This is a genomic window from Sphingomonas sp. So64.6b (genome assembly GCF_014171475.1).
In the GTDB taxonomy this organism is placed as follows: domain Bacteria; phylum Pseudomonadota; class Alphaproteobacteria; order Sphingomonadales; family Sphingomonadaceae; genus Sphingomonas; species Sphingomonas alpina_A.
Map to the genome: position 1 here is coordinate 2108902 of NZ_CP048817.1, position 115343 is coordinate 2224244.

Sequence of the window (115343 nt, forward strand, 5' to 3'; positions counted from 1 at the left end):
GCTCCATTTCGGGGCGGAAATGCTTGATCAGACCCTGGATCGGCCAGGCCGCCGCATCGCCGAGCGCACAGATAGTGTGCCCCTCGATCTGCTTCGTCACCTGATACAGCGTGTCGATTTCCGACACATCGGCGTCGCCAGTGCGCATCCGCTCCATCACGCGCCACATCCAGCCGGTGCCTTCGCGGCACGGCGTGCACTGGCCGCAGCTTTCATGCTTGTAGAAATAGGAGATGCGGCTGATCGCGCGGACGATGTCGGTCGATTTGTCCATGACGATCACCGCCGCGGTGCCGAGGCCCGAGCCGAGCGCTTTCAGCCCGTCGAAATCCATCGGCGCGTCCATGATCTCGGCCGCTGGTACCAGCGGCACAGACGAACCACCGGGGATCACCGCGAGCAGATTATCCCAGCCGCCGCGAATACCGCCGCAATGCACTTCGATCAGTTCGCGGAACGAGATGCTCATCGCCTCTTCGACGACGCAGGGCTTGTTCACATGGCCGCTGATCTGGAAGAGCTTGGTGCCTTCATTCTTCTCGCGCCCGAAGCTGGCGAACCATTCCGGACCACGGCGCAGGATGGTCGGGACAACCGCGATCGATTCGACATTGTTGACCGTGGTCGGGCAGCCATAGAGGCCGGCGCCAGCCGGGAACGGGGGTTTCAGGCGCGGCTGGCCCTTCTTGCCCTCCAGGCTTTCGAGCATCGCGGTCTCTTCGCCGCAGATGTACGCGCCGGCGCCGCGATGAACGAAGACGTCGAAATCATAACCCGAACCAGAGGCATTCTTGCCGAGCAGGCCTTTATTATATGCCTCGGCGACCGCAGCGAAGAGCGTCTCCGCTTCACGAATATATTCGCCGCGAATGTAGATGTACGCAGCGCGTGCGCGCATCGCGTAACCGGCGATCAGCGCGCCTTCGATCAGCTTGTGCGGATCGTGGCGGATGATCTCGCGATCCTTGCAACTGCCGGGTTCGGATTCATCGGCATTGATGACCAGGAAGTTCGGCCGGTCGGGCTTGGGTTCCTTGGGCATGAAGCTCCACTTCATGCCGGTCGGGAAGCCTGCGCCGCCGCGGCCGCGCAGGCCTGATGCCTTCACCTTGTCGATGATCGCGTCCTGGCCGATCGCCATCAGCGTCTTGGTATTGTCCCAGTCGCCACGCTTTTGCGCAGCCGCAAGGTTCCACGGCTGAAAACCGTAGACATTGGTGAAGATGCGATCCTTGTCGGCGAGCACTATTTATCGCCCTTCTGATTGCGGCGAGCTGAAACGATAAACCACAAGGCGATCACGACCATGGTCAGCGAAATGACCAGTGCGGTAACCAGCGGAATGCTCAACCCGGTGTTCATTTCGGCCCTCCCAGCATCTTCTGCGCGCCAAAATAGATCGCCAGGCCGATGCCAAGGACGATTAGTAGCCCGAGCAGCTTGAAGGTCAGTTTGAGCGCCCAGCCGAGGACAACCAGCCCGCCGATAATCGCAAGGATGGTGATGACGGTGTTCTTGTTCATGCCCATTCCCCCCGATAATCATGGTTTTCATCGACCATCGCCTTGAGCGAGGTCGGTCCGCCGACGGGTTCACTGCTCTTGCGCCCGATGGTCGAGCCGGGTGGCGGCGTCTTGCCCGACGCCAGCGCCTCTAGGATCGCGGTGGTGCGATCGTAATCGAGATCTTCGTAATTATCGTCGTTGATCTGCACCATCGGCGCGTTGGCGCAAGTGCCGAGGCATTCGACCTCGGTCAGCGTGAACAGGCCGTCCGGTGTGGTCTTGCCCTTGATCAGGCCATGATTCTTGCACGCCGACAGGACATCGTCCGATCCGGCGAGCATGCACGGCGTCGTGCCGCACACCTGGACATGATAGCGGCCGACCGGCGCCATGTTGAACATGGTGTAGAAGGTCGCGACCTCATAGACGCGCATATAGGGCACGCCGATCGCACGCGCGACGAACTCGATCACCGGAACCGGCAGCCAGCCCTGAGTCTGCGTCTCCGCGCCAACCTGGCGCTGAGCGAGATCGAGCAACGGCAGCGACGCGGATTGCTCGCGCCCCTTGGGATAGCGGCCGAGGATCTCGTTCGCTTTCGCCTGGTTCTCGTCAGTCCACGCAAACGCGCCCCAGCGCGCGCGGGTTTCGGCTTCGTCGGGGATTTTGGGTGCTTCAGCCATTGTCAGCGTTCTTTGAATTGCCAGCTGGCGGAGTTCCAAAAATATCTATTGCCCTTTGACGGCAAGCAGGAAAATCAGCGCCGTCCATGGCTACGCATGTCACCAATTTGCGTTTCCCATTCAGAACCCCAATATATTGAACAATAAGAGTTCCGCCCGAGGCTCGAGCATTGAAACGCAATATTGTTTTATTTCCAAGCTTCTGTGCTGTGATTTCAGAACTCAATAATCGCAGCCTGTCGCCATATCTATTCGAAATCTCTTGAGCCAACCGCTCACGAGCACCCTCGAGTGTGACTGGATCGATCTCGGCGGGAAACGGTGCATCTGCCATGCCATCGGTCACCGCGACAACGTGCTTCTCATCAGCTTCAGTCGCCACGGCCTCAGGCGAAATGGATGCCCTTTGGCCCAGCGCTGAGACTGCTGCGAGCAATCCCAAAACGATCCCGACGTGCGTAGGCCAGCGAACATTTTCGTCGCGAGTTGCGCTCATTTTCTTGCTGAGAACGTATCCCAAAAAGCCAAGAACCAAAGGTAGGCAAAGAATACCCAGCCACTGCCCTATCACAGCAGCTATTTCGCGTTCGTTCATCGGTCACACTCCCCGAACACGATATCCATCGCGCCGAGAATGGCGGTGGTATCGGCGAGCATGTGACCCTTGGCCATGAAGTCCATCGCCTGGAGATGGCTGAACGCGGTTGGGCGGATCTTGCAGCGGTACGGCTTGTTGCTGCCGTCGGCGACCAGATACACGCCGAACTCACCCTTGGGGCTTTCGGTCGCGACATAGACGTCACCGGCCGGCACATGGAAGCCCTCGGTATAGAGCTTGAAGTGGTGGATCAGCGCTTCCATCGAGCGCTTCATCTCGGCGCGCTTGGGCGGCACGACCTTGCGGTCGAGCGACGCAATCGGCCCGTCGGGCATCTCGTTCAGGCACTGCTTCATGATCCGTGCCGACTGACGGACTTCCTCGACGCGCACCATGAACCGGTCATAGCAATCACCGCGCGTGCCGACCGGCACGTCGAAGTTCATCTTCGCGTACACATCATAGGGCTGCGACTTGCGCAGATCCCAGGGAATGCCCGAGCCGCGGATCATCGGGCCGGAAAAGCCCCATTTCACCGCATCGTCACGGCTGACCGTGGCGATATCGACATTGCGCTGCTTGAAGATGCGGTTGTCGGCAACCAGGCTGATCGCGTCCTCGAACAAACGCGGCAAGCGCGTGTCGAGCCAGTCGGCGATGTCGGTCAGCAGTTTGAGCGGCGTATCCTGATGCACGCCGCCGGGCCGGAAATAGGCCGAATGCATACGCGCGCCGGACACACGCTCAAAGAAGTTCATGCAGTCTTCGCGGATTTCGAACAGCCACAGGTTCGGCGTCATCGCGCCGACGTCCATGACGTGGCTGCCCAGGTTGAGCATATGGTTCGAGATGCGCGTCAGTTCGGCAAAGAACACGCGCAGATATTGCGCACGGATCGGTACTTCGAGATCGAGCAATTTCTCGATCGCCAGCACGAAGCTGTGTTCCATGCACAGCGGGGAACAATAATCGAGCCGGTCGAAATATGGCAGCGCCTGAGTGTAGGTCTTGTATTCGATCAGCTTTTCGGTGCCGCGGTGAAGCAGGCCGATATGCGGATCGACGCGCTCGACGATCTCACCGTCGAGCTCCATCACCAGACGCAGCACGCCATGCGCGGCCGGGTGCTGCGGGCCGAAATTGATCGTGTAGTTCTGGATTTCAACATCGCCCGGAGTCGGGTCTGCGGCATCCAGCTTGTGCTCGATGGCTTCGAGATGATCAGCCATGGGTCACCTCCGCGGCAAGGAACACTCCACCGTTCGGGCTGAGCTTGTCGAAGCCCTGCCCTTGCTGGGAGCGCGGAAAGAAGAACGGTCCTTCGACAAGCTCAGGACGAACGGAGAGGATGGTGATTATCTTCACTTGTCCGCCTTCGGCTTGCGCGGCGCGCGGGGCTTGGCGACCGGTGCGTCACCGGAGGCAGCAGGCTTGGCGCGCGGCTTGCGCGGCGCCTTCACCACATCGGGATCGGCGGGCTTGGGCGTCGCATCAGGCTCGGCTTTGCCGGCACCGGTTTGCGCTGGCGATTCCGTGGTCTTGGGCTTTGGCGGCGGGGCCTTGGCTTCGCTCTTCGCCGCATCAGCCTTGACGATTTCATCCGCCTTCAAGGGCGTCGGGGCGCCCTTGGCCTCGGGCAACGCAGCCTTTTCGTCACCCGGCAGGACATATTCCGCTCCTTCCCAGGGAGAAGTGAAGTCGAACGTGCGGAAATCCTGGGCGAGCTTGACCGGCTCGTACACCACGCGCTTGGCTTCCTCGGAATAACGCAGCTCGACGAACCCGGAGAGCGGGAAATCCTTGCGCTGGGGATGACCGCGAAAACCGTAATCGGTCAGGATACGGCGCAGGTCGGCGTTCCCCTCGAACAGCACGCCGTACATGTCGTACACTTCGCGCTCGAGCCAGCCCGCCACCGGCCAGATGCCCGTCACCGACGGCACCGGTTTTTCCTCGTCGGTCTGCACATGCACGCGGATGCGGTGATTGCGCGTCAGCGAAAGCAGGCAATAGACCACTTCGAACCGCTCTTCGCGATCCGGATAATCGACGCCGGCGATTTCCATCAACTGCTGATATTCGAGACCGGGCGTGTCGCGCAGCGCGATCATCGTCTCGACCAGTGAGACGCGATCGACATGAAGCGCGACTTCGCCGACCGCATCGAGCGACGACAGCAAAGCCGGGCCGAGCGCGCGGCCAGCGGAATCGATAACGCCGTCATTCGCGGCGTAAGCCGGTGCGGGCGCCCTCACCGTTCGATCGTTCCCACGCGGCGGATCTTCCGCTGTAGCTGCATGATGCCGTAGAGCAGAGCTTCGGCGGTCGGCGGACAGCCCGGGACATATATGTCCACCGGCACGATCCGGTCACAACCGCGCACCACCGAATAGCTATAGTGATAATAGCCGCCGCCATTGGCGCACGAGCCCATCGAAATGACGTATTTGGGCTCTGACATCTGGTCATAGACCTTGCGCAGCGCCGGGGCCATCTTGTTGCACAGCGTGCCCGCCACGATCATCACGTCCGACTGGCGCGGGGATGCGCGCGGCGCAGCGCCGAAGCGCTCGAGATCGTAGCGCGGCATGTTCACATGGATCATCTCGACCGCGCAGCAGGCAAGCCCGAAGGTCATCCACCACAGCGAACCCGTGCGCGCCCACTGGAACAAATCTTCCGTGGACGTGACCAGGAAGCCCTTGTCATTCAGCTCACCATTGATGTCGTTGAGGAACGACACATCAGGCAGCGTACCGGCGGGCGGCGGCACGGTGAGTTCTACTCCCATTCCAGCGCTCCCATCTTCCACGCATAGACAAGGCCGAGCGCAAGCTCCGCGATAAAGATCATCATCGAAATCCACGCCGTCCAACCAAGGCTGAACACGCTGACCGCCCAGGGGTAGAGGAAGGCGGCTTCGAGATCGAAGATGATGAACAGGATCGCCACGAGATAGAAGCGCACATCGAACTGGCTGCGCGAATCCTCGAACGCGGGAAAACCGCATTCATATTCGGTCAGCTTCTCCGCGGTCGGCTTGTGCGACCCCGTGAAACGCGATGCGATCATCGGCAGGAATACGAATGCGCTGGACAGGACGATAGCGACGCCCAGAAACAGCAGGATCGGCAGATATTGTGACAGGTCGACCAATGTTCTCTCGCATGTGCGAAGTGATGCGGCGGCTTTAGGCCGATGACCCTAGTCGGGCAAGGGCGCAGGCCATGAGAATCACTCGCAATTAGGCTGCATTGACGGGCACCGGCGGGATAAGGATCGGCGTCGCTCGCTGCGCCAGGCTTGGCGCTGTTCCGGCGCGATCATAAGCCAGTCCAAACGGTCGCACGGTGCCCGACGGCATGGTTATCGAGCGTAGTGGCTTGCCGCGCCGCCAAACCAGGATCCGGCGATCAGCGACGCTGCTCGGCACCCGTCTCGCCATCAGCGGCGATGACCTCGATCAGCCGATGGCTGGCCGGGACGGTCGGCAGGATGGCGGGCTATAGCGGGTCGATGGCGGCCTGGGCGGTCATGCCCAGCAAGGCCGCCAGCCAGATCACCGTAGCGCGTTCGCGAGCAATTTATGCAGTTTGGACTGAAGCACATCGTTCGCCGCAAGGTATTCGCTGCGCTCGACCATCTTCTCGCCACCGCGGAAGTCAGTGACGAAACCACCCGCTTCCTTGACCAGCAACATGCCGGCCGCCGTGTCCCAATGCTGCAGGCTCGATTCCCAGAAGCCGTCGAAGCGCCCCGCCGCGACCCAGGCGAGATCGAGCGCAGCCGAGCCGAGCCGACGAATGCCGGCCACTTCGGGTGCGATCGCGCCGAAGATGCGGCTCCATTCGGCAAAATTGCCATGGCCAAGGAAAGGGATGCCGGTCGCAATAAGCGAATCGGCGAGATCCCGGCGTGCCGACACGCGCAGGCGTTCGGACTGGACCCAGGCGCCGCGACCCTTCTCGGCCCAAAAGGCTTCATCGGTCAGCGGTTGATAGACGAGTGCCGAGGTCACCTCGCGCTTGCCGTTTGGCAAAGTTTCCTCGACCGCGATCGAGATTGCGAAATGCGGGATGCCGTGGAGGAAGTTCGACGTGCCGTCGAGCGGGTCGACGATAAATCGCGGCTTGTTGGGGTCGCCGGCGACTTCGCCGCGCTCTTCCATCAGGAAACCCCAATCGGGGCGGCCGCGCGACAATTCCTCAAACAACGTCTGTTCGGCGCGCTGGTCGGCCATCGTCACGAAGTCGGCCGGGCCCTTGCGGCTGACCTGCAATTGCGAGACTTCGTTGAAGTCACGACGCAACCGCGGCCCCGCCTTGCGCGCGGCGCGATCCATGACAGTCATCAGGCCGGAATGGGAAACCATATAATTCCTTAGTCCCTCTCCCCTCCGGGGAGAGGGCAAGCGAGCGTAGCGAAGCGCGGGAGAGGGAAAGTGACAACGCAGGTCCGCGTTAATGCCCCTCGCCCCTACCCTCTCCCCGGAGGGGAGAGGGAGTAATTAATCCGCCCGCCTAACATAAGTCTGCTCGTACACATCGACCACGATCCGCGTGCCCGCGCCGATATGCGGCGGAACCATCACGCGGACACCGTTTTCGAGGATCGCGGGTTTGTAGGACGACGATGCCGTCTGTCCCTTCACCACCGCATCGGCTTCGACGATCAGCGCTTCGATCGTGTCGGGCAGCTGCACCGAGATCGGACGCTCCTCCCACAACTCCATCACGACATCCATGCCGTCCTGCAGGAAAGCCGCCGCATCACCGAGGATGTCGGCGTCGAGCGTGATCTGCTCGTAATTATTCTTGTCCATGAAGGTCAGCGTATTGCCTTCGCGGAACAGGAACTGGAAATCGACCGTGTCGAGCCGCACCCGCTCGACGCTCTCCGCGGAACGGAAGCGGACGTTGTTCTTGCGGCCGTCGATCAGGTTCTTCATCTCGACCTGCATATAGGCTCCGCCCTTGCCCGGCTGAGTGTGCTGGATCTTGACCGCGCGCCAGATGCCGCCTTCATATTCGAGAATGTTGCCGGGACGAATCTCGACCGCGTTGATCTTCATGACCTATACCTGCTGGAAAGAGCGAAGCGGGGCCTTTAGCGAGAGGCGGGCTTTCCGGCAAGGTATGGGTAGGGATCGACATCCTGCCCCTCATACCAATGCTGCTCGGGTGTCGTGCGCGTCAGACCGAAATGCAGATGGTAATTGCCGGCGCCGGCATTGCCGGTATCCCCGACGAAACCGATCTGATCTCCCGCCTTGATCGCCTGCCCTTCGTGCAAACCCGGCGCATAAGCGGCGAGATGCGCGTAATAATAAACCCAGTCACGCCCCGGCGAGCGGACATAGATCGTCATGCCGCCCGCGGCGCTGGTCCATAGTTTTTCGACCGTGCCGGGCGCCGCGGCGAGCACAGGCGTGTTGACGGGAGCCATGATGTCAGTGCCGTGATGCGCGCGCAGACCATTGTCGCGCGGATCGCCCCAATTATCACTCAGCGCTTCGCGCCGGATACCCGCGACCGGCATGCCCAGCGCCGGTGCCGACGCGCCGTTTTGCCTGACCTTGAGTGGCTCGGCCGGTTTCGCGGTCCTTGGCGCATCGGGTAGAAAGATCAGCAACGCTACCCACACGCCGATCAGCGTCAGGAATGCGATCAGCAGGCCATAACCCAATTTGCGCAAGGCGTTCAGGGCCGGAACACCGCTGGCGTTCCCGGCTTGACCATCAGCGACAACCGCGCCGCGTCCCAATTCGTCAGGCGGATACAGCCATGACTTTCCGCGCGCCCGATCGTGCTTGGTTCGGGCGTGCCATGGATACCGTAATGCGGCTTGGACAAGTCGAGCCAGATCACCCCAACGGGCCCGTTAGGACCCGGCGGCAGTTTCGCCGCTTTGTCACTGCTGTCGGCATCCCAGAACAGTTTCGGGTTGTAATGGAAGGGCGGATTGTACGACGCGCCCTTGATCGTCCAGTTGCCGATCGGCAGCGGATCGTTGCTGCTGCCCATGGTCGCCATGAATTGAGCGATCAGCTTGCCGTCCTTGTCGAGCACGCGCAGCACCTCATCCGATTTGTCGACCACGACTTTCGCACCTTGGGGCTGGTTGGCGTCGACATTGAGATCGGCCAGTGTCTTGCGCCATTCGGGGGACAGTTTCGAATCATAGTCACGCGACACCGGCAGCGCGTTAGGCACGATGATCGGCGCACCCGCGGCCAGCCGCGCAGTCGGTCCGTTGAGCTCGAGCAACACGGCCGGCGTGGTGTGGAACATCTCGCTGAGCTTTTCCAGGGGCGAGCGGTAACCGAGCGCCGGCAGTTTGGCCTGGTCCGCCGGCTCTTTGGGCAGTGGATCGGTATAGGGCCCTGCCAACGTGCTCGCAGTGAGGGCGAGCGTGCGCGTCGGGCGAAGTGCGCGGAAGGGATGAAGCGCGCGAAGCGTGACGGGATCCATCTCGCCGGTTTGCCTAAGCCCGCGCGACTCCTGGAATCCCTTCAGGGCTGCCACCAGTGATTTGCCCGTACGGCCGTCGAGCACGCCCGGCGAGAAGCCGAGATGGTCGAGAATCACTTGGACATGGAGGGTGGAGCGGTCAAGCGCCGGTGTTGCGGCAACTTTTGTTCCCTGCGCCGTGGCGTAAACGGGACAAAGGGTTGCAATTGCCAGACAGGCCGCGCCGACCGTTATTTTTCTCATAATCTCAATCCCCTACATATATTCCATGCAGACAACGACGGACCGGGGGCTTGTTTCCATTTCTCAGCAGACGTCATCGCCGATGATATCCCGGCGTTCGCTGCTTGGCGCCGGCATTGCCGGAGGTGCTGCCCTCACCATGCCCCTGCCCGCCATGGCGGCCGGTGCCGAATGGCGCCTGGCGATCCGCAACGTCCATACCAATGAGAGCGTCGATGCCGTGTTCGCGCGAAATGGCGATTTCGTCGCTGATGGTCTTGCCGAACTGAACCATGGTTTGCGCGACTGGCGCACTGGGCAGGTGTTTCCGATGGATCGCAAGCTGCTCGGCCTGCTGGTTCAACTGCGCGAGAAGCTCGACATGCGCGGCGGACAAAAGATCGACCTGATTTCAGGTTATCGCTCACCGGACACCAATGCAGCGCTGCGCGCGCGTGGCGGCGCGCATACCGGCGTGGCGAGCCAGAGCCAGCATATGCTGGGCAAGGCGACCGATATCATGATCCAGGGCGTTTCGCTCGATCGGCTGCGCGGCGCGGCACTGGCACTGGGCGGTGGTGGCGTCGGTTATTATCCGCGCGATGGCTTTGTCCATGTCGATACCGGACGCGTTCGTCACTGGTAACGGCCTGGCGGGATCGACGCGCCTGACGATCAGTTTCTTCGACGGCTTGGCAGCGATTACCCTGCGAGCGTCGCCATCAACCGCGCCATGCGCTCGTTGCCGAGATTCACGCCAGCACCGTTTTCGGGCAGCGTCGTGAATTGCGCCACGCCCTCGGGGATCACCACCCAAGTGTATTTCGACTGCGTGAAGTAATGCGCATCGGGGATCAGGAGTTCGCCTCGATCCAGCGTCCCGGCGCGCACGAAGCGCGCATTGTCGGCGAACATCGGATGATCGGCATAGAGCAAGGTGTCGCACGTGCCGCAACGCCAGGCTCGCGTATCACCCTTGTCTCCACGCTCCAGCGTTCGCACGACCGGCTCGCCCTTCAGGATTTCGATTCGGCCGGTTTCAATCATGACATTGATCGCGAACGCTGAACCGGTGATGCGCTGGCAGTCGCGGCAATGGCAGCAATTGGTCATGATCGGTGCGCCGTGCATGCGATAACGCACCGCGCCGCACTCGCAGCCGCCGTCGTACGCCTCGCTCAACCCAGCACCGCCGCGAATGCCTTGACCGCCGCCGCCTCATCACCGCCCCACACCGCATGGGACACGGCAATGAAGTCCGCGCCCGCGGCGATCAATGGTGGCGCGTTGGTCGGCGTGATGCCGCCGATCGCCACACTCGGCACTTCGAACACGGTCGACCACCAGCTCAGGATCACCGGATCGGGCACATGGCTGACGGCCTTGGTGGCGGTCGGATAGAAGGCGCCGAACGCGACATAATCGGCCCCCGCCTCGCCCGCTTCCATCGCCAGATGGCGGCTGTCGTGACAGGTCACACCAATCTGCGCGGTCGGCCCCAACACTGAGCGCGCCTCGCGCGGGTCGCCATCTTCCTGACCGAGATGCACGCCATCCGCTTTCAGTCTTTTGGCGAGCGAGATGCTATCGTTGACGATGAACGCCACGTCGCGCTCGGCGCAGATCGCGCGCAGCGGTTCGCCCAGCCTTGCAGCCTCGTGCTGGTCGACGTCCTTCACCCGGAATTGGAATGCCGCCACCGATCCCGCATCGAGAGCGCGCGCCAGCCGGTCGGGAAAACCGCCGCCGACATCGAGCGGCGAGATCAGGTAAAGCTGGCAAGCCGGTCGCCGGATGTCGCGCGTGAAGCGCGCGGCGAAATTCGGGTCGAGCGGGCCGAGCGGATCGTCAATGAAGTCAGTCATTGCGCGCCTCTAACACCGCTGATCGGCCGCGTCTCGGCACTGCTGTCGAAACCGGCAATAAGCGGGCGGCCCTTGGTGATCGCATCGCGCACGGCGGGCAGCGTCAGCGACGCGTCATGCGCCGCCTTATTCTCCCACACCTCGGTCACCCACAGCGCGTCGGCATTGACGAGATCCTCGGCGACGACATAGCTGAGACAGCCGGGCATCGTACCGGAGCCAGAGGTAAGTAACGCGGCCAGGGCGTCACGCTGGCCGGGCTTGGCGATCATCCGGCCGATCATGCCGTACATCTCGCCCGCCGAGCCAGCCGCTGCCGCGATCGCCGGCGATGGCACACCGATGAGCGCGATTGCGAAGCCGCCGCCGACAAAGGCGCGGCGCCCAACGATAGCGCCGTCCTTTACCATGGATCGCTTATTCCTCGTTCTTGTAGATGCGAACGAGCTTTTCGAGCATCGCCAGCGCTTCGCCGCGCTCGCGCTGGAAGGTGTTGCGGCCGATGATCGAGCCATTGCCGCCACCGTCGCGAATATCGCGCGCATCCTGGTAGACCGCATCGGCGCCCTTCGCCGCGCCGCCCGAGAAGACGACGATGCGGCGGCCGGCGAAGCTCGACTGAACGACATGGGCCACGCGATCCGACTGTTTCGACCAGTCGGTGCCCTCGTACATCGGCTTGGCTTCCTTCTGCTCGATATTATCGCTCGGCAGCTTCACCTTGATGATATGCGCACCGAGCAATGCCGCCATGTGCGCGGCATAGGCACCGACATCGAGCGCGAGTTCGCCCGACTTGGGCAGCGCGCCGCCGCGCGGATAGGACCAGATGACGGTCGCAATGCCGACCGACTTCGCCTCGGCGGAGAGCTCGCGGATCTGGCCGATCATCTCGAACAGATCGTCCGAGCCGGGATAGATGGTGAAGCCGATCGCCGAGCAGCCGAGCCGCACAGCGTCCTCGACACTGCCGGTGATCGCCTGATTCGCGCCGGTCGCCCAGCTGTTCGAACTGTTGACCTTGAGAATGGTCGGAATCTGTCCGGCGAAGGTAGCGGCGCCCGCCTCGATCATGCCGAGCGGCGCGGCAAAGGCCGATAGGCCGGCATCGACCGCCAGCTGATAATGGTAATGCGGGTCATAGGCTGCGGGATTGACCGAGAAGCTGCGCGCCGGCCCATGTTCGAAACCCTGGTCGACCGGCAGGATGATCAGTTTGCCGGTACCGCCAAGCTTGCCTTGCATAAGGATGCGCGCGAGATTCGCCTTCACGCCGGCATTGTCGGACTCGTACTTGTCGAGAATGGCCTTCACGATCGGCGTCATCATTGTCCCCTGTGCATGAATAAGGTGTTGCGGCGGCTGTTAGCGGGCGAGCGCGGATCGGGCAACAATGCGCGCATATGGATCGCCACGCTTGACGTGGTCGATGCCGTATCACAGGTTCATGCCGCAGGGGGAGCGGGTAATGAAGACTCGATTGTCGCGATTTTTCAGGATGTTCGCGATAGGCGCGGCAGCCACGCTGCTGCTCGGCGCGTCAAAGCCGCCAAAGGTCGGCGACATGGCGCCGCCCTTTGAGATCACGCTGGTGGACGGGTCGAAAGTCACCGGGGAGCAGTTGCGCGGCAACGTCGTCGTATTGAATTTCTGGGCGACCTGGTGCGCGCCATGCCGGGCCGAATTGCCTTTGCTCGATAGCTACTACAATCTCTAAAAGAAGAATGGGCTCAAGGTCTTCGCGGTGACGACCGAAGGGTCGCTCCCATTGTATCAGCTCAAGAAACTGTTCGCGGTGATGAACATTCCGGCGGCGCGGAAAATCTCCGGGCCTTATGGGCAGATCAAGGCCGTCCCGACCAATTACATCATCGATCGCAGCGGACGCATCCGTTATGCCAAGGCAGCATCGTTCGATCTCGACGATCTGAACGAGAATCTGGTGCCTTTACTCTGGGAGCCCGCTCCCGCGCCATAAGCGGCTTGGCGAACAATGGCGATATTGAAACGGGGAGAGGCTCGGCCTCTCCCCGCTCCGGTCAGTCACGCGGCTTGAGATGCACGAGCCGGTCGAGGACGGCATTGAGCCCCTCGCCCGAGCTGGCGTGCACATCGATCCGGCCGATCTTCTCGGTCACCCGCTCGAGGCTCTCGAGCTCCTTCAGGCGCAGCAGCGTGGGGTTGTCCTCCATCAGCTTCGCCGTGTTGAGCAGCGACCGCGTCGCCGCGGTTTCCTCGCGCCGGCGGATCAGGTTCGCCTGAGCGAGCTTCTCCGCTTCGATCACCTTGTTGATCAGCTCGCGCATCTCGCCGGGAAGGATCACGTCCTTCACGCCGAGTTCGGTCACGACCACGCCGATATCGCCAAGCTCACGCCGGACATGCCCGACGATCTGCGCATCGACCGTTTCGCGGTCGTTGAGCACTTCGTCGAGTGTCCGCCCGCCCACGGCCTCACGGACCGCGAACTGGACGAGCTTGTAAATGTGCGCCTGGTAATCCGGCGTCGCAAGCGCGGCCTTCTCCACGTCCGCCACCTGCACGAAGCTGGTGAGCGTCACGCGGATCGAGATACGGTCGCGCGTCAGGATTTCCTGCGCGGTCACCTCGAGCGGCAGCGGCCGCGTGTCGAGCGTCCGGGCAGTCACCTTGCGGCCGATCTGCCAATAGCCGTAGCGGCCGGGCTTCAGCGTCTCGATGAGCTCGCCATCGAAGAAGACGAGCCCCGCCTGCGCTTCCGCAACGGACACGATCGCGATCGCCGCGACCGTTCCGCCCGTGACCGTATCGGCCTTTTCGAACGCCACCAGCTGCGCCTTGCCCAGCCGCGGCTCGGCGAGCACGTCGAAGGTCTCGACGCGAACGTCATTCAGGACCTTCCACACATGCACCGCCTGGCCCGGCCGCACGATCAGCGATGCGCGTCCATCGAGCCACACCACCGCCGCCTGGCCTTCGCCGGGCCGCACGACCATGAAATACTCGGCCGCCATCGCCGGATGCAGCTTCTCGATGATCGCGGCCCAGGGCGAATTGAACACGCCCTGCGCAGTGACGATCTCGGCGCTGAGCCGGTTATCCCAATCCCAGAACGTATGACGTCCAGGATCGAGCATTTGTAGCAGGCGGCCATCCTTTACGAGGAGGCCGCGCTGGTTCTCGGCAACAATGAATTCCTTGCGGATCATCGCCGTCCTCCTCTTCTGCCGCTAGGCCCAATTGCCGAGCGGGAGGGGGCGGTTAGGCGCGGATCGTTACGCGCGCAAGCACAAAATGCTGCACTGCAACATATAACAAAATGTGCATATCTTGAACCGCTTGCGCCGGGAAAGACCGACCGGGAAAAAGGTCGGCCGGGAGATGTTCTCCGTTATCGCGGCGGTCCGGCGATTAAGGCTGGTCGGTTGGCGGTTAAGCGATTCCACAGCGAACGGGCCGTGGCCCGAGCCTGGAAGAAACGCCGCGTCGCCGTGCGGCCTGCCGGTATCCTCGCCGGCACAAAGCCGGAAACCGGGTGGCGTCAGGGTCTGCGCGTCAGCCGGGGCCTCGGCGCATCTCCGTCAGCCTGAACACCCCACCGGCCTTCCCTATGGAACGCCTTTTCAAGGGCTTGCTTGGAGCGGGATTCGAACCCGCTACACACAGAGTACAAGTCTGTTGCTCTACCAGATGAGCTATCCAAAAAGGGACGGCATTGAGCCGCCATCCTTGCGGGCAGGCAAGTGCTCCTACGAGCGCGATCCAGTCATGGAACACGGCGCCGGCAAAGCCGACCGCGCCCGCGGGGTCTCACGAGCCCCAACGAAATGACCAAATCACGGGCAATCTATGCTGCGATGCAGCAAATGTCCAGTGTCAGCGAGTTAGGGCTGCTACACCGGGCAGTTCCTTGCCTTCCATCCATTCCAGGAAGGCGCCACCGGCGGTCGAGACGAAAGTGAAGTCGTCGCCGACACCCGCCTGATTGAGTGCCGCGACGGTATCGCCGCCGCCGGCCACGGACACCAGCGAACCATCACGGGTCAGTGCAGCCGCCGTCTTGGCCAGCGCGACCGTCGCCATATCGAATGGCGGCGTTTCGAACGCGCCCATCGGGCCGTTCCACACCAGGGTGCGGCAGTTCTTCAGCACGTCGGCCAGCGCTTCGACTGCTGCGGGACCGACATCAAGAATCATCTCGTCCGCCGCGACTTCATGCACATTGACGGTACGCACCGGCGGATTGGCGCGGAATTCCTTCGCCACCACCACGTCATAAGGCAGATGGATGGTGCAGTTCGCCCGCTCCGCCGCGTCGAAAATCTCCTCCGCGGTACCGGTCAGGTCATGTTCGCACAGCGACTTGCCGACATCGACGCCGCGCGCCGCGAGGAACGTATTGGCCATGCCGCCACCAATGATCAGATGATCGACGCGGGCGACGAGATGCTTGAGTACATCGAGCTTGGTCGACACTTTGGCGCCGCCGACCACTGCCGCAACCGGATGCTCGGGATTGCCCAGCGCCTTGTCGAGCGCATCGAGTTCGGTTTCCATCGCGCGACCGGCAAAGGCCGGCAGGACGTGCGCCAGTCCTTCGGTCGAAGCATGCGCGCGGTGCGCGGCGGAAAAGGCGTCGTTGACGTAGAAGTCGCCGAGCTTGGCCATCTCCGCGACCAGAGCGGGGTCGTTCTTCTCTTCGCCGGCATGGAAACGCGTGTTTTCCAGGATCGCGACATCGCCCGCCTGTAGCGTGGCGACCGCTTCCACCGCTTCCGGGCCGGCGCAATCACCAATGAAACGGACCGGCCGACCAAGGACGGTCTCATAGGGCTTGGTCAGCATCGCCAGCGACAATTCCGGGTTACGCTGCCCCTTGGGCCGCCCGAAATGCGCCAGGATCAGGACGATCGCACCCTTGTCCGCGAGCTCGGTCATCGTCGGTAGAGTCGCGCGCAACCGGGTGTCGTCGGTCACCGCACCGTCGGCCATCGGCACGTTCAGATCTTCGCGCACGAGCACCCGCTTGCCCGAAACCTCGCCCATATCGTCGAGTGTTTTGAATGACCTGGTCATGCTTCTTCAATCCTGATCACATCGCCGAGCACGATCGTGCCACCGGCAAGAACACGCGTACATGAGCCACCGCGCCAGTCGGGCAGCAGTGCCGCGAACAATCCCGGTGCCAATGCCTCCATCCGCTCGCACGGATCGGTAAACCGAGTCACTTCGAGCACCACGTCCGCGCCAATGCGCAAGCGGGTGCCGGCGACCTGCGGCAAATCGATACCGTCAACCAGCAGGTTGCAGCGCCGCTCGTACCACGGGATATTGTGCCCGACCTCGGCCATCGCGGCATCCCAGTCGATCCGCTCGATCAGCGTCACCTGACGCTTGCCCGATGCGCCGGGTTTGCGCACCCCGCGATGATCGCCGGTGATGCCGCCGTCAAGCGTCACCACCGCGCGCTCGATCACCTCCATCGGCGCCTTGGCGCGGGTATGGCGGGCAATACCGGCGATCACGCCGACATTGCTACCGACCATGCCCGTACGGCAGGCGCCAACCAAGGTCGCCGTCATCAGATGAACTTGGCCATTGCGCCGGCGGTATCGACCATGCGGTTGGAGAAGCCCCATTCATTATCGTACCAGCTGACCACACGGACGAGCTTGCCGTCGAGCACGGCGGTTTCCAGGCTGTCCACAGTCGACGATGCCGAGGTGTGCATCAGGTCGATCGAAACCAGCGGTTCGTCAGTGTAATCGAGAATACCTTTAAGAACAGCGCTTTCCGAGGCAGTCTTAAGGATCGCGTTGACCTCTTCCTTGGTCGTGTCGCGCGACGGCGTGAAGGTCAGGTCGATCAGCGACACGTCGGGAGTGGGTACGCGGATCGCCGAGCCGTCGAGCTTGCCCTTCAATTCGGGCAGCACTTCGCCGACCGCGCGCGCGGCACCGGTGGTGGTCGGGATCATCGACATTCCGGCAGCACGCGCGCGGCGCAGATCGGGATGGATCTGGTCGAGGATCTTCTGGTCGTTGGTATAGGCATGGATCGTGGTCATCAGGCCGCGCTCGATACCGATCGCGTCATTCAGAACCTTGGCAACCGGCGCCAGGCAGTTGGTCGTGCACGATGCGTTCGAGACGATGTTGTGACCCGCCTCGAGCTTGTCGTTGTTGACGCCGAACACGACCGTCAGGTCGACGCCTTTGGCCGGCGCGGAGATCAGCACTTTCTTGGCGCCCGCATCGAGATGCTTCTGCGCGCTCTCGCGATCGGTGAAGAAACCAGTGCATTCGAGCACGATATCGACGCCCAGTTCCTTGTGCGGCAGATTCGCCGGATCACGCTCGGCGGTGACGCGGATGCGCTTGCCGTCGACTACCAGATCCTGGCCCTCGGCCGAGACCTTGCCGGGATATTTGCCATGCACCGAATCGCGGCTGAACAGCCATGCGTTCGATTTCGCATCAGCCAGATCATTGATCGCGACGAGTTCAAGCCCCGTATCGCCCCGCTCCAGCACCGCACGCGCGACAAGCCGGCCGATACGCCCGAACCCGTTGATCGCAACCTTGACCGTCATCGAATCGTCTCCTTCAAGCTTCCAGTTTCGCAATAATCTGCGGCGCGATCGCGTCAGCGGTCAGGCCGAAATGCTCATATAGGGCTTCGATCGGCGCGGAGGCGCCGAAGCTGTCGATGCCGAAGCGCAGGCCGGCATCGCCGGTATAGCGTTCCCAACCCCAGGTCGCGCCCGCCTCGATCGAGACGCGCAGCGCCCCCGCCGGCAGGATATCGGCGCGATAAGCCTCGGGCTGCGCATCGAAACGCGACGTGCAAGGCATGGAGACGACATCGGCGCCAATACCGTGTTCTTCAAGCCGGTCAGCGACCGAGACCGCCAGTTGCACTTCGGAGCCAGTCGCGATCAGGACGACACGGCGGGCCGCATTGGCTTCGCGCAGGCGGTAAGCGCCCTTCGCGCTGAGCATCTCGCCGCCGGTGCGGACCTGCTGCAGATTCTGCCGCGACAAAGCGAGCAAGCCGGGGCCGGTCTTCTTCTCCAGCGCCAATGCCCAGCATTCCGCCGTCTCGACCGAATCGCACGGGCGATAGACGTCGAGATTGGGGATCGCGCGCAGGCTCATCAGATGCTCGATCGGTTGATGCGTCGGGCCGTCCTCGCCCAGCCCGATCGAATCGTGCGTCATGACATAGACGACCCGGGTCTGCTGGATCGCCGACAGGCGGATCGCGGGGCGCGCATAGTCGCTGAACACCAGGAAAGTGCCGCCATAAGGAATGACGCCACCATGCAGGGCCATGCCGTTCATCGCCGCGCCCATGCCGAATTCGCGGATGCCATAATAGAGATAACGCCCGGCATAATCGTCGCGAGTCAGCGGCCCCTGCGCCTTGGCCTTGGTGTTATTCGACCCGGTCAGGTCGGCCGAACCGCCGATTAGTTCCGGCATCGCCGCCGCCAGACCTTCCAGCGCCAGTTCCGACGCCTTGCGGCTCGCGACCGAGGGCGGCATCTTTTCCCAGTTGGAGAAGGCCGCGGCGACAGCATCGCCTGCCTTGATGTCGCCCGCCATGCGGCGCTCGAATTCACCCCGATGCGAATGACTTGCCAGACGTTCCGTCCATGCCTTGCGAAGCTCTACGCTGCGCTTGCCGGCATCAAGCCAGGTGTCGCGAATGTCCTGCGGGATCTCGAACGGCGCCGACGTCCAGCCGAGCGTCTCGCGCGCTGCGGCCACTTCGGCGGCACCCAGCGCCGCGCCGTGAGTCGCCGACGTGCCCTGCTTGTTGGGCGCGCCCTTGCCGATGATCGTGCGGCACTGGATCAGCGAGGGCCGCGGATCGGCCAGCGCCTCGTCCATCGCGCGCGCGATATCGGCAACGTCATGACCGTCACATGACACGACATGCCATCCGCTCGCACGGTAGCGCGCGGGAATGTCCTCGCTCGACGACAGGCTGACCGCGCCATCGATGGTGATACGGTTGTCGTCCCACAACACGTTGAGCCGGCCCAGCCCGAGATGCCCGGCGAGTCCGACCGCTTCGTGGTTGATGCCTTCCATCAGGCAGCCATCGCCCGAGATCACCCAGGTATTGTGATCGACCAGATCGTCGTCGAACACGGCATTGAGGTGACGCTCGGCCACCGCCATGCCGACCGCCATTGCGAATCCCTGCCCCAACGGCCCGGTCGTCGCCTCGACTCCGGCGAGTTCGAAATTCTCCGGATGACCGGCGCACGGGCTGCCGAGTTTCCGGAAATTACGCATGTCGTCCATCGTCGGCTTTTCATAACCGGTCAGATGGAGCAGCGCGTAGATCAGCATCGAGCCGTGGCCGGCCGACAGGACGAAGCGGTCACGGTCGGGCCAGTGCGGATCGGCCGGATCGAACTTCAGATACCGTGTGAACAGGACCGTCGCGACATCGGCCATACCCATCGGCATGCCGGGATGACCGGAATTGGCGGCCTCCACCGCGTCCATCGCAAGCGCGCGGATTGCGTTCGCGAGATCGGTATCAGAAGCGGCCATCGGTTTCCTCGGGTTGCCGGGGCCCAAATGCGGTTGGCCCAAAAAGCCTTGGTGGGGCAGCCGGCGAGTCGATAATGTGCGCGGTCTTTGCGGTGGCTCGCCCTCTGCGTCAACCGCGCTGGTCCAAATCGATCTTGTCGTCACGCGAAGCCGTGCTATCGCAACAACATGGCCGATGCCCTTTCTTCCGCCACTGACCGCATCGAGGACGCGATCGCCCGGATCGAGGCTGCGACCGCTGCCCGGACTCGGGCAAATAACGCGCTCGTCCGGCGTCATGAGACACTGCGCAGTCGTATGGCCGAGGCGATCGCCGCGCTCGACGACGTGATTGCGCAAGCTGGGGTGATAACGCCGGGCGAGGAAGACTGATGGCCGACGTCACGCTCACCATCGGCGACCGCCGCCATATCGTCGCCTGCCGCGATGGCGAAGAAGACCAGTTGCTCCGCGTCGGCGCAATGCTCGACGCGCGCTGGACCGCCGCCTCGCGCGCCGCCGGCGGGATGAATGCCGAACGGACGATGTTGTTCATCGCACTGATGCTGGCTGATTCGCTTGACGAGGCCGAACGCCGCGCGCCCGACAAAGCCGGAGAGGCGCTGCTCGAAAAACTGGCCGATCGGCTCGAGGAGCTGGCCGCGGCCCTTGAGAATTAACCTCTCAGTCCCTATAAGTATAAGTGGCGGGCACTGCCCGGTACGAGCCTTACCGATTATCCCTGAGGCGATTATTCTTCCTAGGGGGTTGTCCCTGCGCAGGTCCTGGCCTGTCGTACATGATCCCCACCTGATGCTACTGGCGTCAGAGGATATTCAGGCAAACGGCCACGGTGGTCCCGCCACACCCACCGGCTTTTTCAGATGACGCTCGACAAGCAAGCCCTGCGCGCGGCGACGCGTGCCGCCCGCGATCGCTTCGTGGCGGACACGCGGCCGGTCATGACACCACCGCCCGCCTATCTCGCGCGCCTGTCGCATGGTCTGACCATTGCCTCCTACGTGCCGATGGGCAGCGAAGCCGATCCCAGCCCGCTCGCCCGCGCCGCGGTCGAGGCCGGCTGCATCATCGCCCTCCCCCATATCGTCGATCGCACGAAGCCGATGCGCTTCCTCGCCTGGGATACCGAAGCAGCGTTGATCGCCGGGCCGTTCGGCCTGCACCAGCCGGCCGAGGAAGCGGCCGAGCTCAGCCCCGACATCATCCTGACCCCGCTGGTCGCCTTCGACCACAGCCTCAACCGCCTCGGCCAAGGCGCCGGTTATTATGATCGCGCTTTTCTGCGTTTCCCGGAAAGCTGGCGCGTCGGCATTGCCTGGTCGATACAGCAAGTCGATTCGCTACCCGTGGATCCGTGGGACGTGCCGCTCCACGCCATCGTCACCGAAATAGAATGGGCCGTAAAAGAATGATCGTCCGATGACCCCCAGCTGGCGCAAACCGGTCGGCATGCTCGCGATCCTGGTGCTGATCGCGCTATGGGTGATCGCGGTCGCCAGCGCGTCGGGCTGGGTGGGCAACTGGCACTGGCTGTTGCAGCTCGCCTTCTATCTCGTCACCGGCATCATCTGGCTGTGGATCCTGCCAATGCGGCGTATGCTGCTGTGGATGGAGACCGGGCGCTGGCGGTGACGCAGCGGCATGCAAAGCCTGAAATCTCGATTTTTCGAAGAACACTAAGGCCATTCCACCTGGGGAATGGCGCGAGTGACGGGGCTCGAACCCGCGACCTCCGGCGTGACAGGCCGGCGCTCTAACCAACTGAGCTACACCCGCTTATGAAGCGTGAGGCGCGGCACCTAAGCGAGGTGCCCTACCCTGTCAACGACTGTTTAGACTTCTTTGGTTTTGCCGAAGACGGTACCGGCCCGCTCCCCCTCCCGGCCACCCATTCAGGATATTCTGTGGGTGGCCGGGAGGGGGAGTGTTGCCTGCCGCCGGGTCGATCATGCCCCCGGTATGATCTGCAGGATGCCGGGGGCATCCTGCACCCGACGGCATCCAACACTGGCCGGTACCGTCTTTCCAAATTCAGGCTCTTAGACTTCCGGCAAATCATCGCGCCCGCGCCGCTTGCGCTGCTGCGTCAGCGTGCCGTGTTCAAACAGGAAACCGGCGATATCTGGCTTGCCCGCCGCACCGATCACGGTTTGCAGGATGATCAGCAACGGCACCGCGAGCAACGCGCCCGTCGTCCCCCATACCCAGCCCCAGAAGCTGAGCGAGATGAGAATCAGGATCGGATTGATGGTCAGACGGTGCCCGACGATGAACGGCGTGATGGCGTTGGCTTCGATCAGATGCGCGCCGATCATGATCACCGCGGGCAGCACCGCGACCCACACGTCCTGGAAAGTCATCAATCCGCCGAGCAGCAACAGCATCGCCGCGATGATCGGTCCGAAATAAGGGATGTAGTTGAGCAAGGCGACGATGCCGCCCCACATCAACGGATAAGGCATGTCGATCAGCCACAGCGCAAGGGCGATGACCAGGCCGAGCGACAGGTTGATGATGGTGATCGTGCCGAGATAAGCGGACACGTCATCGACCACGTCCTGGATCACCCGTGCCGTGGCCATGGCGCCGCCGAAGCTCGACCGGCTGGTGATCGTCTTCTTGCGCAACCGGGTCCAGCCGGAGAGAAAGAAATAGACCACCAGGATCGCAAAGAAGACCTGAATGATCAGCGTCGGCGCGGACGTCGCGGCGAGTTCGAGGATCGAATTGGGCGGCGTCGCGGCGACGGTTTGCGGCTGGCGCACCGCCTCGTTCGAGGCGAGTTGGCGCACGGTGCGGTTGATATATTTTTCCAGCGTCGAATAGAGATCGAGAATCGGCTGGATATTCATCTGGATGCGGTTGATCCGCTCGGGCAGCTTGCGAAAGAATTCGGTCGCCGGAACGATGATCGCGGCGAGCGCGATGTTCGCTGCGACGAGGAACAGCAAAACGCAGGTCAACGCCGCCAGGGGTGATGGCACATGATGCCGCTCGAGCCATTCGAGTACCGGGACCAGCGCGATCGCAACGACCAGCGCCGCGGTGGTCGGCAGGAAGAACTCCGCCCCCGCCTTGAGCGCGAAGGGCAAGGCCAGCGCCAAGCCGATGCCGCAGATCAGCGTCAGCGCGGCGAGCAAACGGTCGCGGCGCATCGCGATCCGGGCATCTTCGCCTGCCTCGATCGTGCTGGTCAGCGGCAATCCGAACGCGCCGAACGTCGATGCCGGCGTGACCATTGGCTGTTCGATCGGCCGTTCTTCTCCCGTCGCCTCGTCCGCCACTCTCGTACCTGCCCTTCTGAATTCACCACGACACTAGCCTCATTCCCTCGGCTTGTAATCCCGGCTAGCCTCGTTTGATGCGCGATCTAATCCTGGTCATTGACGAAGGCACGACATCGACCCGTGCCATGCTTTTCAAACCCGACGGAAGTTGCATCGGCAGCAAGGCGACCGAACTCACCCAGCACTATCCCGAACCGGGTCGCGTCGAGCATGACGCCGCCGAAATCTGGCAACGCACCTTCGCCGTCACTGGCGCGATGGTCGAACTGGCTGGCGGTGCGGAGCGAATCTCGGCGATCGGAATCACCAACCAGCGCGAGACGATTGTGTTCTGGGACCGGACGACCGGCGAGCCGCTTGCCCCCGCGATCGTCTGGCAGGACCGGCGCACCGCGGCGATCTGCCGGGACTTGCGCGAGGCCGGACATGAGCCCGCGGTGCAGGCCAAGACCGGATTGCTGCTCGATCCCTATTTCTCGGGCTCGAAGATCGGCTGGGCGATGCAGAACTGGCCGCAGCTGAAAGAAGCCGGAAACCGTCTCGCCATCGGCACGATCGAGAGCTGGCTGATCTGGAAGCTGACCGCCGGGGAAAATGCGGCCGGCGTGCACATCACCGATGCGACCAATGCCAGCCGCACCGCGCTGATGGCGATCGGCAGCGGCCATTGGGATGACGGGCTGATCGAATTGTTCGGCGCCCCGCGCAAGGCACTGCCCGAGATCGTCGATTGCGCGGGGCAGTTCGGCGAGACGACGCTGTTTGGCGCGGCGATCCCGATCTGCGGCATCGCCGGCGACCAGCAGGCCGCGACGATCGGCCAGTCCTGCCTCAAGCCCGGCGAGACCAAGGCGACCTTCGGCACCGGCGCGTTCGTGCTGACTCAGGCGGGACCGACTCCGCCGACGTCGCGCAACCGGCTGCTCTCGACCATCGTCTGGCAATTGGGCGGACGCCGCGCCTATGCGCTGGAGGGGTCGGTGTTCGTCGCCGGCAGCCTGATCAAATGGCTGCGCGACGAGATCGGCCTGATCGGTACCGCCGCCGAGACCGAAGCGCTGGCGCGTAGCGTGCCCGACAATGGCGGCGTCTATCTCGTACCCGCGCTGTCGGGGCTTGGCGCGCCGTGGTGGCAGCCCGAGGCGCGCGGGGCACTGTCAGGGCTCAGCTTCTCGACCAGCAAGGCGCATATCGTGCGTGCCGCGCTCGAGGCGATGGCGCATCAGGCGCACGACCTGAAGACCGCTTTTGCCGCCGACGGCATCGATTGGCAGAGCGTTCGCATCGATGGCGGCATGGTCGCCAATGACTGGATGGCGCAGGATCTTGCCGACATTCTCGGCATCTCGGTGGAACGCCCGAAGTTCGCCGAGACCACTGCGCTCGGCGCGGCCATGCTGGCGGGGGTTGGGTGCGGCCTATTCGATGGGCTCGAGACAGCGAGCGTCATGCGCGGGAGCGTCGAGACGTTCGAGCCGGCGATCGATGCCGACATACGTGCGGCTAGGCTGGCCGGCTGGAAGACCGCGGTCGACAAGGTGGTCGGCTGAGCCGCTAAAGCGACGTCGCCTTGGACGGACGCACCCTCCCCCGTTTGTGCTGAGCTTGTCGAAGCACCGCCCTTCGCTTACGTCCGCGAAGAAAAAACGGCCCTTTGACAAGCTCAGGGCGAACGGGATTTCACGCGGTAAATCCTAGCTGGGACAGGCAGCTTCCGCCGGCTTTACCCAGCGCTGGTCGAGCAGGCTCAGCGCGACACGATATGCCCGGTCCTTGCGACTGCCGATCTCCATCACGTCGGGCGGGACATCGCACTGCGGGAAGACACCCCGATCGCGCTGCATTGGCCGCCAGTTGAGCCGAAACTGCAGTAGCGGGACCGACAGACGCAGACCGGAATTGGGCAGCACGAGATCCCAGCGATAGCCGCAGCACGATCTGCTAGCGGTTATTTACCACAAGTATCTGATATACATAAATTAATCATCCAATACCGAAGGCAGCAGCAGAAGAGAAGATACAACACAACCGGTGTCCCATATCTCCCACCGCCATCCTCGCCGCATGGTGCCGACCACGATTCAACTATGACCGAGGATCGGGCATAGCTCCATCTGCCGGACTTGCACCGGCACGCTCTTTCTCTTTGTCGACAGCAGGATCACAGCAATGCCACCGGCGCAGGTGTCTCATATGAGGCGTAACGCGCCGCGTCTTTGCCTTTCAGCGAAAGCGCACCACGACATTGGACGCGGGCCATTCGCGTGACTTGCGCGTCGGTCCCGCCGATTGCCACGGTTTGCTGCCAAGCGCTCCGATATCGTCATACCGCCCGATCTCGGTGTAGGCATCGATCACGAACGGGATGCCTTCCGCCTTGAGCGGATCAAGGCTGTTCGCGACGTGCAGATGAAGATGCGGGCCGGTCGTGTCGCCGCTGAAGCCCAGCGCGCCGATCGCCTGCCCGCGACGGACACGCTGCCCGACCTTCACCTGGATACTGCCCGGCCGCAGATGCTCATAGAAAGCGTAGCGGCCCTGCCCCAGGTCGAGCGCGACATAATTACCGGCCCCGTCGCCAAGGGCGTGATCGGGATTGCCGGCGATCGATGTGCTTTCCACCATTCCATCGCGTACCGCCGCAACCCGCGCATCGGCACCGGCAAGGACGGGTGCGTCATAGCCGATCGCATCGACCGGACGGTCTGGATCGCCCCGAGTGGTGCGCCCGGCCTCATCGAGACCGACCCAGTCGATCGCGTAACGCCCCGGAATGCGCGCCTTGCCGCCCAGTGTGTAGATTACCCGGCGATGGCCGCGCGGCCAGTCCGGCGATTGCACTGCCGCCCAGAGTCCAGCCGCCAGCGGCGGCGCCAGCGTCACCGGCGCGGACTGGTTCAACGCAACCGCCGGGATTTCGAGGCGCAGCGGGCACGTCTCGCAGGCCGCGATATAATCGACCATATGGCCGATCCGCCGCGGCAATGGTCCGGCCAGTTCGACATATAGCACGGCTCTGGCGCCGGGCTGGATCGTCACCCGCGCCGCGCTCGGATCGTCTTTCGTCCCAGTGAGCGGGATCAGATGCGCCAGCAGCGGTCGGCGGCTGAAGCTCTTGAGGATTTTGCCGGTATCGCCATCGGTGACGAGAATGCCGCGCACCGCCAGCGGCATGGCGGCGAAATTCGTCAGATGAAGCTCGTAGCGAACCGCTCTCCCGCCATCGGTTGCGACGACCTGCGGAAGTTGCGGCACGCTGACGTCGAACGATTCGGACAGAGGCTCGCTTCCGGTCGCCCCCAGCAAGGCCGGAACAACGCAAATCAAGAGCAATCGGGAATATCGCATCGACGCGGTCTAACCGCGTCAGGCCGCCACCCCAACCCTGTCCTCGAACAATATCTTCAGATCCTTTTTCATGATCTTGCCGTTCGCGTTGCGCGGCAACGTCTCATGCACGAAGCGGATCGCGACCGGCGTCTTGAAGACCGCGAGCCGTTCACGCACCCAGGCCTGCAATTCCGCCTCGGTCGCTTCCATGCCCGGCGCGAGATGAACCACCGCCGCCGGTTCCTCGCCCAATGTCCGGTGTGGGATGCCGATCAGCGCGCAATCGGTCACCGCCGGATGCGCGTAAAGGACATTCTCGACCTCGCTCGAATAAATATTCTCGCCGCCGCGAATGATCATGTCCTTGGCGCGGTCGACGATATAGACGAAGCCCTCTTCATCGAGCCTGGCGAGGTCGCCGGTGCGCACCCAGCCGTCGATGAACGTCTCGGCGGTCGCTTGCGGCTTGTTCCAATAACCCTTCACGATCATCGGCCCGCGCGCCCAGAGTTCACCGACTTCGCCGAGCGGCATTTCGGTCGTGCCGTCATCGTCCATGATCTTGAGATCGGCGACCGCGACCGGCGGCCCGGCGCTGGTCGGGCGGTTGAGATAATCCTCGCTCGAATGGCTCGTCACCGTCGCCATCGTCTCGGTCATGCCCCAGCCATTGCCGGGCAGCGCGCCGAATTCCTCATGGATGCGCTTGACCAGTTCGGGCGCCGACGGCGCGCCGCCATAGGCGATCGCCTCGATCGAGGAGAGGTCGTATTTGTGGCGCTCGGGATGCTCGATCAGTTGCCAGGCAATGGTCGGCACGCCCCCGGTGATGTTGACCTTCTCGCGCTCGATGATTTCCATCGCGCGCACCACATCCCATTTGCGCATGAAGATCATGGTCGATCCGGTCGCGACTACCCCCATCAGGCTCGCGCTGCACGCGGTGACATGGAACAGGGGGATCACCGTCAGCATGGTGCGCGGCGTCGGGTCGGGAGGCGTTTCGCCGCGACGCAGCACCGACCGTGCCGAAGCATAGCCGCCCGACAGGATATTGGTCATCAAATTGCGATGCGTGCCAAGCGCGCCCTTGGGATGGCCGGTCGTGCCACTGGTATAGAAAATCGTCGCATCGTCATCGGTGTCGATCGCGACCTGCGGGAACGGCACATCGGGCAGCGCCGCATAATCGGTCGGCGTACCGATCAAATCCTCCAGCCGCGACGCCCTGCCTTCCAGCGGCCCGGACGCGCGCGCGACGACGATCCGCTCCACCGCGGGCAGCGCCGGGCCTGACTCGACCAGCCGCTGATGGCGTTCATCATCGACGAACAACAGGCGCGTGCCCGAATCGTCGATGCCATATTCCAATTCACCGGCGGTCCACCACGCGTTCAGCGGCACGACGATCGCGCCGATCGATGCGGCGGCGAAGAAGATCACCGGCCATTCGGGCAAGTTGCGCATCGCGATCGCGACCCGATCTCCCTTTGCCACACCCATTTCCTGCAGCTTCGTCGCCAGCGTCGCGACGGCGCGGTAATTCGCCTCATAGGTGACGCGCTCGTCCTCATAGACGGTGAAGACATTCTGCCCATAGGCACGCGCCGCCTGGATCAGGAAAGCGAGCGACGGCGGCGCATATTTCCACACTCGGGTTGGCACGCCGCGAATCTCGGCAACGTCCATTTCGAACTTGCTGCCGGCCACGGTCAGCGCGGCCTGCGCCTGCGCCAACGAGATCACGGGCCAGCTGGGGTCGAGCGCGATGAGAGGTTCGATATCCAAGACGCGTCTCTCCATATTCTGAACTTCGGGTTTGGCTTATCTGCCGTTTCAACCAAGGTTAGTGTTGATTCGCGCGCCACTCAAGGCAATAGGGTGCGACCAGTTTCGAACCGGGGGTATGGCCGGAGGGATAAAAGCCAGATGAAGATCGCCAAGCCAGGATCGCACGGTTTAGACGCCACAAGGCTGGCCCATATCGATGGCCTGCTGAAAGAGCGCTATGTCGATTCGGGCAAACTCCCCAATGCCCAGCTGCTGATCGCGCGCGAGGGCGAGATCGTCCATTTCAGCAGCCAGGGTGCGGCGCGCGAAGGCGGCAAGCCGGTCGATGAAAGCTCGCTGTATCGCATCGCGTCGATGACCAAGCCGATCACCTCGATCGCCTTCATGATGCTGGTCGAACAGGGCCTGGTCGCGGTCGATACGCCGGTCCATCACATATTGCCCGAATTCAAGGGCCTGGGCGTCTATAATGGCGGCGGCGCTGGCGTGCCATTTGTGACCAAAGCGACCGCCGAGCCGATGCGCATGGTCGATCTGCTGCGTCATACCTCGGGCCTGACCTATGGTTTCCAGAATCGCTCCAACGTCGATGCCGCCTATCGCGAGGGAAAGATCGAGAATTGGCACGGCAATCTCGATCTCGACGGTTTTATCGGCGCGCTGGGCAAAATCCCGCTCGAATTCTCGCCTGGCGAAGGCTGGAATTATTCGGTGTCGACCGACGTACTCGGCGCGGTGGTCGAGCGCGTCTCTGGCATGAAGCTCGACGATTTCTTCCGCGCGCGCATCTTCGCGCCACTGAAGATGCACGACACCTTCTTCGAGGTCCCGGCGGACAAGATCGACCGGCTGACCGACTGCTATACCTTCGTCGCCGGCAAGGGCCGCGTGATGTATGATCGCGGCAGCGAAAGCGCATGGAGCCGCAAGCCGAAGCTCCTGTCGGGCGGCGGCGGACTGGTCTCGACCGCACTCGATTATCATCGCTTCTGCCGGATGTGCCTGAATGGCGGCGAGCTCGACGGCGCGCGCATCGTCGGGCGCAAGACGCTGGAACTGATGACGCAGAACCATCTGCCCGGCCAATCGGATCTCGCGACCATGTCGCAGTCGCTGTTCAGCGAGGCGGCCAATGCCGGCACCGGCTTTGGGCTTGGCTTTGCGGTCAATATCGACGTCGCGCGCTCGATGATCCCGGGCTCGGTCGGCGAATATTATTGGGGCGGCATGTTCTCGACCGCCTTCTTCATCGACCCGGTCGAGAAGCTGCACATGATCTTCATGACACAGATGAGCCCATCGAACGTCTATCCGATCCGGCGCGAGCTGAAGACGCTGATTTATTCCGCGCTGACATAACCGACCGTCACCCCAGCGCAGGCTGAGGTCTTTGCGGGTGGGCGGGTCGCCCATCTCATGAGATGCCAGCCTTCGCTGGCATGACGAATTTGAAACTGGAGAAAAAATATGACCGGTCCGATCACCACCGAACGCCATGACGACGTCCTTGTCATCATCTCGAACAACCCGCCGGTGAATGCGCTGGGCGCCGCGGTGCGCCAGGGGCTCGACGCAGGGATCAAGGAAGGCCTTGCCGACGACTCGATCAAGGCGATGGTGATCCGCTGCGACGGCCGCACCTTCTTCGCCGGTGCCGACATCACCGAATTCGGCAAGGCGATGCAGGAGCCGGGCTTGCCGACGGTGGTCGATCTGATCGAAGCATCGGACAAGCCGGTGATCGCCGCGATCCACGGCACCGCGCTTGGCGGCGGGTGCGAGGTCACGCTTGGCTGCCACTACCGCATCGCTGTACCCAGCGCGAAGATCGGTACACCCGAAGTGAAGCTCGGGCTGCTCCCCGGTGCCGGTGGCACGCAGCGTATCCCGCGCATCGCCGGCGTGCCGATCGCGCTCGAGCTGACCGCCAAGGGCGACCCGATCTCGGCCAAGCGCGCGCTCGACGCGGGCCTGATCGACCGCATCGCCGGTGAGGACAGCCTCGCCGCCGACGCGATCGCTTTTGCTCGTGAGATCGCTGCGGCCCGTCCCCTGCCCCGCGCCAGCGAGAAGGTCGCCAAGGCCGACCCGGACGCGGTCGCTGCTTTCAAGAAGGAGAATGCCAAGCGTTTCCGCGGCTTCGACGCGCCGGCCGCCAATATCGCCTGTGTCGAAAAGGCTGCTGACGGATCGAGCTTTGCCGAGGGCATCGCGTTCGAGCGCCAGGAATTCATGAAGCTGATGATGGGCGTGCAGAGCGCCGCGCAACGCCATCTGTTCTTCGCCGAGCGTCAGGCCGCCAAGATCGACGGCATCGCGCCTGATATCGCGCTGCGCGAGATCAAGCGCGTCGGCGTGATCGGCGCGGGCACGATGGGCGGCGGCATTTCGATGAACTTCCTGTCCGCCGGTGTTCCGGTGACGATCGTCGAGATGCAGCAGGAAGCGCTCGATCGCGGCACCGGTGTGATCCGCAAGAATTACGAGGCTTCGGCCGCCAAGGGCCGACTCAAGCCCGAACAGGTCGAGCAAGCGATGGGCGCGTTGAAGCCGACGCTGGATTTCGCCGAACTGGCCGAGTGCGACCTGATCATCGAGGCCGTCTACGAGACGATGGAAGTGAAGAAGGAGATCTTCACCAAGCTCGATGCCATCGCCAAGCCCGGCGCGATCCTCGCGTCGAACACCTCCTATCTCAACATCGACGAGATCGCCGCCGTGACCGCGCGCCCGCAAGACATACTCGGCATGCATTTCTTCTCGCCGGCGAACGTCATGAAGCTGCTTGAAGTGGTGCGCGGCGCGAAGACTGCGGACGATGTGTTGGCGACGGTCATGGCGCTGGCCAAGAAGATCAAGAAGGTCGCGGTGGTCGCTGGCGTGTGTCACGGCTTTATCGGCAACCGCATGCTGATGCCGCGCCAGGTCGAGGCCAACAAGCTGCTGATGGAAGGCGCGACGCCGGAACAGATCGACCGCGTTCATGTCGAATTCGGCATGCCGATGGGGCCGTTCCAGATGAGCGATCTCGCCGGTGTCGATATCGGCTGGCATCGTGATCCGACCCGGATCGAGAATATCCGCGACGCGCTCGCCGCCGAAGGCCGCTGGGGCCAGAAGACGGGCAAGGGCTTCTATGATTATGACGAGAAGCGGAACCCGACGCCCAGCCCCCGCGTCACCGAGATCATCGAGGAATTCCGCAGTAAATCGAACCTGCAGAAGCGCGAGATCAGCGATGAGGAGATCATCGAGAAGACGCTCTACACCATGGTCAATGAAGGTGCGCTGATCCTCGAAGAGAAGATGGCGCAGCGCGCGTCGGACATCGATGTGGTGTGGATCTATGGCTATGGCTGGCCGGTCTATCGCGGCGGCCCGATGTTCTGGGCCGACACCGAAGGCCTGAAGAAGATCGTCGCCGGCCTGGAAAAGCATGGCTTCAAGGTCGCCGAATTGCTCAGGTCCAAGGCCGAGAGCAACGGGCGTTTCAGCTGATGGAACGGACCGCGCTCGAAACCGCCGCCGCGATCCGTAGCGGGGAGAGCAGCGCTCTTCTCGAATGCGAAGCCGCGATCGACCGGATCGAGACGCGCGACGGACCGATCAACGCGGTGGTCGTGCGCGATTTCGATCGTGCGCGTGAACAGGCGGCGGAAATGGACCGCCGCCTCGCCGCTGGCGACACCGCGCCGCTGCTCGGCGTGCCGATGACGATCAAGGAGAGCTACGACATCGCCGGCTTGCCGACGACCTGGGGTTTCGAGGCGCATCGCGGCCATATCGCGAAAAAGGACGCGGTCGCGGTGCAACGGCTGAAAGCGGCAGGCGCCGTTTTCCTCGGCAAGACCAATGTACCGGTCAGCCTTGCCGACCTGCAATCGGTCAACCCGATCTATGGCCGGACCAACAACCCGCATAACCATGCGCATGTGCCGGGCGGGTCGTCGGGCGGATCGGCGGCGACGCTCGCCTCGGGCATGGTGCCGCTCGAATATGGCTCCGACATCGGCGGGTCGATCCGGGTGCCGGCGCATTTCTGTGGCGTATGGGGACATAAATCGACCTTTGGCGTCCTGCCGACCGAAGGGCATTTCTTCCCCGGCACTGACGGCGCACGCGTCGTTCTCTCGGTGATCGGGCCGCTGGCACGCGATGGCGCCGATCTGGCACTGGCTTTCGACCTGGTCGCCGACGTGCCGCAGCCGCGCTCGACGATCGAAGGGCCGCGCGGGTTGCGTGTCCTTCTGTTGACCGACCATCCGCTCGCCAAAGTCGATCCGGCGATCATAGCGGCGATCGAAAAGGCCGCGGGCGCTCTCGAAGGGGCCGGCGCGCAGATCACACGCAAGACCGATCTGCTTCCCGACCTGGCGAAGCAGCAGGGCGATTATATGCGCATGCTCGCCATCGCTATGGCGCGCGGCATCGCACCGGCCGGCGGGACCCCCGCGACCCTGGTCCAGTGGTTCGACATGATGGACGATCAGGCGCGCAACACGCGGGCTTGGGTGCGCTTGTTCGAGGATTTCGACGTCGTGTTCGCGCCCGTCCTGGGCAGCGCGGCATTCGCGCATGACGACACCGAGTTGCGCATCCGCACGCTGCTGATCGATGGCGAACAGACATCGTTCGCGGCGCAATTCGCCTGGCCCGGCCTGGCCACCTATCCCGGCCTGCCCGCCACCGCGGTGCCGATCGGAACCACTGCCGATGGCTTGCCCATCGGCATGCAAGTGATCGCCGCTCCGCACCGGGATCATACCGCCATAGCGGTCGCCCGCCTCGTCGATGGCGCGATCGGATGAACTGTCAGTATCAGGAAACGACATAATGACCGACCTCGACATTTTCCGCACCGACACGCGCGCTTGGCTCGCGGCGAATTGCCCGCCCGAAATGCGCGAACCCGTCCGATCCGAAAAGGACGCGACCTGGGGTGGCCGCAAGCCCGATTTTCAGCCCGGTCAGAAGGAATGGATGGATGCGATGGCCAGCCGCGGCTGGACCGTGCCCGACTGGCCCAAGGCCTATGGCGGCGGTGGGCTGAGCCCGGCCGAAACCAAAATCCTGCGCGAGGAACTGGCCGCGATCAAGGCGCGCAACCCGCTCAATTCGTTCGGCATTTCGATGCTCGGGCCGGCGTTGCTCAAATACGGCACCGAGGAACAGAAGCTCGAACATCTGCCCAAGATCGCGCGCGGCGAGATCCGCTGGTGCCAGGGTTATTCCGAACCGAACGCCGGCTCCGATCTCGCCAGCCTGGCGACCTCGGCCGAGGACAAGGGCGATTACTACCTGATCAACGGCCAGAAGGTGTGGACCAGCTATGCCGACAAGGCCGACTGGATCTTCTGCCTGGTGCGTACCGACAAGACCAACAAGCAAGGCGGGATCAGCTTCGTGCTGTTCGACATGGCGAGCGAAGGCGTATCGACCAAGCCGATCCTGCTGATCAGCGGCTATTCGCCTTTCTGCGAGACCTTTTTCGACGATGTAAAAGTGCCGAAGGCCAATCGCGTCCATGACGAGAATAAGGGCTGGGACGTCGCCAAATATCTGCTTGGCCATGAGCGCGAGATGATCTCCGGCATGGGCCTTGCCTCGACCGGTCGCAATCCGCTGATCGATGGCGCGATCGCCACTGTCGGGCTCGATCACGACGGCAAGCTCGCCGACCCGTTGCTGCGCGCGAGCATTGCGTTGTTCGAGGTCCGCGCGAAGGCGTTCGGCATGATGTCCGAGCGTTTTATCGACGAGCTCAAGGCCGGTCGCGCGCACCCCGCCCAGCCGAGCATGATGAAATATTACGGCACCGAACTGAACAAGTCGCGCCATGAGCTGATGATGGCGGCGGGCGGGTCGGACTCGCTGGAATGGGAAAGCGAGCGTTCGTCAAGCGGCGCAGCGCCGCGCGCCTGGCTTCGCACCAAGGCGAACTCGATCGAGGGCGGCACCAGCGAAGTGCAGCTCAACATCATCGCCAAGCGGATCCTGGATTTGCCCTCAGCTTGACTGTCATCCCCGCGAAAGCGGCGATGACGAAGAGAAAGACCAATCAATGCCTCTCTATCTCAATGACGAACAGACGATGCTCCGCGACACGACGCGCGATTTCGTCGCCGAACATGCCCCCGTTTCGCACATGCGTGCGCTGCGCGATGCCAAGGATGCGACCGGCTTTTCGCGCGACCTGTGGAAGAGCTTCGCCGAGATGGGCTTCACGGGGATTCTGATCGGCGAGAATGACGGCGGCCTTGGCCTTGGCCATGTCGAGGCGGGCGTGGTGCTCGAAGAGATCGGCCGCAACCTGTCCCCCTCGCCTTTCCTGTCGACCGCCGTCGCGGCGGTCGAGGCGCTGAAAGGCACAGCGCTGGCCGGCCGCTGGTTCCCCGGCATCATCTCCGGCGATACCGTCGCCGCGCTGGCGATCGACGAAGCGGCCAAGCATCGCGGCACCGTTGCGATGAAGGCCGAACGCTCGGGCAATGGCTTCAGATTGTCGGGCAAGAAGCAGTTCGTCACCCATGGTCATATTGCCGACCTGATCATCGTCGCCGCGCGCACCGCCGGGTCGGCCGATGATGAACAGGGCATCACCTTGTTCGCAGTCGACAAGGGCGCCGCGAACCTGACCAGCGAGGCCGAGCGCCTGGCGGATTCGAGCCTCGCCGCACGCCTGACTTTCGACGGAGTCGAAGTCGATGCCGATGCGGTGATCGGCGAGGTCGATGCCGGCAGCGATCCGCTCAATCGTCTGCTCCGCGCTGGTCGCACCGGCGCCTCGGCCGAACTACTTGGTGTCGGCGGCGGCGCGATGGACCTGACGGTCAACTACCTCAAGGAGCGCAAGCAGTTCGGCGTCACGATCGGCAGCTTCCAGGCGCTGCAACACCGCGCCGCGCATCTCTATTCCGAAATGGAGGTTGCGCGCGCCGCCGTTCTCAAGGCTGCACAATTGCTCGACGAGGGCGACGAAAAGGCAGACGCCGCAGTCTCGGTCGCCAAGGCAATGACCGCGCTCGCCACCACCCTGTCGGTGCAGGAAGGCGTGCAAATGCATGGCGGCATCGGCATGACCGACGAGTATGACATCGGTTTCTACATGAAGCGCGCGCGCGTGCTGGCCGAGATGTTCGGTGATGCGAATTTTCATGCCGACCGGCTGGCGATCGCGGCAGGCTATTGATAGGCGCGTCCGGCATGACCGATCCCACCCCCGAACAGCTCGCCCTGAACCTGCTCGACCTGCTCGACGTCGAGGAGCTCGACACCGATCTCTATCGCGGCAAGGTCGGCAATGACGGCTTCGGCCGGGTCTTCGGCGGACAGGTCATCGCGCAAGCATTGCAAGCGGCGCAGCGTTCGACCGACGCGCCGAAGATCGCTCATTCGCTCCACGCCTATTTCATGCGGCCGGGCGCGGAAGAATTGCCGATCATCTACCGTGTGGTGCGCGATTTCGAAGGGCGCAGCTTCGCCACGCGGCGCGTGATCGCGATGCAGCGGGGGCAACCGATCCTCAATATGGCCTGTTCCCTGCAGGCACCGGAGGGCGGCCTGGCGCATCAGGATCCGATGCCCGACGTGCCTCCACCGGAGGGCCTGCAGTCGGACCTGGAATTGCGCTTGGCGATGGGCGACAAAATCCCTGAGCGTTTCCGCCATCAGTTCCTGCGCCCGCGTATGATCGAGATCCGCCCCGTGTCGCCGCGCAGTTGGTTCAATCCGGTCAAGCAGGACCCCAAACAATGCAGCTGGTTCCGCGTCGTCGCGCCGATCGGCGACGATGCCGCGATGCACCGCGCGATCCTCGCTTATGCATCGGACATGACGCTGCTCGGCACCGCGGCGCTCGCGCATGGCGTATCGTGGATGACGCACAAGTTGCAGAGCACCAGTCTCGACCATTCGGTCTGGCTGCACGAGGATTTCCGTGCCGATGACTGGCTGCTCTACACCACCGACAGCCCCTGGGCGGGCCATGCGCGCGGTTTCAACCGCGGCAAGATCTACGCGCGTGACGGCCGGCTGGTGGCAAGTTGCGCGCAGGAAGGACTGATGCGCATGCGGGAGTGATCGGCGCGCAGCAATTCGCTGTTCCCGATCACCCATCCTGTGGCAGCATATCGCCAATCGCACATCACAGGACGGCCCATGCTGCTCAATCGTAGAAATATCCTCGCCGGCGCTGGCATCGCCGGTATCGCAACCGCTTTCCCCGCCCTCGCCACCGGTACACCGGCAGCGCCCGGCGATGCCGAGGCGGTTCGAACGCTCGCTGCCATCGCCGAGGAAATGCTCGCCGCCTTCCCCGAAAATGCGACGACGCTCGGCATCGACACCGGCAAGCGCACGGGCCTGAAATCGACGTTGACCGATCGCAGCGTGGCCGCCGATGCCGGACAGCGCAGCAAGGCCGGTTCGCGCTTGCGCCAACTCACCGCGATCGATCGCTCAACTTTGTCGCCGCAGGTCGCGCTCGATGTCGATGTGACTCAGGCGGCATATCAGCTTGCACATGACGGCTGGGAAGCTTTGCCCGGCGGCGATGTCGCGATCCTCAACCAGAATGTCTCCTATCGCAGCACGCCCTATATCGTGTCGCAGGGCACCGGCGCGTTCGCCGAAGTGCCCGACATGATGGAGAGCAAGCACGAGATCGCCACACGCGCCGATGCCGACGCCTATCTTGCGCGGCTCGAAGCCTATGCCGCCTCACTCGACGCCGAGACCGCGCGGATCGTCGCCGATGCCGGCAAGAATATGGTCCTGCCGCGCTTCCTGCTCGACATCACCGCGAGCCAGCTCAACGCCGCCGCCACTCAGAAGGTCGACGAATGGAGCCTGATCCGCTCCTTCGCGACAAAGGCCGAAAAGGCCGGCGTCGCGGGCGCATGGAGCGACAGCGCGACGACGATCGCGACCGGCAAGATCGCGCCGGCGCTCGCTCGCCAGGCCGCCGCGCTGACCGGGCTGCGCGACAAGGCAGGCGATACGCCGGGCATGTGGAAATTGCCCGAAGCGGAGCGCGCCTATGCCTGGCTGGTCGAAGCCGGCACCACCACGCGGCGCACGCCGGAGGAAGTGCACCAATCCGGCCTGGAGCAAGTCGCCAAGCTCAGCGCAGAGATGGATGTTCTGCTGAAAGCGCAAGGCCTGACCAAGGGCAGCGTCGGCGCGCGCCTGGCCGAACTCGGCAAGCGGCCCGACCTGCTCTATCCGAACACCAACGCCGGGCGCGCCGAGCTGCTCGGTTATCTCAACCGCACCGTCGCCAACATTCGCGGCAAGATGCCGCAGGTGTTCGGCAAAGTGGTCGAGGGCAAGCTGATCGTGAAGCGCGTGCCCGTTTCGATCGAAGGCGGCGCACCCAACGCCTATGCCGGTGCCGGATCGATCGATGGCAAGACGCCGGGCAATTTCTACATCAACCTCAAGGACACCAGTATCTGGCCGCGCTTCGCCTTGCCGACCCTGGTCAGCCATGAGGGGATACCGGGGCATGTCTGGCAGGGCGAATATACGTTCAGCCTGCCGCTGATCCGTACGCTGCTCGCGTTCAATGCCTATAGTGAGGGCTGGGCGCTCTATGCCGAGCAGCTTACCGATGAGGTCGGCGTCTATGCCGAGGATCCGCTCGCGCATCTCGGTTATCTGCAATCGATGAACTTCCGCGCCAGCCGCCTCGTCGCGGATACCGGGCTGCATCACAAACGCTGGACGATGGAGCAGGCGATGCGCTGGTTCGGTGAGGCGACGGGTTACACCGCGTCGCAATGCCGGTCCGAGCTCAATCGCTATTGCGCGTGGCCGGGCCAGGCGCTTGGCTACAAGACCGGGCACAATGAGATCAACCGGCTGCGCAGTAAAGCGAAGGCGACGCTAGGCGCGAAGTTCGACGTGAAGAAGTTCAACGATCTTGTCGTCGGTGTTGGCGGCGTGCCGTTGAGCGTGCTGGAGCGGGTGGTCGACAACTGGGCGATCGCGGCGACGGCGTAATCCGACAATAGGAAAGAGCGAGCCGGTATAAGTCCGGCAAGGGATGACATGCCCGATCCTGTGCGATGGTTGAATCACCGCCAGCCCCTGGCCGTGGGGACAAGGCCGCGGGGCGGGCGGCGGGAGATATGGGACACCGCATGTGTCACATCTTTCCCGCGCTCGCGCCGGCAAGATATTTTAATAATATCGTTATATATCAAATACTAATAAGACTAGACAGACCCCACGCAGTGCTTATGGCCTGTTTCTCGACGTCGGTCGAAACGAACCGGGAATGATAGGTCAACTCAACTTGAAACCACCCTAGTCTTTTCGCACCGTGTAGCTGGATGGTAGAAACAGGAACACGTCGGTCGGGCCCCCGCGTGCCCATTCAACCGGACGGTCGAGCCCGGTGACGTCGACTCCGGAACCGGTGCCGAATTTAGCCGCCGAGAGCGCCGCATCGGCGGCGATCAGGTCGATGATCTGGCCGCGATACTGATCGGGGTTGATCACCGACAAGGTCAGTTCGCCGAGGCTGCTGACTTGCGATCGCCCCACCTTCGGAACCGATGCGACGAACTGGGCGATCTTCGCTTTCGCGGCCTCGATGGTCATTCCGGGCGTGAGCCGGACCTTGACCAGGAAATTCGTCTGATCGGTGTCCGGCCGTCCGTCCCCGGTGAAAGGGAGGCTTTCGTAACTGGCGAGCGTCAGCGGCGCGAGCACGTAATCGCCGGTTGCCAGTTCGACCCCCGCCTTTCCCGCCGCCGCGATCATGTTGCGGATCGTTGCGTGCAAATCGGCCCGCCGTGTCGTGAAATCGCGCGTATCGCCGACCACACGCACCGTTTGCACGGCATAATCCGCGGTGCGTTTCAGGTTGATGATCGGGCGTGATGTCGCGACGATGCCGTTGCTGTAGCTCGCGTCGTTATTGTTGTAGCCGCGCCGCTGCGCCGTCACGATCACCTCTTGCGCCAATGCCGGCAACGCGACGCTCAGCAACGTCGTGGCGATCAGCGCTTTCAAAACGATCCGCATGTCCATCCTCCCCCTTTTCGACAAAGCGCTCAGTCGCGCGGACGAACCGTCGCCGCCGATGGCAGGAACAGCTGCACTTCGGTCAAGCCCGCACGCTTCCATTGCACAGGCCGGTCCAGGCCAGTGACTTCGACGCCATAGCCGGTGCCGAACCGCGTGCTGGTCGCCGCCGTGTCCTTTGCGACGAGGTCGATGATCGCCCCGCGATATTGTTCGGGATTGACCACGCTGAGGGTCAATTCGCTATACGCCTTCATCTCGGCCCGGCCGACCGCGGGTACCAGTTTGATGAACTTGTCGATCCGCGCCAGCACCGCCTTGGCGTCGATGCCCGGTGCAAGCGGCACCTTGACCAGGAATTTGACCAGGTCGCCCTCATTGTCTTCCTTGTCCTCGACGATCGCCAGATCCTTGTAATTGGCGGCCGTCAACGGCTCGACGACGACCTCGCCGCTGGCCACCAGAACTCCGGCCTTGTCCGCGAGATCGATCGCCTTGCGCGTCATCGTCTGGATTTCGACGTGGCGTTGATCCTCATCCTCGGTATCGCTGATAACAACGACCTGCTGGACCGCGAAGTCGGCGGTACGGCGCAGCGTCTGGATCGCCGCCGGCGTCACGATCACGATCTCCTTGATCCGGTCGTTGTCGTCATCGGGGTTCAGTCTGCGCATCCCCGTAACGACGATCTCGCTGGCGCCATCATCCTGCGCGAAAGCGGGCATGGCGCCCGCCAGGATTCCGCAAGCCGCCATGCCGATAAGAAATCCGCGCATCCATGCCCTCCCCCAGCTTTGACGCGAGGGTGCGGAGGTTTGGATCGCCTGTCAAACGCGATGCTAACCCTGCGTCGCTGTCCCCGCGCAGACATAGAGCGTGACGAGCAGGCCGACGATCAGCGCACCGGCGCGGTGGCTCCCGGTGCGCCGCCAGGCGAAGGTCGCGATGATCGCGATCACCGGCAGCACCGCAACGAACTGCAGTGCGATCACCGTGCTGAGCGGATCGAACCCGGTGACGAGTGTGCCGGTCGCGAAGAACACGGCATAGACCAGCGCGATCACGCCGGCGAAGCCGCCTGCCATCGCGATGATCGCCGAACGATATGTCCGCCCAGCGCTGTCGCCCCGCACCGTCAGCCCTTGCAACCCATGCAGCGTCGCCAGAAAAGCGAGCATGATCGGCACCAGATACACCGCTCCGATGGCCCATTGCCGTGCACTGGGCCATTTGACGGCGACGATCCAGAAACGCAGATCGGTGGTGAACAGGCGATCGACCGCGAACACCGCGAGATAGCCGATCGCGACCGTCGCCAGCGCGATACCGATCGCCGGCAGCCAGGCCGAGGCGGAGGGCGGTTGCGAGGTCGGGCCGAAGCGCCGCAGCAACAGCCCCGCGCCTGCGCTGAGCAATGCCCAGAACGCCACCTGCGTGGTCACCGTCTGCGGCAGGATCGCGGTCGGCGGCACGAGCAGGAAGACCGCGATGAAGGCCGGGAAGAAAAGCAGGATCGGCACCAAAGTGGTCAACCACATGCCACGCCGCCACCGTGCATCACGCGCGGCGACCGCCGGGATCGCCGCCCCCTGCAAAGCACGAAACGCCGTGGTGCGCAGCAACAGGTCGAGCGTGCCGAGGATCAGCAAGACGAAGCCGACCAGGCCCAGGCCAGTGCCGATCTCCTTCCAGTACCAAAGCTGGTCGCTCGCCGGCAGCGGCGCGCCGCCCTTCAGCGTGCGCGCAAACCAGTCGGTCGCATGGCCGATCGCGGCGGGCGAGAAATGATCGCCGGGATGCGTCGTCACCGGTTGATACAGGATACGCGCCGTGCCGGCCCCGATCGCGCCATACAGCTTGCCGGGCTGAACCGCACCATGCGATCCGAACACGGCTTGCAGCTTCGTGCTGTTCGCGAGATCCATGGCGCGCGGGCTGTTCCACATCAGCGCGGAGAACTCGTCGTAGCGGCTATAGACCAGCGCGAGATTGCGGGGCCAGCTCGGATCACCATCCTTGGCGTAAGGCGCGCCGGTCGACGATCCTTCCAGCACGATCGCACGATAGGCATCGGGCATCGCTGCCGCGGCGGCGAGGACCGTCCAGCCACCCATGCTGTGCCCTTCAAGCCCCACCTGATTCTTGTCGACCATCGGCAGCGACCGCAGATAGGCGAGCCCATCCGGCCCGCCAAAACCGTTCGAAAAAGCCTTGCCGCCGCTATAGCCATGACCGGTCTGGTCGATCGCCAGCACGACATAGCCACGTCGTGCGAATTCGATCGCGAAGCCGTCCTGCGTTTCGCGCGAGTTGATATAGCCATGGACCGCGAGGATGCCCGGCGCCGGTGTCGCAGCGGTCGCGCCTGGGGGCGTGTAGAGAAGCGCGCTCATCGTCGTGCCATTGGTGCCGGCGAAACGAATGTCGCGGACGCTGATCCCGCCGGAAGTCTGGATCGATGCGGCGAGCCATGCGCCGGCAAGGATGAGGACAAGGCCCAGGGCGGCGAACCAGCCTTTGGCGCGTGGGTAGCCAGTCGGTGTATCGATCATCGCTCTTCCCCCGTTTCGACCCGGCTTGCGCCGGGTCTTATCCACTACCCCTCCCCGTTCGGGCTGAGCTTGTCGAAGCCCTGTTCTTCCTTCGAAAGAAGAACGACCCCCTTCGGCGAAGCTCAGGACAGGCTTCGACAAGCTCAGGGCGAACGGAGGTTGGTACCCGCCCTCCGAACCTAAACCGCCGTCCTGCCATATTCCTGCTTGGTCACCGGATGGCTCGACGACAGCCCGCCATCGACCGCGATCGCCTGTCCGTTGACATAGCTCGCATCATCCGAGGCAAGGAATGCCGCGACCTTGGCCAGTTCCTCGGGCTGCGCGCCGCGGCGCAGCGGGTTGAGGCGCCCTACCCGGTCCATCTTACCGGCTTCCTTGGCGTAATCGAAGGTCGGCTTGGTCATGCCGGTTTCGGTCAGGCCGGGGCAGATCGCGTTGACCCGGACATTCGAGCCGGACAATTGCTGCGCCGAGACCATCGCCAGATTGATCACGCCCGCCTTGGACGCGGAATAGGCCGGACTGCCGGCGCCCGATCGGATGCCCGCAACGCTGGCCGTCAACACGATCGCGCCGCCGCCCCGCTCAGCAATCTTCGGCGCGGCATGCTTGATCGCCAGATATGGGCCGATCAGATTGACGCGAAGCACTTCGGTGATCAGCGATACATCGGTGTCGAAGATATTGGCCATGCCGCCCGAGATGCCGGCATTGGCGAACATCACGTCGAGCCCGCCATAATATTCGCACGCGACATCGACCGCGCGGATCACGTCGTCTTCGGTGCCGGCATCGATCTGGATCGCATGCGCGGTGCCGCCGGCCTTGACGATCAGGTCGGCGGTTTCGGTCGCCGCGTCGGTCTTGTCGGCGCACAGCACTTGCCCGCCTTCGCTCGCGAAGAGGATCGCCGCGGCGCGTCCGATGCCGGAGCCCGCGCCGGTGACGATGATCGATTTGCCGGTGAACCTTGCCATCTTCCAACTCCCGTTCGCCCCGAGCTTGTCGAAGCCTGTCCTGAGCTTCGCCGAAGGGGGCCGTTCTTTCTGTTTCCCGCGTCTTTTGAAGATCGGTGCTTCGACAGGCTCAGCACGAACGGGATAGGTCTGCTCGCTAGATCGTGACGCCGCCGTCGATGACGATCGCCTGTCCGGTCATAAACGCGCTTGCCCGGCTGGCGAGGAAAACCACCGCGCCGGCGATCTCGTCCGGCTCGCCGATGCGGCGCAGCGGCACATTGGTGTTGGCGGCCTTGATCCGCTCCGGATCCTCCCACAAGGCGCGCGCGAAATCGGTCTTGATCAGCCCCGGTGCGATGCAATTCACGCGCACATTGTCCGGCCCGAATTCATGCGCCAGGTTGCGCGCCAATTGCATGTCGGCCGCCTTCGAAATGGCATAGGCGCCGATCACCGGTGTGCCGCGAATGCCGCCGATCGAGGAGATGATCACGATCGACCCGGCTTTGCGCGTGCGCATCTCCGGCGCGACCATGCCGATCAGCCAGTGGTTCGATACGATATTATTGTCGAGGATCTTGCGGAACTGCTCATCGGAAATGCCCGATTGCGGCCCGTAATAAGGGTTCGACGCGGCATTGCAGACCAGCACATCGACTTGCCCGAAAGCGAGGCGGGTTTCATCGACCAGATTCTGTAAAGCGGTCTTGTCGGAGATGTTCGCCGCGACCGCGATTGCGGTGCCTTCGCCATATTTGGCGTTGATCTCCGCCGCGACGGCGTCGCAGGCATCCTGCTTGCGACTTGAGATCACCACCTTCGCGCCATGCTCGGCAAGCTCGAACGCGCTCGCCTTGCCGATCCCTTTGGTCGACCCGGTGATGATGGCGACCTTATTGGTCAGATCGAACAAACTCATCCTCACCCTTCCCTTTTTCAAAGTTTTCAGGCGCCGGCCTTTTGCGCGAAGCCCCAGGCCGCGTCGGCCAGCCGGTACACACCGGCGGCGGATTTCTCCGCCTGGGCACTCGACGCGGTACCATCGACGATGCGTTTCTTGATGCCCTGGACGATGCCGGTCAGCCGGAACAGATTATAGGCAAAATACCAGTTGAGGTCGGGCACGCCATCGCGCTTGGTCGCGGCGCAGTAACGCTCGACGATCTCCTCGACCGTCGGGATGCCTGTTTCCGGCCCGGTCTTGCCCTCGACACCGGAACGCCCTTCGGGTTTGGTCACCCAACTCATCAGATAATAGGAGAAATCGGCGAGCGGGTCGCCGAGCGTCGATAATTCCCAGTCGAGTACCGCGATGACCCTTGGCGCGTCGGGCGCGAAGATCATGTTGTCGATGCGATAATCGCCATGGACGATCGAGGTGCGCGTCTGTTGCGGCAGAGTCGCGGGCAGCCATTCGATCAGGCGCTCGACGCTGTCCATATGCTCGGTTTCCGACGCGCGATATTGCTTGGTCCAGCGTCCGACCTGGCGTTCGAAATAATTGCCGGGCTTGCCATAGGCTTCAAGTCCCGCAGCACCGTAATCGACGTTATGAAGCGCGGCGAGCGTATCGGTGATCGCATCGTAATGCGCGCGGCGTTGAGGCGGCATCATGTCGGGCAAGGTGCCGTCCCACAGCGTGCGGCCGACCACCATTTCCATCACATAGAATGCCGATCCGATCACGTCGGGATTTTCGCACAGGCCATAGGGCCGCGGCACCGGAAAGCCGGTCGGGTGGAGGCCGGCGATCACGCGATATTCGCGATCGACCGCGTGTGCCGATGGCAGCAGCGGCCCGAATGGCTTGCGCCGCAACACATAATCGCCCGAAGGGCTCGACAGGCGATAGGTCGGGTTGGACTGGCCGCCGGCGAATTTGGCGTAGCGCAGTGGCCCGGCAAAGCGCGCGACATTGCCGGTCATCCATGCCGCAAGCTTGTCGAGATCGATCTGGTCGCGTTCCTCCACCTCGATCGTGCCGGTCCAGGCCGATTGCGCCCCATCCATCATGCAGACTCCCTCACGCGAACTCGATGATGGAGCGGACGCTATCACCAGTGCGCAACTTGGCGAACGCTTCGTTGATGTCTTCAAGCTTGATCCGTTCCGCGACCATCGAGTCGAGATCGAGTTTGCCGTCGAGATAGAGCTGGACGAGTCGCGGCATGTCGATCGGGAAGCGTGTCGAGCCGAGCAGCGACCCTTGCAGCTTTTTGCCGGTCAGGAAGGTCGGCCCGGGGATCTTCACTTCGTTGCCCGGCGCGATCATGCCGAGAATCGTCGCGGTGCCGCCGCGCCGCAGGATCGTCCAGGCGAGTTCGGCGGTGTTCGACCGTCCGACCGCCTCGATCGCATAATGCACCCCGCCATCGGTGAGACCGGCGACCTTTTTCGCCACATCGGGATCGGATGCGTCGAGGCTGTGCGTCGCGCCCAGCTTCTCGGCCAGCGCGCGTTTGTCGGGGACCGGATCGATCGCGATGATCGTGCCCGCACCAGCGATTTTCGCCGCATTGATCGCGGCCAGGCCGATGCCGCCGCAGCCGATCACCGCGACGCTTTCGCCGGGGCGCAACTGGCTGTCGTTGAAGATCGATCCCGCACCGGTGATCACCGCGCAGCCAAGCAATGCGGCACGGTCGAGCGGCATGTCCTTCGAGATCGCGACACAGGCATTTTCATGCACCAGCATCATTTCGGCAAAAGCCGACAGATTGAGGAACGGCGCGAGCGGCGTGCCGTCCTGCAATGTCAGGCGCGACGGCGCGCCCTTGGCCCGCCGCGTCGACGGATCGATGCACAGCGATGGCCGGCCGGTGACGCACATCTCGCACGCGCCACAGAACACGGTGAAGAAGGTAATGACATGGTCGCCGACCTTGAGATGCGCGACATCGCTGCCCACGGCCTCGACCACGCCCGCCGCCTCATGCCCGGGCACGGTCGGCACCGGATGCGGGAAGGCACCATCGACGAAATGCAGATCGGACCGGCACACCCCCACCGCCGCGGTGCGGATCAGCACCTCGCGCGGGCCGGGGTTGGACACGTGGATATCCTCGATCCGGAGGTCGGTCCTGGCTTCGAAAAGGACGGCGGCTTTCACTGATCAACTCTCACTTCCGTTCGCCCTGAGCTTGTCGAAGGGCCGTTCTGCTTTTCCCGATGTCGCGACTAGGACGGTGCTTCGACAAGCTCAGCACGAACGGGGGTGATAGGTGCAAAGCGCTACCGCCGCACCTGCTCCTTCGCCGCGATCGCCTCGGGCAGGTCGGCGTAACGCCCGAACTCGTTGCGCGCGATCGCCCTGTTATGGACCTCGTCGGGACCGTCGGCAAAACGCAAGGTGCGCAATGCCGCCCAATCGTGCGCCAGATGGAAATCACCCGACACGCCGCCACCGCCATGCGCCTGGATCGCATCGTCGAGGATCCTCAGCGCCATCAATGGCGCGGCGACCTTAATCATCGCGATCTCGAGCTGGGCCGACTTGTTGCCCGCGCGGTCCATCATGTCGGCCGCCTTCAGGCAGAGCAGGCGTGTCATCTCGATATCGATGCGCGCGCGCGCGATGCGTTCTTCCCACACCGAATGATCGGCGATGCGCTTGCCGAACGCGACGCGGGTCAGCAATCGCTTGGCCATCGCCTCGATGCCGTTTTCGGCCACGCCGATGGTGCGCATGCAATGATGGATGCGGCCCGGCCCGAGCCGCCCCTGCGCGATCTCGAATCCGCGCCCTTCGCCGAGCAGCAAATTCTCCACCGGTACGCGGACATTTTCGAGCACGACTTCGCCATGCCCGTGTGGCGCATGATCATACCCATAAACCGAAAGCATGCGTTTGATGGTCACGCCGGGCGTGTCCATCGGTACGAGAATCTGGCTTTGCTGGCTGTGCCGCGATCCTTCCGGATTGGTCTTGCCCATGGTGATCGCGATTTTGCACCGCGGATCACCGACGCCGCTCGACCACCATTTGGTGCCGTTGATGACATAATGATCGCCGTCGCGTTCCATGCGCGTTTCGATATTGGTCGCGTCGGACGAGGCCACCGCCGGTTCGGTCATCAGAAAGGCGGAACGGATTTCGCCGTTCATTAGCGGGCGGAGCCATTTCTCCTTCTGCTCCAACGTACCGTAGCGGTGCAGCACTTCCATGTTGCCGGTGTCGGGCGCGGAGCAATTAAAGCACTCCGAGGCCCAGCCGACCCGGCCCATTTCCTCGGCGCACAATGCATATTCGAGGTTGGTGAGCTGCGTGCCTTCGAATTCGAAGCTGTCGTCGACATGGCTCTGGCCGGAATGCGGCGGCATGAAGAAATTCCACAGGCCGGCGGCCTTGGTCTTTTCCTTCATCTCCTCGATCACGGGGATCACTTTCCAGCGATCGCCCTCATGACTTTGCTTGTGGTAATCGTCCTGCCGCGGTCGGATGTTCTGATCGATAAAGCTCTTTACGCGGTCCCGAAAATAGGTCTCCCGCTCGCTCAATGTGAAATCCATGTGCTTTCTCCTGCGGCTGTAAGCACGGGTTCGTTAGACCGTACCGCGTTTTCGGTAAAGCGTCATAAGCGATGAAATCACCCGATAGAGCGCCATTCGAAAAAACACTGTTTCTTCGAAAAGATGCTGTTAGACATATGAGCATGGAGCCAGGGGCCGCAGCATTTCCGGACGACGAGAGCGGCACGAAGCGTTTCCGGGCGAAGCGCGACGCGATCCTTGCCGCCGCCGCTCAGGCGATCAACGAACAGAGCGCGAAAGGCATGACCTTCGCCGATGTCGCGCGCCGTGTCGGACTCAACACGACCAGCGTGACCTATTATTTCAAGCGCAAGGACGATTTGGCGACCGCCTGTTTCGAGAATACGCTCGACCGGCTGCAAGCGATGCTCGACGAAGCGATGAAGGAGCCGACGCCGCAAAAACGCGTTGCGCGTTATTTGTCGATCAATATGCAGCGCTTGACGCGGATCGAACAGGGGCTGGAAACCCCATTTGCCGTACTGTCCGACCTGCGCGCGATGGAGGAGCCGGTACGCAGTCAGTTGATGGCGGCGTGGCGAGACGTGTTCCGCAAGACGCGCAGCCTGTGGGGCCCGGGCCGCAGCCGCACGGAGACCGACCTGTTCGGCGCGCGCGCGCATGTTCTGCTCGAAAACACTTTCTGGCTGCCGGTTTGGCTGGTGCGTTACGAACTCGATCAGTTCAGCCGGGTCGAAAAGCGGCTGATGGATGTGTTCGAACACGGCATCGCGGCGAGCGGCCAACAATGGGCGCCGACCTTGATCGATCTCGACCATGACGAGTCGGAACCGGGGCGGGAGGCGTTTCTGCTCGCCGCGACGCGGCTGATCAATGAACTCGGCTATCGCGGCGCCTCGGTGCAGAAGATCGCGTCGGAGCTGAATGTCACCAAGGGCAGTTTCTACCATCATCTCGATGCCAAGGACGATCTGGTCATCGCTTGCTACAAACGCAGCTTCGATACGATCGCTGATGCGCAGCATCTGTCGGACGAGCGTGGCGGAAGTTATTGGCATCGCCTGTCGAGCACCATCGCGACGCTGTGCGACATCCAGTTCTCCGAACGCGGCCCGCTACTCCGGACCACCGCACTGCACGGCCTGCCCGCCGGCGTGCGGCGCGCGATGGTCGAAAGATCGAACCGGATCGCGCGGCGCTATGCCGGGACGATGAGCGACGGCATCGCCGAAGGATCGATCCGCGCGATCGACTCGCTGATCGCAGCACAGGCGCTGATGGCGCTGCAGAACGCCGCATTCGACATGCGCAAATGGGCCAGCACCATGCCACGCGATCGAGCGGTGGCGTTTTATGCCTCGACGCTGGCGTTCGGGTTGTTCGACGATCGGGTGCTTGCGCTTTAGATGCTTGGCGACTGGCGGGAATCACCTCAAACCCGTTCGGGCTGAGCTTGTCGAAGCCGCCCTAGCCTTCAATTGCGCCAGTATTTGCGGCCACGGCCCTTCGACAGGCTCAGGGCGAACGGATGTGGTGGAAAAGGCGGACGGCTGGACAAGAACCCCGCCAAGCTGGCAACGGCAAATCAGATTCTGGAGACTGACATGAGCGGCATGGGCCAATTCGACTGGGCTGACCCCTTTTTCCTCGACGACCAGCTCGAGGATGATGAGCGGATGATCCGCGACACGGCGCGAGCCTATGCGCAGGAGAAGCTCAGCCCCCGCATCATCGATGCGTTCCAGAATGAAGTGACCGATGTCGCGATCTTCCGCGAGATGGGCGAGCTTGGCCTGCTCGGGCCGACCGTGCCGGAGCAATATGGCGGCGTCGGCGCCTCCTATGTCGCCTATGGCCTGGTCGCGCGGGAGGTCGAGCGGGTCGATTCCGGCTATCGCTCGATGATGAGCGTTCAGTCGAGCCTCGTAATGTATCCGATCTACGCCTACGGCTCCGAAGAGCAGAAACATAAATATCTGCCCAAGCTGGCGAGCGGCGAGTGGATCGGCTGTTTCGGCCTGACCGAGCCCGATGCGGGTTCCGACCCGGGCGGAATGCGCACCAAGGCCGAGAAGATCGACGGTGGTTATCGCCTGTCGGGCGCCAAGACCTGGATTTCCAATTCGCCGATCGCCGATGTCTTCATCGTCTGGGCCAAGTCCGACCATCATGGCGGCGGCATTCGCGGTTTCGTGCTGGAAAAAGGCTTGAAGGGGCTGGAGACTCCCAAGATCGAGGGCAAGCTGAGCTTGCGCGCCTCGATCACCGGCATGATCATGCTGGACGGCGTCGAAGTGGGCGAGGATGCCTTGCTTCCCGACGTGCAGGGCTTGAAGGGGCCGTTCGGGTGCCTCAACCGCGCACGCTATGGGATCAGTTGGGGCGCACTCGGCGCGGCCGAATTCTGCATGCATGCCGCGCGGCAATATGGCCTTGACCGGCATCAGTTCGGCAAGCCGCTCGCCGCCAACCAGCTTTACCAGAAGAAACTTGCCGATATGGAGACCGAGATCGCGCTCGGTCTGCAGGCTTCCTTACGCGTCGGACGCTTGATGGACGAAGGCCGGTTCGCGCCCGAGATGGTCTCGATCGTCAAACGCAACAATGTCGGCAAGGCGCTCGATATCGCACGGATGAGTCGCGACATGCACGGCGGCAACGGTATTTCGGGAGAATATCAGGTGATGCGTCACCTGATGAACCTCGAAACCGTCAACACCTATGAGGGCGCGCATGATGTCCACGCGCTGATCCTCGGCCGCGCGATCACGGGAATCGCGGCATTCTGAGCATGGGCGCGCCGCCCCTCACCGGCCTGAAGGTCGTGGAACTCGCGCGTATTCTCGCCGGGCCATGGGCGGGCCAGACGCTTGCCGATCTTGGCGCCGAGGTGATCAAGGTCGAAAGCCCCGAGGGCGACGACACGCGCACTTGGGGCCCGCCCTTCATCAGCAATCCGGACGGCAGCAAAGATGCCGGTTATTTCCACGCAACCAATCGCGGCAAGAAATCGGTGGTGGTGGATTTCCGTACGCCAGAGGGCCAGGCACAGGTCCGTGCACTGGTTGCCGAGGCCGATGTGCTGATCGAGAATTTCAAGGTCGGCGCACTGGCCAAATATGGCCTGGATTATGCCAGCCTGAGCGCGCTCAACCCCCGCCTCGTCTATTGCTCGATCACCGGTTTCGGCCAGACGGGCCCCTATGCGCACCGCCCCGGTTACGACTTCATCATCCAGGGCATGGGCGGGATCATGGACCTGACCGGCGAACCCGACGGCGCGCCGCAGAAGACCGGGGTCGCCTTTGCCGACCTGTTCACCGGTCTTTATTCGGTGATCGCGATTCAGGCAGCGCTCACCGCGCGCGACAAGACCGGGCGCGGGCAGCAGATCGATATGTCGTTGCTCGACACGATGACCGGTGTGCTCGCCAACCAGGCGATGAATTATTTCGTCAGCGGCCAGACCCCGGCACGTGTCGGCAACGCGCATATGAACGTGTCGCCCTATGCCGTCTTCCCGACGCGCGACGGCTGGTTCATCCTGGCGGTCGGCAATGACGGTCAGTTCCAACGCTTCTGCACAGCGCTCGGGCTGACCGACATGGCGGCCGATCCGCGCTATGCGAGCAATGCCGGCCGGCTGGAGCATAAGCCGGCGCTGTTCGCGGCGATCGGCGAGGCCACATCCAGACTCGACCGCGATCCACTGCTCGCGACGCTTGAGGCGGTCGGCGTGCCTGCCGGGCCGATCAATACCGTCGCCCAGGCGTTCGCCGATCCGCAGGTCGTCCATCGCGGCATGGCGCTGACGCTTGACCGCAATGGCCAGACGCTTCCCGGTCTGCGCACGCCGATCACCTTCTCCGACTCCGGTCTCGCGCTCGATCGCGCCGCGCCAATGCTGGGGGCGGATAATCCCGAGACGGCGGAATGAACGCGCCGCTTCACGGCATCCGTATCGTCGAGATCGCCAGCATCGGCCCCGGTCCGTTCTGCGGAATGATGCTCGCCGATCACGGCGCGGAGGTGATCCGCATCGCCCGCCCCGGCGGCGCGGGCAGCGTCACGGTCGAAGCGACCGATCCGCTGCTCCGTTCACGCCGCACGATCACGCTCGACCTCAAGAAACCAGAAGCGGTCGGCGCGGTGCGCAAGATCGCCGCTACCGCCGATGGGCTGATCGAGGGTTTTCGGCCCGGTGTGATGGAACGGCTCGGGCTTGGCCCGGACCTGCTGATCGGCGACAATCCGAAGCTCGTTTATGGCCGCATGACCGGCTGGGGCCAAACCGGGCCGCTCGCCCAGGCCCCCGGCCATGACATTAATTATATCGCGCTGTCGGGGGCGCTGCACGCTTATGGCCCCGCCGGCGGCAAGCCCGCCTTCCCGATCAACATGGTTGGCGATTTCGGCGGCGGCGGGATGATGCTCGCATTCGGCATGCTCAGCGCCATCCTCGGCGCAAAGGCAACCGGTCGAGGGCAAGTCGTCGATTGTGCGATGACCGAGGGGTCGGCGGTGCTGATGAGCATGATCTGGGGCTTTCGCGGCGCCGGCCGCTGGAGCGATGCGCGCGGCACCAACCTGCTCGATGGCGGCGCGCATTTCTACGACACCTATGAAACCGCCGACGGAAAATGGGTTTCGATCGGCGCGATCGAGCCGCAATTCTACGCCGCGCTCCGCCAGGTGATGGCGCTGGATGGCGATGAATGGGCCGCGCAGTTCGACCCACGCCAATGGCCGGTGTTGAAGGCGCGCCTGACGGAGATGTTCAAGACCCGCAGCCGCGATCAATGGTGCGCGGCGTTCGAGGGCCATGAAGTGTGTTTCGCGCCGGTGCTGGGTTTCGACGAAGCGGTCGCCGACCCGCACAATGTTGCGCGCGGCGCATTTATCGATGTCGGCGGAATCGTCCAGCCGGCCCCTGCCCCGCGTTATTCGATCAGCGAGGCTGTCCCGCCCGCGATGGCCGATGAGTCGGACAGCGCGGCGATCCTCGCCGACTGCGGCTTTACGCCGGACGAGATCGCCGTGCTGACCGCTTAGCTCGCCGCAATCTCCGGCGCCGGGCGGCGCGCGTAGATGCCGTAGGCGAAGATGATCGCATAACATGCGGCCGGCAGGATCATCGCGAACTGCAGCGTCGAATGGTCGGCGATCAAACCGGTCAGCGGCGGAATCACCGCACCGCCGACGATCGCCATCGCGATGATCCCCGACCCCTCGGCCGCGCGCCGTCCCAGGCCTTCGCTGGCAAGGCTGAAGATCGTCGGGAACATGATCGAGTTCATCAATCCGATCGCCAGCAACGACCAGCCGGCGATGGCGCCCGTGGTATTCGTCGAAATAGCGATCAAGGCGATCGCGCCGATAGCGACGCCGGCCAGCACCTTGCCCGGAGAGATGACGCGCAGCGCGAATGCGCCGATGAAACGTCCGACCATCGCGCCGCCCCAATAATAGGCGACATGCTTGCCGGCGGTGACCGCATCGAAGCCGAGCGTGTTGGATTGTTCGAGATAACTGACGATCAGCGATCCGATCGCGACCTCCGCACCGACGTAAAGGAAGATGCACATCGCGCCGATGCCGAAGCGCGGGCGTTCCAGCAACCCGAACGCCTTCAGGATGCTGCCGCTATCGTCCACAACATTGCCGAGCCGGTTGCGTCGCGTCCACACCACCGCCGCCACGATTACCAGTGCCACGGCGAGTGCGAGATATGTCTTCACGACCATCTGGGTTTCGGCGGTGCGGAACGCGTCGAGCGCAGCCCCGGTCAGTTTAGACCCATCGACATTGGCCAGCGAGCCCAGGATCAGGATCGAGCCAACGATCGGGAATATCGTGGTGCCGACGGAGTTGAAGAATTGCGCGAAGGTCAGGCGGCTATGCGCGGTGCGCGGCGGCCCGAGCAACGAGATCAGCGGATTCGCCACCACCTGCACCGTGGTGATCCCCGCCGCGAGAACGAAAAGGGCGAGCAGGAAGACCGCGAAAGTGCCCGATTGCGACGCGGGTACGAACAACAGGCAGCCCGCTGTCATGGTCAGCAGGCCGATCGACGCGGCGCGCATATAACCCGCCTTGCGCACGATCGCAGCCGCTGGAATCGAGAAGATGAAATAAGCGGCGAAAAAAGCCGATTGCACCAGAAGAGCCTGAGCATAGCTGAGCGTGAACAGGTCTTTCAGCTTGGGAATGATCACATCGTTGAGTGAAGTGATGCCGCCGAAGATGAAGAACAGGGCGAAGACGAAGACCTGCAGATCGGGCGCATCGACGCCCTTGGTCGCGGTCTCATCGACCGGCAACGTGCCTGGCGCGGAGGTGGTTGGATCGACGTGCATTGGTGCTCCCTCTCGTCCGGCCGCTACGGCACCGGTGGCTCGCGGCGCACCTTGGCGCATTGCCGCCCGGTCTGGCAATCGGCGTCGACGCGTGCGATATTGAAATGCACAAGATCAAGGCGACCGAGGAGAGTGTCATGGCCACCGCAGTGCTACGCAACAGCCAGATGAGCGAAGCCGAATGGGAAGCGCGGCAGGAGCTCGCCGCCTGTTATCGCGTGTTCGACATGCTCGGCTGGTCGGAGATGATCTATAACCACATCACGGTGAAGCTGGATGAGGAAGGCGCCTTCCTGATCAATCCGTTCGGGCTGCATTTCAGCGAAGTCACCGCATCGAGCCTGGTCAAGATCGACATCGACGGCAACAAGCTCGACGACAATCCCTATCCGGTCAATCGCGCCGGTTTCGTGCAGCATGCGCTGTTCCATCGCCACTTGCCCGACGCGCATTGCATCATGCACACGCATACCACCGCGGGCATGGCGGTCAGTTCGGTCAAGGGCGGCCTGCAGCCGACCAATTTCTACGCCTGCAATTTCATCGGCCAGATCGCCTATCATGATTTCGAAGGCGTCACCGTACGTGACGAGGAAGGCGAGCGGCTGCTCGAGCATCTTGGCGACAAGCGCGTCATGCTGCTCAAGAATCACGGCATCCTGGTGATGGGCAAGACCCTGCCCGAGGCGTTCGTCAAACATTGGGCGTTGCAGCGCGCATGCGAGATCCAGGTCGCGACGCTCGGCATGGGCGAGCCTTTGGTCGTCCCGCCCGAAGTGATCGCGGTACATCAACGCGACCTTTACATGGCGCAGGTGCCCGGCGGCGCGGGCGCCGCGGACTTCGCGGCGATGGTCCGCAAGGTCGACAAGATCGATACCAGTTGGCGGAATTGACTTAATTCCTCCCCGGCACGGGGAGGAATAAGATTACCCGAACCGATACCCCGACACGGCCCAGCCCATGACATGGTCGCGATAGTCGCGCACCGCCTCATCATCGCCGGCCGCGCCGAGCGCGACCATCAGCGGCAGCAGGTGGTCCGCCTCCGGATGCGCGAACCGTGCATGGGGTAGCTCTTCCCACCGAGTGACGCGCGCCGCCCGCTTCGCCGGATCGGGATCGGTGACCGCACCCGTCAGCGCCGCGTCCCATTCGTCGGCGACCGACGTGACCTGCGGCCCGCGCGCGCGAAGATTGTGGAAACTCATGCCAGATCCGACGATCAGCACGCCTTCGTCACGCAGCGGCGCCAGTGCTAACCCGATCGCGATATGCGCGGCGGGGTCGAGATCCTTGCGCAACGACATCTGCGCCAGCGGGATGTCCGCACCCGGCACCGCGACCATCATAGGAATGAACACGCCGTGATCCCAGCCGCGCGATGCTTCCTCGCGCACATCAAACCCCGCCCCGGCGATCAGTGCTGCGGCGCTGCGCGCCACATCGGGGGCACCAGGCGCGGGCCATTGCAGGTCATAGGTGTGTTCGGGAAAGCCGAAATAGTCGAACATCATGGGCTGGCCGTCGCCGACATGCACGGTGACGGCGTCCGCCTCCCAATGGCCGGACACCATCAGGATCGCCTTGGGCCGCGCGGGCAGCGAATCGATCAAGCCGGCAAGATAGGCTTGCATCGGCCGCCACATCGGATCGGGCGGGCCGCCCGCCGGGTCCATGAAGAAGCAGGGCCCGCCGCCATGCGGAATGAACAGCGTTGGCATTCTTATGTCCTGGGTCATGTCCGGAATATCGGCGGCCGCCACAAATCCGACAATGCCACGATCCGAAACGCGGCGTTTCGCAAACGCCCTCGCCTCGCTAAGGTGCGGCCATGACCCGCTTCACCGTCAACAACCAGCCAATCCAGTACAAGATGGACCCGGCGACGCCGCTGCTCTGGGCATTGCGCGACGCGTCCAACCTGACCGGCACCAAATATGGCTGCGGCAACGGCCAGTGCGGCGCGTGTACCGTCGATATCGATGGTCAGGCGGTCAAGTCCTGCCAGACGACGATCGGCTCGATTGAGGGCAGCATCGTCACCACGATCGAGGGGCTATCGCGCGAGCGCGATCATCCGGCGCAGCTTGCCTTCATCGCCGACAATGTGCCGCAATGCGGTTTCTGCATTCCCGGTATGATCATGGCCGTGTCGGTATTGTTGAAGAAGAACGGCAACCCAAGCGAGGAGGATATTCGCGAGGGGATCACCAATCTGTGCCGTTGCGGCGTGTACCCGCGTCTGGTCGAAGCGGTGCTGCGCGCCGCGCGGGTTCAGCGCGGCGATGAACAGATCGCTGCGGGCATGGCGCCGGGAATCGATCCTCGCGATGCCGCCAGAGTCGTGCCCGCACTCGTGCCGACGCCGTAAGCCGAAGAATTCGATTCCTTTCGCAATGCTGTCATCGCAATTCAGAAACGGCTCATCGACAATAGTGCAAACCCAGTCCATCGACCGGGCCTTCTGTGCGCCGGCGCTTTGGAGGGTTGGTAAATGCGTATTTCGATATTGGCGGCCTTATTGGCCGCAACGGCTCTGATCCCGGCAGCCGCGTCGGCCGAGAATGTTAATAGTGATCGCAACGATCGCGGCGGCGCTTTCCGCCAGGGTCGCGGCGATGGCGGTCAGCGCGTGGAGCCACGCCGCGAAAATCCGCGGCCTGCGCCCCAGGCTCAGCCGCAACAGCCGCGTCCGCAGGCCGTCGAGGGCCGCGGTCAGGGCCGCGGCAATTGGGAAGGCCGGCCACAGGTCCGCCAGCCCCAGGTGCAGCAGCCCCAGGGCCAGCCAAATCGTGGCGGTTTCGGCCAGAATGGGCGCGGTCAGGATTGGCGTGGCAATGGCAGCAATCGGCCCGATATCACGCCCGGCGGCCGTGGCCCCGATGTGAGCCGTGAACGGCCCGACCTGCGTGTCGATGGTCGCGGCGGTCGACCGGACGTGCGCGGCGATGGTCGCGGTGGTCGCCCCGATGTACGTGGCGACGGTCGAGGCGGCCGCCCGGATGTTCGCGGCGATGGCCGCGGTGGCAATGACGGCAACTGGCGCGGCAATCGTGGCGGCAATGATGGTCGCAACGGCAATTGGCGTGGCGACCGCGGCGGCAGCGATGCCCGGAACGGCAATGGCAATTGGCGTGACAATCGCGGCGGCTATAACGGCCGGGGCGGTCGCGACTATAACGACCGCCGTGCGTGGAACCGCGATTGGCGCCGGGACGGCCGCTACAACTGGAACGATCGCCGCGCGCGTGATCGCAACGCCTATCACTTGCCGCGTTACTATGCGCCCTATGGCTGGAACTCGGGCTATCGCCGCTTCTCGATCGGGTTCACGCTGAGCTCGATCCTGTTCAACCAGAATTACTGGCTGGACGATGCGAGCTACTATGGTTTGCCCGATGCTTATGGTGAGTATCGCTGGGTGCGCTATTACAACGATGCGCTGCTGGTTGATATCTACACCGGCGAAGTGGTCGATACGGTGTACGATATCTTCTGGTAAATCTAACTTGTTTCGTCAGGACGGACCCGTCGGAGAAATCCGGCGGGTCTTGCCTTTTTGGCGATGGTCGGCAAATTGCGCCGCCGTGAGCATATTCAGCAAGAAACCCGTCCTGACCTCTCCGGTGCGCCAGCTCGCCGGGGCCACCGTCGCCCGCCGGCTTGACGCCAATCCGGCCATCAGGCGCGCGAATATCGACACCGCGCAAATCTATTATCACACCGATTTCCTCAACCCCCTGCAGTGCGGCAAGCTGGTCAAGCTGATCGACACCAATCGCCGCCCGTCGACCTTGCTGTCGGACCGCGCGGATGACGGTTTTCGCACCAGCGAGAGTTGTGACATGGATCGCTGGTCGCCCGATGTTCGCCCGACCGACGAGGCGATCGCCAATCTGCTCGGCATCGACCCGAGCCATGGCGAGACGATGCAGGGTCAGCGTTATGCGCCCGGCCAGCAATTCCGCGCGCATCACGATTATTTTCACCACGGCGAAAGCTATTGGCAGGCGATGCAGTCGAGCGGCGGGCAGCGCACCTGGACCGCGATGATCTACCTCAACGATGTCGAGGAAGGCGGCGCGACCTGGTTCCCGCAGGCCGGCATCCGTGTCGCGCCCAAGCGCGGCCTGCTGCTCGCCTGGAATAACATGAAACCCGATGGCAGCCCCAACGACAAGACGCTGCACGAAGGCATGCCGGTGGTGCGCGGGACCAAATATATCGTCACGAAGTGGTTCCGCGAAGGTGCCTGGCTGAAGGGGTGATCCGGCGCGGGCCACTCCCCTCCCTGCAAGGGAGGGGAAAGCTCGCTCAATCGACCACCGGCAGCCACACCGCGCTGGCCTGATCCGGCGCATGGACCACTGTCTGCGTCGCCGCCTTGTAATCACCCGGCTTCGCCCAGAAGATGTTGGGCACATAGCTCTGCGGGTTGCGGTCGTAGAGCGGGAACAGGCTCGACTGCACCTGCACCATGATGCGGTGCCCCTTCTTGAAGACATGGTTCACATTGGGCAGGCCGAACTTGTAATTCTCGACTTTGCCCGGGGTCAGCGCGGCGGGGGTCGAGAAACCATGGACATAGCGCCCGCGATAGATCTCGATCCCGATCGGCAATTCGAACCCGGCCATCTTCGGCTGGCTGGTCAGTTCCTGCGGATAGACGTCGATCAGCTTGACCACCCAATCGCTGTCGCTGCCCGAAGTCGCGGCGAACAGATCGACCATCGGCTGTCCCGCGATATGCACATCCTTGTCGAGCGCGGTCGTGGTGTATTCGAGCACATCGGTGCGGCCCGAGACGAAACGCTGATCCTTGACCAGCCAGGTGCGCCACGCATCATCCTTGTTGGGCAACACCGGGCGCGGCAGATACGGCACCGGCCGGGCAGGATCGGAAACATAATCGTCACGGCCCGCCGCCGCCGGCTTGTCCCAAGACAGGCCGAAACTGCCTTGCAGATAGAGCGGGGTCGCCTTGCCGGCCGGCCAGGCCGCGCGGGCCTCCCATTTGTCGATCCCGGTTGCATAGGTCAGCGATGACGGCGTCTTCACCGCGGGCGCGCCGTCCTTGAGATAGCGATCGAGGAACGGTTTCATGTAATCGCGCCGGAATTGCAGCCCGGTGTCGCCGGCGAAATCGAGATCGCCGAGCTTCGAACCGTCATAATTGACCCCCGAATGCCGCCACGGGCCGATCACCAGAGTGACCATGTCGTTCTTCTTGTCCTGCGGCTCGAGCGCCTTGTAGACCGCTGGCGCGCCGTAACTGTCCTCCTGATCCCATTGCCCGACGACAAGCATCGTCGGCACGGTCAGCTTGCGCTTGGCGAGCAGCTTGTCGACCGCCTGATCCTGCCAATATTCGTCATAGGCGGGATGCTCCATCAGCTTCTTCGAATAGGGCAAGCTGTCCACGCCATAAGTCTTGGCGAAATCGCCGGCCGAGCCCGCATTCAGGAACACATCATATTCGTCACCCGAACCATATGGGACGGCGCCGCCGCCCTTCTTCGCGGTCTGGCCGAGGATATAAGCGAAATTGGGCATGCGGAACGCGCCGTTGTGGAACCAGTCGTCGCCGACCCAGCCATCGACCATCGGGCTCTGCGGTACCGCCGCCTTCAGCGCCGGGTGCGGATTGATCAGCGCCATCAGCGAGGTGAAGCCGAGATAGGATGACCCGGTGATGCCGACCTTGCCGTTCGATTCGGGCACATTCTTCACCAGCCAGTCGATCGTGTCATAGGCGTCGGTCGAATGATCGATCTTGGTATCGTTGAGCGGCCCGGAAAGCGGCCGCGTCATGACATAATCGCCCTCCGACCCGTCGAGCCCACGCACATCCTGATAGACGCGGATATAACCGTCATTGACGAACTCCGCGTCGGAGATCGGCAAGATCTCCTCGATCTTCTGGCTGCGGTTGCGCATCGTCGCCTTGCCCGCATTATAGGGCGTGCGGCTGAGCAGGATCGGGCCGCCTTTGGTGCCCTTGCGCATGACGATGACGGTAAACAGCTTCACCCCGTCGCGCATCGGGATCATCACTTCCTTGCGGACATAATCGGCCTGTTCGCGGATCGGGTCATAGGCGGCAACGTTGTCCGGCGTCATCGGTGCGGTCTGGCTGTAGCCAATGGCGGACAAGGAGGTTGCGGCCAGCAGGGCGATGGCCGTCAGCGGCTTCAGGATGCGCATGATGGGAGGCTTTCGACGGGGGAGGAATGGCTGGAGATAATCATGAATAACGGGCAGACGGAAGGCCTCGCCGATCGGAAAGGCAACAGGCATTGTTTCTGGAGTGGATCGGCAATCTGAGCGAGCGTGGAGTGAAGATACTCGCCCTCTGCCTTGTCGTCGCGCTGTTCTCCACCCCGGTTCTTGCGTTGAAGTGGATGACGGCGGTTCCCGGCCGATCCTATGCGGGTCCGCTGCCGTCGCTGACCGCCGGGGAAAGCGCGATGGCAGTGCGCTTGAGAAGCGATGTCGAAGCGATTGCGAGCACGCCGCACAATATTGAACATCCCGAAGAGCTCGAACAATCCGCTGCCCATATCGAGGGCGTGCTGGCATCACTGGGATATGCGATCCAGCGCCAACGCTTTGCCGCTGATGGCCAGATCGTGCGCAACATCGAGGTGGTGATCGAACCCGCGAAGCCCGATGCCGGGACGATCGTGATCGGGGCACATTACGACAGCGCCGGCATGGCGCCCGGCGCGAACGACAATGGATCGGGCACGGCGGGCGTGATCGAACTGGCGCGCCGCCTTGCCGATCTGCGCGGCAAGGCGCGCTATCGCCTCAGGCTGGTGCTGTTCGTCAATGAGGAGCCGCCCTATTTCAAGACCCCGCTGATGGGCAGCCTGGTCTATGCCAAACGCCTCAAGCAATCCGGCGAGCGCGTGATCGGCATGATGTCGCTGGAGACGATGGGTTTCTACAGCGACCGCGAGCATAGCCAGCACTACCCCTCGCCGCTCGACATGCTCTATCCGAGCAAGGGCGATTTCGTCGCCTTTGTCGGCACGACATCGTCGCGATCGTTCCTGCGCAAGGCCGTCGGGTCGTTCCGCGACAAAACGCAATTCCCCAGCGTCGGCGGCACCGCGCCGGCCTTCATCCAGGGAATCGATTGGTCGGATCACTGGTCGTTCGGCCAGGTCGGCATCCCGGCGCTGATGGTCACCGATACCGCGCCGTTCCGCTATCCGCATTATCACAGCCCGGCCGACACACCCGACAAGGTCGATTATGGGCGGCTGGCGCGGGTCGTCTCGGGGCTGGAGCGGATGATCCGCGACTGGCGTTAGCGAATCGTTCCGCGCCGACGCCAGTTGCTGTTTCACGCTGTTATTTGCCGGAATTTTTTCTGATGCTGTTAAGTTGGATTTTCGGTTCAAGTTTTCCATTGTTTCTCTGACACTTAAACTGCCCCGATGCTGTTATCGAATAACAGTATGAAAACAGCGCATAACAGCATGGGAACAGCCGCACCGGAACAGCAGCGAGAATCCCTCTTCTTTTTCGCAGTCATGTCAAAGAGCACTCCGGATAGCGCACCGCGATCCGTCCGGCGCCACCATGCTATGTGCGACGCCGGCGTTGAATCGGCCCACTCGCCACAGCCCGGCGTACAACGTGCCACCGCCGCGATACTATGCCACTATGGTCTGATGCAGCATTCCGATATCCCGATTTCCCTGATCCGATGACCAATGTCCTCAACATCACCTCGTCGATCCTCGGCCAGCCCTGGCGCTGGCGCGCGCTGGAAACGGATACCCGTGACCCGGGATTTGCGCCGGATGATCTGGTGACGCAATTGCTGCTGGCCCGTGGTTGCCCGCGCGAAGAATTGGAGGCGCATCGGTCCCCAAGCATTCGCGGCTTCATGCCTGATCCGTCGATCTTCCGTGACATGGACAAGGCCGCCGACCGGCTGGCCGATGCGGTGCAGTCGGGCGAGGCGGTGACCATCTTCGGCGACTATGACGTCGATGGCGCGACCTCGGCAGCGCTGATGATCCTGTTGCTCCGCGATCTCGGGCTGGAGGCAAAGGCCTATATCCCCGACCGCCTGATGGAAGGGTACGGCCCTTCGGGCGAAGCGCTGGTGCGGCTGAAGTCGGAGGGTGCGAGCCTGATCGTCACGGTCGATTGCGGCGCGCAGGCGTTCGAAGCGCTGGAACAGGCGCGCGTCGCTGGCGTCGACGTGATCGTCGTCGACCACCATAAATGCGCACTCGCCTTGCCCCATGCCCATGCGCTGGTGAACCCCAACCGGCTCGACGAGACCGAGGGCGCAGCGCACGGGCATCTCGCGGCGGTCGGCGTCGCCTTCCTGCTCGGTGCGGCGCTGATCCGCACGCTCAAAGGGCGCGGGTATTTCGACGGGCGAGAGCCGCCTCGCCTGCTCGACCTGCTCGATATCGTCGCCCTCGGCACGGTTGCCGATGTCGCGCAGTTGAAGGGCCTCAACCGCGCGTTCGTCGCGCAGGGGTTGAAGGTGATGGCGCAGCGCCGCAATATCGGGCTCAACGCGCTGATCTCCGCCTCTCGCCTGACGCGTGCGCCGACCGCGACCGATCTCGGATTCGCGCTGGGGCCGCGGATCAATGCGGGCGGGCGCGTCGGCAAATCCGATCTCGGCGTGCGCTTGCTCACCACCCGCGACCCGCAGGAAGCCGCCGATATCGCCGCCGAGCTTGACCGGCTCAACGAAGAACGCCGCGCGATCGAGGCCCTGGTGCAGGAAGGCGCCGAGGCTATGGCGCTGACCAAAAGCAATCATGCAGTGATCGTCGTGGCGGGCCATGGCTGGCATCCCGGCGTGATCGGGATCGTGGCGGGGCGGTTGAAAGAAAAATACGGCCGCCCCGCAATCGTCATCGCGATCGACGAACACGGCGTCGGCAAAGGATCAGGCCGCTCGATCTCAGGCGTCGACCTTGGCGCCGCCGTGCTGTCGGCCAAGGATTCGGGCCTGCTCGTCGCCGGTGGCGGTCATGCCATGGCGGCAGGCCTGACCATCGACGCGGACCAGCTCGATGCGTTCGCCGCCTTTCTCGATTCGCGCCTCGCCGAGGGTGTTGCACGGTCGATCGGCGATCGCGCGCTGCTGCTCGATGCGTTGCTTGCCCCCGGCGGGATCACGCCTGCTTTGGTCGAGGCGATGGACCTTGGCGGCCCCTATGGCATGGGCTGGCCGCAGCCGCGCGTGGTCGCCGGGCCAGTGCGAATCATCAAGGCGGACATTGTCGGCAACGGCCATGTCCGCGCGGTCGTCGCGGGCGATGATGGCCGCACGATCAAGACCGTCGCTTTCCGCCAGGCCGACACCGCGCTGGGCATGGCCTTGCTCGGCGCACCGCCGCACCGCAAATTGTGGCTCGCCGGGCGCGCGCGGATCGACGATTGGGGCGCGAAGCCGGCGGCCGAACTCCACCTCGACGACGCCGCCTGGGCGGAGTAGCCCAAAGGCTATGGAGCGGGACTGAAGGGGAAAACGATGTTCAGTCACATCACCTTGGGCAGCGCCGATATCAATCGCTCGCGCGCCTTTTACGAACCGGTCATGGCGGTACTCGGCATCGATCAGCCGTTCAAACGTGAAGGCGGCCTGATCTTCGGCGACCTGGCGGGGCAGAAACTGTTTGTCGGTTCGCCCTTCGATGGTGGTGCGCCGAATCCCGGCAACGGGCCGCATACCGCGTTCCTGGCCCCCGACCGGGCGGCGGTCGACGCGTTCCATGCGGCAGCGCTGGCGAATGGCGGCAGCGACGAGGGCGCGCCTGGGCTGCGCCCGCATTATCACGCCAATTATTACGGCGCCTATGTCCGCGATCCCGACGGGAATAAGCTTCAGGCGGTATGTCATCGTCGATATGACGATACAGTGCCTTGACCCGACCGCGCCATTTCCCTAGGCGCGTCACCTGCTCATCCCGCTCGCGGGTATGGCCCCTTCGTCTAGCGGTTAGGACGCGGCCCTTTCACGGCTGAAGCACGGGTTCGATTCCCGTAGGGGTCACCATCATCAGGTGAGAAATGTGCGTTTTCTCCCCCTTTCGGCAGAGCGTTGAGAATCGCGCCCACATTCCGTCCCGCCTTTCGTCCCAATTGCTGTCGGTCCGGTTTCAATCTGCACGGTGTCATCGACCAGACCGGAAATATCTCCCCGAGATTTTGTTGCCTGCCTCCGAGAATGCCGGGAGGATTCGGCAAGCATCTTCATCGTGCCTAGGTCGCCAGGCGACGCGCCGGGGCGCTTGCAGGCGGGCGAGAAAGAAAAGCCGGATCCAGCTTGCGCAAAGGCACGATTCATCAATCTCTGCCCGCTAGCCGGATCTGGCAGGAGGCTGAATGTCGGGAACGATTACCTATACGTTGAACGAGCAAGACGTCATCGTCGCCTATCGCGTGCAATATAGACGCCGCGCCAGCTCCCGCCGGTCTCTGTGCTATAAGGCGCTCGTCCTCGCGATCTTTTGGCTGGGCGGATTCGCGATCAACCTGCTGGAAGACGCGACCTGGGCAGATGCGGCGCGCTCTGCCTCGATCTTCTGCGCGGCGATCATCGTGCCCATATTGCTGCTGGTGCTACTGGGAGACGGCCTTACCGGATATCAGGCGCGGCGGCTCTTCCGGCAGCAACGCACCCTTCACGAGGAATATCGGACGAGCTGGACCGACGAGGGATTGGACCTTCATAGCGCGTCCACTACGGTCGTCATGGCGTGGAGCCAGTTCGACAGTTGGCGGCAGGAAATATCAGGATATCTGATCTATCTCAGTGACCATAATTGTTACGTCTTGCCGCGCCGCTGCTTTACCGACACGCAATGGACCGACCTCGAAGAGACGCTTGTCCGGAGTGGCCTGCCGAGAAAGGGAGTCAAAGCGGCCGCCAATCGGGTAAATCCGGGCCAGGCTGACGCAGAGAAGACGCGGGTCCGCCCGTGGGGGATTGCGGCTTGGTCCAATCCCGGCCGGGTAGCGTTATTGTGGGTGGTCCTTACCCTACTCACGATCGTTGACACCATTCTCTTCCGCGATCGCGGCGGCATGGTCAGTGGGATTCTGTTCCTGTCCGGCATGCCTGTCCTTGCCGCGTTGCTGGCTGGTTGGGTTCTGCGACTACGCTCCGCGACGCTGGGGCTTGCGGCAGTCTTCCTTGCCATCGCGATCGTCTTTCAGGGAGAATTGCTGCTCTCCAAATTCCTTGCGCCGCAGGGCCAGGAAGACGAGTTCTTCAGCATCCTGGCGGGCGCGATGACCATGGTCGCGATCCTGTCGGTCTGGCTGCGCTTCTCGCATAGCAACGCAAAACGGATCTGGGCTGCTACCGGCCTCCTGATCGCGACGATCGCCATCGCCGCCTGGTTTTCTCAGGCGGATCTGACCTTCTACCGCGCCTCGGCGCAGGCGCGATCACTGCTCGGCCTCGGTCCCTCGGAGCAGGAAAACGCGACTGAGAAGAGCATCGACGCGATGCGCGCCATCCCCGTCGATCGCCTGTGGGGGGCGCAACCGGGGCTGGTAGAGAAAGCAGTTGAGGGCCTGTCGCCTCGCATTCCCGGCCGATCCAACGTCTATGCCATCGCCGTCGCCGGGGATGGGCAGCAACAGCTCTTCTCGCGGGAGGCTCATCTTGCGTTGCGGGTCGCCGCCACGCGCTATGGCGGGGATTATCGCGGCGGTGTGCTACTCTCCAATGGAGTGACGGATGTTCTCCATGCGCCGTTCGCAACTCAGGACAATATGGCAGCGGCAGCCCGCGGCCTTGGACGCCGGATCGACCCTGTCCGCGACATTGCGTTCGTCTATCTGGCGTCGCACGGATCGCGCGATGCCGAACTCGCGACCGCCCTTCCGACCTATGACGATCTGACCCCGATCTCTTCCGCCTCGGTCGCCGACGCGCTGGCGCGTGCGGGGATCAGGCGGCGCATCATTATCGTTTCGGCCTGTTTTTCGGGCAGCTGGATTCCTGCGCTGGCGAACGACGACACGATCGTGATCACGGCGGCGCGGAAGGACCGTAGCTCCTTCGGTTGCGACGATACGCGCTCCGTGACGTATTTCGGCGAGGCCTTCCTGAAGGGACCTCTGGCACATGGCGCCTCGCTGCGCGACGCGTTCGAGGCCGCGCGGCGCACGGTAATAGGCTGGGAAGCCGGAGAACATCTTACCCCTTCCGAGCCACAGGTCTCCGTCGGCCGGAACATGCAGGCGCTTTGGACGCAGGCAGGCAGTGCTAGACGCTAAGGACTGGAAGGAATTCCGCCGACGACGCTGCCCGGCGCCTGATCGGGTTAGCCCGGTTCCTCCCGGGCGACGTCAAAAACCGTATTTCAACGTCACCCGGGCATTTCTCGGCTCGCCATAGACGAAGCCGGGAAACCAGCTGTTGCCGCTGTAGAAAGTCTGGTCGAAGAGATTGTCGACGTTGAGCTGAAGCGACAGCTGTTTGTTCATTGCGTAGCGCGCCATGAGATTGACGATAGCGTAGGCCGGCTGGCCGATCGGCTCCACTACGCCGGTACCGGGGTTCTCCGCGGTGACAGGCGGGCGGCTTTCCCATTTGACCGCACCGCCGAGGCTGAACCCGTCGAGCGCGCCGGCAAAGGCGTATTTGGTCGCGAAATTGAACGCTTTGCGCGGTTGATGGCTGAGCACGTCCAGATCGTCGGCATCCTTTGCGCTGTAATGGCTCCAGCCGAGGCTGAGATCCCATTGCCGCGTGACCTTGCCGACGACTTCCAATTCATAGCCCTTGGCGACGGTCCCTTTCGCCCCACGCGAAGCCGGGATGTTCGTGCCCGGCACGAATTCCCCCGGATCGGGCACGGCGAGGTTGTTCTGCTCGATGCGGTAGACAGCGGCGGTCGCCAGCAGCTTGCCGTCGAGCAGCAGCGCTTTCAGCCCCGCCTCATAGCTCTTGCCTTCCAGCGGATCGAGCAGGCGGCCGTCGCGGTCGCGGACATTGCCCTGCGGCTTGAAGATATTGGTGTAGCTCGCATAGGCGGACAGGTTGCGCGTGATGTCGAAGATCAGGCCGGCATAGGGCGTAAGCGTGCCCTTATAGCTGATCCGGTAGGCGCGAGTGTCGACCGTCTCTTGCTCGTTGCGCCGGAAATAGCTCAGGCGTCCGCCACCGATCAGCTTCAGCCGGTCGACTATGCTGATCCGCGTCGTGGCGTATAGCGCCGCCTGGGCGGTGGTGCCTTTGCTCGACTGGAAGCGCGCGCCCCATTCGGGGTCGGCGAGGTTGCCGTCCCAGTGATTGAAATCGGCAATCGGATCGACCGAAGGCGGAGTACGATTGCTCCAGCCATCGGCAAGCTGGCTGACCATGGCGCCGATCGCCAGATCATGCTGCCCGCCCAGCAGCGAGAACGGACCATTGGCCTGGATGCTGCCATGCCATTGTTCGGGATCGGCCTTGTACCAATAGCCTGAGGTGTCCACGCCCGCGCCGGTCACTCGGTCGGGCACGCCGTTGAGCCAGAGCAGTTTCGATTCCTCCAGCCCCTTGTGATAGCCGAGGTCGCCGCGAAGGCTCCATTCCCCGCCCAGTTCATGCTTCAACGTGGCAAAGGCCGAGATCTCGGTAGTATTCCAGAATCCCCAATCGGTGCCGGTGGTCTTGGAGCGCGGCCAGTGGGTGCGTGTGCCGTCGGTATACCAATAGGGCAGCTGCGCCCACATCACGCCATCGCGATCATCGCGCTGATAACTGGCACCGACCGACAATGTCGTGCGCGCGCCGAGGTCGGCATCGACCACAGCGTACAGGACAACGCCCCTCTTTTCCTCGCGATCGACAAAGCCGTCCTGACGATAGGCCTGAGCGACGGCGCGGGCCCGCACCGAGCCGCTGGCATTGAGCGGCGACTGGATATCCAGCGTCCCGGCGATGCGGTTCCATGACGCGCCCTCAAGGCTGGCCCGGCCGGTGAAGTCACGCGCATCGGCATGTTTGCGGATCAGGTTGACGACCGCCGACGGGTCACCCGCACCGTGCATCAGGCCCGCCGCGCCGCGCACCAGGTCGACGCGATCGTAGATCGCCGTGCTGGTCTCGCCAAAGCCGACATTGCCGTTGACGAATGGCGCGCCGTCGAGCTGGAAATTCTGCACCTCAAAGCCGCGCGCGGAAATCGCGCTGCGGCCGCGGTCGATATCCTTTTTGGAAATGCCCACGGCGAAATCGAGTGCGTCGTTGATCGAGATCAGCGCCTGGTCGTCGATCTGCTGGCGCGTGATGACGCTGATCGTCTGCGGCGTTTCGATCGGCGTGAGGCGAAGCCCCGTCGCGGTGGTCGGCTGGTCGCTTCGGCCATAGCCGGTTACGACGATGTCGTCGCTGCTGTCTTCCTCGAGCGCCGTGCCCTGATGCGATGCTTCCTGAGCATGGACCAGTGCCGGCGTGAGTGCCCAGGCAGGGCCCGCCAGCAGCAAGCGAAATGAACGGCGCATCAATGTCCCCTTTTATATCAGCTCTCGTCGCGCCTCATCTTCCGCGCCGCGCCGGACACACCCGCAATCGCTCCGGCCAGAAACGGGCCGGGTGCTAGGCGGACCGGTGATCCGGGGGATGGAGCGAGCGTCACCGTTCGCGACGAGCCGATGATTCGACTAGACGCGGATCGCTAATGCGATTTAATCGCAATTGCAAGAAGCGGAGTGTTGACGACCTTAACTAAGTGGCCGGATCTCGGCTGGGGGCGTATGCCCCGGCGTAACAGGCTCCTGAACCGGGCTGCTATGTGTCGCGCTGGAGGATGATACCCAGTTCCTCTACGTCCAGATCGCGTTCCAGATTGTGCAGCACTTCGTCCTCGATCAGCCCTGCGCGATGGATGCGGATCAGTTCCGCGCGTCCCGCAGCAAGCGCGATCAGCACGACGTCGAAATGCGTTCGGGCGCCTTCCATGAATTTGTCCGTATCCGCCGCGTAGCGCTGGATGACCTCCAGACGCTTGCGAGATTGTTCGAGGAGTTGCGGGTGGATCAGCGTTCCGTCGGGTGCATAGGCATGCGCCTCCACGGCATCGGTCCTGGCACGGGCGATCGCCGCCTCCGATTGCGCCAGGTTCATTTTCGCCGGCGGATCCTGGTCGACCGGCCGGACTCGCCCGATCAGCCAGCCGAGGCTCGTCCCTTGCACGACGACGGTGGCAAAGATCACCGCGAAGGCGATCACGAGCATCAGGTCCCTGCCCGGCATCGACGCCGGCAAGGTGAGCGCCACCGCTAGCGTCACGACGCCGCGCATGCCGGTCCAGCCGAGCACCGTCGCTTGCCGCGCCCCGAGCGGACGCGCTCGTTTAAACCCAATTGCGCGAAGCACACCGAGCAGGCCGTCACTGCCAAAGATCCAGACGAAGCGTGCGACCACGACCGTCAGCACGACGCCAAGGACAGGAATGGCCATCGTGGTCGAAACCGCCTCGATCCCGCCGACCCGATCGAGCACGCCACGAAGCGAGAAGCCGATCAGGATGAAAACCAGAGCCTCGAGCACAAATACCAAGGTCTGCCAGAAGGCGGCGCCGCGGAGCCGGACCTGCGCCGGGAAGATGATATGCTGATACCAGCCGAGCACCAGCCCGGCGACGACCGTCGCGATCACCCCGGAGACATGAACCATCTCTCCGGCGATATAGGCGGCCCAGCAGATGAGCGTGTTGGCCAGGATGATCAGCGTCTGGTCGCTCAGGCGCCGGACGACGAACATCCAGACAGCCGAGACTGCGAGGCCCACGACGATCCCGCCAAATGAAAGGAAGAGGAAATTCGATACCGCCGCGCCGCTATCGAACACACCGCTCAGCGTGGCGACGACGGCGAAGCGAAACAGAACCAGCCCGGTTGCATCGTTGAGCAGGCTTTCTCCTTCCAGCAATGCCGACAGCCGCCGCGGAAGCGTCACGCCCTGAAGCACGGCGCGCGCCGAGACGGCATCCGGCGGCGACACGATGGCGCCAAGGGCGAAGCAGGCCGCCCATGGGAGGCCTGGGACGAGCCAGTGGACGACGACACCAACCGCCAGCGTGGTGAACACGACCGCGCCGACGGCGAGCGACAGGATCCCTGGAAGGTGTCGTCGAAAGCGGCCGAACGCGGTGTAATAGGCCCCGTCCATCAGCAGCGGCGGGAGGAACAGCACCAAAGCAATCTCGGGATCAAGCGCCACCGGAGGCAGGCCGGGCACAAAGGCGAGGCCACCGCCCCCGACGAGCAATGCGGTCGCCGGTGGAAGGCCAATGCGCCGCGCCGCCCAATGCAGCGCGATCACGCCGGCAAGAAGAGCGAGGACGAGTTCGAATGTCTCGACAGGATGCATCGGCGCTCCCACAATCTGGTCAGGCGGATGCCAGACCTGGTTTTGCATGACCCAATGATGCGTTGTGCCACCATGGCGGGCCGGGAGCAAAGCGCTGACTGATCGTCACCGAGATGGCCAGTCTGCGACGACTGCATCGCCGCGAGCGATCGAACGCGTCATTGTGTCTTGCGGGTGTCACAGAGCCGGCCTATCGTCTGCGAATAAGTCGCAAAAGCGAGGCAGCGTAAGGGGAAATCAAGAAGGCACCCCCATGCGTTTCGCGCCCGCCCCCTCTGCCGTCTGGACCATCATCGAAGGCGCCAGGAGCTGGCGCATCGCGCGCGATTCCGGTGACCCGGTCCAGTTCAGCCTGTACAAACGCCTCGAGACATTGGGCGCCGGCCTGCTCGCGCCGGTACTCGACAGCGTGATGACCCTGTTCGAGGCGAGGTTCGGACGACGTTTTCAGGCAGGCGGCCCGTCGGATGCGGCGTTCACACCCGACGAACGGCATCTGCTCGACATGCTGGAAGATGACGATGCCGCACCGCTGGCCGGACAATTCCAGCATGACCTCGCCATGACGATGCGGATCGCGTTGCGCTCGATGCGGATCATGTTGCTGTCGGTCGCCGGAGAGGCGGCTGGCGTCGTGACACCGTTCCCGTTGCAACCCCGCCCGGCATAGCCGATCGGGCGTTTGCGCTGCCAAGCGCCTCACACTCCCCTCCAGGCATAAAGGCGCAAAAGCGGCGCCGGGCAGCACAAAGGCCTGAGCATCGCCTTTGGCGACGATAGCAGCTAGTCAGGCTGCAGTTGCGGTCATCGCCCGCCGGCCGTCCCGTCTCCGGGGCGATTACGACCAATGGACTGTCGAGGAACCCTACATGCCGATCACCATGGCCATATGGCGCCCAATGATTGCCTGCGCGGCGGCGGCACTCGCGGTGATGCCAGTCCCCGCCATGGCCAACACCCCGCGCGAGTTGCTGACCGCCGCGGCCTTTCAAACCACGGACAAGGCCAGGGCGCTGGTTCTGATCGGTCGCGCGATCACTGTGTCGGACCGGATTTTGGCCGAGCGTCCCGGCGACCGTGAAGCGACGCTCCAGCGCGGCGTCGCCATCGGTTACCGCGCCAAGCTCACACGCAGCCGGTCCGACGCCCGCACCTCGCTGGCTATCTTCGAAGCGCTGGCGGCGCGTTATCCGCGGGATGCCGAAGCGCAAATGGTCATCGCCGGCTGGCATCTTGATGCCATCGATCAGTTGGGCGGCTTCATGGCCCGCACGATGCTGGGGGCCAAGGCGCAGCTGGGCGAAGCGGCGCTCACCCGCGCCGTTGCGCTCGGCAATCAGGGAGCGTTCTGCCCGGGCCTGGCAGCGATGATGCGGATACGATCCGACAGCAACAATGTCGCCGAAGCGCGCAAACTCGCCGAGGCCGCCGCCCGTGCCCCTACGCCGACGCCGCTCGATATCGTCATGAAACGCAATGCCATCGCGATCCTGCCGGCCCTGCGCGCCAATGACGGCAAGACCGCCGCCGCGCTGGCGCGAAAGCTGCTGCCTTTCGGAAGAATGACCGACTGAGGCAATTCCTCCTGCCGATGGCGGGTGCCTTGCACGGCTCAAGGCTTGCCCAATTTTCCCAGAAGGAAGAGACGGGTATCGGACGGATCGTCCGCCGGAGCGTCGACATGTGGTTTGAAATATTCGCATCGAGCGCCAATGCCGATTGAACCCGAAAGCGGCGCGATGGCCAAGCCGGGTCCGCAAGCCGGCGTCCAATACGTTGCCGAGCCTGATCGTGTACGGACGCGCCAGCTCTATCTGACGCTCGCCATCGTGCTGCTCTCCTGCTGGATCGCGTCGGAATTCCTGACGCCGATTGCCTGGGCGGCGGTGCTGGCGATTGCCGAATGGCCGCTTTTCGAGAAAGCGCTGCGGCGCATGCCTGACCGCCCGGGACTGGTCGCGGCACTCTTCACGCTGGCGACCGCGTTGCTGGTCATCCTGCCGCTTTCGCTGGCCGCCGTCACCCTGGCGCAGGAGAGCCAGGGTGCGCTCGAATGGCTGAAGCATGCGCAACAAAGCGGGATCGCCGCACCCGCCTGGCTGGCCGGCATCCCGCTATTCGGCGATCGGCTGAACGGTTGGTGGCAGCAGCATGTTGCCAATCCGCAAGGGTCGAACGCGCTGTTGGGCACGCTCACCGCGTCATCGGTGCTCGGCTGGACCCGCTCGATCGGCGGCGAGGTCGCCAAGGAATCGGCGCTGTTCCTCGTCACGTTGCTGGCGCTGGCGACTCTGCTGGCGCGCGGGAGGGAAATCGCCGCCCAATCGCGGGAGGTTTCGGTCAGGATGTTCGGCGCTTTCGGTGGCACGTTTCTGGAGCGCATGATCGGCGCGGTGCGAGCGACCGTGAACGGAACCGTCCTCGTCTCGGTTCTGGAAGGGACGATCATCGGCATCGGCTATGGCGCGGCCGGCGTGCCTCAGCCGCTGCTCTTCGCGACCTTCACGATCGTTCTGGCGCTGGTACCGTTCGGCGCCTGGGCGGCGTTCGGCCTGGCCAGTCTGATCCTGATCGGCAATGGCGACTTCCTGGCCGGGGGCCTGCTCTTTGCGTTCGGCGTGGTTGTGATGACGGTCGGCGACAATGTCGTCCAGCCGTCGGTGATCGGCAGCGCGGTCAAACTGCCGTTTCTGCTGGCGATGATCGGCGCGTTCGGCGGCCTGGCGCAGCTCGGCCTGGTCGGACTGTTCGTCGGCCCCGTGGTAATGGCCGCGCTGTTGCTCGTCTGGCGTCAATGGATGTCGCCATCAACGACAGAATCGGCCGACGATCCTGTGCATTAAGCCGGGAATGACGTGAAGATCCTGGGGGCGTTCTGCAAGAAATGATCATGACTCGCACGTTCCAACGGAGGCATGACACGGTTCATCATAGATCGGACCCTAAAGCGCGTTGGGCCGAACCGGTCCGACTATAAGCGCGGCCCGCAATCCTCTAGTGTTTGCTTGCCGGCGCGTTCTGCCGGCTTGTGAGCGGACAGTTTACCTATGAAGATTCCAGTATTTATTCTGATCGCGGCTGCAGCCTTGCCGGTCGCAGCCTATGCTCAGACAACGCCGGCGCCGACGACGCCCGAGCAGACATCGCCAACCACGTCGGCCCCGGCAGAGCCCACGACAACGCAGACACCACCGGCAGATCCGGCAACGACCCAGGCTACGCCGGCCGACCCACAGGCCGGCCAGACCGCCGACGCATCGGCACCCGCGGACGATTCTTCGGCCGCCACCGATCCAACGACCGACAAGAAGCACAAGAAGAAGAAAAACCCGCGCTAGGGGGTTTCTTGGGTAGGCGCCGTCCCCTCGGCTGCGCCTACCCGCTTTTTTCCCTCGGTCGGGCTTAAGGCCGGGCATCGGTTACGGCGTATCCCGGCACGCGAAGATCGACACACGATGCGATCAGATGACATGCCGAATATGACGCGGCTTAAAACCAGCGCCTCGATCACGAACGATTTCCAGCGGCACGCACTATCGAGTGCGGCGAGGCCGTGGATCGTCACCCAGAGCGCGGCGTTGCCCATCTCCACCGCCGCCAGCACGCCCCCACGGGCTTACCAGATCCCCGAATCCACGCGCCGGCTACTGCCGCGGCCATTGCCTCGCGAGTCGGTGAAACAGCGATGCGAATGTCAGCGGCGACACCGTGAAGCGCGCCGTCGCATGACGTGGCCGGCGAGGAACATCGTCGTCGCGAGCTGCCCCGGAGCATGATATCGTGATCCGGATCGGAACTGACATCCAAGAAGGAACATCGATGGTTCGCAGCTACCTCGTCGCTATGACCGTGGCGGGATTATTCCAGGGAACGGCCGCATCGGCGGAGCCTTTCTACGATGCGGCGCTGTGCAAGCCACCTTACACGATGGACTCCGCGACCACATTGTACGAAGCCGTCGAGAAGATCGCCAAGCCCGACAAATCCCTGCTGACCGCCGAAGTCTACAAGCTGCCCGACGAGATCGGGCAGGACGGATTCAGCAGCAGGGAAGTGGTGTTCGCCGGTACGGCGATTGGCGTGCTGGTCCAGGGGCTTCAGGCCGACGCATTGGCCAAGCGTTATCACCTTGAACCGGAGCGGTCCTCGCTGCTCGGCACATCGAGCAAAGGCTATGCGCGGGCGCTGCCGGCGGCGGAACAGCCATCGCCCGATGCGGGAATCGTGTCGATCGTCGCGCGCGAGAGCCCGTCCTTGCCCGGAAAGACGCTGCTTGCCTGCGAGTTGGTGATGAAAGAGGATCAGGCGGCACTCGACAGCTATGAAAAGGCGAAGGATCAATAGAACGCCGATCCTTGACGCGTTCGTGCATGATATCATGATCGGCGATCGGTCTGTCCGGCCCGATCTTATCCCCGCCAAGTCGAGGATTCCAAATGAACGGCACCCTGTTCGCATCGTTGATCACCATCGCGTTCAGCCAGCCGGCCGGCCCATCCCCAACCGGCGCGCATCGCGAGGCGCTCGACCGTATATGCCGGCCGTTCGCCGCATCGGGGGCGGCCGGGACATTGTCCGGAGCGCGCTTCGCGCCCGAACAGGCGCAAAATCCCGAAACCGCCGCCGCTACGATACAGGCGCATCAGACGATGCTGCTCTTGCCCGATGGCCGTTTTATGCTCGGTACCTCGGCCCTGTATCCGGGGGATATCGAGTTCCGTTTCCGCACGATCGGTTCGCCCGCCGGGGAGGACACGGTCGACCTGCTCGGCTGGCGCGAAGGCGATGTGCTGCAGCATGACGACGCGGCCAGCGCGGTGAAGGACCATGCCGATCTCAGGCTGCTCATACCCGGCTTGCTCGCCTGCGACGCGCTGGAGCGCAAGGCGTCGGACGAAGCGGGGCTGGTACGGTATACCGACGCTGCCGGACGCGTCGTTGCGCTGCGCTTTTCAGGAACAGGCGAGCTGCAACAGGCCGAAATCGGGTCGGAGACTTACCGTTACGACGGCTGGTCGGCAGACGCGCAACAGCCGCGACAGATCGTGCGGCTGCGCGACGGACGTGAAATCGCCCGCTGGACTGACATGCAGATCGCACCGACTCAGGCCGCCGATGTACAGCAGATGGCCCTGCCGCCAGGCTATCGGCCGGCCGACGATCCAGGACCGCTGCGCGCGACGCCGCTGGGGCATGGCGCCTACCGCGTCGATGGCACGGCATCGGGTTATCATACCGGTTTCGTCGTCGGCAGCCGCGAAGTCGCGCTGTTCGATGCGCCGATCGGCGTAGACGACGCCAAGGCAGTGCGCGCGCTGATCGAGCGCACCGCGCCGAACCGCCGTATCGCCCATGTGATCGCATCGCATGTTCACAACGACCACATGGCCGGGCTGCCCGCTTATCCGGATGCCGAAGTCGTCACCGGGATCGGCGGCGGCATCGCGTTGCGCCGGCAGCTCGGCGCAACATTGCCAGCACATGTGCGCGAGATTTCGACGGCGACCGAGATCGATCTGGGCGACCGCATCATCCGTATCTATCCGCTGGCAAGCAGCCATGCCTCGACCATGCTGGTCGGATATGACGCACGGTCGCGTAGCGTGTTTCAGGGCGATCTCTTCTACCTACCCGAACGCGGCAAGGTGCCGGCGGCGTTCAGGACCGGCACCGAACTGGCCGGACTGATCAGGAATCAAAAGCTCGGCGTGGACCATATCGTCGGCGTCCATGGCCGCACCGCGACCATGACCGACCTGCAACAGGGGCTGGCATTGTTCGACAAGGGCGCGGAGTCCGCGCTGTCGATCACCTTGCCGTGACGACTGGCGGAATCCGGCTCGCCACGACGTTCCTGGTCTGACGGTCAAGCGACCAGAGCATGCGCGGCGCCGAACGGTCCCAGCTGAACGCCTGGCCACCGGTCGGCAATGGGATGGTCGCGACATGGTGGAGCACGGTCCCCGCTTCGGGCAACCGCATTGCGTAGAGTTCGGCGCGGTCATGTCCGCTGACATAGAGCAGGCCGTCATCGCCCCATGATCCGCCCGAGCAGCTCATGGGCGCAAACCGGGCCAGCACGCTTTCGGGGAAATGCCACGACCCGGTCAGGCGGAATTCGGCGTCGAGCCGCACCAGCAGAGTCCAGCGATGGTCGTGCCCAGGCTCGCCACCATGACCGTCGTCATAATTGGCGAGGCCGGCATACCAGTCCTTACCGCGCCGCTCGATCCAGGTGAGCGAGCCGGGCAGCGGTGGCAGCGCGACGCTGCGGACATGACGCAACGTCGCGGTATCGAAGAATTCGACCGCACTGGCCATCGGGATGGTGGGATGGTTGGACGCCGCACAAACCAGCAACGCGCCATCGACCACGCAGGAATTCATATGAGGGTAGAGGCTCTTTGGCCCTTCCCATAGCGCGACGCGACGACCAGTCTTCTTGTCGTACTTGCCGATGCGGTTGTTGGTCATCGGATAGAAATAGCGCGCATCGACCGCGACACCCTGCCGCGCCTCCTCCGCCGTCCAGCGCGCGATCACGCTGGCGGGGGCGAGTTCCGGCGCAGTTGCCGCAGGCGGTGTCACGACCTCCTGCGCCCCTGATGGCGACGCGAGCGGGGCCAGCAAGGCGGCGGCGAGGAGATGGGTAAAGCGCATCAGAATTTCACCGATACGCCGCCGTAAAAGGTGCGGCCATAGCGTTCGTTCTGGATGATCCAGTCGGGGTTGCCGCCCTGATATTGCCGCGTCGGTTCGTCGGTCAGGTTCTGCGCCTCGGCGAACAAAGTGACGTTTTTCAACAGCGCGAAGCTCACCTTGGCATCGAGCCGGCGCAGATCGTCATTATACTGGTCGTTATACCAGACATCGCCGACCGCGAGCAGGGCATGGCCGGTATTGTGATAAGCGACCGACGCCTCGAGCGGGCCTTTCTGATAGAAGAGCTCGGCGCCATAGAGATATTTCGACTGACTTGGGAAAGTCGAGCTGCGTCCGTTCTGCAGGGTCAGAGTCGAGCCGGTCAGCGTGCCGTTCAACTGAATGCCGAAGCCCGACAACAGGCCCGGCAGGAAAGTGAATTGCTGCTGATACTGCGCCTCGATGCCGATGATGTCGCCCTTGTCGGCATTGAACGGCTGGGAGATGCTGAGCGTCTGATAGAAGACGCCGTTATAGGTCGTGTCGTGCAGCACCGTTACGCCGCCAAAGATCGGGTTCTTGATGAACTTGGCGAACACGCCGATGCTGAGGATACCGCCGCGCGCGAAATACCATTCGGCCATCGCGTCAAGATTGTCGGCCCGGTAAGGTTTCAAATCGGGGTTGCCGAGCGACACGGCACCATCGGCCATGCTGATCGACCCACCGGGCGACAAATTGCTGTATTCCGGCCGGCCCAAGCTGCGCGAATAAGCGAGGCGGAAGATCGTGTCGTCGGACGGCGTGATGCGCACCACCAGCGACGGCAACCAGTCGCCATAATCATTCTTGCGCGACACCGGGGTGATTACCGGGTTGAGCGTGTTGTTGTTGAGCAGTTGATAGCCGGTGATATCGAGCGAAGTGCGTTCGTAGCGCAGGCCGGGTGTGACCGTCACCGCGCCGAATTTAAGGTTCGCCATGGCATAGCCGGCAGCGACCCTTTCCTTGAGCTGGAAGTCGGCCAGCGTGTTGTTTGCGCGCGTCGCGACCGGATCGAGCGGCATCAATGCGCCGCCGAGATTCTGGTCGGTGAAGTCGTTCAGCGCATCGATGTTGAAGGTCGGGCCGTTCGAATAGCATTGGCCGGTATTCTGGCTGTTCGGATAGACACAAGTTGCGGGACCGCCCAGGCCGAACTGGCCGAGCGTCCAGCGATTTGCCGCCGCACCTCGGACATAAGTCGGATTGTCCTGATCGAAATCACGATCGGTATTGCGATATTTCGCGCCGAATTTGAGGAAGCTGCCACCATCCAGATCATAGGTCGCATCGACCTTGCCCTGCCAGATCTTCTCCGTGTTGAGCTGATGCGAATAGGTATATTGGCGGAACTGCATCTGGTTCGCGGTGCATTCGGTCACCGGCGTCGCAGTGTAGATCGGGTTGGTCAGGTCGAAATTGACCGTGCCGGGATTGCAGCGGAACTGCCAGATCGGGAACTGGTCGAGCGTCTCGTTGCGGCTGTAAGCGCCCTCGTAAGCGAACTTCAGCTTGCCGAGCTCGGTCGAGCCGCCGATGATGCCGGTCGCGAGCCATTTCGCCTTGTAATCGAGCCGCAAATCCTCGCGTCGCTCGGTTCCGGTCGTTGCGGTGCCGGTCACGCCGTCGGGATTGACGGTGAAGCCCGGACCATTGGCGATCGCCGGGGTGGCGAAATCGAGCCGGTAGCGCGGGCGGATCTCATCCTCGATGAATTTCGAATAGATGCCGCGAATGTAGAAGGTTTGCGTGTCGCTCGGGCGCCAGTCGAACGATCCGGTCGCGCCAAGGCGGCGGCGGTCGAGCGAATATTCGGTGTATTTGATATTGTCGGGCACCCCGCCGCCGGCGAAGCGCGAATCCGGCCGCCAATTGTCGGGGTAGAAACCCTCGCTGACGAAATCGCGATTGGAATAGCTCGCACCAAGCACCAGCCCGAACTGCTCGTCCGCGCCAAAGCGGGTGGCGATGCTCAAATCACCCTGCACCGGCACCTTGTGATTGAGTTGCTGATACCCCGCCTTGCCGCTCGCCGAGAGCGAGAAGCTGTCCTTGAAATCGAACGCCGTCTGCGTGACGAGGTTGATCGTGCCACCGATTCCCTGTCCGTCCATATCGGCGGTCTTGACCTTGGCGACCTCGACCCGGTTGAGCAATTGGCCCGACACGATGTCGAGCGGCAGCGAGCGGGTCGTGCCATCGGGGTTGCCGATCTCTATCCCGTTCAGCGTATAGTTATTGAGGTTCGACGGCACCCCGCGGATCGAGACATAACGTCCCTCCCCCTGGTCATAGGTCACGCCGACGCCGGGCAGATGTTCGACCACTTCGGATACATTGCGATCGGGCAACCGGCCGATCTCGTCGGCGGCGGCGACGTCGAGGATGCCGATCGCCTGGCGCTTCGCGTCGAGCGCGCGTTCCTGGCTGGCGCGCTGGCCGGTGACGACGATATCGCCCTGACTGTCGTCGCCCGCCGGAACGGATTCGGCCTGGGATGCGGCCGGCGGCTCGCTCTGGGCGTGAGCGGCGGCGGCCGTACAAAGGGCGAGGACCGACACCCCCAGGCGCGTTACGGTACGACGATGGCTTATCATGTTTCCCCCTCAGCGTGTGCCCGTCATGGGGCATCGCGGTGATCTGTCAGGGGCTTGTCGCCAACTCGGCAACGATCGCCCCTCCGGCACCGTCCATTGAGAGTTTTTTATGACTGCGGCATGACGCGGAAGCCGTAGCCAGCGCAACTTGGTGTTGGCGCAAATGCAACGCGCCGGCTGGTGGCCGACGCGAACCGCCGGTATGCCGGCCGGGTGTTGAAACCAGTGGCCTTGCCGTCTTCACTTAAATGGTCGAGCTGGAGAGCCTGACGCGCGCCGCGGGGGCGCTCGGCGTGCCCAAATCCGCGAGACTCGGGTCCAGCGTCGCTCAATCTCTCTGGATTCAGTTTAGCGCCTGATATATAACAATATTATACGATCATCTCGCCGGCGCGAGCGCGGCAAAGATGTGACACAACCGGTGTCCTATATCTCCCACTGCTATCCCTCAGCTTGGTTATGCGCTGCGATTCAACCATGGCACAGGATCGAGCATGGCATCTCTTGCCGGACAATATCGGCGCGCTTTTTCTGATTGTCGGAAACGGGATGCCACCGCGCCCACAGCCGCGCTGGCGTCTAACTCAACGCGATCTGCCACGCGCGGTGACTGGCCAGATATCCACCAGCATATCGCCGCGCACGATATGATAAGCGTCGTAGAGATTGACCGTCGGGTCGCAGTGAGGAACCTGCAAGCTGATCACCTCGGCGAGAGTGCGTCCCTCGCCCGATGGAAAGATCGCACCATGTTCGTCGCCCATGAAGAGATAGGTCGCACCCTCCGGCGCGCCGCTCTTGACCACCGGCACACCGCCATCGGTTGCGAACGCCTTGTACCCGGCGTCGATCGTGATCAGGCCTGGCGTGTTGGCGCTGACAATGCGCGCGTCGACCAACAGAGAGGTTTCGAACGGTTGACCGCCATCACCGGCGAGATCGCATTCGGCATATTGGCGATCCATGAAGACATAGGATCCGACCTGAAGTTCGGTGAACACGCCGAGCTCCGCGTCGATGCGATGCGTGCCGGTGCCGCCGCCGCTGACGATCGCGGCCGGCATGCCCGCGGCCTCCAGTGCGGCGATGATGCCAGACAAATAAGCGGTGCGCTCGGTGATCGCGGTTCGGCGATCGGCGTAGGATTCGATATGCTGCTGCACGCCGCAATAATATTGCAGGCCGCGAAAGCTGAGCGATGGTTGCGCTGCAATGTCGCGGGCCAGTGACAGCGCGGCTTCGAGCGAGGCGACACCAGTGCGGTGAATGCCGGGGTCCACGTCGATCAGCACGCCGAGCGGGTGATCGGCGGAAACCGAAGCGGCCAGTGCGCGAACATTGTCGGGATGATCGACGACGACCATCAGGCCGCCGATCCGCGCGTGCAAAGCAGCGAGCCGGGCGATCGCCGGCGCCGACACCACTGGCGAGGTGATCAGCACATCCTGGATCTCGCCGCTTTCAGTCAGCGCCTCGGCCTCGCCGAGTTTGGCGCAGCACACACCCGACGCACCCGCCGCGATCTGGCGCCTGGCGATGTCGAGGCTCTTGTGCGTCTTGGCATGCGGCCGCAGGCCCAGTCCCTTGTCCTTCGCGAAATCGGCCATCAGCGCGATATTGCGGTCGAGCGCGTCGCGGTCGACGATCAGGACCGGGGTATTCAGTTCGCCGCGTGAGCCGGGGCGGTCGATCAGATACTGGTGAATCCGAAGGTCGGTCATTGCGGTGATCCTCAAAGCTGGGGCGCGGGCGGATCGATGCCGAACAGCGCGGTCAGGTGCGTATTGGCGAATTTGCCGGCGGGGTCGACTTGCTGCCGCACGGTCAGGAAACGGTCCGCCATCGGGTAGAGCGCGGAGACGTCGGCCGCGGTCAGCGTATGACGCTTGGCCCAGTGCGGACGACCGCCATGGCTGCGGAAGATCGTCTCCGCCTCGGCGAAGATTTCACGCCACGGCATCTTGGCATATTGGTGCATCGAGACCGACGCGCCGGGTCCCTTGTTGAATGGGCTCAGCCAGATATCGTCGGCGGCGACGAGGCGGTATTCGAACGGGAAGCTGACCGGCAGCCGCTTCCTGCGAATCCATTCGGTGACTTCGTTCAATGCGGCAAAACCGGCGGCGCGGGGCAGTTCATATTCCATCTCCTCGAAGCGCGTCGAACGCTCCGACGGGAAGACGCTATAAGCCGGACCGCTGCGGCTGCTCTTGCCGATCAGCCGCATCAGGATGTGCTGCAGCCGCGGCGTCAGGCGCGGCATGGCGGCGGCGAGTTCGCAATAGAATTTGAAGATACCTTCCGACATGTCCGACGCCGTCTTTGGCTCGGGAGCGGGCGCGCAGATATCGAGCGTCTTGAGGATCGCGCGATCCGAATAGGGGAAGACCCAGAATTCGACATGGCGATGCCGCACGGCAAGCTCTTCCCATTCCGCCGCGATCTCGGCGAGCGGCCGGACACTGAGCCGCTCCTGGAGGTGGAAGGCTGGCACCAGATCGACCTCGATCCGCGTGACGACGCCGAGCAGACCGAGCGACAGACGCTGCGCCTCGAACAGTTCGGGGCGCTCGGTCCGGCTGCACTGGACCACCGAACCATCGGCGAGCACGAGGCGAAAGGCACGGGCGAACGTGGCGAGGCTGCCCAGTTCGGCGCCGGTGCCATGCGTGCCGGTCGAGATCGCGCCGGCGAGCGATTGCGGATTGACGTCGCCCTGATTGGGCAGGGAATATCCCTTGTCCCACAAGGCGCGAGTCAAACGCGCAAGGCTCCAGCCAGCAGGCGCCCAGCCGCTAAGGCCGTCGGGGGCGATCTCGATGCTGCCTTCCAACGCGTCGAGATTGAGCAACAGGCCGTCGGTTTCACACAATGGCATGAAGGAGTGGCCGGCACCGACCACTCTCACCTTGTTTGCCTGCGCGACGTGCCGGCTCAATTCTTCCTCGGTGGTCGGCCGAAGTATTTCCGCGGGCCTGGCGACGACGCTGCCCGACCAGTTGCGCCACTCGCTCATTTTGCTGCCTCTTGCTTGTCATCGCCGAGCAGGACGAGGCGCAACATCCGCGACGCCTCGGCAAAGACATCGTCTGGTGGAATGCGATCCTCTTCGCTCAGCATCTCATCGGCGACATAGCCGAACTCGACCGCCATGCGGATGCGGCGCCACAGCACTTCCCTGGGCAGATCCGGAAAGAACGGCGCAAAGGCCTCGACCTGCCGGTCGGTGACATAGCGGTGCGATTCGATCCGGACATGAGCGAGCTTGGGCGTGGCGTGGAGCGCGCGTTCGATCCACACCCCACCGGGTTCGGATTCGGTGATGCGCGCGGTTTCGCGCAGCAATTCCTCGATATGCGCGGTGACCGCATCGATCCCGTTGGCGAGATGACGATCCATCCAGGCGATCAGCACTTCGTTCTGGCGATCCATCAGGCGCCGGCCGAGCGCTTCGATCACGGCGTATTTGTCCTCGAAATAGCGATACAGCGCGGGTGGCGTCACACCGGCGCGGGTGCAGATCATGTTGGTCGAGATCCGCTCCATGCCGACCTCGGCGAGCAAACCGCCGGCGATGTCGAGCAGATGCTCACGCGTCTGTTGCGCGCGCGCCTGTTTGGGCGGTGCCTTGGCCACGGCACGAGTTGGTGCGGCTGCGCGCGGTTTAGTCATTCTCGTCACGCTGGGTCCTTGATAATCTCATAGGCCGGGGTGGCGCGACCCCGGCTGTGGTGCAACCAGATGGTGATGGCCAGAAACAGGCTCAGCGCCGCGGCACCAAACCCCAGCGAGCCCCTTACGTCGCGGTCGCTTACCAGCATCGACACGAAAAGCGGTCCAAGGCTGGCGCCGAGAAGTTGCGCCCCGCCCAGTAAAACGGCGGCGCGGCGGGTCGGATCCGCCTCGATCGCCATCGGCACCAGAAAAGGCAAGGCGAACAACCAGAGAAAACCGAACAGGCCGGCGAGAAAGATGAACAAGACGGCGGAAGGAAGCAGCGCAAAACCGGCCACCACGCCGAGATTGGCCAGGCCGCACAATAGCAGCATATGCATCCAGCGTACCCGGCCAGCCAGGATCGTCGCCAGGGCACCGCCCGCCACCTGGCATGCGAGCGAGACCGAGACCGCAATGCCGATTACCGCCGGTCCATGGCCAGCCTGGCGCGACAGCGGCTCGGCATAGACCCAGACCCCGCCGATCGCGGCGAGATAAAGGAATGCCGCTACCAGCGCGATCCATCCCCTTGCCCCGGGCAGAGCGACCGCGCTCGTCTCCATGGCATGGGCCGGCAATGGCGCGAACCGGCGCGGCAACCCGATCACGGCCAGCATCGCGGCAAGGCACAGCAAGGCGAGCGAGAGGAAGCCGCCATCGGCGCCGAAACGCGGCATCACGGTTGCCGCCAGCACCGCCGCCCAGACGAACTGCGCAAGGGTCTGGGTCGTCAGATAGATACCGGCCCAGCGCTCCGGCGTGGGTGAGCGGGCAATCATCGCCAGCGTGATCCAGATAAGGATGCCGCTCGGCAGCCCCGCCGCCGCGCGGATCAGAACAAGGTCGGTGCCGCGCAGATGCATGGTCGCGGCATCGATCGCGGCAAGCGCCAAGCATGCCACCATGGCGATGACACGCAGCCCGACCGGCTTGAGCAATGCCCCGGCCAGCAGCGCCGCCGCGCCCATTGCGAGCAATTCGACCGTCGCGGTATAGCCCAGCTCAGTCGCCGTCAGCCGCCCTTCGCCGGCCAGCGCGCCAAGCAGCAGCGGCTGCAGTCCGGGAATGAGAATGCCGACGATCCCGAAAATCAGCGCCGCGCTGATCTCACCCCCCGACAAAGTGTGTCCGCCCACCCATTGGGGCGCTTCGCGCTCATCGATCATGATGCGAAGACCGGCGGACGGCGATGCGCCCAGGGACATGCCGCTTCGAGTTCGAAGGCGAGTTCGAACAACAGGCGTTCCTGACCCACATCGGCGGCGAATTGCATGCCGACGGGAAGGCCGTCCGCCGTCCAGTGCAACGGCACGCTCATCGCCGGCGCAGCGACGTAATTCTGCAAATTGGTCAAATTCATGAAGTCGAAGATGCGCGCCGAGAGCATAGTAGCCGGCACATCGCCGGCGATCCAACCGGTCTCGACCGGTGGCGTGAGCAGGACCGGCGACAGGATAACGTCGAACCGCGTGAACCAGTCGCGATAGGTGTGGATCATGGCCTGCTGACGGACCAGCGCAGCATCCACGTCCCCAACGCCGAACGATGCGCCAAGACGCGCCAGATTCAGCGTGAAGGGCTCGAACATCGTCTCATCGGGTTCATGCCCAAGCATCTCACGGGCCATACCGACAGCAGCCGCCGCGCCGGTCGAGAAAGCGAGGGTGAAATCCCGGACCAGCACATCGCCATCGATCGGCCAGGTCGTGGCGTCGACGTGATGGCCAAGCTGCTCCAGCAAGCGGATGGTGGCGTCAAGGCCGTCGGCGACATCCATAGCCGGCATTTGAGCGGCGATACCTTCACTCAGATAACCGATCCGCAGCCGGCGTTGCGCCGGGCCACTCACCAGCCCGACAAAGGGCAAGCCCGATTCATCTGCGGATCTTTCGGTGGCAGCGAACAGGGTGGCGGAATCCCGGACGCTTCGGCTCAGGCAATGTTCGACAGTCAGATCGAACCGTCCGGCCGGTGCCTGCGCTCCGACCAGCCGGCCAGTCGACGGTTTCATGCCGAACAAGCCGCAGGCCGATGCGGGAATGCGGATCGATCCACCGCCATCCGCCGCATCGGCGAACGGCACGACACCCGCGGCAACAGCCGCCGCCGAGCCACCGGACGAGCCGCCCGGCGTGCGAGTCAGATTCCATGGATTGAGCGTCGGACCAAAGGCGAGCGGTTCGGTGGTCGGCAGGAATCCGAACTCGCCCAGCGCGGTCTTGCCGATGACCACCAGCCCCTGCTCTTCCAGCTTGGCGATCGATGAACTGGGCGCGGTCGCCGGCGGCAAGGCGCTTGTCATCCGCGACCCCCAGCGCGTCTGCACGCCGGGCACGTCGTACATATCCTTGACGAGATACGGCACGCCGGCAAACGGCCCTTCGAGACCCGGCGCAGCAGCGCGTGCGCGCGCTTGTTCGAACAAGGGCGCGATCAGGAAATTCAGTACCGGCTGCAGCGCCTCGGCGCGCGCGATCGCGGCGTCGACCCCCTCTACCGCACTGATATCACCGCGCCGGATCATCGCCGCCGTTTCGGTGGCGTCAGCGACTGGCGGGAAGAAAACAGGTTCGATCATGCAACGCTCCGAATTCGACGGATCATGACCACCCCGCACAGCGCCAGGCAGGCCGAGAGCGCGTACAGCATCGGGTAGCCGGCATAGCTCACGACCAGCCCCGCAATCGCCGGAGCAAGGACCTGAGGCAATGCGTTCGCCACGTTGATCACGCCGAGATCCCGGCCGCGATCGGCGGCGCTTGGCAATACCTGGGTGATCAGCGCGAACTCGACCGACGTGTAGATGCCAAAGCCAGCACCGAGAATGGCGGCGGCGATCAAGGCACCAGTCCAGCCAGGCCCGGCAGCGAGGATCGCCATGCCGCATGCCAGCAGGATCCCTGCAATAACGACGAAGATTTTTCGCCGCCCCGATCGGTCGGACAGGAACCCTGCCGGGATCATGACCAGCACCATGGTCCCGACATTGATCGCGGTGATCGTCACGAGATCGGCGGCCGGATCGGCCCGGTGCATGACGTCGCCGAGATAATAGAGCAGATACAATGTGCCGATCGCATAGACGAGGTTGACCGCGAAACGTGTCATCCATGCCCAGCCCAGATCGGGATATTGACGAGGATCGATCCAGAAGCCGGCGAGAAAGGGCATCCAGGCAAACGCCGGTCGATCCCGCCGATCGAGGATGAGATCGCGGCGCAGTGCGAGATAAGGTAGCGCCGCCGCGACCAGGATCGCGACACAAATCAGATAAGCCGCGGCAATGTTCGGCAACGCGGCTTCCGCCGCCGCGACCCCACAGACCAGCCCCAATATCTGCGCGATCCCGAGCCAGCCGCCGACCGATCCGCGTTGCGCCACGGGAACCTGATCCGGCACCGCAGCGACGACCGCCGCAAACATCGCGTTAAGCGAAGTCTGGGCAAGACACCAGCCAATCACCATGACGGCTATGCTGTTCGCCGTGGCAAGCAGGACAAGGCTCGACGCGCCGCCGACGACGCCAAACAACACCCAGGGCAAGCGCCGGCCGAAACGCGAAACGGTGCGGTCGGACAATGCGCCAAACAGCGGATTTGCGATCAGCGAGCAGACCGCGCCCGCCGCGGTGACGATCCCGAGTGCGGCAACCTTGTTCTCAGGCGCGATCGCTTGTGCCTGCACGCCGAGAAGCAGCTGAATTGGCCCAAACAGGGCCACCCACAAACCGAAATTTGCGCCCGAGATCGCCGCGATCCAAGGCCATTTTACCGCGCGTTCGGGCTCGGCGATCACTGGCGGGGCAGCGACGGACAGAGCCATGGTCATGCGCCGCCGGCCGATTGTCCGCGGATCAGGTCGCGATACCAGAAATAGGAATCCTTCGGGGTCCGCGCCATCGTGTCATAATCGACATGGACCAGCCCGAAGCGCTGTTCGTAACCCGCCGCCCATTCGAAATTGTCGAGCAGCGACCAGACGAAATAGCCACGCACATCGGCACCATCATCCATGGCCCGACGCAGCGCACGGAGATGGCCGTCGAGAAAGTCGATGCGACGCTGGTCCGCAACCCGGCCCCGCGCATCCGGACCGTCGGCGTAGGAGCAGCCATTTTCGGTGATGCAGATCGGCGGCAAGGCGTCGCCATAGCGCTGCCGCAGGAGCGCCAGCATCTCCGACAGTCCGTCAGGCACCACCGGCCAGTCGAAATCGGTGCGCGGATATCCTTCTATCTCGGGCAGGTCGAAGGGAAGATCGGAAGGTATTTCAAAACCATCCACGATCCGCGCGGTTGCGCTCGGCGCACCGACACGGACGGGGTTGTAGTAATTGAGTCCATACCAATCGAGCGGCGCGGAAATGATCTTGAGATCGTCCTCCACCGGGCCGGGCATCGCTGCAGCGAGCCCGTCGGGATAGCGCCCAAGCAGCAACGGGTCCGAGTACAACCAGTTGACGAGCGTTTCGTATAAGCCCGCGGCGGCCCGGTCCTCGGCCGAATCGCTCGTTGGCCAGACCGGTGCCTGATTATTGGCAATCCCAATCTGACGCCCGCCAGCGGCGCGGAGCGCCTGCACCGCAAGCCCATGGCCGAGCAATTGGTGATGTGCGACCGGCAGCGCGTCCATCCCCAGCGTGCGACCAGGGGCGTGCGCACCAAGCGCATAGGCGAAATTGGTCAGCACCATCGGTTCGTTGAGCGTGATCCACATGCCCACCCGGTCGGCCAGCCGCTCCGCGACAATCGCCGCATAATCGGCAAAGCGATACGCAATATCGCGGTCGAGCCAGCCGCCCGCTTCTTCGAGCGGTTGCGGCGTGTCCCAATGGAACAGCGTCGCGACCGGCGTGATGTCCGCGGCACAAAGTTCATCGACAAGCCGATCATAGAATGCGAGGCCGTCGCGGTTGGCGGCACCACTGCCCGTCGGCACGACCCGCGGCCATGCGATCGAAAAGCGGTAGTCGGTCACGCCGAGTTCACGCATCAGCCCGACATCTTCGCGATAACGGTGATAATGATCCGCCGCCTTCGCGCCGCTCGAACCATCCATGATCCGCCCCGGCTGATCACAGAAAATGTCCCACGTCGAAGGACCGCGGCCGCCTTCCGCCGCAGCGCCTTCGATCTGATAGGCAGAGGTCGAGACACCCCAGCGGAAACCTGCTGGAAAACTGGGTCGGGCATTCATATCGCAATATCCCGATCAGAAACGCGCGCCGAGTTCGACACCCCAGAAGCGCGGACGATCCATCCGGACATAGGGCGTTCCGAGGGTCTCGGCGGTGATCAGGTTGAGCGTTCGCGGCGTACGGACGTCGAACAGATTGTCCGCAAACAGCGCCACCGAAAACCGATCGTCAGGGGAACGCCAACCAAGCCGTGCATTGACGATTTCACGGCTCGATCGCAATTTCGTGAGCTTGGAGAAATCGATGAGGTCACCGTAGACTGGGTCATTCTCGAGCTTCTGATCGCTGGCGCGAACGGCATCGTTGACGCGCACATGCGAGGTATAGCTGTAGCTGGCATCGGCGAAGATCGACGAGCCGCCACCGATCCGGTGATCATAATGCGCGCCGACCACGAATCGCAGGCTTGGCTCGCCGGTCGGCTGGCCGGAAATATCGACATCCCGCTCGATACGTTTCGACCAGGTCGAGTCGATGTAACTCGCAACGCCGCTGAGCTTCAGGCTCTTCGACACGACGAATTGCGTTTCCAGATCAATGCCATAGGCCTCGCTATCGCCCGATTGCGTGACATATTGCGGGACACCAGAACCAGCGACATTATCCAGGATGATCGACTGACGATTGGCATATTTGAAATAATAGCCCGAGACGTTGAACCGCAGGCGCCGGTCGAACAATTCGGTCTTCGCGCCCGCCTCGTAACTCCACACCGACTCCGGCGCGAAGAAGGAATTGATCTCCACGCTGTTGAACCCACCCGCCTTGTAGCCGCGCGTGGCCGAGGCGAAGAGCAGCACATCGTCGGTCGCCTTATAGTCGATCACGAAGCGCGGGCTGACGTCGGAGAATTTCCTCTTGCTGGTGAAACGAATCCCTTCAAGCGGGCCGGCGTTAAAGATGATGTCACCCCCAATCGCGGCATCCAAGAAAGTATTGACGTCGATCATCGCGGCATCGGGAAATGGCGGCTCCGCTTGGGGATTTACCGCCAGAATAATTGCATTGAATAATGCCCCTGGCGCCGTCACCGCGCTCAAACCCGGCGAAAAACGCGGGCCGTTCAACCACGAGAAATTCTTCTCGTCACGCGTGTAACGCAGGCCCACCGTGAGATTGAGCTTCGGCGTAACCGCCAGCGTTGCATCGCCGAATGCCGCATAGGATTTGTTGCGCGTGTAGTTGTTCATATCCTCACGCCAGGGCAGACCAAAAACCGGCAGGCCGAAACTGTCGAGGAGGGAGAAGACCGGGAAACCGACCACGGCGCCTAGCGTGGTATCGATCGAGTCGGTGAAGGCCGTGACCCTGCTCGTCTGTCGCCCACGCTCCTGGAAGTAGCTGGCCCCGACGACCAGGTTCAGCCGATCGCCCGAATGCGCCAGCCGAAATTCCTGATAGAAGCTGCTGTTCTTCTCGATATTCTCGGTGTCGAGGTAGTGCGAAATGAGGTTGGTGCCGTCCTCATCCTCGCGATTGCTGGTGGTGAATTTCTTGTAAGCGCTGATGCTGGTCAGCGTGACCGGGCCGAAGTCGTGATTGGCGGTCAATGTCACGGCGTTGAGGATACGCGCCTCTCGCGATTGGATGACATCGTTGGTGAACGGGCCGTCGGGATCCTGGCTCAGCGCGAACGGGCCAATGCCGATCGCAGCGGGGCCGTCCTTGTCAGTATCGTCATGATCGTAGCTGAGCGTGATGTCGGTATCGCTGCTCGGTTCGAAGCGCAGCGCAGCGCGACCGGACCAGTTATTCTCGCGTTCGTAATGCGCGCCGGTGACGGCATCGGTCAGATATCCGCGGCGTTTGTTGTAGACCCCGTTCACGCGCAGGAAGAGCGTGTCGGTGATCGGCACATTGACCATCGCATCGATGCGGTGCTTGCCATAGTTACCGATGCGCACCGTCGCCGCGGCTTCGAGCTTGTCGACCGGCTTTTTGGTGATGATCGAGATCGCGCCGGCCGAGGTGTTACGGCCGAACAAGGTTCCCTGTGGCCCCTTCAGCACCTCGACGCGTTCGATATCGTTGAAGAAGATCAGCGCCGCGCCGGAGCGCGCAGAATAGACGCCGTCGATGAAGATGCCGACCGCCGGATCGGTGCCGATGCCGAAATCGTCTGTGCTGACGCCGCGGATCGTAAAGGATGGCTGAGTCACTGAAGAGTCGTTGATCGACAGGCCCGGCGTGAAGGTATCGAGATCGCCAATAGTTTGCGCGCCGAGCGAGGCGATCGCCTCGGCGTTGAAGGCGGTGATGCTGATCGGCACGTCCTGAAGAGACTGTTCGCGTTTTTGCGCGGTGACGATGATATCGTCGAGACCCGAACTCTCGGCCGCCTGGCCGGAAGAATTGGCTGCTTGAGGCTGAGCCTCCTGCGCCACGGCCTGGCCACTTGCGACCAGGGCAACGCTACTCGCAGCCGCCAGCAAGATCTTTTGGTACAGCATATCCACCCCTTCCCGTTTTCGGTTCAGGTAGAAAAATCTAGCTATCGCTATTATATAGTCAAGACTATTTTACAGGCGTCCTAACGGCTGGAATTTCAGACGAAACAGCCGATTTCGGCGAGGTTGGATGCCACCGGATAGCCGGTCACCTTGACACCCGCCGCATCGAGCCAGGCATGTGCGTCGATCGGCTTCTCGTCACCGCGCCCGGCGCCGAAATGCATGACCGTGGGAATACCGCGCCGCCGCAGCATCGTCTGCGCGGCCATCGCCTGTTGCAGACACACCGAGCGAAACGGCATGAATGGCGCAGATGCACGCACCGCCCAGCCGATATCGCGGGCGAGTTTCATCTGACCGGGCGTCGCGCCCTCGCCATGAGCCGCGACGCGCGGATCGGTCGGCGGCACGAAGGCACCAAGCGTCTTCGCGATCTTGCTAAAAGGAAACAGCAACAGTCGCACGCGCGCGGACAACATGCTCGCCGACGCCTCGATCACCAGCGCACGCCGATGATGGCCGACGCCGCCGAGCGTGCGGACCTTACGGGCGAGTGACCGCAACCGCGCCATGTTTTTCCATCTGTTCGAGAAACGCTTCGACCTCGGTACGGCAGGTATCGGGTTCGATCACGAATTCGCGTTGCAGCGCCGCGCAGACCGCATCGATATCGTTCGGCGTCTCGATCAGCTCCCAGATGCGTGCGCCGACCTCGTTGACGCCGAGATAATTGCCCTTCTCCGCGCTCATCATCATGATCTCATCGCCCACGCGCGCGCTGAGCCAGTCACCCCGTCGCTCGATCAACCCGCCATCCTTTCGGTCATATCCCGTGCCGGCGCATAACCGAGCCGCGCCATCATCGGGGCGTGGTCGCGCTCGATCCTCGCGACCTGTTCGGTACTTAGCTCATCACGCCACCCGCCCGAAACCCCGCGACGGAAGAAACTGCCGGGACCGGCACCGGCCTTGGGCCGTGGCGCCTCGCGGAAACCGCGTGCTTCCTCCTGCTTCTTCAATTCGCCGAATTCGGCGAAGCCGGCCGCGCGGGCGGTTTCCTCGTGCGTCGCGTCGATGCCGGCAAAGGCGAGCGCCGTGCGTAGCATGCCACCGGTATCGGCGTGCATATCTTCATAGCGCACCAGATGGACCGGAATGTCGGTTTGAGCCAGCCAAGCCTGGATGAAACCGCTCCATCCCGCCAGTTGCTGACGCAGCTGATTGGGCTGGCGGTCGCGATGACCGCAAAATGCCGAACCGGCATCGGCCATGAAGCCGATCGCATCGTCGATGCTGGTGCGATTGTGATTGGCGAGCGAGGGCGCGACGTCGCGCGGGTCGCGCACGATCAGGATCGCGCCGTCGGCACCTTTGATGCCCGCCAGCAACGCGCCGCCGTCGGGATTATAAGTGTAGGAATCGTGCGTCTTCACAAAGCGGGTGTGGCCGATCATCGTCTCGGCCTCTTCCGGATCATCTTCGAGGACTTCCTGTGCCAGCGCTTCGTACACCATGGGTCGGAGCCGGTCGCACTCCTCATGCGTGAGCAGCGACGACGGGAACATCATGACCGAATCGAACCAGGCGCGCGCACTGGCGATGCCGCTACGCTCGGGAATGTCGTTGATGTCGACCGGCGTATCGCGGCGCAGATTGGCGACCAGCATCCGGAACCAGGTGTTGCCCGATTTCGGATAGGAGGCGAGCCAATAGGTCTTCCTCAAGCGGCGCGCTCCAGCAGGCCGAGTTCGCGCCAGTGCGCCTCGAGCCAGCCGATCACGGCGGGGAATTTGGCGAAGTTGAGCTCGCGGGTCAGCGTGAACACACCGGCGCGCTGGCTGATCGACGCTGCAGCCTGGAAATAGAGCGGCTGTTGTTTCATCCGCCGCACCATTGCCGGGCGATAGGCGTTGCCGCGCACCATCAGCGCGCCATCGACGATATTGGGGCGCAGGATTCCCGGCGCCGCCGGTGGCCGCGCCTCGCGCAACACATAGATTGCGGCGAGCGGCAGCGCGACAACCGAGGCGGCGCGCGGTTCGACATAAAATTTCTCGAGTACTTTACGTACCGGCGCCGCGCGGCGTTCAGCCATGTCGAGCTTGTCGATCGAATTCTGCCACAGTTTGAGCTGACGCCCGTCGGGCTGGACCCAGGGCAATCCGCTCGTGTCCATCGAAATGCCGCAAAAATCATCGGTGACAAGATCATAACCGGCATCGGACAAGGCCGCCGCCAAAGTCGATTTTCCAGCCCCTGACGGTCCACAGAACAATACCGCGCTGTCACGCACGCGAACCGCGCTGGCGTGGAGCACGATGCGTTCGCGCTGATGGAGCAGAATACCGAAGCCGGTACCGCTGACGAACACCGCCGCCTCTTCCGATGCGATACCGTCGGCGGTGGCGAAGACGATCTCGCGCCCTTCGGTCAGCAGCATCCGGATGATCCCGGGGACTTCGAGCAGGAATCGGCCCTGAGCGACCTGCCAGGTAGGGCCGAGCGATTCCGCATCCTCCAGCGCCGCCGGAACATCGCCTTCGCGAATGACCACATCAGGGGTGACGCCGGGTAGCTCCGGCGCCGCAATCAACCCGGGGAGTACCAGCGAACTCGCAACCGACAGTCCGGAAACGGTATAAAAGAACACGCGGACTCCCCCCGATGACACGCTGGCCTCATGCCCCGATGAACCGTGACTTATGTGGCCAATTTGACGCCGGGGCGCAATCGCCTCCGTACGGCGGCGCGTCCCACCGTCGGATCAGGCGTCCGCCTGTTCCAGCGCTTCGCTCGCCTCGAGCCATTTCACTTCCGCCGCCTCAAGTTTCTCGGCAACATCGGCGCGGCGTTTCATCAATTCGCTCATCGGCAGCTTCGATAGCGCAGGCTCGGCGGTCGAGGGATCGAACATCGCCTTGTCGAGCGCGCTCTGCTCGGCCGTCAGCTTCACGGTAACCGCCTCAGCCTCCTGGGCGGCCTTGCGTAGCGCCTGAGTCTTTTCGCGGTCCTGCGCGGCGGCCTTCTTATCCTTCTTGGCCGTTTTGGCGCCGCCATCCTGCTTGGGCTGGTTCTTGCCCAGGATCAGGTCGGTATAATCGTCGAGGCTACCGGTAAATTCGGTCGCCGTGCCATTATCGACCAGCACCAGCCGGTCGGCGGTCAGCTCGATCATGTGGCGATCATGGCTGACCACCACCACAGCACCTTCATAGGCGTTGAGCGCCTGGACCAGGGCCTCGCGAGCATCGACGTCGAGATGGTTGGTCGGCTCGTCGAGGATCAGCATGTGCGGCGCCTCACGCGTGATCAACGCAAGCGCGAGCCGGGCGCGTTCGCCACCCGACAGCTTGCCGACCTTGGTTGTCGCCTTCTGCCCCGAAAAGCCGAAGCGGCCGAGCTGAGCGCGCACCGCGGCGGGCGTCTTGCCGCCCATCATGCGAGTCATATGCTCCAGCGGCGTGTCGTCGCCGTCGAGTTCCTCGACCTGATATTGGGTAAAATAACCAACGCGCATCTTGCCCGATGAGGTCATGCCGCCCTCCATCGGCGCGAGCTGCGCTGCAAGCAGGCGGGCAAGCGTGGTCTTGCCGTTGCCGTTGCGGCCGAGCAGCGCGATCCGGTCGTCCGGGTCGAGCCGCAGGTTGAGGCGGCGCAGGATCGGCTTGTCCTCGGTATAACCGACCGCGGCCATGTCGAGCGTGACCAGCGGCGGTTTCAGTTCGTCCGGGCTGGGGAAATCGAACGTCAGCGTAGGATCCTCGGCGAGCGAGGCGATCGGCTGCATCTTGGCGAGCATTTTGGCGCGCGACTGGGCCTGTTTGGCGGTCGAGGCGCGCGCCGAATTGCGCGCGACATAGTCCTGCAGCTTGGCGCGCTGTGCGTCCTGACTGGCCTTGGCAGCGGCGAGCTGCGCCACGCGTTCGGCACGCTGGCGCTCGAAAGAATCATAACCGCCGGTGTACATCGTCACCTTGCCGCCCTCGAGATGGAGGATGGTGTCGACGACATTGTTGAGCAGGTCACGCTCATGGCTGATCACGACCATCATCGCCGGATAGCTTTTCAGGAAGCTCTCCAGCCACAGCGTCGCTTCGAGATCGAGATGGTTCGACGGCTCGTCGAGCAGCAGCAGGTCGGGTTCGGAGAACAACAAAGAAGCGAGCGCAACGCGCATCTTCCAGCCGCCCGAATAACTGTCGAGCGGGCGATTCTGCATCTCTTCGTCGAAGCCGAGACCAACGAGGATCGTCGCGGCGCGCGCATCGGCGGTATAGGCGTCGATCGCCATCAGCCGTTCATAGACTTCACCGAGCCGGTCGGCATCCTCGCATGTCTCGCTTTCGAGCAGTAGCGACGCGCGTTCGGTATCGGCGGCCAGCACCGCTTCGATCGGCGTCGTGACCCCGGAGGGCGCTTCCTGCGCGATATAACCGATGCGCGTCTTGCGCGGCATCTCGATCTCGCCGTCATCGGGCTCGAGCTGACCGATCATGACTTTCATCAGGGTGGATTTGCCCGCGCCGTTGCGGCCGATGAGCCCGACACGGCTCTTCGGCGGCAGCGCGGCAGTCGCGCGGTCGAGAATCGTCCGCCCGCCCAGGCGCACCGTGATACCGTTGATATTCAGCATGGGCGCGCCCCTAGCATGACAAACGTCTTGCCCCAAGTGGTGGCGGACAGGCTGCGAATGTTTCATGGAAGAAGATTGAGGAGAGTGACATGAGCGTCGCATTCCGTCGCGAGAGCGACGAGGAACATCTGGAACCCAAGTTCGAAATCCCGATCGCACCAGGACCGAACATCGTTACGTCGCGCGGTTTGAAACTGATCGACGCCAAGGTGACCGAACTGGAGGCCGCGGTCGACGCCGCGGTGGAACCGGAGTTGGCGGTGCTGAAGCGCGAGTTGCGCTATTGGCATACTCGTCAAACCACCGCCGAGGTCGCACCGCCGCCCGGCGATGGTGAAATCGGCATCGGATCGCGCGTGACGATCCGAATGGGCGGCAAGTCGCGCGTCGTCGAGATCGTTGGCGGCGACGAAGCTGATCCGGCCGAGGGACGCATCAGCTTCGCCGCACCGCTGGCCCAGGCGCTGGTCGGCGGAGAAATCGGCGAACGCGTCGATTTCAACGGCGTTGCCGAGGCGATCGAAATTCTCGATAGCGCCGCGATCGAGGAAGTGGGTGGAGACGCTTGATGGCCGAAAAGTTCGAACGCCACCGCCAGCCCTGGAAACAGGACGAGATCCAGAAGCTGCACACGCTCGCCAAGAAGGGCATGGGCCTGAAGGCGATCGCCAAGGCGCTGACCCGGACCGAGGAATCGGTGAAGGAGCGTGCGAAGGAGGATTCGCTGAACATCGCGAAGTTGAGGTGACTTTCTTCCCCTCCCTGCAAGGGAGGGGCTAGGGGTGGGTCAGCGATGAAGCGGGCTCGATGCCCGCTTCATCGCTCCGGTTCATGCACAACGATTCTTTTTGAGCGCGCAGACGCGCGCACCCACCCCCAGCCCCCTCCCTTGCAGGGAGGGGTGGAGATAGAAGCTGCCCTCACCTCCCCTCTACGACGCGATCATCCTCGGGGCCGGCGCGGCCGGCCTGATGTGCGCCGCGACCGCCGGGCAACGCGGCCGACGCGTCTTGCTGGTCGATCATGCCGACGAGGTGGGCAAGAAAATCCTTATTTCCGGCGGCGGGCGGTGCAATTTCACCAACGTGAACACCGCGCCCGACCGCTATCTCTCCGCCAACGCGCATTTCGCCAAGTCGGCACTGAGCCGTTACACCGCCGCTGATTTCATCGCGCTGGTCGACCGTTACGGCATCGCCTGGCACGAAAAAACACTTGGGCAGCTATTCTGTGACGGATCGGCGAAGCAGATCGTCGCGATGCTGCTCGACCAGTGTGCGATGGGCCATGTCGATCTGTCGCTCGGCCATGCCGTCACCGCGATCGATCATGCCAATGGCCTGTTCCGCGTGACGATCAGCGGCCGCGAGTTCTCCGCACCCTCGCTCGTACTCGCAACCGGTGGTCCGTCGATCCCGAAAATGGGCGCGACCAGCTTCGCTTACGAGGTGGCCCGGCGCTTCGGCCTCAAGATCGTCGAACCTCGCCCGGCGCTTGTTCCGCTGACGCTTGGCGGGGATGAGACGCTGTTCCGCTCGCTCTCCGGCGTGGCGACCGATGTGATCGCCAAATGCGGCAAGGCTGCATTTCGCGAGGCGGCCCTGTTTACCCACAAGGGCCTGTCCGGCCCGGCCATCCTGCAGATCTCCAGCTATTGGCGCTCGGGCGAGCAAGTCGGCATCGATTTCCTGCCCGGGCACAAGGCAGGCTGGCTGCTCGACGCAAAACGCGCCCGTCCGCGCGCCGCGTTTGCAAGCACCCTGGCAAGCGCCCTGCCCGCCCGGCTGGCCGAAACGCTGGCCGACCGGCTCATATTGAGCGGCGAACTATCGACCATGACCGACCGCAAACTGACCGAAGCGGAGCAGCGCCTGGCCGATTGGCGCTTCACCCCGAACGGCACCGAAGGCTATGCCAAGGCCGAGGTCACGGCGGGCGGAATCAGCACCGCGGAACTGTCATCGCAAACAATGCAAGCCAAACGCCTACAAAACCTGTATGCGATCGGCGAAGCAGTCGACGTCACAGGGTGGCTGGGCGGCTACAACTTCCAATGGGCATGGGCGAGCGGATGGGCCGCGGCACAGTCTATTTGACCGCAGTTCAACAGGTTGCGCCTTGCCGTGGTGGCGGTGCAGCCATTCTATTTTGAGAGACTCATGCCTTTTTCCAACCTTCCTCCGCTTCTTTCCGAAGCGCTCACCGCACGCGGCTATGCCGCCCCGACTCCGGTTCAGGCCGGCGTGCTCGAGCCCGAAGCGCTCGGCCGCGACCTGCTCGTGTCCGCGCAGACCGGCTCGGGCAAGACCGTCGCCTTTGGTCTCGCCATGGCGGCGCAGCTGCTTGAAGAGGATGGCCGCCTGCCGCAGCAAGGGCCGCTCGCGCTGGTCATCGCGCCGACGCGCGAACTGGCGTTGCAGGTCAGCCGCGAGCTGATGTGGCTCTACGCCAATACCGGCGGACGCATCGTCACTTGCGTTGGCGGCATGGACGCATCGAAGGAGCGTCGCGCGCTCAATCACGGTGCGCATATCGTGGTCGGCACGCCGGGTCGTTTGCGCGACCATCTCGAGCGCGGCGCGCTCGACCTGAGCAAGCTGCGCGTCGCGATCCTCGACGAAGCGGATGAGATGCTCGACATGGGTTTCCGCGAGGATCTCGAACAGATTCTCGACGGCACGCCGAGCGAGCGCCGCACGATGATGTTCTCGGCCACCATCCCCAAGCCGATCGCGGCACTTGCCAAGCGTTATCAACGCGATGCGGTGCGTATCTCGACCGTGGGCGAAGACCGCGGCCATGGCGACATCGCTTATCAGGCGGTAAGCTGTGCCCCCGCCGATATCGAGAATGTCGTGGTCAATCTGCTGCGCTTTCATGAAGCCGAAACCGCGATGCTGTTCTGCGCGACGCGCGACAATGTCCGCCATCTTCACGCCGGTCTGATCGAGCGCGGCTTCAGCGCGGTCGCATTGTCGGGCGAGCATAGCCAGAACGAACGCAACGCCGCGCTCCAGGCGCTGCGCGACCAGCGCGCGCGGATCTGCGTCGCGACCGATGTCGCCGCACGCGGCATCGATCTCCCCACGCTCAGTCTGGTCGTCCATGTCGAACTGCCGCGCGATGCCGAGACGCTGCAGCATCGGTCGGGCCGCACCGGCCGCGCAGGCAAGAAGGGCACCGCAGTGCTGATCGTGCCCTATCCGCGCCGTCGCCGTGTCGAATCGATGCTGAAAGGCGCACGAATCAATGCCGAGTGGATCAACCCGCCAACGCTCGAGGATATCAGCGCCAAGGATCACGAGCGACTGCTCGTCACGCTGCTCGAACCGGTCGAGGTTGACGACGACGATCGCGCACTCGGCGCCAAGCTGCTCGAAACGCGTAGTGCGGAAGATATCGCTGCGGCGCTGGTACGCCTGCACCGCGCACGCATGCCGGCGGCCGAAGAACTGCTGGGTGGTGGCGGCGGCAGCGATCCCGCGCCGCGCCAGGACGGCCATCGGCCCGGTTTCGAGGACATCGTCTGGTTCCGCATGGATATCGGCCGCCGCCAGAATGCCGATCCGCGCTGGTTGCTGCCACTGATCTGCCGTCGCGGGCATATCACCAAGAGCGAGATCGGCGCGATCCGCATCTCGGCCAACGAAACGCTGTTCCAGATCCCGCGCGCGGTCGCGTCACGGTTCAATGCGTCGGTCCTGCGCACCGCCGGCGCCGAAGCCGGTGACGAGGGCGGCATCAAGATCGAAAGCGTCCAGGGTGAACCGCGCGAGGCGGAACGCCGTCCCCGCCTGACGCCGAGCGCGCGCCCCAGCGGCCCACCGACCGCGCGGCACAAGCCCAAGCCGTTTCGCCGCACCAATGATCGGCAACGCTGAGCGGATCGTGTGACCGTGACTGACACCGTCCGCATCCTGGTCGATGGCGATGCGTGCCCGGTCAAGGATGAGATCTACAAGGTCGCCTGGCGGCTCGAGGTGCCGGTCACAATCGTCGCCAACAGTCATTTCAGGGTGCCGATCCATCCGCTGATCGAACGCGTCGTCGTCAGCGACGGGTTCGACGCGGCGGACGATTGGATCGCCGAGCACGCCAGTGTAAAATCGGTGGTGATCACCGCGGATATCCTGCTCGCCGATCGCTGCGTGAAGGCCGGCGCCACCGTGCTCAGCCCGACCGGCAAGCCGTTCACCGCCAATTCGATCGGCGCAGCGGTCGCGACCCGCGCGATCATGGCCGACCTGCGCGCCGGCGCCGTCGGCGATGCGATCGGCGGCCCCGCGCCCTTCGCCAAGACTGACCGGTCGCGTTTTCTGTCCGCGCTCGATGCCGCCTTAATGAAGTTGCTGCGCTAAAAAATTGTCGCAAATTGTCGCATAGCGCAATTATCGGTCGATATCAGGAACTGGCGGTGCTTTGGTATGTTTGACCGCGATAACGCAGGATGCCATCGCGCGTCGTCGGCGGTCTTCAGCGATGGGTAGGATTTAGATTGCGTCACTTCACGCCGGCTCGAGCCTTCTTGGCCGCAACTCTTTGCCTTGCGCTCGGCGCATGCGGTGGCAGTGCACAGGACAAAGGCGGACGACGCGGTGCACAAGGCACGCCTGAGGTCGGCTTCGTCGTCGTCCAGCCCTCAAGCATCCCGCTTTCCACCGAACTGGGCGGTCGTGTCACAGCCTATCAAAGCGCGGAGGTCCGTCCGCAGGTTTCCGGTATCGTGCGCAAGCGCTTATTCACCGAAGGGTCGATCGTGCGTCAGGGACAGACGCTTTATCAGATCGATCCGAGCCTTTACGTTGCGGCAACCAACGAGGCGCGCGCCAATCTGGCCAGCGCACAGGCCAATGCCGAAGCCACCAAGGTCAAGGCCGATCGGTTCCGCCCGCTCGCCGAGATCGAAGCGGTGGCCAAGCAGGACTATACCGACGCGGCCGCGCAGGCGCGTCAGGCCGCCGCGGTGGTCGCACAGAACCGCGCGCAGCTCGACACGGCACGAATCAACCTGCGTTTCACTAATGTGCCCGCGCCGATCACCGGGCGCATCGGTCGTTCATTGTTCACCGAGGGCGCACTGGTTACGGCAAGCCAGGCCGATCCGCTCGCCACGATCCAGCGGCTCGACCCGATCTTTGTCGATATCCAGCAATCCAGCGCCGATTTGCTAACCCTGCGCCGCGCGCTCGCGAGCGGTGGCGCCGTCCCGGCCCAGGCCAGTGTCCGGCTGAAGCTGGAAGATGGCAGCGACTATGGACAGACCGGCACGGTCGAATTCTCCGAAGTCGTGGTCAACGAAAGCACTGGCACCGTCACGCTACGCGCGCGCTTTCCCAATCCGCAAGGATTGCTGCTGCCGGGCATGTTCGCACGCGCGACCTTCGCACAATCAGTCGATACCCGCGCGTTTCTCGTCCCGCAGGCCGGCGTGAAGCGCGACCCCAAGGGCAATACGACGGTGCTGGTGGTCGGCCCCGACAACAAGGCGGTTGAGCGTCAAGTGACGGCCGACCGCGTTGTCGGTGCGAATTGGGTCGTGACGGCCGGGCTGAACCCCGGCGACAAGGTGATCGTCGAGGGCACCGCCAAGGCCAAGGCCGGGCAGCCGGTCAAACCCGTGCCGGCCGGATCGCCGCAGAAATTACAGGCGCCAACCAAATCAGGCACTTCCGCCGCCCAGACCAAGGGCTGACCCGCCGGTGATCTCACGCATTTTCATCGACCGGCCGATTTTCGCCTGGGTCATCGCGATCATCATCATGCTGGGCGGCATCGGTGCGATCTATACTTTGCCGATTGAACAATTTCCCGATGTGGCGCCGCCCAACGTCAACATCCGCGCGAGCTATCCCGGCGCATCGGCGGAAACGCTGGAGAACAGCGTCACGCAGGTGATCGAACAACAGCTCACCGGCATCGACGGTTTGCTCTATTTCAGCTCGAATAGCAGCTCGCGCGGTCAGGTGACGATCACCGCGACCTTCGAAAAGGGTATCGACCCCGACATCGCTCAAGTCCAGGTGCAGAACAAGGTGCAGCAGGCGATCAGCCGCCTGCCGCAACAAGTTCAGCAACAGGGCCTGACGGTCACGAAATCCAACCCCGATTTCCTGCTGCTCGTGTCGATCTACGATCAGACCGACCGGGTCACCAATCAGGACGTATCGGACTATCTGATCGCCAATTTCCAGGATCGGCTCGGCCGTATCCCAGGGGTCGGCGACACCAATGTTTTCGGCGCGCAATATGCGATGCGAGTGTGGCTACGGCCCGATCGCCTGGCCGCCTATTCGCTGATGCCGAGCGATGCGATCAACGCGATCACTGCGCAGAATACCGAGATCGCGGCGGGCGAGGTCGGCGGTCAGCCGATGCCCGCGACGCAGATGCTCAACGCGACCGTCACCGCCCAGTCGCGCCTGCAGACCCCGGAGCAGTTCGCCAACATCATCGTCAAGACGGCGCGCGACGGATCGATCGTGCGCCTATCCGATATCGCACGGGTCGAACTCGGCGCGGAGAGCTACCAGACCATCAGCCGGGTCAATGGCCATCCCGGCGCGGGTATCGCCGTCTCGCTCGCGCCCGGCGCCGATGCGCTGTCGACCGCCGAACTGGTCAAGGCCGAGATCGAGCGCGCGGCAAAGTCGATGCCTGACGGCTATGCTTATGCCTTCCCCCAGGATTCAACCGCGTTCATCAAATTGTCGGTCGAGGAAGTGGTCAAGACATTGGTCGAGGCGATTATCCTCGTCGTCATCGTCATGTTCGTGTTCCTGCAAAACTGGCGTGCGACGCTGATCCCGACGATCGCCGTGCCGGTCGTGCTGCTTGGCACCTTCGCCATCTTCTCGCTGGCCGGATTTTCGATCAACACGCTGACGCTGTTCGGCCTGGTCCTGGCAATCGGCCTACTGGTCGACGACGCGATCGTCGTGGTCGAAAATGTCGAACGACTTATGGACGAGAATCCGGACATGTCGCCGCGCGATGCGACGATCGAATCGATGAACGAGATCACCGTCGCGCTGATCGCGATCGCACTGGTGCTGTCGGCGGTGTTCCTGCCAATGGCGTTCTTCGGCGGATCGACCGGTGTGATCTATCGTCAGTTCTCGGTCACCATCGTGTCGGCGATGATCCTGTCGGTGGTCGTCGCGCTTGTTCTGACCCCTGCGTTGACCGCGACACTGCTCAAGCGGCGCAGTGAGGAGAAAAAGGGCGACAGCTGGTTCGCGCGTAAGTCGCAGGACGCGCGCGACTGGTTCAATCGCAATTTTGAGAAGATGACCGATCGCTACAGCAACAGTGTGGCGAAGGTGGTCGATCGCAAGCTGATCTTTCTGTTGGTCTACGCCGGAGTGGTGACGCTGCTCGCGTTGCTGTTCGTCCGGTTGCCGACCGGCTTCCTGCCAAGCGAGGATCAGGGCGCCGCGCAGATCCAGTTCAACTTGCCGCCGGGCGCCACCCAAGGCCGGACGGTCGCGGTTCAAAAGCAGGTCGAGCATTATTTCCTCACTCAGGAAAAGGCCAATGTCAGCGTGCTGTTCACCAATGCCGGCGGCGGCGGCGGTGGTGCGAGCGGGCAGAATACCGGGCGCGGCTTCCTTGCGCTGAGCGACTGGGCCGACCGCAAGGGAAGCCAGAACAGCGCCCAGGCAATTACTCAGCGAGCATCCAAAGCGCTGGGCGGCCTGCGCGATGCGGACATCTTCGTGACGGTACCGGCAGCGGTGCGTGGGCTCGGTCAGTCGGCCGGCTTCACCATGGAGTTTCAGAACACCGGCAGCATGACCCGTACCGATTTCAAGGCAGCGCGCGACAAATTGCTCGCCGCCGCGCGCGCCGACCCCGATCTCGCTTCGGTCCGGCCAAGCGACCTTGACGACCAGCCGACGCTCAAGATTGAGATCGACCAGCAGAAGCTGAGCGCACTTGGCCTGAGCCAGGCCGACGTCAATGCGACTTTGTCGACCGCCTGGGGTGGTCGGTACGTCAATGATTTCAACGATCGCGGCCGGGTAAAGCGCGTTTATGTCCAGGGCGATGCGCCGTATCGCCATAGTCCGGATGATATCGCACAATGGTATGTGCGCTCCGCCGACGGGCAGATGGCGCCTTTCTCGGCCTTTTCGACCATTTCCTGGTCGACTGCGCCATCGTCACTGCTGCGCTTCCAGGGCTTGCCAGCGTTCGAGATCCAGGGCCAGGCCGCGCCGGGCAAGAGCTCGGGCGATGCGATGAACAAGATGGCACAACTCGCCGCACAATATCCGGGGACCTCGGTTGCCTGGTCGGGTCTGTCGTTCCAGGAGCGACTGTCATCAGGCCAGGCACCGTTCCTCTACGCCATCTCCTTGCTCGTCGTGTTCCTGTGCCTGGCCGCGCTGTACGAAAGCTGGTCGATCCCCGTCGCGGTGTTGCTGGTCATTCCGCTCGGCCTGGTTGGTGCGGTGTTCGCGGTTACGCTGCGTGGGCTGGAGAACGACGTGTATCTGCAGATCGGGCTGCTCACCACGATGGGCCTTGCCGCCAAGAACGCGATTCTCATCGTCGAGTTCGCCGAACAGGCCGAGAAGAAAGGCAAACGCATCATTGATGCCGCGATCGAAGCCGCTCGCCTGCGTTTGCGGCCGATCCTGATGACCAGCCTCGCCTTCATCTTCGGCGTGCTGCCGCTGGCGATCTCGACCGGCGCCGGCGCGAACAGCCGTGTCGCGATCGGCACGGCGGTGATCGGGGGCATGCTGACCGCGACGATCCTCGCGATCTTCTACATTCCGTTGTTTTTCGTACTGGTGCGCCGCGGCACTCGCGACGTGCTGAAGAAGCTGCATCACGAACCACATGACGCGCCGCCACCGTCCGACCCCAAGCCCGAGGCGACGACATGAAGCACGCAATCATCCTGCTTCTCACCTCCGCAGTATTGAGCGGCTGTGCGAGCATGGCACCCGACTATGCGCGCCCCACTCTACCCGTGCCGCCGTCCTGGCCGGTTGGCGATGCCTATTTGAAACAGAGCGAGGCAGTGCTGCCGAGCGTGTCGTATCGCGATATCTTCCGCGATGCCCGGCTGCAGGGCATGATCGAGCAGGCACTGACCAACAACCGCGACCTGCGCGTCGCCGCCGCCAATATCGTCGCGGCGCGCGCGCAATATCGCATTCAGCGCGCCGACCTGCTGCCGCAAGTCGATGCCAGCGCAAGCGTAACCCGCACCGACAGCGGCACCGGCCGGACCAGCAATGGCGGCAGCGCAGTCACGGGTGGCGCACGTACCAATTACAGCGCCGATGTCGGGATCACTTCGTTCGAGATCGACCTATTCGGACGCGTTCGTTCGCTGACGACCGCCGCGCAGAACCGCTATTTCGCAACAGAGGCTGCGGCGCGTGCGACGCGGCTAACGCTGGTCGGCGACATCGCGACCGCATGGCTGACCTATGCGGCCGATCAGAGCCTGCTCAAGATCGCGCGCGATACCGCAGCCAGTGCCGAACGCAGCGTCAAGCTCACCAAGGCCCGGCTCAACGGCGGCGTCGCGCCGCGCACCGATCTCAGCCAGGCGCAGCTCGTCCTGGCCCAGGCCCAGTCCGATCTTGCCCAGCAGATCACAGCGCTCGCCCAGGATATCAACGCGCTGCAGTTGCTGGTCGGTGCGCCGATCGACACGGCACTCCTGCCGGCATCGATCGAGGATGCTTCGAAAACGCTAGCCGAGCTGCCGGCCGGGCTCGATTCCGGGATATTGTTGCGCCGCCCGGACGTGCTCCAGGCCGAATATGAACTGCGCGCAACCAATGCCGAGATTGGCGCGGCACGGGCCGAACTGTTCCCACGCATTGCCCTCACCGCTCTGGTCGGTTTCGCCAGCAATGCGCTGAGCGGGCTCTTCACCGGCGGCGCATTCAACTATTCGGTCGCGCCGAGCGTCAGTTATCCAATCTTCCGCGCAGGGGCCGGGCGCGCCGGTGTCGAACAGTCCAAGGCGCAGCGCGACGCCGCGCTTGCGACCTACGAGAAATCGATCCAGATCGCGTTCCGTGAAGTCGCCGATGCGCTTGCGCGGCGCGGCACGATCGCGGACCAGACGCGCGCTGCGCAGTCGCTGTCGGCGGCGGCTTCCGACAATTACCGCTTGTCCGATGCACGTTATCGCGGCGGCATCGATACCTTCCTGCAGAGCCTCGATGCACAGCGCTCGCTCTATTCCGCGCAGCGTTCATTGGTCGCCACGCAGCTGGTAGGCGCGACCAATCTGGTCGATCTGTACCGCACGCTCGGCGGCGACGCGCAGCTTGACGCTACGGCAAGCGGACCCGTTCCGGCAAATGCAGCGCCCAGCGGCTAATGCTGCGCAAATGAGGTGCAGCAAGCTCGCTTGACGGCGGCGCGCGGCAGGTGAAGGATGCCGTCATGGCACTGCCTTCCACACCCGATCCGTCCGCTTTCATGCGTGAAATGCTCGGCCAATGGGAGAAAATGGCCAATCAGTTCGGCGGCGAGATGATGAAGTCGGACGAGTTCGCTCGTGTCGTTCAGGGTGCCAGTACCGCACAGATGAAGGCGCAATCCGCCGCACATCAGATGATGGACAAGGCACTCGCTGCGGCCAATATGCCGAGCCGTAGCGAGGTCGAGGATCTCTCGGCACGCCTTCGCGGTGTCGAGGATACAGTGGGACGGATCGAGGCGCTGCTGATGGCGCAGGCGGGGATATCGCCCCCGGAACGCCCCAAACCCAAACGCACGCGCAAGCCTCCGGCCAAAGGGTGAGCTTTGAAATTTCTGTGAATGGGTCGCGACTGATTTGAGCGACGCGACAGCTCCCGATCTGTTCGACCAGGCACGCACCGCGTTCGACCGCGCCTTGCAACGCAATTTCAAAGGCCTGGAATATTTCTCGTCATCGGGGCCGACACTCGGCGCAAGTCCCAAGGACCTGCTGATCCAGCGCGGAACGATGAACCTCTATCATTATCGTCCGATGTCGGACGAGGTGTACCGGGTACCGCTACTGTTGGTGATGGCGACGACCAATCGCGGTTATATCTTCGACATGGTGCCGGGGCAGAGCTTGGTCGAGTATCTGCTCAAGGCCGGATACGATGTGTTCATGCTCGACTGGACGCCACCGCGCCGGGACGAGAAGACACTGACGCTGGCCGACTATGTGCTCGACTTCATCCCGACCGCGATCGCCCGCGTCCAACAGGAAACTGGCGAGGAAGACTTCAGCCTGGTCGGTTATTGCTTCGGCGGCGTGCTCTCGATCCTATGGGCAGCGCTCAATTCCCAGGCACCGATGAAGAATCTGGTGTGCTTCACCACACCGGTGGATTTCTCGAAGATGGAAATGTTCCAAGCCTGGGCCGACAAACGTTTTTTCGATGTCGACAAGCTGGTCGACACATTCGGCAATTGCCCGGCCGATTATCTCTACACTGCCTTCGACATGCTGCGCCCCGGCGCGCGCATCGCCGGCAATATCCGGCTGCTCGACAATCTGTGGAATGACGAATTCGTCAAATCATTCCGCATGTTCGATCGCTGGGCGAGCGACACGCTACCGCTGGCGGGCGAATATTTCCGCGAAACGACCAAGAAACTGATGTGGGACAATCAACTCCACCACGGCACGATGGAGGTCGCCGGTCGGCCGATCGACCTGTCCGCGATCACCGCGCCGTTCCTGCATGTGACGGCGGAGCACGACCATATCGTGCCATCGGCCGCATCAGCGCCGCTGATCGAAAAGGTCGGATCGACCGATAAGGAACAGGTGACAATGAAGGGCGGGCATGTCAGCCTCGTTGCAGGGGGCAATGCGATCAAGCGGCTATGGCCAAAACTTATCGACTGGCTGGGGGAGCGATCGACATGAGCCACCATATCCGCCGGTTTGCGGCGGCCGATCGCGACGCCATGCTCGCCTTTGCCGAAACCCTGCCGGAACACGACCTGCTGTTCCTCGGCCGCGATCTCAAACATCCACGCGTGGTCGAAGCATGGATCGCTGCGATCGAGGAAGGCTGGATCGATAGCCTGGTTGCGGAGGATGGCGGCAAGTTCGTCGGCACCGCCGCATTGGTACGCGATCCGCTCGGCTGGAGCGCGCATGTCGGTGAAATCCGCCTGCTCGTCTCACCGGGCAAGCGTGGCGCCGGACTCGGCCGCGACCTGCTCGAAGCGATCTATAGCATCGCAATGGAACGTGGCGTCGAAAAGCTCACCGCGCAGATGACCCCCGACCAGATCGGCTCGGTCATGCTGTTCGAAAGCCTCGGTTTCCGCGCCGAAGCACTGCTGCGCGACCATGTCCGTGACCGCGCCGGCAACCCGCATGATCTCGCCATTCTCAGCCACGACATTGCGCGCGTCGCTGCACAGCATCGGGCGTTCGGCCTGGACGAATGAACAATATCTCCATCCGGCGCATTTAGACCGGAGTCTCGGAAAGGAAATTTGATGGCAAGTCAGGTACATAATGGCGAAGCGATCCGCGCGCCGTCCGCGCTGCTCGCGTTAACCGAGCTGCCGCGAGCGCTGGCCGAATTCACTTCACTTGGCCTTGCCGCACCGATCCTGGCCACTGCGCCACGCGGCGACGGGCATCCGGTGCTGGTCCTCCCAGGCTTCGTGACCTCTGATGTTTCGACCATGGTGTTGCGCAAGTTCCTCACCGGGCTGGGCTATGAAGCGCACGCGTGGGAACTCGGGCGTAACCTTGGTCCCAAAGCGATCGGCCGTGAGGGTGAGAAGCTCGTGGCGCGGCTGAAAGCCGTTCACGAACTGACCGGGCAAAAGGTCAGCATCGTCGGCTGGAGTTTGGGCGGCGTAATGGCACGCCAGCTCTCGCGCCGAGCGCCGGAAACCGTGCGACAGGTTATCACCCTCGGTTCGCCCTTCACCGGTTCGCCACGCGCGACTAACGCGTGGCGCGCTTATCAGGTGCTGACCGGACATCATGTCGATAGCGACGATGCCCGGTCCCAGATGCGCGAAAGCGAGGCGCCGCCGCCGGTTCCCTCAACCTCGATCTTCACGCGTGAGGACGGTGTCGTTGCGTGGCAGAACTGCATCGAACCACGCGATGCACAGACCGACAATATCCAGGTCCATGGCAGCCATTGCGGCCTCGGCGTCAATCCGGCGGTACTCTACGCCATCGCCGATCGGCTGGCGCAAGCCGATGGCGACTGGCACCCGTTCGAACGGAGCGGGTTGAAGGCACTGGTCTATCCATTCGCGGGACACGCCTAACCCTTACTCCTCCCCGTGCCGGGGAGGAGTAGTCAATCCTTGCTGCGGAACGGCGCGACGGCGTCCTTGCCGAATTGCATGATGAGTTCGCCGATTTCGCGCGCCTGCCCCATGCTGCGGCTGCCCTGGTCGCGGATGAAGTCGCCCTGGATCTTCATCACTTCCGACACGTCCTTGGCCTGCGCTGCGGCGCGCATTGCGGCGAACGCTTCGCGCGTGTTCTGTTCGGCCTGATCGAGCATCTTCAGGCCAACCGCTGAACTGCCCTCGGCGAGCCTCTTACCCGATGACTGCATCGCTTCGCCGGCCTTTTTCGCTGGATCGATCACGCGTTCGTTGAGCGTGTCCTTGACCTTGTCGGTGGTGCTTTTCTTGTCGGCCATCACTTTGCTCCTTGCTTGCGGACTGCCGGTTTCCGGCTTGTAGCGGTCTTTGCCGCGGGTTTCCTTGGGACGACTGGTTTGGCGACGGATTTGGGTCCAGCTTTGGGCTTGGACGCCGCCTTGGATCCGAATGCGGCTTTGGGTTTGATCGCCGCGGCCGGTTTGGCGGTCGGTGCGCCGATAGTCGCCGCCTTCAACGCATCGAAAGATGATCGCAGCGCCGCCGCATAATTCTGTGGATCGGGCATCATATCGCGGTCGCAAGTGAACGAGATCGCGATCGTATCGCCGTATGAATAGACCGGGTTGATCAGCCCCATCGAATCGAACACCGGCGCCGTACCGTACATCCCCACCATGCGCGCGCCGCAGAAATACATCGGCACGCGGCTGCCGGGCACATTGGTGACGACGGTGTTGAACACCGGCGCATGCGTGTTGGCCGCCCCGACCCGAGTATACAGCCGCGCCGCCAGCCCGGCGAGGCCCGACGGGATCAACTGGCTGTAATCAGCCAAAGTGCGTGCGCCGACCGCGTTGGTCATCGCCTTGGAGTTGACCGCCTGGTCATGGACATTTTGCAGTCGCTCCAGGGGGTCGGCGATATGCGTACCGAGCGGGATGACCATCGCCGAAACAAGGTTGCCAAGCGCCGCCTTCTCGCCCTCGCCGCGGACCGAAATCGGCGCCATCGCGGTCAGCGATTCATTGGGCAATTCGCCCTTGTCGTCGAGATATTGCCGCAGGCCGCCGCCGACGATCGCCAGGATCACGTCATTGACCGTCGCATCGGCCACCGCCTCCTTCATCGCGCGGATATCGGCGAGCTTGAACGGCACCGCATCCCAGACGCGATGCGCCGACACCTTACCGTTGAAGCGCGTCTTCGGCGCCATTTTGGTGTTGGCGATGCTGACATCGCCCTTGCTCACTGTCGCGGCGAGCTTGGCCATGCCGGGCAGCGACCGGCCGATCGTCTCCATCACGCGCATCGGCTGGCGCAGAGAATTGAAATAGCTCCGTGTCAGCAGATCCGCGACATTGGGCATATTCTCCGGTCGCCAGTCATCGGCCTTTTCCGGCGGCTTCATGCTCGCATCGAGATCATGCACCGCGGCCGACATCTCGACTCCCGACATGCCGTCGATCGCAGCATGGTGAACCTTGGAGACCAGCGCGAAACAGCCCGGCGGCAGGCCTTCGACATTGTCGAGGCCCTCGACGATGGTGAATTCCCATAACGGCTTGTTGAGGTCCATCGGCCGCGAATGGAGCCGCGCAACCTGGATGCATAATTGCCGCCAGTCGCCCGGCTTGGGCAATGCGATGTGGCGGACATGGAATTCGATGTCGAACTCGGGGTCCTCGATCCAGTAGGGATGGTCGAGATCGAACGGCACCCGCACCAGTCGCTGACGAAAACTGCGCGCGCCACCCAGCCGGCTTTCGATGAAGCTCAGCACATCCTTGAAGCGCACGAAGCCGCCCGGCGCGGTCGACGGGTCGTAGATGCCGACCGAGCCGATGTGCATCGGCGTATGCGGCGTCTCCAGATAGACGAACGAAGCATCCTGGCCCGACAGTTGCAGCATCACACTCTCCCCGTTCCGCCCGCTTTGCGGTGCTATTATTCGATCAACTCACCCACTCGCCGGAATGTCACTCGGCATCACTTGCCGAACCCGAACACGTCCTGGTGGAAACGCCCGTTCTCGATCAAAGTCTCAAGCCATTCCGACCCCTGCGCATGCTCGTCGCCGATCTGCTGCATCTGGATCCGGATCAACGTGTCGCGCACTGCCGGCGCCATGAAGCGCCCGTCGCCGCACAGATAGATATGTGCGCCCGCCTGGATCGCCGCCCAGACCCGCTCCTGCTCAGCCCACAGCGCGTCCTGGACGAACTTCCACGGATGGCTCTCCACCGTCGAGAAAGCGAGATAGGGATCGATCACGCCTTGCTTTGCCCAAGCCTCGATCTCGTCGCGGCAGAACCAGTCATGATCGGGGTGACGACAGCCGAAGAACAACAGACTTTGCGCGACTTCTTCGCCCGCCGCTTTCTGGCTGCTACGTTCCTGAATGAAGCCGCGCAGCGGCGCAAAGCCGGTGCCGGGGCCGATCAGGATCATCGGCACGGTCGGATCGGCGGGCGGCGCGAACGGCGGATTGGGCCGCCGAACATAGCCGAAGACATGATCGCCCGCCGCGACGCCCTGCATATAGCCGCTGGCAAACCCCCGATGCTCGCCAAGGCCGGACCAGGCGGGCGCCGCCATGGTGCCGACGATCAGGTCGGCGATCTCAGGCTCGATCAGCGGGCTCGAGGCAATCGAATAGAAACGCGGTGCAATCGCTGCCGAAAGCTCGACCAGGCTGTCGAGCGATAATTCGGCGGCCGGATGATGATCGAGCAGATCGAGCAAGGTCAGCCTTTTGCCTGCGACCTCAGCATCGTAAGTCTCCTCGAGCTGCGCCAGCGCGCGCTTGGTGTTGGGACAGCGCGTCTGCGCAGCGATCACGCCAAGCGCGCGCCTGGGCAACGGATCGGACAGTTCGACGAAATCGGTCAGTAACTGCCGCACCGTCACGGTCTGACCGAGCGGCAAATGCTTGAACCGCCCACCCTGCCCATCGACGCGCAGTTGGGCAGCACCCGCCAACCCGAGCCGCTCGATCGCGCGCGTCACCAGTTCGGGGCGGTTGCGCGCATAGACCGCGATATGGTCGCCGCTGTGATAATGCTGCCCGTCGGGCAAACGGATGCGGATGAAGCGAGTCGAAGGCCGGGGCAGCTCCTTGGCAAAATCCCATAACCCGTCGGCGGGCCGGATCATCTCGTCATTGGCGACGATCTCCAGTCGCTGGGCATGTTCGGGCAATGCCTGCGCGCGCACCTCCGACATATCGACCGCCCGCAGCGACAGGGTCGAGGTCGCCTCGCTCGGCTCAGCCTCGCTGCCCAACGCCTTCCACAGATCGCGCACGAAGCCGGCGACCGCGCCATCGAAATCGCCCTGCCCATCGGCTTCCGCACGGGGCAGCAACCGCGTCCCCCCGGCGGCTTCGATCGCGGCGTCAACGCGCTTGGGGAAATTCTGGTAATTGGGCCATTGTGAATTGCCGATGCCGAGCACGGCAAAACGCGCGCCCGACCAATCCGCGCCGTCGAACGCGCCGGCATCGAGCCCGCGCTCGACCTCGATCGCGCTGTCCGGCGCACGGCCATTATAAGTCGCAGTCACCACCACGATGACCTTGTCCTCGGGCTCGGCGCCACCCTTGAAGCTCTCATCCATCGACCGGACGATGGTCTCGAACCCGTCGAGATTGGCGCGTGCCGCGATCTCCTCGGCAATGTCGCGCGCCGTTCCCAGGCTCGATCCATAGATCACCGCGAAACGCTGGCCGCTGCCCGAGACCGTTGCGACCGGCGCTTCCTGGTCCACCGTTTCCAACGCGTGCGCCTGCGTGATCCGCTCGTGCGGCTGACGCAGGCGCACGCGCATGTAGAATTCGTCGGGCTTGATCGACAGAGTCTCCTTGATGCGCAGCCGATAATTGTGCGGATCGCTGATCGCGAATTTCTGCAGGATCATGGCCAGCGCCATCTTCGCCTCGACCATCGCGAACTGCCGGCCGATGCACGCACGCTCGCCATTGCCGAATGGCTTATAGGCATGCGGATGTCGCGCTGCCTCGGCTTCGGGCAGCCAGCGGTCAATGTCGAACTCGTCCGGATCCTCCCAGACGCTCGGATCCCGGTGCAGCCCGGGCGAGAAGACGTTGATGGGGCGATCCTTGCGCACCGTGTAATGCCCGCCGATCACTTCGTCCTCATAAGGCGCCAGCGTGAAGGCGGGCGCGGTCGGCCAGAGCCGCATCGCTTCCTTCAGGATGCGTTCGATCACTTCCAGCTTGGCTATGTCGCTGTAATCGGGCCGTTTGCCTCCCGGCAGCACGCGGTCGATCTCGGCATAGGCCTGGGCCAGCACATGCGGATGACGCAGCAGCAAATGCTGCGAGAAGGTCAGCAGGCCGGATGTCGTCTCATGCCCGGCGATCAGGAAAGTCAGCACCTGATAGCGGATATTGATATCGTCCAGCCCCTCGCCCGTTTCCGGGTCGATCGCGCTGACCATCAGGTTGAGCAAATCCTTGCCGTCGTTCGGATTTTTGCGGCGTTCGGCGATGATACCGTCGACCAGCGCATTCATCTCGGCGATGTCCGCTTCATACTGACGCTCGGCCTTTTTGGCGAAGCGCTGCTGGATCGGCATCCGCGTGATCATGTTGAGCGATTCGCCCAGCACCCGCGCCAATGCCTCGAGGAAACTGTCGAGTTCCTCCTTCTCGAAGCTGTCGAAACGATGTCCGAACCCGGCGATCGCGATCGAATCGAGCGTGAAACGAGTCATGTCGTCGGCGACTAGGACATCGGTGCCCGACAATCGGCTCCATTTCGCGACCATCTGATCGGCGACCTCAAGCATCATGTCGTAATAGCCGCGCATCGCGCGCTGGCTGAATGCGGGCAGCAGGATGCGGTGCGCCTTGCCCCAATTGGGTTCTTCGCTGAACGCGGTGAACAGCCCGTCCCCGGCGAATTTGCGCACCACACGCAGGCCCGGCCCCGGCATCTTGCGGAAGCGCGTCTCGTCGCACAGCTCGGCGACCAGATCGGGGCTGGTGACGAACAGCCCTACGCGGCTGCCGAATCTCAGTTTGAAGATGCCGCCGGGAAATTCGCGGCTGACGCGCAGCAGGTATCCGATGAGTCCCGACCGGGCGATCTGATGAAGATGTCCAACGACCGGCAGCCCTGGCGGCGACGGTATCGTCGGCCGATCAACCGCGGGAGCTGTCGCCATCCATCACCTCTGCTATTCTTCTTGCCGCACATCAACACAGTGCAAGGCCCCACGCAACCGGAGCGACGGAATAACGCCGGGAGAGCGAGCTGATCCGGTCAGAGCCCGTGTTCGCCCGCCTTGGTCGAAATATCCGCCCCTGGCAGGTCGATCCGCCTCACCCAGCCATCCTCCGTCTTCACCATACTCGCGCCGCATCCGATACACACGCTGCGCCACATCTTCTGAACACGCCGGACATTATTGCCGTCGCGACGATGATGGCCAAACCTGCAGGCGATTTTCTGAAACACCCCGATTCTCGGGGCCATCTTTTTTGCTTCTGTCAACGCGACCCTCCCCTGTTATTCCGGCCCCCGCCGGCATGTCCTTCCCGGGACGAACCGAGCCTAGTGTGCCGACGAGCCGAAGCGAAGCGTTTAAATTTCGCGGGACGATTTTGCGCGAAAACCTTAACGCGCTTTCAACCCGGCCCGTGCCAGATGACGCGGCAGCTTTCGGAAGCTGTTTTTGAATCAGGGCCTTTCATGTCGATCGACCGCCGGTCCCAGCCTGTATTTCCACTGACGCAATTGCCCCATGTCGCCACGACATTGGGTCTGTCGGCGCTGATCCTAATTGGCCTCTGGCCGCTTACCGGCAACGATATGGCCAGTTTTCTGCTGCCTTGGTTCGATCATATCGTCGCGACCGGGCCAGTGGCTTCCTTCTCCACTCCTTTTTCGAACTACAGCCCACCCTATCTTTATTTGTTGGCGGCAATCACGCCGTTTTCCGCCGTTGTGCCGGCGATGACTCTGATCAAGCTTTTGTCTCTGCTCGGTACTGCTGCACTCGCGCTCGCCGCGCGCCATTTGCTGCGCCTGCTTGGCGTAACAGACGCCAACCGCGCCGCCGCGCTGGTCTTCGCCCTGCCCACCGTCGCGCTCAACACCGGCCTGATGGGCCAGTGCGATGCGATGTGGGCCGCCCCGTGCCTTATGGCGTTGGCCGCCGCACTTCGACGGCGGCACGTCGCAATGCTCGCTTGGTGCGGCCTCGCGCTCGCCTTCAAGGTTCAGGCCCTGCTGGTCGCGCCCTTCTTCCTCGCCCTTTTGATCAATCGCCGCGTGCCGATCCGCCTGTGGCCAATCATGCCGCTCACGACCGTGATAATGATGCTCCCCGCCTGGGCGGCCGGCTGGCCTGCTGCAGATCTTGCAACGGTCTATCTACGCCAGGCAGATACCTATGATGGCTTGGCGCTCAAAGCACCCAATATCTGGGCGATCCTGCAGGAGCTGCCGCTCGGCGGTCTGCCCATGCTTGGCCTCGCCCTTGCCGCCGCGATCGGCGCGAGCGTCGCCTATATCGCCCGTTTTTCGACGCAGCCGCTGACCGACAGGACGATCGTCTCCGTAGCGTTGCTGGCCACATTGCTGACCACGGGTCTGCTCCCGCGCATGCATGAGCGCTATTTCTTCCTCGCCGACGTCCTTGCCCTGATTATGGC

101 protein-coding genes, 3 tRNA genes and 1 pseudogene (2 of these 105 only partly in view) are annotated in these 115343 nt (G+C 63.3%); 46 read left to right on the forward strand and 59 right to left on the reverse strand.

The window, feature by feature from the left end:
• The 13 genes from nuoF to G4G27_RS10165 form a co-directional block, all read right to left on the reverse strand.
• Window positions 1-1246 carry the 5' portion of an NADH-quinone oxidoreductase subunit NuoF gene (gene nuoF, locus G4G27_RS10105; protein ID WP_183113203.1) on the reverse strand. The gene continues 59 nt to the left of window position 1, outside the view, so the window shows 1246 of its 1305 coding nt (coding positions 1-1246); its start codon is at window positions 1244-1246; its stop codon lies beyond the left edge, outside the window.
• Between the two features lie 112 nt (window positions 1247-1358).
• Window positions 1359-1523, reverse strand: a complete 165-nt coding sequence (locus tag G4G27_RS10110) for a hypothetical protein (RefSeq protein ID WP_183113204.1) — start codon at window positions 1521-1523, stop codon at window positions 1359-1361.
• Entirely contained in the window at window positions 1520-2188 is a 669-nt protein-coding gene (locus tag G4G27_RS10115; protein WP_183113205.1) for an NAD(P)H-dependent oxidoreductase subunit E, read from the reverse strand. The genes G4G27_RS10110 and G4G27_RS10115 overlap by 4 nt, the downstream gene beginning before the upstream one ends.
• Entirely contained in the window at window positions 2181-2783 is a 603-nt protein-coding gene (locus G4G27_RS10120) for a hypothetical protein (RefSeq protein WP_183113206.1), read from the reverse strand. Before G4G27_RS10120 ends, G4G27_RS10115 begins: the two co-directional genes overlap by 8 nt.
• Window positions 2780-4015 carry an NADH-quinone oxidoreductase subunit D gene (locus G4G27_RS10125; RefSeq protein ID WP_183113207.1) on the reverse strand — a complete coding sequence of 412 codons (1236 nt, stop codon included), beginning with the start codon at window positions 4013-4015 and terminating at the stop codon, window positions 2780-2782. The genes G4G27_RS10120 and G4G27_RS10125 overlap by 4 nt, the downstream gene beginning before the upstream one ends.
• Window positions 4008-4151 (reverse strand): hypothetical protein, encoded by a 144-nt coding sequence (locus G4G27_RS10130; protein WP_183113208.1) that lies wholly within the window; start codon window positions 4149-4151, stop codon window positions 4008-4010. The genes G4G27_RS10125 and G4G27_RS10130 overlap by 8 nt, the downstream gene beginning before the upstream one ends.
• Window positions 4148-5041, reverse strand: coding sequence for an NADH-quinone oxidoreductase subunit C (locus G4G27_RS10135; protein WP_183113209.1), 894 nt, complete (start codon window positions 5039-5041; stop codon window positions 4148-4150). Before G4G27_RS10135 ends, G4G27_RS10130 begins: the two co-directional genes overlap by 4 nt.
• On the reverse strand, window positions 5038-5577 hold the full coding sequence (locus G4G27_RS10140) for an NADH-quinone oxidoreductase subunit B (protein WP_183113210.1): 540 nt from the start codon (window positions 5575-5577) through the stop codon (window positions 5038-5040). Before G4G27_RS10140 ends, G4G27_RS10135 begins: the two co-directional genes overlap by 4 nt.
• Entirely contained in the window at window positions 5568-5942 is a 375-nt protein-coding gene (gene ndhC, locus G4G27_RS10145; protein ID WP_183113211.1) for an NADH-quinone oxidoreductase subunit A, read from the reverse strand. The genes G4G27_RS10140 and ndhC overlap by 10 nt, the downstream gene beginning before the upstream one ends.
• A 403-nt stretch (window positions 5943-6345) precedes the next feature.
• Window positions 6346-7158, reverse strand: a complete 813-nt coding sequence (locus G4G27_RS10150; RefSeq protein ID WP_183113212.1) for an inositol monophosphatase family protein — start codon at window positions 7156-7158, stop codon at window positions 6346-6348.
• A 135-nt stretch (window positions 7159-7293) separates the two neighbouring features.
• Entirely contained in the window at window positions 7294-7857 is a 564-nt protein-coding gene (efp, locus tag G4G27_RS10155; protein ID WP_183113213.1) for an elongation factor P, read from the reverse strand.
• Between the two features lie 35 nt (window positions 7858-7892).
• Window positions 7893-8480, reverse strand: a complete 588-nt coding sequence (locus G4G27_RS10160) for a M23 family metallopeptidase (protein ID WP_183113214.1) — start codon at window positions 8478-8480, stop codon at window positions 7893-7895.
• A 5-nt stretch (window positions 8481-8485) separates the two neighbouring features.
• The gene (locus G4G27_RS10165) at window positions 8486-9499 is read right to left on the reverse strand and encodes a L,D-transpeptidase (RefSeq protein ID WP_183113215.1); all 1014 of its coding nucleotides are present in this window, start codon (window positions 9497-9499) and stop codon (window positions 8486-8488) included.
• 82 nt (window positions 9500-9581) lie between these two features.
• On the opposite strand from G4G27_RS10165, the gene G4G27_RS10170 reads away from it, so the two are divergent.
• Window positions 9582-10124, forward strand: coding sequence for a DUF882 domain-containing protein (locus G4G27_RS10170; RefSeq protein ID WP_183113216.1), 543 nt, complete (start codon window positions 9582-9584; stop codon window positions 10122-10124).
• A gap of 56 nt (window positions 10125-10180) precedes the next feature.
• On the opposite strand, the gene G4G27_RS10175 is transcribed toward G4G27_RS10170, so the two are convergent.
• The 4 genes from G4G27_RS10175 to G4G27_RS10190 are packed head-to-tail and all read right to left on the reverse strand — an operon-like array spanning window position 10181 to window position 12669.
• The gene (locus G4G27_RS10175; protein WP_244624633.1) at window positions 10181-10660 is read right to left on the reverse strand and encodes a GFA family protein; all 480 of its coding nucleotides are present in this window, start codon (window positions 10658-10660) and stop codon (window positions 10181-10183) included.
• Window positions 10657-11343: a thiamine phosphate synthase gene (gene thiE, locus G4G27_RS10180; protein WP_183113217.1), complete on the reverse strand. Its 687-nt coding sequence runs from the start codon at window positions 11341-11343 to the stop codon at window positions 10657-10659. Before thiE ends, G4G27_RS10175 begins: the two co-directional genes overlap by 4 nt.
• Window positions 11340-11753, reverse strand: coding sequence for a putative quinol monooxygenase (locus tag G4G27_RS10185; RefSeq protein WP_183113218.1), 414 nt, complete (start codon window positions 11751-11753; stop codon window positions 11340-11342). The genes thiE and G4G27_RS10185 overlap by 4 nt, the downstream gene beginning before the upstream one ends.
• Window positions 11754-11760: 7 nt before the next feature.
• Complete coding sequence (locus tag G4G27_RS10190) at window positions 11761-12669, reverse strand: class I fructose-bisphosphate aldolase (protein ID WP_183113219.1); 909 nt, start codon at window positions 12667-12669, stop codon at window positions 11761-11763.
• A 172-nt stretch (window positions 12670-12841) separates the two neighbouring features.
• Here G4G27_RS10190 and G4G27_RS10195 point away from each other — a divergent pair.
• Window positions 12842-13321, forward strand: a pseudogene (locus tag G4G27_RS10195) (TlpA disulfide reductase family protein).
• 61 nt (window positions 13322-13382) lie between these two features.
• Here the strand turns inward: G4G27_RS10195 and G4G27_RS10200 are convergent.
• From G4G27_RS10200 to tkt, 6 genes are all read right to left on the reverse strand, one after another.
• Window positions 13383-14531 (reverse strand): slipin family protein, encoded by a 1149-nt coding sequence (locus G4G27_RS10200; RefSeq protein WP_183113220.1) that lies wholly within the window; start codon window positions 14529-14531, stop codon window positions 13383-13385.
• A 423-nt stretch (window positions 14532-14954) separates the two neighbouring features.
• Window positions 14955-15025 (reverse strand) — tRNA-Thr (locus G4G27_RS10205).
• Window positions 15026-15198: 173 nt separating this feature from the next.
• The gene (locus G4G27_RS10210; protein WP_183113221.1) at window positions 15199-16398 is read right to left on the reverse strand and encodes a phosphoglycerate kinase; all 1200 of its coding nucleotides are present in this window, start codon (window positions 16396-16398) and stop codon (window positions 15199-15201) included.
• Window positions 16395-16904, reverse strand: coding sequence for an MOSC domain-containing protein (locus G4G27_RS10215; protein WP_244624634.1), 510 nt, complete (start codon window positions 16902-16904; stop codon window positions 16395-16397). The genes G4G27_RS10210 and G4G27_RS10215 overlap by 4 nt, the downstream gene beginning before the upstream one ends.
• Window positions 16904-17914 (reverse strand): type I glyceraldehyde-3-phosphate dehydrogenase, encoded by a 1011-nt coding sequence (gene gap, locus G4G27_RS10220; protein WP_183113222.1) that lies wholly within the window; start codon window positions 17912-17914, stop codon window positions 16904-16906. Before gap ends, G4G27_RS10215 begins: the two co-directional genes overlap by 1 nt.
• 13 nt (window positions 17915-17927) lie before the next feature.
• The gene (gene tkt / locus G4G27_RS10225) at window positions 17928-19892 is read right to left on the reverse strand and encodes a transketolase (RefSeq protein ID WP_183113223.1); all 1965 of its coding nucleotides are present in this window, start codon (window positions 19890-19892) and stop codon (window positions 17928-17930) included.
• A 168-nt stretch (window positions 19893-20060) separates the two neighbouring features.
• Between tkt and G4G27_RS10230 the strand changes: the two genes are divergently transcribed.
• The 4 genes from G4G27_RS10230 to G4G27_RS10245 all read left to right on the forward strand — a co-directional run bounded on the left by G4G27_RS10230 (window position 20061) and on the right by G4G27_RS10245 (window position 21524).
• The gene (locus tag G4G27_RS10230) at window positions 20061-20264 is read left to right on the forward strand and encodes a hypothetical protein (RefSeq protein ID WP_183113224.1); all 204 of its coding nucleotides are present in this window, start codon (window positions 20061-20063) and stop codon (window positions 20262-20264) included.
• Window positions 20264-20551 carry a cell division protein ZapA gene (locus tag G4G27_RS10235; protein ID WP_183113225.1) on the forward strand — a complete coding sequence of 96 codons (288 nt, stop codon included), beginning with the start codon at window positions 20264-20266 and terminating at the stop codon, window positions 20549-20551. Before G4G27_RS10230 ends, G4G27_RS10235 begins: the two co-directional genes overlap by 1 nt.
• Before the next feature lie 204 nt (window positions 20552-20755).
• Window positions 20756-21304: a 5-formyltetrahydrofolate cyclo-ligase gene (locus G4G27_RS10240; protein ID WP_183113226.1), complete on the forward strand. Its 549-nt coding sequence runs from the start codon at window positions 20756-20758 to the stop codon at window positions 21302-21304.
• 7 nt (window positions 21305-21311) lie between these two features.
• Window positions 21312-21524 (forward strand): DUF2842 domain-containing protein, encoded by a 213-nt coding sequence (locus G4G27_RS10245; protein ID WP_183113227.1) that lies wholly within the window; start codon window positions 21312-21314, stop codon window positions 21522-21524.
• 67 nt (window positions 21525-21591) lie between these two features.
• Here G4G27_RS10245 and G4G27_RS10250 read toward each other — a convergent pair.
• Both G4G27_RS10250 and G4G27_RS10255 read right to left on the reverse strand, forming a co-directional pair.
• Window positions 21592-21668 (reverse strand) — tRNA-Asp (locus G4G27_RS10250).
• A gap of 263 nt (window positions 21669-21931) precedes the next feature.
• Entirely contained in the window at window positions 21932-23131 is a 1200-nt protein-coding gene (locus tag G4G27_RS10255) for an AI-2E family transporter (RefSeq protein ID WP_183113727.1), read from the reverse strand.
• A gap of 122 nt (window positions 23132-23253) precedes the next feature.
• On the opposite strand from G4G27_RS10255, the gene G4G27_RS10260 reads away from it, so the two are divergent.
• Window positions 23254-24729, forward strand: a complete 1476-nt coding sequence (locus G4G27_RS10260) for a glycerol kinase (protein ID WP_183113228.1) — start codon at window positions 23254-23256, stop codon at window positions 24727-24729.
• A gap of 144 nt (window positions 24730-24873) precedes the next feature.
• Here G4G27_RS10260 and G4G27_RS10265 read toward each other — a convergent pair whose 3' ends face one another.
• The 3 genes from G4G27_RS10265 to G4G27_RS10275 all read right to left on the reverse strand — a co-directional run bounded on the left by G4G27_RS10265 (window position 24874) and on the right by G4G27_RS10275 (window position 28312).
• Window positions 24874-25089: a hypothetical protein gene (locus G4G27_RS10265; protein WP_183113229.1), complete on the reverse strand. Its 216-nt coding sequence runs from the start codon at window positions 25087-25089 to the stop codon at window positions 24874-24876.
• A 313-nt stretch (window positions 25090-25402) separates the two neighbouring features.
• A complete protein-coding gene (locus tag G4G27_RS10270; protein WP_183113230.1) occupies window positions 25403-26434 on the reverse strand; it encodes a M23 family metallopeptidase in 1032 nt (343 codons plus the stop codon).
• A gap of 111 nt (window positions 26435-26545) precedes the next feature.
• On the reverse strand, window positions 26546-28312 hold the full coding sequence (locus G4G27_RS10275; protein WP_183113231.1) for a class I adenylate-forming enzyme family protein: 1767 nt from the start codon (window positions 28310-28312) through the stop codon (window positions 26546-26548).
• 126 nt (window positions 28313-28438) lie between these two features.
• Here G4G27_RS10275 and G4G27_RS10280 point away from each other — a divergent pair, with 126 nt between their 5' ends.
• The 7 genes from G4G27_RS10280 (at window position 28439) to G4G27_RS10310 (ending at window position 38302) form a co-directional block, all read left to right on the forward strand.
• Window positions 28439-29659 carry a serine hydrolase domain-containing protein gene (locus tag G4G27_RS10280; protein ID WP_183113232.1) on the forward strand — a complete coding sequence of 407 codons (1221 nt, stop codon included), beginning with the start codon at window positions 28439-28441 and terminating at the stop codon, window positions 29657-29659.
• A gap of 108 nt (window positions 29660-29767) precedes the next feature.
• Window positions 29768-31798 (forward strand): 3-hydroxyacyl-CoA dehydrogenase NAD-binding domain-containing protein, encoded by a 2031-nt coding sequence (locus tag G4G27_RS10285; protein ID WP_183113233.1) that lies wholly within the window; start codon window positions 29768-29770, stop codon window positions 31796-31798.
• Entirely contained in the window at window positions 31798-33108 is a 1311-nt protein-coding gene (locus G4G27_RS10290) for an amidase family protein (RefSeq protein WP_183113234.1), read from the forward strand. The genes G4G27_RS10285 and G4G27_RS10290 overlap by 1 nt, the downstream gene beginning before the upstream one ends.
• A gap of 22 nt (window positions 33109-33130) precedes the next feature.
• Window positions 33131-34315 carry an acyl-CoA dehydrogenase family protein gene (locus tag G4G27_RS10295; protein WP_183113728.1) on the forward strand — a complete coding sequence of 395 codons (1185 nt, stop codon included), beginning with the start codon at window positions 33131-33133 and terminating at the stop codon, window positions 34313-34315.
• Between the two features lie 46 nt (window positions 34316-34361).
• Window positions 34362-35489 carry an acyl-CoA dehydrogenase gene (locus G4G27_RS10300; RefSeq protein ID WP_183113235.1) on the forward strand — a complete coding sequence of 376 codons (1128 nt, stop codon included), beginning with the start codon at window positions 34362-34364 and terminating at the stop codon, window positions 35487-35489.
• Window positions 35490-35503: 14 nt separating this feature from the next.
• The gene (locus G4G27_RS10305; RefSeq protein WP_183113236.1) at window positions 35504-36379 is read left to right on the forward strand and encodes an acyl-CoA thioesterase II; all 876 of its coding nucleotides are present in this window, start codon (window positions 35504-35506) and stop codon (window positions 36377-36379) included.
• Window positions 36380-36457: 78 nt separating this feature from the next.
• Window positions 36458-38302: a DUF885 family protein gene (locus G4G27_RS10310; RefSeq protein WP_183113237.1), complete on the forward strand. Its 1845-nt coding sequence runs from the start codon at window positions 36458-36460 to the stop codon at window positions 38300-38302.
• 306 nt (window positions 38303-38608) lie between these two features.
• Here the strand turns inward: G4G27_RS10310 and G4G27_RS10315 are convergent, their stop codons facing one another.
• The 8 genes from G4G27_RS10315 to G4G27_RS10350 form a co-directional block, all read right to left on the reverse strand.
• Window positions 38609-39331 (reverse strand): TonB-dependent receptor, encoded by a 723-nt coding sequence (locus G4G27_RS10315; RefSeq protein WP_244624635.1) that lies wholly within the window; start codon window positions 39329-39331, stop codon window positions 38609-38611.
• A gap of 29 nt (window positions 39332-39360) precedes the next feature.
• Complete coding sequence (locus G4G27_RS10320) at window positions 39361-40107, reverse strand: TonB-dependent receptor (RefSeq protein ID WP_183113239.1); 747 nt, start codon at window positions 40105-40107, stop codon at window positions 39361-39363.
• Between the two features lie 63 nt (window positions 40108-40170).
• A complete protein-coding gene (locus G4G27_RS10325) occupies window positions 40171-41883 on the reverse strand; it encodes an alpha/beta fold hydrolase (protein WP_183113240.1) in 1713 nt (570 codons plus the stop codon).
• Window positions 41884-42062: 179 nt separating this feature from the next.
• Window positions 42063-42863, reverse strand: a complete 801-nt coding sequence (locus tag G4G27_RS10330) for an SDR family oxidoreductase (protein ID WP_183113241.1) — start codon at window positions 42861-42863, stop codon at window positions 42063-42065.
• Between the two features lie 136 nt (window positions 42864-42999).
• Window positions 43000-43764, reverse strand: a complete 765-nt coding sequence (locus tag G4G27_RS10335) for an SDR family oxidoreductase (protein ID WP_183113242.1) — start codon at window positions 43762-43764, stop codon at window positions 43000-43002.
• A 26-nt stretch (window positions 43765-43790) separates the two neighbouring features.
• Window positions 43791-44858, reverse strand: coding sequence for a phosphotransferase family protein (locus G4G27_RS10340; RefSeq protein WP_183113243.1), 1068 nt, complete (start codon window positions 44856-44858; stop codon window positions 43791-43793).
• Between the two features lie 10 nt (window positions 44859-44868).
• Entirely contained in the window at window positions 44869-45954 is a 1086-nt protein-coding gene (locus G4G27_RS10345) for a Zn-dependent alcohol dehydrogenase (protein ID WP_183113244.1), read from the reverse strand.
• 122 nt (window positions 45955-46076) lie between these two features.
• Window positions 46077-47354: an acyl-CoA dehydrogenase family protein gene (locus G4G27_RS10350; RefSeq protein ID WP_183113245.1), complete on the reverse strand. Its 1278-nt coding sequence runs from the start codon at window positions 47352-47354 to the stop codon at window positions 46077-46079.
• Between the two features lie 137 nt (window positions 47355-47491).
• On the opposite strand from G4G27_RS10350, the gene G4G27_RS10355 reads away from it, so the two are divergent.
• The 4 genes from G4G27_RS10355 (at window position 47492) to G4G27_RS10370 (ending at window position 52388) form a co-directional block, all read left to right on the forward strand.
• Window positions 47492-48742 carry a TetR/AcrR family transcriptional regulator gene (locus G4G27_RS10355; protein WP_244624636.1) on the forward strand — a complete coding sequence of 417 codons (1251 nt, stop codon included), beginning with the start codon at window positions 47492-47494 and terminating at the stop codon, window positions 48740-48742.
• Window positions 48743-48940: 198 nt separating this feature from the next.
• Window positions 48941-50125, forward strand: a complete 1185-nt coding sequence (locus G4G27_RS10360) for an acyl-CoA dehydrogenase (protein WP_183113246.1) — start codon at window positions 48941-48943, stop codon at window positions 50123-50125.
• 2 nt (window positions 50126-50127) lie between these two features.
• Window positions 50128-51273 (forward strand): CaiB/BaiF CoA-transferase family protein, encoded by a 1146-nt coding sequence (locus tag G4G27_RS10365; RefSeq protein ID WP_183113247.1) that lies wholly within the window; start codon window positions 50128-50130, stop codon window positions 51271-51273.
• Complete coding sequence (locus G4G27_RS10370) at window positions 51270-52388, forward strand: CaiB/BaiF CoA-transferase family protein (RefSeq protein ID WP_183113248.1); 1119 nt, start codon at window positions 51270-51272, stop codon at window positions 52386-52388. The genes G4G27_RS10365 and G4G27_RS10370 overlap by 4 nt, the downstream gene beginning before the upstream one ends.
• Here the strand turns inward: G4G27_RS10370 and G4G27_RS10375 are convergent.
• Window positions 52385-53692 carry a sugar MFS transporter gene (locus G4G27_RS10375; protein ID WP_183113249.1) on the reverse strand — a complete coding sequence of 436 codons (1308 nt, stop codon included), beginning with the start codon at window positions 53690-53692 and terminating at the stop codon, window positions 52385-52387. The two genes, G4G27_RS10370 and G4G27_RS10375, sit on opposite strands and share 4 nt — an antisense overlap.
• A 137-nt stretch (window positions 53693-53829) precedes the next feature.
• On the opposite strand from G4G27_RS10375, the gene G4G27_RS10380 reads away from it, so the two are divergent.
• Window positions 53830-54588: a class II aldolase/adducin family protein gene (locus tag G4G27_RS10380; RefSeq protein WP_183113250.1), complete on the forward strand. Its 759-nt coding sequence runs from the start codon at window positions 53830-53832 to the stop codon at window positions 54586-54588.
• Between the two features lie 33 nt (window positions 54589-54621).
• Here the strand turns inward: G4G27_RS10380 and G4G27_RS10385 are convergent, their stop codons facing one another.
• The gene (locus G4G27_RS10385) at window positions 54622-55422 is read right to left on the reverse strand and encodes a class III extradiol ring-cleavage dioxygenase (protein ID WP_183113730.1); all 801 of its coding nucleotides are present in this window, start codon (window positions 55420-55422) and stop codon (window positions 54622-54624) included.
• A 104-nt stretch (window positions 55423-55526) separates the two neighbouring features.
• Between G4G27_RS10385 and G4G27_RS10390 the strand changes: the two genes are divergently transcribed.
• From G4G27_RS10390 to G4G27_RS10400, 3 genes are all read left to right on the forward strand, one after another.
• Window positions 55527-56066, forward strand: coding sequence for a (2Fe-2S)-binding protein (locus G4G27_RS10390; RefSeq protein WP_183113251.1), 540 nt, complete (start codon window positions 55527-55529; stop codon window positions 56064-56066).
• A 150-nt stretch (window positions 56067-56216) separates the two neighbouring features.
• On the forward strand, window positions 56217-57197 hold the full coding sequence (locus tag G4G27_RS10395) for an RcnB family protein (protein WP_244624637.1): 981 nt from the start codon (window positions 56217-56219) through the stop codon (window positions 57195-57197).
• An 85-nt stretch (window positions 57198-57282) separates the two neighbouring features.
• Window positions 57283-57963, forward strand: coding sequence for a 2OG-Fe(II) oxygenase (locus G4G27_RS10400; RefSeq protein WP_183113253.1), 681 nt, complete (start codon window positions 57283-57285; stop codon window positions 57961-57963).
• A 46-nt stretch (window positions 57964-58009) separates the two neighbouring features.
• On the opposite strand, the gene G4G27_RS10405 is transcribed toward G4G27_RS10400, so the two are convergent.
• Entirely contained in the window at window positions 58010-59899 is a 1890-nt protein-coding gene (locus G4G27_RS10405; RefSeq protein WP_183113254.1) for a CocE/NonD family hydrolase, read from the reverse strand.
• A gap of 131 nt (window positions 59900-60030) precedes the next feature.
• Between G4G27_RS10405 and G4G27_RS10410 the strand changes: the two genes are divergently transcribed.
• From G4G27_RS10410 to G4G27_RS10430, 5 genes are all read left to right on the forward strand, one after another.
• The gene (locus G4G27_RS10410) at window positions 60031-61014 is read left to right on the forward strand and encodes a M28 family peptidase (RefSeq protein WP_202049680.1); all 984 of its coding nucleotides are present in this window, start codon (window positions 60031-60033) and stop codon (window positions 61012-61014) included.
• A 398-nt stretch (window positions 61015-61412) separates the two neighbouring features.
• Window positions 61413-63176 carry a single-stranded-DNA-specific exonuclease RecJ gene (gene recJ, locus G4G27_RS10415; RefSeq protein ID WP_183113255.1) on the forward strand — a complete coding sequence of 588 codons (1764 nt, stop codon included), beginning with the start codon at window positions 61413-61415 and terminating at the stop codon, window positions 63174-63176.
• A 36-nt stretch (window positions 63177-63212) separates the two neighbouring features.
• Window positions 63213-63608, forward strand: coding sequence for a VOC family protein (locus tag G4G27_RS10420; protein ID WP_183113256.1), 396 nt, complete (start codon window positions 63213-63215; stop codon window positions 63606-63608).
• A 54-nt stretch (window positions 63609-63662) separates the two neighbouring features.
• Window positions 63663-63737 (forward strand) — tRNA-Glu (locus G4G27_RS10425).
• A gap of 563 nt (window positions 63738-64300) precedes the next feature.
• A complete protein-coding gene (locus G4G27_RS10430; RefSeq protein WP_244624701.1) occupies window positions 64301-65971 on the forward strand; it encodes a C13 family peptidase in 1671 nt (556 codons plus the stop codon).
• A 72-nt stretch (window positions 65972-66043) separates the two neighbouring features.
• On the opposite strand, the gene G4G27_RS10435 is transcribed toward G4G27_RS10430, so the two are convergent.
• Window positions 66044-68185, reverse strand: coding sequence for a TonB-dependent siderophore receptor (locus tag G4G27_RS10435; protein ID WP_183113258.1), 2142 nt, complete (start codon window positions 68183-68185; stop codon window positions 66044-66046).
• A 286-nt stretch (window positions 68186-68471) separates the two neighbouring features.
• A complete protein-coding gene (locus G4G27_RS10440; protein WP_183113259.1) occupies window positions 68472-70055 on the reverse strand; it encodes a Na+/H+ antiporter in 1584 nt (527 codons plus the stop codon).
• 253 nt (window positions 70056-70308) lie between these two features.
• On the opposite strand from G4G27_RS10440, the gene G4G27_RS10445 reads away from it, so the two are divergent.
• From G4G27_RS10445 to G4G27_RS10470, 6 genes are all read left to right on the forward strand, one after another.
• Window positions 70309-70725: a hypothetical protein gene (locus tag G4G27_RS10445; protein ID WP_183113260.1), complete on the forward strand. Its 417-nt coding sequence runs from the start codon at window positions 70309-70311 to the stop codon at window positions 70723-70725.
• 199 nt (window positions 70726-70924) lie between these two features.
• Window positions 70925-71629 (forward strand): hypothetical protein, encoded by a 705-nt coding sequence (locus tag G4G27_RS10450; RefSeq protein WP_183113261.1) that lies wholly within the window; start codon window positions 70925-70927, stop codon window positions 71627-71629.
• A 138-nt stretch (window positions 71630-71767) separates the two neighbouring features.
• Window positions 71768-72898 (forward strand): AI-2E family transporter, encoded by a 1131-nt coding sequence (locus G4G27_RS10455; protein ID WP_183113262.1) that lies wholly within the window; start codon window positions 71768-71770, stop codon window positions 72896-72898.
• A gap of 204 nt (window positions 72899-73102) precedes the next feature.
• A complete protein-coding gene (locus tag G4G27_RS10460) occupies window positions 73103-73393 on the forward strand; it encodes a hypothetical protein (RefSeq protein WP_183113263.1) in 291 nt (96 codons plus the stop codon).
• 481 nt (window positions 73394-73874) lie between these two features.
• Window positions 73875-74399 carry a hypothetical protein gene (locus G4G27_RS10465; RefSeq protein WP_183113264.1) on the forward strand — a complete coding sequence of 175 codons (525 nt, stop codon included), beginning with the start codon at window positions 73875-73877 and terminating at the stop codon, window positions 74397-74399.
• 92 nt (window positions 74400-74491) lie between these two features.
• Window positions 74492-75877 carry an MBL fold metallo-hydrolase gene (locus G4G27_RS10470; protein WP_183113265.1) on the forward strand — a complete coding sequence of 462 codons (1386 nt, stop codon included), beginning with the start codon at window positions 74492-74494 and terminating at the stop codon, window positions 75875-75877.
• Here the strand turns inward: G4G27_RS10470 and G4G27_RS10475 are convergent.
• From G4G27_RS10475 to G4G27_RS10545, 15 genes are all read right to left on the reverse strand, one after another.
• Window positions 75864-76715: a hypothetical protein gene (locus G4G27_RS10475; RefSeq protein WP_183113266.1), complete on the reverse strand. Its 852-nt coding sequence runs from the start codon at window positions 76713-76715 to the stop codon at window positions 75864-75866. The genes G4G27_RS10470 and G4G27_RS10475 overlap by 14 nt on opposite strands.
• Window positions 76715-79336, reverse strand: a complete 2622-nt coding sequence (locus tag G4G27_RS10480; RefSeq protein ID WP_183113267.1) for a TonB-dependent receptor — start codon at window positions 79334-79336, stop codon at window positions 76715-76717. Before G4G27_RS10480 ends, G4G27_RS10475 begins: the two co-directional genes overlap by 1 nt.
• Window positions 79337-79920: 584 nt before the next feature.
• On the reverse strand, window positions 79921-81057 hold the full coding sequence (locus tag G4G27_RS10485; RefSeq protein WP_183113268.1) for a DSD1 family PLP-dependent enzyme: 1137 nt from the start codon (window positions 81055-81057) through the stop codon (window positions 79921-79923).
• Window positions 81058-81068: 11 nt separating this feature from the next.
• Window positions 81069-82352 (reverse strand): D-arabinono-1,4-lactone oxidase, encoded by a 1284-nt coding sequence (locus G4G27_RS10490; RefSeq protein WP_183113269.1) that lies wholly within the window; start codon window positions 82350-82352, stop codon window positions 81069-81071.
• Window positions 82349-83008, reverse strand: coding sequence for a TetR/AcrR family transcriptional regulator (locus tag G4G27_RS10495; RefSeq protein ID WP_183113270.1), 660 nt, complete (start codon window positions 83006-83008; stop codon window positions 82349-82351). Before G4G27_RS10495 ends, G4G27_RS10490 begins: the two co-directional genes overlap by 4 nt.
• Before the next feature lie 5 nt (window positions 83009-83013).
• Window positions 83014-84219, reverse strand: coding sequence for an MFS transporter (locus G4G27_RS10500; protein ID WP_183113271.1), 1206 nt, complete (start codon window positions 84217-84219; stop codon window positions 83014-83016).
• Window positions 84216-85631 carry an amidase family protein gene (locus G4G27_RS10505; RefSeq protein ID WP_183113272.1) on the reverse strand — a complete coding sequence of 472 codons (1416 nt, stop codon included), beginning with the start codon at window positions 85629-85631 and terminating at the stop codon, window positions 84216-84218. Before G4G27_RS10505 ends, G4G27_RS10500 begins: the two co-directional genes overlap by 4 nt.
• Window positions 85628-86875, reverse strand: a complete 1248-nt coding sequence (locus tag G4G27_RS10510) for an MFS transporter (RefSeq protein WP_202049681.1) — start codon at window positions 86873-86875, stop codon at window positions 85628-85630. Before G4G27_RS10510 ends, G4G27_RS10505 begins: the two co-directional genes overlap by 4 nt.
• Window positions 86876-86877: 2 nt before the next feature.
• Window positions 86878-88248, reverse strand: a complete 1371-nt coding sequence (locus G4G27_RS10515; protein ID WP_183113274.1) for a GH1 family beta-glucosidase — start codon at window positions 88246-88248, stop codon at window positions 86878-86880.
• Between the two features lie 15 nt (window positions 88249-88263).
• On the reverse strand, window positions 88264-90699 hold the full coding sequence (locus G4G27_RS10520) for a TonB-dependent receptor (RefSeq protein WP_183113275.1): 2436 nt from the start codon (window positions 90697-90699) through the stop codon (window positions 88264-88266).
• A 95-nt stretch (window positions 90700-90794) separates the two neighbouring features.
• Complete coding sequence (locus G4G27_RS10525) at window positions 90795-91271, reverse strand: lasso peptide biosynthesis B2 protein (RefSeq protein WP_183113276.1); 477 nt, start codon at window positions 91269-91271, stop codon at window positions 90795-90797.
• The gene (locus G4G27_RS10530) at window positions 91243-91506 is read right to left on the reverse strand and encodes a PqqD family peptide modification chaperone (protein WP_183113277.1); all 264 of its coding nucleotides are present in this window, start codon (window positions 91504-91506) and stop codon (window positions 91243-91245) included. The genes G4G27_RS10525 and G4G27_RS10530 overlap by 29 nt, the downstream gene beginning before the upstream one ends.
• Window positions 91503-92423 (reverse strand): sulfotransferase domain-containing protein, encoded by a 921-nt coding sequence (locus G4G27_RS10535; RefSeq protein ID WP_183113278.1) that lies wholly within the window; start codon window positions 92421-92423, stop codon window positions 91503-91505. The genes G4G27_RS10530 and G4G27_RS10535 overlap by 4 nt, the downstream gene beginning before the upstream one ends.
• On the reverse strand, window positions 92420-93349 hold the full coding sequence (locus G4G27_RS10540; protein ID WP_183113279.1) for a hypothetical protein: 930 nt from the start codon (window positions 93347-93349) through the stop codon (window positions 92420-92422). The genes G4G27_RS10535 and G4G27_RS10540 overlap by 4 nt, the downstream gene beginning before the upstream one ends.
• A 114-nt stretch (window positions 93350-93463) precedes the next feature.
• The gene (locus tag G4G27_RS10545) at window positions 93464-95332 is read right to left on the reverse strand and encodes an ABC-F family ATP-binding cassette domain-containing protein (RefSeq protein WP_183113280.1); all 1869 of its coding nucleotides are present in this window, start codon (window positions 95330-95332) and stop codon (window positions 93464-93466) included.
• Window positions 95333-95421: 89 nt separating this feature from the next.
• Here G4G27_RS10545 and G4G27_RS10550 point away from each other — a divergent pair, with 89 nt between their 5' ends.
• From G4G27_RS10550 to G4G27_RS10605, 12 genes are all read left to right on the forward strand, one after another.
• Window positions 95422-95901, forward strand: coding sequence for a GreA/GreB family elongation factor (locus G4G27_RS10550; RefSeq protein ID WP_183113281.1), 480 nt, complete (start codon window positions 95422-95424; stop codon window positions 95899-95901).
• Entirely contained in the window at window positions 95901-96080 is a 180-nt protein-coding gene (locus G4G27_RS10555; RefSeq protein WP_183113282.1) for a hypothetical protein, read from the forward strand. Before G4G27_RS10550 ends, G4G27_RS10555 begins: the two co-directional genes overlap by 1 nt.
• A gap of 166 nt (window positions 96081-96246) precedes the next feature.
• A complete protein-coding gene (locus tag G4G27_RS10560) occupies window positions 96247-97428 on the forward strand; it encodes an NAD(P)/FAD-dependent oxidoreductase (protein ID WP_183113732.1) in 1182 nt (393 codons plus the stop codon).
• Between the two features lie 63 nt (window positions 97429-97491).
• Complete coding sequence (locus tag G4G27_RS10565) at window positions 97492-99213, forward strand: DEAD/DEAH box helicase (RefSeq protein ID WP_183113283.1); 1722 nt, start codon at window positions 97492-97494, stop codon at window positions 99211-99213.
• A gap of 15 nt (window positions 99214-99228) precedes the next feature.
• Entirely contained in the window at window positions 99229-99690 is a 462-nt protein-coding gene (locus G4G27_RS10570; RefSeq protein ID WP_183113284.1) for a YaiI/YqxD family protein, read from the forward strand.
• Between the two features lie 167 nt (window positions 99691-99857).
• On the forward strand, window positions 99858-101024 hold the full coding sequence (locus tag G4G27_RS10575) for an efflux RND transporter periplasmic adaptor subunit (RefSeq protein ID WP_244624639.1): 1167 nt from the start codon (window positions 99858-99860) through the stop codon (window positions 101022-101024).
• 7 nt (window positions 101025-101031) lie between these two features.
• Window positions 101032-104226 carry an efflux RND transporter permease subunit gene (locus G4G27_RS10580; RefSeq protein ID WP_275944107.1) on the forward strand — a complete coding sequence of 1065 codons (3195 nt, stop codon included), beginning with the start codon at window positions 101032-101034 and terminating at the stop codon, window positions 104224-104226.
• Complete coding sequence (locus G4G27_RS10585; RefSeq protein ID WP_183113286.1) at window positions 104223-105686, forward strand: efflux transporter outer membrane subunit; 1464 nt, start codon at window positions 104223-104225, stop codon at window positions 105684-105686. The genes G4G27_RS10580 and G4G27_RS10585 overlap by 4 nt, the downstream gene beginning before the upstream one ends.
• A 65-nt stretch (window positions 105687-105751) precedes the next feature.
• A complete protein-coding gene (locus tag G4G27_RS10590; protein WP_183113287.1) occupies window positions 105752-106111 on the forward strand; it encodes a poly(R)-hydroxyalkanoic acid synthase subunit PhaE in 360 nt (119 codons plus the stop codon).
• A 34-nt stretch (window positions 106112-106145) separates the two neighbouring features.
• Entirely contained in the window at window positions 106146-107219 is a 1074-nt protein-coding gene (locus tag G4G27_RS10595) for an alpha/beta fold hydrolase (RefSeq protein ID WP_183113288.1), read from the forward strand.
• Complete coding sequence (locus G4G27_RS10600) at window positions 107216-107752, forward strand: GNAT family N-acetyltransferase (RefSeq protein WP_183113289.1); 537 nt, start codon at window positions 107216-107218, stop codon at window positions 107750-107752. The genes G4G27_RS10595 and G4G27_RS10600 overlap by 4 nt, the downstream gene beginning before the upstream one ends.
• 51 nt (window positions 107753-107803) lie before the next feature.
• Entirely contained in the window at window positions 107804-108598 is a 795-nt protein-coding gene (locus tag G4G27_RS10605; RefSeq protein ID WP_183113290.1) for an alpha/beta fold hydrolase, read from the forward strand.
• A gap of 32 nt (window positions 108599-108630) precedes the next feature.
• Here G4G27_RS10605 and G4G27_RS10610 read toward each other — a convergent pair whose 3' ends face one another.
• The 3 genes from G4G27_RS10610 to G4G27_RS10620 form a co-directional block, all read right to left on the reverse strand.
• Window positions 108631-108981: a phasin family protein gene (locus tag G4G27_RS10610; RefSeq protein WP_183113291.1), complete on the reverse strand. Its 351-nt coding sequence runs from the start codon at window positions 108979-108981 to the stop codon at window positions 108631-108633.
• The gene (locus G4G27_RS10615; protein ID WP_183113292.1) at window positions 108981-110573 is read right to left on the reverse strand and encodes a wax ester/triacylglycerol synthase family O-acyltransferase; all 1593 of its coding nucleotides are present in this window, start codon (window positions 110571-110573) and stop codon (window positions 108981-108983) included. Before G4G27_RS10615 ends, G4G27_RS10610 begins: the two co-directional genes overlap by 1 nt.
• 77 nt (window positions 110574-110650) lie before the next feature.
• On the reverse strand, window positions 110651-113851 hold the full coding sequence (locus G4G27_RS10620; protein WP_183113293.1) for a cytochrome P450: 3201 nt from the start codon (window positions 113849-113851) through the stop codon (window positions 110651-110653).
• 107 nt (window positions 113852-113958) lie between these two features.
• Here G4G27_RS10620 and G4G27_RS10625 point away from each other — a divergent pair, with 107 nt between their 5' ends.
• Window positions 113959-115343 carry the 5' portion of a hypothetical protein gene (locus tag G4G27_RS10625; protein ID WP_183113294.1) on the forward strand. It continues 205 nt past the right edge of the window, so 1385 of the gene's 1590 nt are visible here — the first part of the coding sequence; its start codon is at window positions 113959-113961; its stop codon lies beyond the right edge, outside the window.

Excerpts from the sequence above, each read along its gene's own strand:
- G4G27_RS10110 (WP_183113204.1), bottom strand. The coding sequence starts at position 1,523 with ATGAACAAGAACACCGTCATCACCATCCTTGCGATTATCGGCGGGCTG.
- G4G27_RS10115 (WP_183113205.1), bottom strand. The coding sequence starts at position 2,188 with ATGGCTGAAGCACCCAAAATCCCCGACGAAGCCGAAACCCGCGCGCGC.
- G4G27_RS10120 (WP_183113206.1), bottom strand. The coding sequence starts at position 2,783 with ATGAACGAACGCGAAATAGCTGCTGTGATAGGGCAGTGGCTGGGTATT.
- G4G27_RS10125 (WP_183113207.1), bottom strand. The coding sequence starts at position 4,015 with ATGGCTGATCATCTCGAAGCCATCGAGCACAAGCTGGATGCCGCAGAC.
- G4G27_RS10140 (WP_183113210.1), bottom strand. The coding sequence starts at position 5,577 with ATGGGAGTAGAACTCACCGTGCCGCCGCCCGCCGGTACGCTGCCTGAT.
- G4G27_RS10150 (WP_183113212.1), bottom strand. The coding sequence starts at position 7,158 with ATGGTTTCCCATTCCGGCCTGATGACTGTCATGGATCGCGCCGCGCGC.
- efp (WP_183113213.1), bottom strand. The coding sequence starts at position 7,857 with ATGAAGATCAACGCGGTCGAGATTCGTCCCGGCAACATTCTCGAATAT.
- G4G27_RS10165 (WP_183113215.1), bottom strand. The coding sequence starts at position 9,499 with ATGAGAAAAATAACGGTCGGCGCGGCCTGTCTGGCAATTGCAACCCTT.
- G4G27_RS10170 (WP_183113216.1), top strand. The coding sequence starts at position 9,582 with ATGATATCCCGGCGTTCGCTGCTTGGCGCCGGCATTGCCGGAGGTGCT.
- thiE (WP_183113217.1), bottom strand. The coding sequence starts at position 11,343 with ATGACTGACTTCATTGACGATCCGCTCGGCCCGCTCGACCCGAATTTC.
- G4G27_RS10185 (WP_183113218.1), bottom strand. The coding sequence starts at position 11,753 with ATGGTAAAGGACGGCGCTATCGTTGGGCGCCGCGCCTTTGTCGGCGGC.
- G4G27_RS10190 (WP_183113219.1), bottom strand. The coding sequence starts at position 12,669 with ATGACGCCGATCGTGAAGGCCATTCTCGACAAGTACGAGTCCGACAAT.
- G4G27_RS10200 (WP_183113220.1), bottom strand. The coding sequence starts at position 14,531 with ATGATCCGCAAGGAATTCATTGTTGCCGAGAACCAGCGCGGCCTCCTC.
- G4G27_RS10210 (WP_183113221.1), bottom strand. The coding sequence starts at position 16,398 with ATGACCAGGTCATTCAAAACACTCGACGATATGGGCGAGGTTTCGGGC.
- G4G27_RS10215 (WP_244624634.1), bottom strand. The coding sequence starts at position 16,904 with ATGACGGCGACCTTGGTTGGCGCCTGCCGTACGGGCATGGTCGGTAGC.
- gap (WP_183113222.1), bottom strand. The coding sequence starts at position 17,914 with ATGACGGTCAAGGTTGCGATCAACGGGTTCGGGCGTATCGGCCGGCTT.
- tkt (WP_183113223.1), bottom strand. The coding sequence starts at position 19,892 with ATGGCCGCTTCTGATACCGATCTCGCGAACGCAATCCGCGCGCTTGCG.
- G4G27_RS10230 (WP_183113224.1), top strand. The coding sequence starts at position 20,061 with ATGGCCGATGCCCTTTCTTCCGCCACTGACCGCATCGAGGACGCGATC.
- G4G27_RS10235 (WP_183113225.1), top strand. The coding sequence starts at position 20,264 with ATGGCCGACGTCACGCTCACCATCGGCGACCGCCGCCATATCGTCGCC.
- G4G27_RS10240 (WP_183113226.1), top strand. The coding sequence starts at position 20,756 with ATGACGCTCGACAAGCAAGCCCTGCGCGCGGCGACGCGTGCCGCCCGC.
- G4G27_RS10245 (WP_183113227.1), top strand. The coding sequence starts at position 21,312 with ATGACCCCCAGCTGGCGCAAACCGGTCGGCATGCTCGCGATCCTGGTG.
- G4G27_RS10255 (WP_183113727.1), bottom strand. The coding sequence starts at position 23,131 with ATGGTCACGCCGGCATCGACGTTCGGCGCGTTCGGATTGCCGCTGACC.
- G4G27_RS10260 (WP_183113228.1), top strand. The coding sequence starts at position 23,254 with ATGCGCGATCTAATCCTGGTCATTGACGAAGGCACGACATCGACCCGT.
- G4G27_RS10275 (WP_183113231.1), bottom strand. The coding sequence starts at position 28,312 with ATGGAGAGACGCGTCTTGGATATCGAACCTCTCATCGCGCTCGACCCC.
- G4G27_RS10280 (WP_183113232.1), top strand. The coding sequence starts at position 28,439 with ATGAAGATCGCCAAGCCAGGATCGCACGGTTTAGACGCCACAAGGCTG.
- G4G27_RS10285 (WP_183113233.1), top strand. The coding sequence starts at position 29,768 with ATGACCGGTCCGATCACCACCGAACGCCATGACGACGTCCTTGTCATC.
- G4G27_RS10290 (WP_183113234.1), top strand. The coding sequence starts at position 31,798 with ATGGAACGGACCGCGCTCGAAACCGCCGCCGCGATCCGTAGCGGGGAG.
- G4G27_RS10300 (WP_183113235.1), top strand. The coding sequence starts at position 34,362 with ATGCCTCTCTATCTCAATGACGAACAGACGATGCTCCGCGACACGACG.
- G4G27_RS10305 (WP_183113236.1), top strand. The coding sequence starts at position 35,504 with ATGACCGATCCCACCCCCGAACAGCTCGCCCTGAACCTGCTCGACCTG.
- G4G27_RS10310 (WP_183113237.1), top strand. The coding sequence starts at position 36,458 with ATGCTGCTCAATCGTAGAAATATCCTCGCCGGCGCTGGCATCGCCGGT.
- G4G27_RS10315 (WP_244624635.1), bottom strand. The coding sequence starts at position 39,331 with ATGCGGATCGTTTTGAAAGCGCTGATCGCCACGACGTTGCTGAGCGTC.
- G4G27_RS10320 (WP_183113239.1), bottom strand. The coding sequence starts at position 40,107 with ATGCGCGGATTTCTTATCGGCATGGCGGCTTGCGGAATCCTGGCGGGC.
- G4G27_RS10325 (WP_183113240.1), bottom strand. The coding sequence starts at position 41,883 with ATGATCGATACACCGACTGGCTACCCACGCGCCAAAGGCTGGTTCGCC.
- G4G27_RS10330 (WP_183113241.1), bottom strand. The coding sequence starts at position 42,863 with ATGGCAAGGTTCACCGGCAAATCGATCATCGTCACCGGCGCGGGCTCC.
- G4G27_RS10335 (WP_183113242.1), bottom strand. The coding sequence starts at position 43,764 with ATGAGTTTGTTCGATCTGACCAATAAGGTCGCCATCATCACCGGGTCG.
- G4G27_RS10340 (WP_183113243.1), bottom strand. The coding sequence starts at position 44,858 with ATGATGGATGGGGCGCAATCGGCCTGGACCGGCACGATCGAGGTGGAG.
- G4G27_RS10350 (WP_183113245.1), bottom strand. The coding sequence starts at position 47,354 with ATGGATTTCACATTGAGCGAGCGGGAGACCTATTTTCGGGACCGCGTA.
- G4G27_RS10355 (WP_244624636.1), top strand. The coding sequence starts at position 47,492 with ATGAGCATGGAGCCAGGGGCCGCAGCATTTCCGGACGACGAGAGCGGC.
- G4G27_RS10360 (WP_183113246.1), top strand. The coding sequence starts at position 48,941 with ATGAGCGGCATGGGCCAATTCGACTGGGCTGACCCCTTTTTCCTCGAC.
- G4G27_RS10365 (WP_183113247.1), top strand. The coding sequence starts at position 50,128 with ATGGGCGCGCCGCCCCTCACCGGCCTGAAGGTCGTGGAACTCGCGCGT.
- G4G27_RS10370 (WP_183113248.1), top strand. The coding sequence starts at position 51,270 with ATGAACGCGCCGCTTCACGGCATCCGTATCGTCGAGATCGCCAGCATC.
- G4G27_RS10375 (WP_183113249.1), bottom strand. The coding sequence starts at position 53,692 with ATGCACGTCGATCCAACCACCTCCGCGCCAGGCACGTTGCCGGTCGAT.
- G4G27_RS10380 (WP_183113250.1), top strand. The coding sequence starts at position 53,830 with ATGGCCACCGCAGTGCTACGCAACAGCCAGATGAGCGAAGCCGAATGG.
- G4G27_RS10390 (WP_183113251.1), top strand. The coding sequence starts at position 55,527 with ATGACCCGCTTCACCGTCAACAACCAGCCAATCCAGTACAAGATGGAC.
- G4G27_RS10405 (WP_183113254.1), bottom strand. The coding sequence starts at position 59,899 with ATGCGCATCCTGAAGCCGCTGACGGCCATCGCCCTGCTGGCCGCAACC.
- recJ (WP_183113255.1), top strand. The coding sequence starts at position 61,413 with ATGACCAATGTCCTCAACATCACCTCGTCGATCCTCGGCCAGCCCTGG.
- G4G27_RS10420 (WP_183113256.1), top strand. The coding sequence starts at position 63,213 with ATGTTCAGTCACATCACCTTGGGCAGCGCCGATATCAATCGCTCGCGC.
- G4G27_RS10435 (WP_183113258.1), bottom strand. The coding sequence starts at position 68,185 with ATGCGCCGTTCATTTCGCTTGCTGCTGGCGGGCCCTGCCTGGGCACTC.
- G4G27_RS10440 (WP_183113259.1), bottom strand. The coding sequence starts at position 70,055 with ATGCATCCTGTCGAGACATTCGAACTCGTCCTCGCTCTTCTTGCCGGC.
- G4G27_RS10445 (WP_183113260.1), top strand. The coding sequence starts at position 70,309 with ATGCGTTTCGCGCCCGCCCCCTCTGCCGTCTGGACCATCATCGAAGGC.
- G4G27_RS10450 (WP_183113261.1), top strand. The coding sequence starts at position 70,925 with ATGCCGATCACCATGGCCATATGGCGCCCAATGATTGCCTGCGCGGCG.
- G4G27_RS10455 (WP_183113262.1), top strand. The coding sequence starts at position 71,768 with ATGCCGATTGAACCCGAAAGCGGCGCGATGGCCAAGCCGGGTCCGCAA.
- G4G27_RS10460 (WP_183113263.1), top strand. The coding sequence starts at position 73,103 with ATGAAGATTCCAGTATTTATTCTGATCGCGGCTGCAGCCTTGCCGGTC.
- G4G27_RS10465 (WP_183113264.1), top strand. The coding sequence starts at position 73,875 with ATGGTTCGCAGCTACCTCGTCGCTATGACCGTGGCGGGATTATTCCAG.
- G4G27_RS10470 (WP_183113265.1), top strand. The coding sequence starts at position 74,492 with ATGAACGGCACCCTGTTCGCATCGTTGATCACCATCGCGTTCAGCCAG.
- G4G27_RS10475 (WP_183113266.1), bottom strand. The coding sequence starts at position 76,715 with ATGCGCTTTACCCATCTCCTCGCCGCCGCCTTGCTGGCCCCGCTCGCG.
- G4G27_RS10480 (WP_183113267.1), bottom strand. The coding sequence starts at position 79,336 with ATGATAAGCCATCGTCGTACCGTAACGCGCCTGGGGGTGTCGGTCCTC.
- G4G27_RS10485 (WP_183113268.1), bottom strand. The coding sequence starts at position 81,057 with ATGACCGACCTTCGGATTCACCAGTATCTGATCGACCGCCCCGGCTCA.
- G4G27_RS10490 (WP_183113269.1), bottom strand. The coding sequence starts at position 82,352 with ATGAGCGAGTGGCGCAACTGGTCGGGCAGCGTCGTCGCCAGGCCCGCG.
- G4G27_RS10495 (WP_183113270.1), bottom strand. The coding sequence starts at position 83,008 with ATGACTAAACCGCGCGCAGCCGCACCAACTCGTGCCGTGGCCAAGGCA.
- G4G27_RS10500 (WP_183113271.1), bottom strand. The coding sequence starts at position 84,219 with ATGATCGATGAGCGCGAAGCGCCCCAATGGGTGGGCGGACACACTTTG.
- G4G27_RS10505 (WP_183113272.1), bottom strand. The coding sequence starts at position 85,631 with ATGATCGAACCTGTTTTCTTCCCGCCAGTCGCTGACGCCACCGAAACG.
- G4G27_RS10510 (WP_202049681.1), bottom strand. The coding sequence starts at position 86,875 with ATGGCTCTGTCCGTCGCTGCCCCGCCAGTGATCGCCGAGCCCGAACGC.
- G4G27_RS10515 (WP_183113274.1), bottom strand. The coding sequence starts at position 88,248 with ATGAATGCCCGACCCAGTTTTCCAGCAGGTTTCCGCTGGGGTGTCTCG.
- G4G27_RS10520 (WP_183113275.1), bottom strand. The coding sequence starts at position 90,699 with ATGCTGTACCAAAAGATCTTGCTGGCGGCTGCGAGTAGCGTTGCCCTG.
- G4G27_RS10525 (WP_183113276.1), bottom strand. The coding sequence starts at position 91,271 with ATGGCGCGGTTGCGGTCACTCGCCCGTAAGGTCCGCACGCTCGGCGGC.
- G4G27_RS10545 (WP_183113280.1), bottom strand. The coding sequence starts at position 95,332 with ATGCTGAATATCAACGGTATCACGGTGCGCCTGGGCGGGCGGACGATT.
- G4G27_RS10550 (WP_183113281.1), top strand. The coding sequence starts at position 95,422 with ATGAGCGTCGCATTCCGTCGCGAGAGCGACGAGGAACATCTGGAACCC.
- G4G27_RS10555 (WP_183113282.1), top strand. The coding sequence starts at position 95,901 with ATGGCCGAAAAGTTCGAACGCCACCGCCAGCCCTGGAAACAGGACGAG.
- G4G27_RS10565 (WP_183113283.1), top strand. The coding sequence starts at position 97,492 with ATGCCTTTTTCCAACCTTCCTCCGCTTCTTTCCGAAGCGCTCACCGCA.
- G4G27_RS10585 (WP_183113286.1), top strand. The coding sequence starts at position 104,223 with ATGAAGCACGCAATCATCCTGCTTCTCACCTCCGCAGTATTGAGCGGC.
- G4G27_RS10590 (WP_183113287.1), top strand. The coding sequence starts at position 105,752 with ATGGCACTGCCTTCCACACCCGATCCGTCCGCTTTCATGCGTGAAATG.
- G4G27_RS10600 (WP_183113289.1), top strand. The coding sequence starts at position 107,216 with ATGAGCCACCATATCCGCCGGTTTGCGGCGGCCGATCGCGACGCCATG.
- G4G27_RS10605 (WP_183113290.1), top strand. The coding sequence starts at position 107,804 with ATGGCAAGTCAGGTACATAATGGCGAAGCGATCCGCGCGCCGTCCGCG.
- G4G27_RS10610 (WP_183113291.1), bottom strand. The coding sequence starts at position 108,981 with ATGGCCGACAAGAAAAGCACCACCGACAAGGTCAAGGACACGCTCAAC.
- G4G27_RS10615 (WP_183113292.1), bottom strand. The coding sequence starts at position 110,573 with ATGCTGCAACTGTCGGGCCAGGATGCTTCGTTCGTCTATCTGGAGACG.
- G4G27_RS10620 (WP_183113293.1), bottom strand. The coding sequence starts at position 113,851 with ATGGCGACAGCTCCCGCGGTTGATCGGCCGACGATACCGTCGCCGCCA.